This is a genomic window from Pseudoalteromonas sp. 2CM28B, assembly GCF_023161935.1.
Genome location: NZ_JALNTH010000005.1, coordinates 230,687 through 327,383 on the forward strand (window position 1 = coordinate 230,687; position 96,697 = coordinate 327,383).

At 42.2% G+C, this 96,697-nt stretch carries 86 protein-coding genes, 1 tRNA gene and 1 riboswitch (1 of these 88 only partly in view); of the genes, 36 read left to right on the forward strand and 51 right to left on the reverse strand.

What is annotated here, in order from left to right; genetic code table 11:
- From MTN96_RS09875 to MTN96_RS09890, 4 genes are all read right to left on the reverse strand, one after another.
- Positions 1–528, reverse strand: partial view of an HDOD domain-containing protein gene (locus MTN96_RS09875; RefSeq protein WP_138685754.1) — the 5' end (the start) only. It extends 633 nt beyond the left edge of the window; 528 of the gene's 1,161 nt are visible here — the first part of the coding sequence; the start codon lies at positions 526–528; its stop codon lies off the left edge, out of view.
- A 46-nt stretch (positions 529–574) separates the two neighbouring features.
- Positions 575–1,156: an aminodeoxychorismate/anthranilate synthase component II gene (locus MTN96_RS09880; RefSeq protein ID WP_004588186.1), complete on the reverse strand. Its 582-nt coding sequence runs from the start codon at positions 1,154–1,156 to the stop codon at positions 575–577.
- Between the two features lie 128 nt (positions 1,157–1,284).
- On the reverse strand, positions 1,285–3,558 hold the full coding sequence (locus MTN96_RS09885; protein WP_248531413.1) for a bifunctional diguanylate cyclase/phosphodiesterase: 2,274 nt from the start codon (positions 3,556–3,558) through the stop codon (positions 1,285–1,287).
- A 331-nt stretch (positions 3,559–3,889) separates the two neighbouring features.
- On the reverse strand, positions 3,890–4,879 hold the full coding sequence (locus MTN96_RS09890) for a zinc-dependent alcohol dehydrogenase family protein (RefSeq protein WP_055255182.1): 990 nt from the start codon (positions 4,877–4,879) through the stop codon (positions 3,890–3,892).
- 301 nt (positions 4,880–5,180) lie between these two features.
- Here MTN96_RS09890 and MTN96_RS09895 point away from each other — a divergent pair, with 301 nt between their 5' ends.
- Entirely contained in the window at positions 5,181–5,420 is a 240-nt protein-coding gene (locus MTN96_RS09895; RefSeq protein WP_004588182.1) for a YdcH family protein, read from the forward strand.
- A 124-nt stretch (positions 5,421–5,544) separates the two neighbouring features.
- Here the strand turns inward: MTN96_RS09895 and MTN96_RS09900 are convergent, their stop codons facing one another.
- Positions 5,545–6,372 (reverse strand): SDR family NAD(P)-dependent oxidoreductase, encoded by an 828-nt coding sequence (locus MTN96_RS09900; RefSeq protein ID WP_248531422.1) that lies wholly within the window; start codon positions 6,370–6,372, stop codon positions 5,545–5,547.
- A 306-nt stretch (positions 6,373–6,678) separates the two neighbouring features.
- Here MTN96_RS09900 and galE point away from each other — a divergent pair, with 306 nt between their 5' ends.
- The 7 genes from galE to glpD all read left to right on the forward strand — a co-directional run bounded on the left by galE (position 6,679) and on the right by glpD (position 15,692).
- Positions 6,679–7,692: a UDP-glucose 4-epimerase GalE gene (gene galE / locus MTN96_RS09905; RefSeq protein WP_054983392.1), complete on the forward strand. Its 1,014-nt coding sequence runs from the start codon at positions 6,679–6,681 to the stop codon at positions 7,690–7,692.
- Position 7,693: 1 nt separating this feature from the next.
- A complete protein-coding gene (locus MTN96_RS09910; protein ID WP_248531430.1) occupies positions 7,694–8,758 on the forward strand; it encodes a UDP-glucose--hexose-1-phosphate uridylyltransferase in 1,065 nt (354 codons plus the stop codon).
- Complete coding sequence (gene galK / locus MTN96_RS09915; protein WP_024032028.1) at positions 8,748–9,896, forward strand: galactokinase; 1,149 nt, start codon at positions 8,748–8,750, stop codon at positions 9,894–9,896. Before MTN96_RS09910 ends, galK begins: the two co-directional genes overlap by 11 nt.
- A 19-nt stretch (positions 9,897–9,915) precedes the next feature.
- Positions 9,916–10,917 (forward strand): Gfo/Idh/MocA family protein, encoded by a 1,002-nt coding sequence (locus tag MTN96_RS09920; protein WP_248531432.1) that lies wholly within the window; start codon positions 9,916–9,918, stop codon positions 10,915–10,917.
- Positions 10,918–10,948: 31 nt separating this feature from the next.
- Complete coding sequence (locus MTN96_RS09925) at positions 10,949–12,277, forward strand: dienelactone hydrolase family protein (protein ID WP_248531434.1); 1,329 nt, start codon at positions 10,949–10,951, stop codon at positions 12,275–12,277.
- 205 nt (positions 12,278–12,482) lie between these two features.
- Positions 12,483–13,985, forward strand: a complete 1,503-nt coding sequence (glpK, locus tag MTN96_RS09930; RefSeq protein WP_096041021.1) for a glycerol kinase GlpK — start codon at positions 12,483–12,485, stop codon at positions 13,983–13,985.
- 201 nt (positions 13,986–14,186) lie between these two features.
- Positions 14,187–15,692, forward strand: a complete 1,506-nt coding sequence (gene glpD / locus MTN96_RS09935; protein ID WP_096041020.1) for a glycerol-3-phosphate dehydrogenase — start codon at positions 14,187–14,189, stop codon at positions 15,690–15,692.
- A gap of 76 nt (positions 15,693–15,768) precedes the next feature.
- On the opposite strand, the gene MTN96_RS09940 is transcribed toward glpD, so the two are convergent.
- Together MTN96_RS09940 and MTN96_RS09945 are read right to left on the reverse strand one after the other, a co-directional pair.
- Positions 15,769–16,719, reverse strand: a complete 951-nt coding sequence (locus MTN96_RS09940) for a 2-dehydro-3-deoxygalactonokinase (protein WP_248531436.1) — start codon at positions 16,717–16,719, stop codon at positions 15,769–15,771.
- Between the two features lies 1 nt (position 16,720).
- Complete coding sequence (locus MTN96_RS09945; protein WP_024032022.1) at positions 16,721–17,479, reverse strand: SDR family NAD(P)-dependent oxidoreductase; 759 nt, start codon at positions 17,477–17,479, stop codon at positions 16,721–16,723.
- A gap of 178 nt (positions 17,480–17,657) precedes the next feature.
- Here MTN96_RS09945 and MTN96_RS09950 point away from each other — a divergent pair, with 178 nt between their 5' ends.
- The gene (locus tag MTN96_RS09950) at positions 17,658–18,359 is read left to right on the forward strand and encodes a FadR/GntR family transcriptional regulator (protein WP_004588172.1); all 702 of its coding nucleotides are present in this window, start codon (positions 17,658–17,660) and stop codon (positions 18,357–18,359) included.
- 63 nt (positions 18,360–18,422) lie between these two features.
- Here the strand turns inward: MTN96_RS09950 and MTN96_RS09955 are convergent, their stop codons facing one another.
- From MTN96_RS09955 to MTN96_RS09985, 7 genes are all read right to left on the reverse strand, one after another.
- Entirely contained in the window at positions 18,423–20,555 is a 2,133-nt protein-coding gene (locus MTN96_RS09955) for an alpha-galactosidase (protein ID WP_248531437.1), read from the reverse strand.
- Positions 20,556–20,999: 444 nt separating this feature from the next.
- Positions 21,000–22,478, reverse strand: coding sequence for an SLC5 family protein (locus tag MTN96_RS09960; protein ID WP_024032020.1), 1,479 nt, complete (start codon positions 22,476–22,478; stop codon positions 21,000–21,002).
- Between the two features lie 81 nt (positions 22,479–22,559).
- On the reverse strand, positions 22,560–23,321 hold the full coding sequence (locus tag MTN96_RS09965; RefSeq protein WP_248531439.1) for a SapC family protein: 762 nt from the start codon (positions 23,319–23,321) through the stop codon (positions 22,560–22,562).
- 12 nt (positions 23,322–23,333) lie between these two features.
- Entirely contained in the window at positions 23,334–24,860 is a 1,527-nt protein-coding gene (locus MTN96_RS09970) for a tryptophan halogenase family protein (RefSeq protein ID WP_248462961.1), read from the reverse strand.
- 173 nt (positions 24,861–25,033) lie between these two features.
- Positions 25,034–27,781: a TonB-dependent receptor gene (locus MTN96_RS09975; protein ID WP_248531441.1), complete on the reverse strand. Its 2,748-nt coding sequence runs from the start codon at positions 27,779–27,781 to the stop codon at positions 25,034–25,036.
- A 186-nt stretch (positions 27,782–27,967) separates the two neighbouring features.
- Complete coding sequence (locus MTN96_RS09980; protein ID WP_248531443.1) at positions 27,968–28,942, reverse strand: aldose epimerase family protein; 975 nt, start codon at positions 28,940–28,942, stop codon at positions 27,968–27,970.
- A 187-nt stretch (positions 28,943–29,129) separates the two neighbouring features.
- Positions 29,130–29,519 carry a thioesterase family protein gene (locus tag MTN96_RS09985; protein WP_054983381.1) on the reverse strand — a complete coding sequence of 130 codons (390 nt, stop codon included), beginning with the start codon at positions 29,517–29,519 and terminating at the stop codon, positions 29,130–29,132.
- 36 nt (positions 29,520–29,555) lie between these two features.
- Here MTN96_RS09985 and MTN96_RS09990 point away from each other — a divergent pair, with 36 nt between their 5' ends.
- Positions 29,556–30,260 carry a 2OG-Fe(II) oxygenase gene (locus tag MTN96_RS09990; RefSeq protein ID WP_004588165.1) on the forward strand — a complete coding sequence of 235 codons (705 nt, stop codon included), beginning with the start codon at positions 29,556–29,558 and terminating at the stop codon, positions 30,258–30,260.
- A gap of 143 nt (positions 30,261–30,403) precedes the next feature.
- On the opposite strand, the gene MTN96_RS09995 is transcribed toward MTN96_RS09990, so the two are convergent.
- The 6 genes from MTN96_RS09995 to MTN96_RS10020 all read right to left on the reverse strand — a co-directional run bounded on the left by MTN96_RS09995 (position 30,404) and on the right by MTN96_RS10020 (position 38,889).
- Entirely contained in the window at positions 30,404–31,636 is a 1,233-nt protein-coding gene (locus tag MTN96_RS09995) for a cysteine desulfurase-like protein (RefSeq protein ID WP_248531445.1), read from the reverse strand.
- 9 nt (positions 31,637–31,645) lie between these two features.
- Positions 31,646–32,278: a 2OG-Fe dioxygenase family protein gene (locus tag MTN96_RS10000; RefSeq protein WP_004588163.1), complete on the reverse strand. Its 633-nt coding sequence runs from the start codon at positions 32,276–32,278 to the stop codon at positions 31,646–31,648.
- Positions 32,279–32,476: 198 nt separating this feature from the next.
- Positions 32,477–35,074 carry a bifunctional aconitate hydratase 2/2-methylisocitrate dehydratase gene (acnB, locus tag MTN96_RS10005; RefSeq protein ID WP_064386559.1) on the reverse strand — a complete coding sequence of 866 codons (2,598 nt, stop codon included), beginning with the start codon at positions 35,072–35,074 and terminating at the stop codon, positions 32,477–32,479.
- A gap of 308 nt (positions 35,075–35,382) precedes the next feature.
- The gene (locus MTN96_RS10010) at positions 35,383–36,441 is read right to left on the reverse strand and encodes an OmpA family protein (protein WP_004588161.1); all 1,059 of its coding nucleotides are present in this window, start codon (positions 36,439–36,441) and stop codon (positions 35,383–35,385) included.
- Between the two features lie 334 nt (positions 36,442–36,775).
- Positions 36,776–38,182, reverse strand: a complete 1,407-nt coding sequence (locus MTN96_RS10015) for a YdiU family protein (RefSeq protein ID WP_248531446.1) — start codon at positions 38,180–38,182, stop codon at positions 36,776–36,778.
- A gap of 2 nt (positions 38,183–38,184) precedes the next feature.
- Positions 38,185–38,889, reverse strand: coding sequence for a DNA-3-methyladenine glycosylase I (locus MTN96_RS10020; RefSeq protein WP_024032011.1), 705 nt, complete (start codon positions 38,887–38,889; stop codon positions 38,185–38,187).
- A gap of 194 nt (positions 38,890–39,083) precedes the next feature.
- Positions 39,084–39,280: riboswitch (Lysine riboswitch) on the forward strand.
- A 128-nt stretch (positions 39,281–39,408) separates the two neighbouring features.
- Here MTN96_RS10020 and dapA point away from each other — a divergent pair.
- The 5 genes from dapA (at position 39,409) to MTN96_RS10045 (ending at position 44,625) form a co-directional block, all read left to right on the forward strand.
- Positions 39,409–40,293, forward strand: coding sequence for a 4-hydroxy-tetrahydrodipicolinate synthase (dapA, locus tag MTN96_RS10025; protein WP_029773500.1), 885 nt, complete (start codon positions 39,409–39,411; stop codon positions 40,291–40,293).
- A gap of 15 nt (positions 40,294–40,308) precedes the next feature.
- Positions 40,309–41,049 carry a 2,3,4,5-tetrahydropyridine-2,6-dicarboxylate N-succinyltransferase gene (locus tag MTN96_RS10030; protein WP_029773501.1) on the forward strand — a complete coding sequence of 247 codons (741 nt, stop codon included), beginning with the start codon at positions 40,309–40,311 and terminating at the stop codon, positions 41,047–41,049.
- On the forward strand, positions 41,049–42,254 hold the full coding sequence (locus MTN96_RS10035) for a PLP-dependent decarboxylase (RefSeq protein ID WP_248443298.1): 1,206 nt from the start codon (positions 41,049–41,051) through the stop codon (positions 42,252–42,254). Before MTN96_RS10030 ends, MTN96_RS10035 begins: the two co-directional genes overlap by 1 nt.
- A gap of 5 nt (positions 42,255–42,259) precedes the next feature.
- Positions 42,260–43,381 (forward strand): succinylglutamate desuccinylase/aspartoacylase family protein, encoded by a 1,122-nt coding sequence (locus MTN96_RS10040; protein ID WP_248462968.1) that lies wholly within the window; start codon positions 42,260–42,262, stop codon positions 43,379–43,381.
- Between the two features lie 209 nt (positions 43,382–43,590).
- Positions 43,591–44,625 (forward strand): phospholipase A, encoded by a 1,035-nt coding sequence (locus tag MTN96_RS10045; RefSeq protein ID WP_248531448.1) that lies wholly within the window; start codon positions 43,591–43,593, stop codon positions 44,623–44,625.
- 72 nt (positions 44,626–44,697) lie between these two features.
- Here the strand turns inward: MTN96_RS10045 and MTN96_RS10050 are convergent, their stop codons facing one another.
- Positions 44,698–45,591 (reverse strand): bifunctional GNAT family N-acetyltransferase/hotdog fold thioesterase, encoded by an 894-nt coding sequence (locus MTN96_RS10050; protein WP_024032005.1) that lies wholly within the window; start codon positions 45,589–45,591, stop codon positions 44,698–44,700.
- 432 nt (positions 45,592–46,023) lie between these two features.
- Between MTN96_RS10050 and MTN96_RS10055 the strand changes: the two genes are divergently transcribed.
- Positions 46,024–46,725: a spermidine synthase gene (locus MTN96_RS10055; RefSeq protein ID WP_248531450.1), complete on the forward strand. Its 702-nt coding sequence runs from the start codon at positions 46,024–46,026 to the stop codon at positions 46,723–46,725.
- Here the strand turns inward: MTN96_RS10055 and dtd are convergent.
- Together dtd and MTN96_RS10065 are read right to left on the reverse strand one after the other, a co-directional pair.
- A complete protein-coding gene (gene dtd, locus MTN96_RS10060; protein ID WP_096040994.1) occupies positions 46,722–47,159 on the reverse strand; it encodes a D-aminoacyl-tRNA deacylase in 438 nt (145 codons plus the stop codon). The two genes, MTN96_RS10055 and dtd, sit on opposite strands and share 4 nt — an antisense overlap.
- Entirely contained in the window at positions 47,160–48,062 is a 903-nt protein-coding gene (locus MTN96_RS10065) for a virulence factor BrkB family protein (RefSeq protein WP_029773504.1), read from the reverse strand.
- A gap of 85 nt (positions 48,063–48,147) precedes the next feature.
- On the opposite strand from MTN96_RS10065, the gene MTN96_RS10070 reads away from it, so the two are divergent.
- The 3 genes from MTN96_RS10070 (at position 48,148) to MTN96_RS10080 (ending at position 50,821) form a co-directional block, all read left to right on the forward strand.
- Entirely contained in the window at positions 48,148–48,804 is a 657-nt protein-coding gene (locus MTN96_RS10070; protein WP_004588426.1) for a DUF2959 domain-containing protein, read from the forward strand.
- A gap of 130 nt (positions 48,805–48,934) precedes the next feature.
- A complete protein-coding gene (locus MTN96_RS10075) occupies positions 48,935–50,026 on the forward strand; it encodes an MBL fold metallo-hydrolase (RefSeq protein ID WP_248443304.1) in 1,092 nt (363 codons plus the stop codon).
- 63 nt (positions 50,027–50,089) lie between these two features.
- Positions 50,090–50,821: a CBM9 family sugar-binding protein gene (locus MTN96_RS10080; protein WP_248451547.1), complete on the forward strand. Its 732-nt coding sequence runs from the start codon at positions 50,090–50,092 to the stop codon at positions 50,819–50,821.
- A gap of 260 nt (positions 50,822–51,081) precedes the next feature.
- Here MTN96_RS10080 and typA read toward each other — a convergent pair whose 3' ends face one another.
- Positions 51,082–52,905, reverse strand: coding sequence for a translational GTPase TypA (gene typA / locus MTN96_RS10085; RefSeq protein ID WP_004589455.1), 1,824 nt, complete (start codon positions 52,903–52,905; stop codon positions 51,082–51,084).
- Positions 52,906–53,412: 507 nt separating this feature from the next.
- Between typA and glnA the strand changes: the two genes are divergently transcribed.
- The 5 genes from glnA to MTN96_RS10110 all read left to right on the forward strand — a co-directional run bounded on the left by glnA (position 53,413) and on the right by MTN96_RS10110 (position 58,512).
- On the forward strand, positions 53,413–54,819 hold the full coding sequence (gene glnA / locus MTN96_RS10090; protein ID WP_024031998.1) for a glutamate--ammonia ligase: 1,407 nt from the start codon (positions 53,413–53,415) through the stop codon (positions 54,817–54,819).
- Between the two features lie 132 nt (positions 54,820–54,951).
- Positions 54,952–55,464 (forward strand): DUF4124 domain-containing protein, encoded by a 513-nt coding sequence (locus tag MTN96_RS10095; protein ID WP_024031997.1) that lies wholly within the window; start codon positions 54,952–54,954, stop codon positions 55,462–55,464.
- A gap of 89 nt (positions 55,465–55,553) precedes the next feature.
- Positions 55,554–56,624 carry a nitrogen regulation protein NR(II) gene (gene glnL, locus MTN96_RS10100; protein ID WP_054983367.1) on the forward strand — a complete coding sequence of 357 codons (1,071 nt, stop codon included), beginning with the start codon at positions 55,554–55,556 and terminating at the stop codon, positions 56,622–56,624.
- 15 nt (positions 56,625–56,639) lie between these two features.
- Positions 56,640–58,025 carry a nitrogen regulation protein NR(I) gene (gene glnG / locus MTN96_RS10105; RefSeq protein ID WP_004589451.1) on the forward strand — a complete coding sequence of 462 codons (1,386 nt, stop codon included), beginning with the start codon at positions 56,640–56,642 and terminating at the stop codon, positions 58,023–58,025.
- 28 nt (positions 58,026–58,053) lie between these two features.
- Positions 58,054–58,512, forward strand: a complete 459-nt coding sequence (locus MTN96_RS10110) for a Crp/Fnr family transcriptional regulator (protein WP_054983366.1) — start codon at positions 58,054–58,056, stop codon at positions 58,510–58,512.
- A gap of 9 nt (positions 58,513–58,521) precedes the next feature.
- Here MTN96_RS10110 and MTN96_RS10115 read toward each other — a convergent pair whose 3' ends face one another.
- Both MTN96_RS10115 and MTN96_RS10120 read right to left on the reverse strand, forming a co-directional pair.
- Complete coding sequence (locus MTN96_RS10115) at positions 58,522–59,187, reverse strand: hypothetical protein (RefSeq protein WP_054983365.1); 666 nt, start codon at positions 59,185–59,187, stop codon at positions 58,522–58,524.
- A gap of 82 nt (positions 59,188–59,269) precedes the next feature.
- Entirely contained in the window at positions 59,270–59,572 is a 303-nt protein-coding gene (locus MTN96_RS10120) for a hypothetical protein (RefSeq protein WP_004589447.1), read from the reverse strand.
- Between the two features lie 269 nt (positions 59,573–59,841).
- On the opposite strand from MTN96_RS10120, the gene MTN96_RS10125 reads away from it, so the two are divergent.
- The 3 genes from MTN96_RS10125 (at position 59,842) to acnA (ending at position 63,721) form a co-directional block, all read left to right on the forward strand.
- Complete coding sequence (locus MTN96_RS10125; RefSeq protein ID WP_054983404.1) at positions 59,842–60,225, forward strand: RNA-binding S4 domain-containing protein; 384 nt, start codon at positions 59,842–59,844, stop codon at positions 60,223–60,225.
- Between the two features lie 107 nt (positions 60,226–60,332).
- Positions 60,333–60,761 (forward strand): hypothetical protein, encoded by a 429-nt coding sequence (locus tag MTN96_RS10130; protein ID WP_054983364.1) that lies wholly within the window; start codon positions 60,333–60,335, stop codon positions 60,759–60,761.
- A gap of 218 nt (positions 60,762–60,979) precedes the next feature.
- Entirely contained in the window at positions 60,980–63,721 is a 2,742-nt protein-coding gene (gene acnA / locus MTN96_RS10135; protein ID WP_248531452.1) for an aconitate hydratase AcnA, read from the forward strand.
- Positions 63,722–63,930: 209 nt separating this feature from the next.
- Here acnA and MTN96_RS10140 read toward each other — a convergent pair whose 3' ends face one another.
- The 4 genes from MTN96_RS10140 to MTN96_RS10155 all read right to left on the reverse strand — a co-directional run bounded on the left by MTN96_RS10140 (position 63,931) and on the right by MTN96_RS10155 (position 68,953).
- Positions 63,931–64,473: a DUF4124 domain-containing protein gene (locus MTN96_RS10140; RefSeq protein ID WP_024031991.1), complete on the reverse strand. Its 543-nt coding sequence runs from the start codon at positions 64,471–64,473 to the stop codon at positions 63,931–63,933.
- A 127-nt stretch (positions 64,474–64,600) separates the two neighbouring features.
- Entirely contained in the window at positions 64,601–65,341 is a 741-nt protein-coding gene (locus MTN96_RS10145; RefSeq protein ID WP_004589442.1) for a phosphoadenylyl-sulfate reductase, read from the reverse strand.
- Between the two features lie 42 nt (positions 65,342–65,383).
- Positions 65,384–67,081 (reverse strand): assimilatory sulfite reductase (NADPH) hemoprotein subunit, encoded by a 1,698-nt coding sequence (cysI, locus tag MTN96_RS10150; protein WP_024031990.1) that lies wholly within the window; start codon positions 67,079–67,081, stop codon positions 65,384–65,386.
- 60 nt (positions 67,082–67,141) lie between these two features.
- On the reverse strand, positions 67,142–68,953 hold the full coding sequence (locus MTN96_RS10155; protein WP_054983363.1) for an assimilatory sulfite reductase (NADPH) flavoprotein subunit: 1,812 nt from the start codon (positions 68,951–68,953) through the stop codon (positions 67,142–67,144).
- A 306-nt stretch (positions 68,954–69,259) separates the two neighbouring features.
- On the opposite strand from MTN96_RS10155, the gene MTN96_RS10160 reads away from it, so the two are divergent.
- Entirely contained in the window at positions 69,260–70,891 is a 1,632-nt protein-coding gene (locus MTN96_RS10160; protein WP_248531459.1) for an endonuclease, read from the forward strand.
- A 30-nt stretch (positions 70,892–70,921) separates the two neighbouring features.
- On the opposite strand, the gene MTN96_RS10165 is transcribed toward MTN96_RS10160, so the two are convergent.
- Entirely contained in the window at positions 70,922–71,518 is a 597-nt protein-coding gene (locus MTN96_RS10165) for a hypothetical protein (protein WP_248531461.1), read from the reverse strand.
- Positions 71,519–71,631: 113 nt separating this feature from the next.
- Positions 71,632–72,105, reverse strand: a complete 474-nt coding sequence (locus tag MTN96_RS10170; RefSeq protein ID WP_004588695.1) for a hypothetical protein — start codon at positions 72,103–72,105, stop codon at positions 71,632–71,634.
- A gap of 181 nt (positions 72,106–72,286) precedes the next feature.
- On the opposite strand from MTN96_RS10170, the gene MTN96_RS10175 reads away from it, so the two are divergent.
- Positions 72,287–72,823, forward strand: coding sequence for a helix-turn-helix domain-containing protein (locus MTN96_RS10175; protein ID WP_248531463.1), 537 nt, complete (start codon positions 72,287–72,289; stop codon positions 72,821–72,823).
- Between the two features lie 325 nt (positions 72,824–73,148).
- On the opposite strand, the gene rpsQ is transcribed toward MTN96_RS10175, so the two are convergent.
- Genes rpsQ through rpsJ form a run of 11 tightly spaced genes read right to left on the reverse strand, consistent with a single transcriptional unit; the run spans position 73,149 to position 78,115 of the window.
- Positions 73,149–73,406, reverse strand: coding sequence for a 30S ribosomal protein S17 (gene rpsQ / locus MTN96_RS10180; RefSeq protein WP_004588693.1), 258 nt, complete (start codon positions 73,404–73,406; stop codon positions 73,149–73,151).
- The gene (gene rpmC / locus MTN96_RS10185; protein WP_004588692.1) at positions 73,406–73,597 is read right to left on the reverse strand and encodes a 50S ribosomal protein L29; all 192 of its coding nucleotides are present in this window, start codon (positions 73,595–73,597) and stop codon (positions 73,406–73,408) included. The genes rpsQ and rpmC overlap by 1 nt, the downstream gene beginning before the upstream one ends.
- Entirely contained in the window at positions 73,597–74,010 is a 414-nt protein-coding gene (rplP, locus tag MTN96_RS10190) for a 50S ribosomal protein L16 (protein WP_002957890.1), read from the reverse strand. Before rplP ends, rpmC begins: the two co-directional genes overlap by 1 nt.
- A gap of 12 nt (positions 74,011–74,022) precedes the next feature.
- A complete protein-coding gene (gene rpsC / locus MTN96_RS10195) occupies positions 74,023–74,724 on the reverse strand; it encodes a 30S ribosomal protein S3 (RefSeq protein WP_004588691.1) in 702 nt (233 codons plus the stop codon).
- A gap of 11 nt (positions 74,725–74,735) precedes the next feature.
- Entirely contained in the window at positions 74,736–75,068 is a 333-nt protein-coding gene (rplV, locus tag MTN96_RS10200) for a 50S ribosomal protein L22 (protein ID WP_004588690.1), read from the reverse strand.
- Between the two features lie 14 nt (positions 75,069–75,082).
- Positions 75,083–75,361, reverse strand: coding sequence for a 30S ribosomal protein S19 (gene rpsS / locus MTN96_RS10205; RefSeq protein WP_004588689.1), 279 nt, complete (start codon positions 75,359–75,361; stop codon positions 75,083–75,085).
- Positions 75,362–75,376: 15 nt separating this feature from the next.
- On the reverse strand, positions 75,377–76,201 hold the full coding sequence (gene rplB / locus MTN96_RS10210) for a 50S ribosomal protein L2 (protein WP_004588688.1): 825 nt from the start codon (positions 76,199–76,201) through the stop codon (positions 75,377–75,379).
- Between the two features lie 17 nt (positions 76,202–76,218).
- Positions 76,219–76,521: a 50S ribosomal protein L23 gene (gene rplW / locus MTN96_RS10215; protein ID WP_004588687.1), complete on the reverse strand. Its 303-nt coding sequence runs from the start codon at positions 76,519–76,521 to the stop codon at positions 76,219–76,221.
- A complete protein-coding gene (rplD, locus tag MTN96_RS10220; RefSeq protein WP_004588686.1) occupies positions 76,518–77,123 on the reverse strand; it encodes a 50S ribosomal protein L4 in 606 nt (201 codons plus the stop codon). Before rplD ends, rplW begins: the two co-directional genes overlap by 4 nt.
- A gap of 17 nt (positions 77,124–77,140) precedes the next feature.
- A complete protein-coding gene (rplC, locus tag MTN96_RS10225) occupies positions 77,141–77,776 on the reverse strand; it encodes a 50S ribosomal protein L3 (protein ID WP_004588685.1) in 636 nt (211 codons plus the stop codon).
- 27 nt (positions 77,777–77,803) lie between these two features.
- Positions 77,804–78,115 carry a 30S ribosomal protein S10 gene (gene rpsJ / locus MTN96_RS10230; protein ID WP_002957900.1) on the reverse strand — a complete coding sequence of 104 codons (312 nt, stop codon included), beginning with the start codon at positions 78,113–78,115 and terminating at the stop codon, positions 77,804–77,806.
- Positions 78,116–78,528: 413 nt separating this feature from the next.
- On the opposite strand from rpsJ, the gene plsB reads away from it, so the two are divergent.
- On the forward strand, positions 78,529–80,967 hold the full coding sequence (gene plsB, locus MTN96_RS10235) for a glycerol-3-phosphate 1-O-acyltransferase PlsB (RefSeq protein WP_248531465.1): 2,439 nt from the start codon (positions 78,529–78,531) through the stop codon (positions 80,965–80,967).
- Between the two features lie 195 nt (positions 80,968–81,162).
- Here plsB and tesB read toward each other — a convergent pair whose 3' ends face one another.
- A complete protein-coding gene (tesB, locus tag MTN96_RS10240) occupies positions 81,163–82,020 on the reverse strand; it encodes an acyl-CoA thioesterase II (RefSeq protein WP_004588683.1) in 858 nt (285 codons plus the stop codon).
- A 79-nt stretch (positions 82,021–82,099) separates the two neighbouring features.
- Here tesB and MTN96_RS10245 point away from each other — a divergent pair, with 79 nt between their 5' ends.
- Together MTN96_RS10245 and MTN96_RS10250 are read left to right on the forward strand one after the other, a co-directional pair.
- Entirely contained in the window at positions 82,100–82,558 is a 459-nt protein-coding gene (locus MTN96_RS10245; RefSeq protein WP_054983961.1) for an EVE domain-containing protein, read from the forward strand.
- 122 nt (positions 82,559–82,680) lie between these two features.
- Entirely contained in the window at positions 82,681–83,712 is a 1,032-nt protein-coding gene (locus tag MTN96_RS10250) for a cytosolic protein (RefSeq protein ID WP_248531473.1), read from the forward strand.
- A 2-nt stretch (positions 83,713–83,714) separates the two neighbouring features.
- Here the strand turns inward: MTN96_RS10250 and MTN96_RS10255 are convergent, their stop codons facing one another.
- Together MTN96_RS10255 and MTN96_RS10260 are read right to left on the reverse strand one after the other, a co-directional pair.
- Positions 83,715–83,921: a PLDc N-terminal domain-containing protein gene (locus MTN96_RS10255; protein WP_004588680.1), complete on the reverse strand. Its 207-nt coding sequence runs from the start codon at positions 83,919–83,921 to the stop codon at positions 83,715–83,717.
- Between the two features lie 19 nt (positions 83,922–83,940).
- Positions 83,941–85,008, reverse strand: a complete 1,068-nt coding sequence (locus tag MTN96_RS10260) for a potassium channel family protein (protein WP_138578077.1) — start codon at positions 85,006–85,008, stop codon at positions 83,941–83,943.
- Positions 85,009–85,233: 225 nt separating this feature from the next.
- Between MTN96_RS10260 and MTN96_RS10265 the strand changes: the two genes are divergently transcribed.
- Positions 85,234–86,544: a short-chain fatty acid transporter gene (locus tag MTN96_RS10265; protein WP_248531475.1), complete on the forward strand. Its 1,311-nt coding sequence runs from the start codon at positions 85,234–85,236 to the stop codon at positions 86,542–86,544.
- 44 nt (positions 86,545–86,588) lie between these two features.
- Here the strand turns inward: MTN96_RS10265 and MTN96_RS10270 are convergent, their stop codons facing one another.
- Positions 86,589–87,605 carry a metalloprotease gene (locus MTN96_RS10270; protein ID WP_248531477.1) on the reverse strand — a complete coding sequence of 339 codons (1,017 nt, stop codon included), beginning with the start codon at positions 87,603–87,605 and terminating at the stop codon, positions 86,589–86,591.
- A gap of 182 nt (positions 87,606–87,787) precedes the next feature.
- Between MTN96_RS10270 and MTN96_RS10275 the strand changes: the two genes are divergently transcribed.
- Entirely contained in the window at positions 87,788–89,005 is a 1,218-nt protein-coding gene (locus MTN96_RS10275; RefSeq protein WP_248531479.1) for an EAL domain-containing protein, read from the forward strand.
- A gap of 18 nt (positions 89,006–89,023) precedes the next feature.
- On the opposite strand, the gene MTN96_RS10280 is transcribed toward MTN96_RS10275, so the two are convergent.
- Positions 89,024–90,100 (reverse strand): CNNM domain-containing protein, encoded by a 1,077-nt coding sequence (locus MTN96_RS10280; protein ID WP_004588675.1) that lies wholly within the window; start codon positions 90,098–90,100, stop codon positions 89,024–89,026.
- An 84-nt stretch (positions 90,101–90,184) separates the two neighbouring features.
- Here MTN96_RS10280 and MTN96_RS10285 point away from each other — a divergent pair, with 84 nt between their 5' ends.
- Both MTN96_RS10285 and MTN96_RS10290 read left to right on the forward strand, forming a co-directional pair.
- Positions 90,185–92,680, forward strand: coding sequence for a S9 family peptidase (locus MTN96_RS10285; RefSeq protein WP_248531481.1), 2,496 nt, complete (start codon positions 90,185–90,187; stop codon positions 92,678–92,680).
- A 179-nt stretch (positions 92,681–92,859) separates the two neighbouring features.
- On the forward strand, positions 92,860–93,564 hold the full coding sequence (locus MTN96_RS10290; RefSeq protein WP_004588673.1) for a response regulator transcription factor: 705 nt from the start codon (positions 92,860–92,862) through the stop codon (positions 93,562–93,564).
- Between the two features lie 105 nt (positions 93,565–93,669).
- On the opposite strand, the gene MTN96_RS10295 is transcribed toward MTN96_RS10290, so the two are convergent.
- The 3 genes from MTN96_RS10295 to MTN96_RS10305 all read right to left on the reverse strand — a co-directional run bounded on the left by MTN96_RS10295 (position 93,670) and on the right by MTN96_RS10305 (position 96,697).
- Positions 93,670–95,178 (reverse strand): YifB family Mg chelatase-like AAA ATPase, encoded by a 1,509-nt coding sequence (locus tag MTN96_RS10295; RefSeq protein WP_004588672.1) that lies wholly within the window; start codon positions 95,176–95,178, stop codon positions 93,670–93,672.
- A gap of 33 nt (positions 95,179–95,211) precedes the next feature.
- Positions 95,212–95,826 (reverse strand): trimeric intracellular cation channel family protein, encoded by a 615-nt coding sequence (locus MTN96_RS10300; protein WP_055255143.1) that lies wholly within the window; start codon positions 95,824–95,826, stop codon positions 95,212–95,214.
- Positions 95,827–96,620: 794 nt separating this feature from the next.
- A tRNA-Met gene (locus tag MTN96_RS10305) sits at positions 96,621–96,697 on the reverse strand.

A 96,697-nucleotide genomic window follows, 5' to 3' on the forward strand; every position in this document is an offset into this window, starting at 1 on the left:
TAAGTTATCAAGGCCAATATAGCGCAGTGCAAGTGCGGGGCTGTCTACTTTAACTGAGGTACTTTTGCTGCGCTGCTTTCGGTAGTAAGGCAGGTTTACCAATGACACTAATTCGCGGCCAAGCCAACTAGAATCATTTACCAATGGCTCTAAACGCCCAACACTTGCCGACTTAACCGCCAGTATATCTAGCATGGTAGCAACGTTATCTTCTATGCCTATGGTGTTTTGAATAACAGCATCCATATCTTCTAATTGCTTAAATATGGCTGTTTCTATTACTTTATGAAGTTGTTTACTCGCTTGTGCTCGGTACTTATGATGCGCGGTGCTACTTTGCTGGCGTTTATGCTGTGCGGCAACTTCTACTTCTAATAAAGTGCGTTGCTTCATTGGTTCGCCATAATCAATTTCCAGCGTATGAATAAAGCCAATTTGTTGATGTGCAAAACTATGGCCAAGCAGCAAGTCGTGAGCACGCTGGTCAAGCATTGAGGCTATTCGCTTTTGCGACGCAAGTTCAGTCATAAAGTCCATTCAGTATAAGTATTACCATTCGGTGGTTACTGTAAGGTTAGAAGCGAGATAAAAAGTTAGCAAGCAATTCGAGCCCTTGAGTTGTTAAAATAGCCTCGGGATGAAATTGCACGCCTTCAAGAGCAAGCTCTGTGTGAAGTAGCCCCATAATTTCGTCAAACTCACCTTGCTCGGTTTGGCTCCATGCGGTAATGGCTAATTCACTCGGTAAACTATGTTTTTCTACCACCAGCGAGTGATAACGACACACAGTAAGCGGGTTTTCTAAACCGGTAAATACCCCCTTATTATTATGAACAATAGGTGAGGTTTTACCATGCATGACTTGCTTAGCACGTATAACCTTGCCCCCTAGCGCTTGCGCGATGGTTTGATGCCCTAAGCAAATACCCAAAATAGGGTAAATGCCTTTTAGCTGCTCAACGACATTGAGTGACACACCCGCTTCGTTTGGCGTACAAGGCCCCGGAGAAATAACAATATGCTTGGGGTTAAGTTGCTTAATTTGCGCAACAGATATTTCGTCATTACGCTTTACCAGCACCTCTTGGTTTAAGCGCTGAAAGTATTGTACTAGGTTATAAGTAAACGAATCGTAGTTGTCGATCATCAACAGCATTACACAACGACCTTATTTAATAATGTAGTGCTCTTTGCTCACATGTGTGGCTTGTAAAATGAGCGATAGAAGCTTTTATAGGGCCATTCTATCACTAATAATTACCCAACATACATTAGCAAAACGCCTTAAAAACTTACGCCTTTAGCTAAAAATGCTTCAAATTCGTTTGCTGGTATTGGCCGGCTTAACAAGTACCCTTGAATTAGGTCGCAGTTATACTCTTTTAGTTTTTCAAGTTGGGCATGCTCTTCTACACCTTCGGCGATAATATCAAGCCCTAAGTTTTTAGCTAATTGGCAAATACTCAGTACTAAAGCCTGATCGCGTGTGTCTGTGGCCATATTGCGCACAAACGACTGATCTATTTTTAATTTATTAACCGGAAAACGCTGTAAGTAACCCAGCGACGAATAGCCCGTACCAAAGTCATCAATTGATAAGCTAATACCCAGTGCACTCAGCGCCTGCAGTACTGAAATACCAAACTCTTCATCGTCCATAATGGCGGTTTCGGTAATTTCTAGCTCAATTAAATGCGCGGGCACGTTAAAGTGCGCCAACCGCTGTTTTATGCTTTGCACAAAGTCTTGTTGTGTAAATTGCCTTGCCGATATATTAATAGCCAAGCGGATATTTAAGTTTTGCTGATGCCATTTTTTAGCTTGGGCAAAGGCACTATCGAGTATCCATTCGCCTAATGGCAATATAAACCCGCTGTGCTCGGCAATAGGAATAAACTGTGCCGGAGAGACAAATTTCCCATCATCAAACCACCTAATTAAACATTCGCAGCTGTTTATGGTTTGCGATTTAAGGTGCATTTTAGGCTGAAAATAAAGCTCAAACTGCTGCTTTTCAATGGCGGTATCAAGGCGCCGAGCAATATGCAGCTGCTGGGCGTGCTTAACTCCGCTTTCGGTATCAAAATGAGCGTAGGGAATATTACGTTTAACTGCCTCTTCTAAGGCAATATTGGCGTGCAGTAGAAGCGTTTTATAGTCATTACTGGTTGGGTAGCGTGTTACACCGCAGTTAAAGCTCATGCGCATTTCACCGTACGGTGTGCTAATAGCTTGGCTTAAACGGCTTTGTACGCCTTTGAGTAAGTCATCTAGGGTTGTTGAGCAATCTTGCTCGGTATAAATAACCACAAAGTTTGCATCGGCAATGTGATAAAAGGTCAGTTTGTTTTTACTTTTTAGCTGCTGAGAAAATTTATTAGCGCTGCGCGATAAGTGCATCGCAAAGGCATTTATACACTCGTTAGCCCCCGATAAACCATATTGCTCAAGCAATAGCTTAAAGTGGCTTACATCAATCAGCATTAAACTAAAAGGCTGCTCAAGCGAAATTAGCTCATTGGTGTATGTTTCTAAACTGGCTTGGTTTGGCAACTTTGAATACGGGTGATGAAAGGCTAAATACTCTAATGAGCGCTCTGCCTCAAATTGCTCTGTTACATCGCGTATGTGTATATCAAAGGCATCTATTTCTTGCAGCCAATGTATTTGGTAAGTGAGGTAATGGTTATCTAGCTGTGTATAAAAACGCTCAACATGACTAGCCGACTGCTTAGTGTCTGTTAGTTGCTGCTTTATATTAGGGCTTAGTAATGCAATGGGCGTGCTATGTTTATCGCTTACATACGCTTTATGCATAGCAATAGCGGCAGGGTTACAGTAGTTAAGCTCAAGGTTGGCGCTTAAACTCACAATTGGGTTAGGGTTGCGCGTTGGAAATAGCGCTAAACGTTCGTTACGGGCACTAAGCTTTATAAATTTAGATGCGTAACGCCCTGTATAAATGCTTACCAACACTATGGCAAACGTAAACAAAAACACAATATTGACTGTGGTGTGCAGGTTGCTTTCGGTGTCTTTGTAGCCGCTATCAACCGCATTTGAAATAACCGTTTCTGCATTTGTTAAGTGCCCCATCACTTGGGCTTGCAGTTCGGTGAGTTGCTCTAGTTGCTCTCTGGCTAAATCCCAACTAGTGCGGCTGCTTGATAAGTTTTCGTGTAATTTAAGTGCTAAGTCTAAACCACTTTTAAACTCATCACTTAAGCTGCTTTCTAGCGCTAATGTGCTGTGGTTTTGATCTAGGTTTTTTATTAGCGCAAGTATACGTACATGGTTTTCTAAAAAGTCGATTAAATAAAGTTCACGCTTACTCGTTGCGTAATACTCATATAATAAGCGCTCTTGCTTTACTAGGTAGGTTTCGATTAATCGAATATCGCGTAGCGCCGGAATTTGTTGTTCCATTAAGGTCGATGAGGTGCGCTTAATGGTTTCTGCCTGATAATAAACCATCGCAGACAGTACACAGCCTACCAGCACAATACCGATATAAAACTGCTTAGCTTTACTGGCAAATTTATTAGTGAATATTTTCATATAACGCTTGATCTGACCCTAAAATATTAACAACTCATTTTAAAGCGTAATTATATACGATTAATAAAAGCACTATTGTTTATATTTGGTTATAAAAAAGGGTGCGCAAACGTTAATCAGGCGGGCATAAAAAAGAAAGAGGCCGGCGAGAATGCCGGCCTTAATGATACCAATCCGCAATAATACTTAATCATTTTCAGGGGCTAAACGTGTCGCTATCTACGTTAAAAAATTCTCATTTAGAGCAACTAAATAGCGAATTTTTTGCCTTGCTATCAACACGCTTTTCCATCCTCAAAATAGATCACTTCATTATGCGGATTGGTATAATTTATTGTACAGAAATAACAACTTTACCCATAGCTTGGCCACTTGCTAAGCGGTCATGCGCTTTAGCTGCTTCTTCTAAACTAAAGTCTTGCTCATCAAGTACTGGGCGCATACCGCCTGCTTCAACAATTTGTGCCAGTTTAGTAAGTTTGTCGCCGTGGTCTTGACGGTTAAAGTCGTGGATCATTGGAATAAGCATAAAGATTACGTTTAACGATAACCCTTTAAAGTGTACAGGGCTTAAATCTACTTCTAATAAAGAAAGCGTTGTAGATACCTGTGCATTTAGCTTTGCTGCAGCAAATGAGTTAGTCAGGTTACCACCACCTACGGTGTCAAATACCATGTCAAAACCAACGTTGCTTGTGTGTTTTTCAACGTACTGCTCTACGGTTTCGTCTTTAAAGTTTATGCCTGTAGCGCCAAAGCTTTCTATTAGTGCTAGTTGCTCTGCGTTACCGCCAGTTGAGTAAACATCAGCGCCAAAATGCTTGGCTAGTTGTACTGCTAAATGGCCTACACCACCTGCGCCGCCGTGTACTAATACTTTTTGGCCTGCACTTACACTTGCACGTGTTAAGCCTTCAAGTGCTGTAATACCTACAAGTGGAATAGCGGCTGCTTCTTTCATGCTTAGGTTTTTAGGTTTGTGAGCAATTAAGCGCTTATCAGCAAGAATAAACTCAGCAAGTGCACCTGGTAAATCGCCTAGTCCACCAGCACAACCGTAAATTTCGTCGCCTACTGCAAATTCTGTTACACCTTCGCCAACAGCTTCAACGGTGCCTGCAAAGTCCATCCCTAAAATGCCCGGTAGCTTTGGAGCAAAGGGTAAGTCAGCACCCATTTGACGAATCATCATATCAATTGTATTTACGCTTGTTGCGGCAATACGAACTAACACATTACCTGCTGTTACTTGTGGTTTTGCAACCTCAGCTGCTACAAACTCTTCAGTGCCACCAAAATTATTAATTGTCATTGCTTTCATGGGTATTGCCTCTGTTATCTGTTGATAAGTAATTGTGTAATGAAGCTTCATTGTAGACACACCCTTTACAAATGATAATAAGGCTAAACATACAATCAGTTTCAAAATAATATTTATAATAGAGTTTAAAAATCACTCTATCACTGTTTAAAAGTAGGCATTAAACAAAATGCTACCCAGTCGCTGCGCTATACCAATTTAAGCTAGCTATGGTTGATTTATTATTGTCTAAGCCCCAGAGTAATATATGAAAAGGTAGTAATTGACTTAAGTAACTCATTTATCCTACTAAGGAGCGAATATGTTAGGCGAAGACCACTCACTTACCAATGACTTTCCACAGTACCTAAATACCATTGCAGAGCTAAATAAAAGCGACACAGAATTTGCTAAAAAGGCAGATAAATACGACAAGCTAGATAAAGAGATTCGTGTTTTAGAGCTTAAAGATGCGCCCATTAGCGATGAGCAAATGAATCAACTAAAACATGAGCGTTCAGAATTAAAAGATTGGTTGTACGAGCGTTTACAACAAGAGTAATGTTGCACACAAAAAAAGAGTTCACCGTTAGGTGAACTCTTTGACGATCAACAAAGGGTAAAACATTTAAAGCACATATCGGCTTTATAAGGCATGTGTGAAATCTTTTCGCGTTAAATTGCTACTAGCTATCAGCATTTAGCTGAGCAAGCAGGCTATCTAACGTATCAACTAACTGCTGATTTTTAGCAGGGTTGAGCGCATCTGGATGTGGCGGTGCAAAGCGCTCTGCATCGTTATCGAAATAAAGGCCAGTGGCATCTTTAAATTCGTCACTTAATGCGGCGCGGCAAAAAATATCAGCGCCTAGTTTTAAGTCGCCACCAGCAAGCCCGTAAGCATCTTTTACCATTTTACTACCTAGTAACGACTTAGGGTTTACCGCAACAACTAACGGCCCGTTACCTTTAAGTGCTAAACCTAAATGACGCGACCACATAGTAATAGCCAATTTGCTTTGCGCGTAGGCTGCGCTATCTGATAGTGGCTTTTTGCCCACTAACGAGTCAAAGTTAACGCTGGTTTGTGCAGCCGATGACACGTTAACCACACGTGATTGCGTGTTCATTACAGGCAGTAACGCTTTAGTAAGTAAATAAGGCGCTAACGTATTAACTGCAAACCGTGCATCTAGCCCATCTACAGTAGTGATATTTGCCAATTTATAAACACCGGCGTTATTAATAACTACATCAAGTATTTTATTCGCGTTTTGCAAGTCGGCTAACACTGACTGAGCCAAGGTGTTTACTTGCGCCATATCGCTTAAATCGGCAATGTAGGTGGCTGTGCTTGCTTGCGGGTAATCAGCGTTTAAGCTTGCTTGTACAGTATTTAACTTGTCTTGGTTGCGGCCATGTAATAATACAGTATGCCCTTGCGCTAACAACATTTTAGCGGTCTCTAGGCCAATACCGTCGGTGGCACCGGTTAATAAAATTGTTTTTTTCATGTTGAACGTTCCTTTTTGTATTAAGACTTTGGCCATTGCATTAACGACAAATTACACACGCATTAGCTCACTGCTATTTATTAATAGTACCACCACTTTTAGCGACTAATAATTATTGGCTCAGTAGAATCAGTTTATAGAATTAATTGATAAACCTATGCGCCCTTATTAAGAGGGTATAGCCATTGTGCCTTTGCTTGGGTAAATTTTAAGCGTTTATTTGAAATAACGGACAATCATAACTATTGTTTTTAAATTACCTTAATAGTAGTATTTATCATATAAATACACTTTTCGAGAAAACACATGAAAGTTTTAGTTACAGGCGGTATGGGTTATATAGGTAGCCACACATGTATTGCCCTTCATGAGGCAGGCATTACCCCAGTTATTTACGACAACTTATCTAACGCAAGCCCCCGTGTGCTTGATCAACTCGAAAAAATTACCGGTACCCGTTTTGAGTTTATTTTAGGTGACATTCAAGACGAGCAGCAGTTTAAACTTGCCCTTAAACACAGCCAAGCTGAGGCTGTATTTCACTTTGCAGCACTTAAAGCGGTAGGTGAATCAACTGAGCAACCCCTACGTTATTACCAAAACAATGTGTCGGGCACATTAAGCATGCTACAAAACATGCAAGAGGTAGGCGTTAACCATATTATATTTAGCTCATCGGCCACTGTGTACGGCGAGCCAGACTACCTACCTATTGATGAAAAACACCCTATACGCGCTACTAACCCTTACGGTTGGAGCAAAGTTATGGTTGAACAAGCCATGCAAGACGTATGTAATGCCAACAGCCAATTTATGGGCATTGCTCTTCGCTACTTTAACCCTGTTGGTGCGCACCCAAGCGGCTTATTAGGCGAAAGCCCAAATGGTATCCCAAATAACTTAATGCCCTTTATTGCCCAAACTGCGGTAGGTAAACGCGAAGTAGTTAATATTTTTGGTGACGACTACGACACCAAAGATGGCACCGGCGTGCGCGATTATATTCACGTTTTAGATTTAGCTAAGGGCCATGTAGCGGCCTTTATGCAACATAAAACAGATACCGCCTTTCATGCATACAACCTAGGCACCGGCCAAGGTTATTCGGTGCTTGATATGATCAAAGCATTTAGCGCATCAGCCAATAAAGATATTCCGTATAAAAGTGCACCGCGCCGTGCAGGCGATATTGCCTGTAATTACGCCGATGCCACAAAAGCGCAAACCACCCTTAACTGGCACGCAGAACTAACACTAAGCGACATGACCAACGACACATGGCGCTGGCAAACTAATTACCCAAGTGGGTTGGAGAGTTAACATGGCTTTATTAGAAAGTACTCACAGACGTAAAAACCCGCTAACGGGGCGCTGGGTATTAGTATCACCGCATCGTAATAACCGCCCGTGGTTAGGTGCTACAGAAGCAGTAAACGAAAGCGTACTACCAAAACACGATGAAAGCTGCCCTCTTTGCCCAGGCAACACCCGTGCAAATGGCGACAGCAACCCAGATTACAAATACACCCATGTATTTAGAAATGACTTCGGCGCACTTACCCCTAATGAAAGCGAGCAATCGCAAAGCTTAGACTCAGACAGCGATTTATTTATTGCTGATGAAGCAAGCGGCGAATGCCGTGTGATTTGTTTTTCACCAGAGCATAACAAAACACTGCCAGAGCTTGAGCACGATGCCCTACACGAAGTAGTAAAAACCTGGAAAGACAACTACACAGAACTTGCACAACACTATGAATGTGTTCAGGTGTTTGAAAATAAAGGCGAGATCATGGGTTGCTCGCAACCTCATCCACACGGCCAAGTATGGGCACATGCGCATTTATCAACCGAAATAGAAGCCGAAGATACGCAGCAGCTTGCTTATTATAAAAAGCATGGCAGCGCGATGCTTGCCGATTACGTGCAAAAAGAGCAAGCAGATAAAACCCGCGTCGTATTTGAAAACGAGCACTGGCTTGTTGTAGTGCCTTTTTGGGCAGCGTGGCCGTTTGAAACACTGCTTGTAACTAAAGATAACATTCAAAACTTTAGCCAGCTAAACGATGCGCAAACAGACGCCTTAGCACACGCGCTTAAAGTATTAACCACTAAATACGACAACGTATTTAATTGTAGCTTCCCGTATTCTATGGGATGGCACAATGCACCGGCTAATCGTGGCTCAGATGAGCAACATTGGCGCTTACATGCCCATTTTTACCCGCCGCTACTTCGCTCTGCCACCGTTAAAAAACACATGGTTGGCTACGAAATGCTAGGCGAAAGCCAGCGCGATTTAAGCGCAGAAACAGCTGCCTCTATTTTACAAGCAGCCAGTACCACACACTACAAAAAAACAGCAGGACACACAGATGACGCTTAACGATTTTCAACAACAATTTTTATCACTGTACGGTGCGCCTGCTCAAGGTATTGCTGCAGCACCTGGGCGTGTAAACCTAATTGGCGAATTTACCGATTATAACGACGGCTTTGTATTTCCGTGCTCGTTAGAGTTTCGTACTCAAGTTATGTTTAAAGAGCGCGACGACAACATCATTACTGTGCATTCGTTAAATTACCCAGGCGAAAAAGACAGCTTTAGTGTTGATGAAGACATCAGCGAAGGGCAATCGCAATGGGGTAACTATATCCGTGCCGTGTCATTTGTACTAAAGCGCGCGGGCCATACTTTACGCGGCGCCGATTTACTTATTGACAGTAACTTACCGCAAGGCAGTGGCTTATCTTCATCGGCGGCATTAGAAGTGGCCATTGGTGGTATGTTTAACCATATTGCACAGCTTGGTTTAAGCGAAGAAAAAATTGCCTTACTAGGCCAAGAAGCCGAAAACGACTTTATGCATTGCCAATCGGGCATTATGGATCAGCTTATTTCGGCAAAAGGCGAAAACGGCCATGCGCTTTTAATTGACTGTGAAAACCTAGCAACTGAATCAGTAAAAGTACCCGATGATTTAAACATTGTTATTGTTAACTCTAACTACCCACGTAAATTGGTAGATAGCGAGTACAACCAACGTCGTGTTGACTGTGAGCAAGCAGCTGCAAAAATGAATGTAGCCACGCTTCGTAAAGCCACCATGGACACGCTTGAAGCAACTAAAGATGCACTAAGCGAAAACGAATACAAACGTGCACACCATGTAATTAGCGAAAACGAGCGTGTAATTGCAGCAACTAAAGCGCTGCAAAATAACGACATTGATACGCTGCGAGAGCTAATGGCGGCATCGCACCAATCGCTTAAGCATTACTTTGAAGTAACCGTACCAGCAACCGACGGCCTAGTAGAAATTTGTAAAGAAGCGATGGGCGAACGCGGTGCAGTACGTATGACCGGTGGCGGTTTTGGCGGTGCGATTGTGTGTTTATGCCGTGATGCAGAAGTACCACTTATCAAAGCAGCGGTTGAGCAGCACTACTTTGAACGTTTTAATTTAAATGCCGACATTTACGTATGTTCAGCAGGTTCAGGATTACAAATTACGTCTTTTTAAACATCATTAAGGAATAAGCATGGCAAAGGTTAATTGGGGTATTATTGGGTGTGGCAATATTGCTCACACCTTTGCTAAAAGCATTGCGCATTGCGCTAATGCACAGCTTATTGGCGCTGCATCGACCAGCGAGCAACGCGCAAAAGAATTTGCCACACACTATTCAGTTAAAGGCTATGAGAGCTACCAAGCCCTTATGCAATGCCCACACATTGACGCCATATATATTGCTAATACCCACGAGCAACACTTTAAAACTATTGCGCAATGCTTAGTGCACGATAAGCATGTACTCAGCGAAAAGCCCATTACTGTTAATGCACAGCAACTCATAACCCTTAGCCAGTTAGCCGAGCAACAAAACTGCTTTTTAATGGAAGGTGTATGGATGCGCTTTTTACCTGCCATAGTAAAACTGCAGCAGTTATTAAGCGAGGGCGTAATAGGTAAAGTACACAGTGTTAATGCCAACTTTAGCCTTGCGGGCAACTTTGCTGACTCACACCGTTTAATGAACCCTGCGACTGCAGGTGGTGCATTGCTTGATTTAGGTATTTACCCTATATCAATTGCCGATGTGGTATTTAATAAAGCCCCTGAACAAATTAAATCATTAGTACATAAAAGCACGACCGGCGTAGATGAGCGCAGTGTAACCCTTATAAATTACGGCCAAGGGCAATTTGCGCAGCTTAGTAGCGCGTTACAACAAAATGGCCCTACCGAAGCCTGTATTTTAGGGGAGCACGGGTATATTCGCATTGCTGAATTTGTTGGTGCACAGTCGCTAGAGCTTCATTTAAACGCCCAGCAAATGAAGCAGTTTGATTTTAGCTTTAATGACGATGAAAACTTTAAATTTGAAATTGCTCACGTTAGCGAATGTATTTTACAACAACAAACACAAAGCAATGTATTACCGCTCAGCACAAGCCTGCGGGTAATGCACATAATGGATACGCTTCGTGCGCAGTGGCAGCTTAAATACAGCGATAGCGTTGAAGCCCATGAGCTAGATTAATAATAAAAAATACACACAACAAGGATACACAATGACAACCACACACACGTTAAAGGCGCTTTCAAAAGCCTTGCTGCTAGCAACGGGCTGCTTAACAGCAAGTGCTGTTTTTGCAGATCAAAAAACGCCTGAGCAACTCTACCCACCTTTAACCAGCGATGTACTTCCTGAGCTTGCTGCTAAAGGTAGTTACAGCGTTGGCGTACAAACGCTTGATTTAATAAATCCCGCGCAGTTTGACCCTGCAACCCAAGGGGAAAAAGATCGCCCTTTAAAAGTAGAAGTGTGGTACCCAGCAGCAAACAGTGCAAACGCACCCTTAACCAGCTACAGCGACATAACCCGTACAGGTAAAGCGTTTACCTTACAAGCCGATGCCATGCGCGATGTAGCCATTAATAACAAAGAGCACTACCCTGTTATTGTGCTCTCACACGGTTATACCGGCTATCGTACAATTATGTATTACTTAGGCGAACATTTAGCATCGCATGGGTACATTGTGGCAGCCATAGATCATACCGACTCAACCAATGCAGATGTTGATTTTAAAAATGCGCCGTTTTCGGGCTTTTTTAGTACCCTTATAAACCGCTCACGCGATCAACAATTTGTACTTAACTACTTTAACGAACAAAACAACTTTGCCAGCAAGCAAGTAGATAACAAAAAAGCAGGCGTAATTGGTTACTCTATGGGTGGTTTTGGCGCGGTTAATACAATTGGTGGCTGTTATGACTTTAACGAGCAAACCACTGCAATGTTTACCGGTATGAAAGACCCTGCACAAATTAAACAAGTTCAGCAATTACTCAATAGCTGTGCAGGTGGGCAATATAAAAACCCACAAGTAGATACACGCATAAAAGCTATGGTGGCCTTTGCGCCTTGGGGCGGGCAACATAACTTATTTAATGCCAGTGCTATGCAAAACATTAAAGTGCCTTCGCTTTATATCGCGGGTAGCTTAGATGATATATCCGGTTATGAAGGCATTAAAAACCTATATAACCAAACGGGCAGCACCGACAAGTACCTGCTTACTTACAAAAATGCGCGCCATAATATTGCGCCGCACCCTGCTCCTGCTATTGCCAAACGTAGCAGCGAATTAGATATAGGCCATTACTACGAGCCATCGTGGTCAATGCGCACCCTAAACGAGACCAACAAACACTTTGTACTTGCTATGATGGACTGCCACGTAAAAGGCATTACCAGCCAATGTGAATACCTAGACTTACCACAAAATGGCGACCAAGCTGTGGTTAATGGTAAGCCACTGCCAGCATGGCATGGGTTTGATAATCGTTTTTCTACTGGTATGGATTGGCAACAAGCTAAACCGCGCACCAAGTAACACAAACTTTGGCGGCTATTTTTATATTTAGCCGCATACGCACTTAAAATAATGCTGCTATAAAACACCTGTTATTTAAAAGAGTTAGCAAATAAAAACAGCGTGCTTATTTTTTAAACGGCTATTTTAAGAAAAAATCATTGCCATTAATGTAAGTTAAAGGCAATCTAGTCATATATAAGATAAGATAAATAACACAAATATCATGTCAAAATACATACTCTCAATTGATCAAGGAACCACAAGCTCTCGGGCCATCTTGTTTACAAAAGATGCAGACGTTTTTGGCTCAGCACAACAAGAATTTTCGCAGCATTTTCCGCAAAATGGTTGGGTAGAACACGACCCTAACGATATTTGGCAAACCGTGCTAAGTACCAGCCGCGAAGTATTAGCAGATAAAAACGTTAAGCCTGAAGAAATTATTGCCATTGGTATCACCAACCAACGTGAAACCACTTTAGTGTGGAACAAAAAAACCGGCAAACCTATTTATAACGCCATTGTGTGGCAAGACCGCCGCACCAGCGATTACTGCGAAAGCCTAAGCACTGACGAGCTTTGCCAAACCATAAGCGATAAAACCGGCTTACTGCTAGACCCGTATTTTTCGGCCACTAAAGTACGCTGGATTTTAGACAACGTTGAAGGCGCACGCGAACAAGCCCTTGCAGGTGAACTGGCGTTTGGTACCGTTGATACCTACTTACTATGGCAGTTAACCGGTGGTAAAGAGCACCGCACCGACGCCACCAATGCATCACGCACTATGTTATTTAATATTCATACTCAGCAATGGGATCAAGAACTACTCGATTTATTCGAAATTCCTGAATCTATGCTGCCCCAAGTGATGGACTCAGCCGACGAGTTTGGCTCAACCAGCGATGAGATTTTTGGCGCACCAATACGCGTATGTGGTATTGCCGGCGATCAGCAAGCAGCCCTTGTTGGCCACGCATGTTTTGAGCAAGGTATGGCAAAAAGTACTTACGGTACGGGCTGTTTTTTAATGCTGAATACCGGCGAAAAAGCACTTACCTCTGAAAACCGCTTACTAACCACGGTGGCTTACAGGCTAAATGGCAAACCAACATATGCCATTGAAGGCAGCATTTTTATGGCAGGCGCCACGATGCAGTGGATTGTTGAAGGCTTAAAACTATTAAGCCATGCCGGAGAGAGCGAATCGTTAGTAAAAGATGTACCGCTTGATCATGGGGTATTTTTAGTGCCTTCGTTTACAGGTTTAGGCGCGCCCTACTGGGACCCAAATGCACGGGGCGCTATTTTAGGTTTAACCCGCGACTCGGGCATTAGCACCATTGTTGCTGCTGCGCTGCAATCGGTTGGGTATCAAACCAAAGACTTACAAAAAGCAATGGAGCGTGATGGCTTACGCCCAAGCGTGTTACGGGTAGATGGCGGTATGGTTAAAAATAACTGGGTACTGACCTTTTTATCAAACATTTTAGGCGCAACGGTAGAGCGCCCAACAGTGACCGAAACCACCTCTTTAGGCGTAGCATACTTAGCAGGCTTACAAACCGGTGTGTATGAGTCAACTGAGCAATTAGCAAAAATGTGGACCTGCGACCGACGTTTTGAGCCAACAATGAGCGCTGACGAACGTAACGATTTATACGCAAAGTGGCAGCACTGTGTAGCGCAAGTTTGTCTCTCTAGTGACGATAGCAAACAAGCGTAAAACGCCCAGCCGCTAATTAAAATTAGCGGCTTACAAAACACCGGCAACAGCGCTTAAATGGCGCGTTGTACGCTGTATGTTTTAAAAAGATCAGGATTAAAAATTAACAAGCAAAAAGCGTGGTTATCTATTGTCAAATAAGAGCCACAGCTTTATGATGCTATATGTCTTATTTATATTACAAATAAAAAGGTTAGCTCGGTGGAATTAGCAGATAACGAATACGACTTACTCGTCGTCGGTGGCGGTGTAAACGGCACTGGAATAGCAGCTGATGCAGCAGGCAGAGGATTAAAAGTTCTATTGTGTGAACAATCAGACCTTGCCAGTGCAACGTCTTCAAATAGTTCTAAGCTGATCCACGGCGGTTTACGCTACCTTGAACATTACGAATTTAGATTAGTAAAAGAAGCCTTGGCTGAGCGCGAAGTGCTGCTTAAAAATGCCCCGCATATTATGTGGCCGCTTACCTTTAGGCTACCGCACCAATCGCACCTACGCCCAGCATGGATGATCCGCATTGGCTTATTTATGTACGACAACCTAGCTAAGCGCGAAACACTTGCTGGCTCGCGTGGCATTAAATTTGGTGAAAACAGCGTATTAGAACCTTCAATTACAAAAGGGTTTGAATACTCAGATGGCTGGGTTGATGATTCACGTTTGGTAATTTTAAACGCCTTAGCTGCCCAAAACAAAGGCGCGACCATTGCTACGCAAACCAAGTGCGTAAGTGCAAAACGCATCGATAACCAATGGCAGGTAACGCTTGAGCAACAACAAACTAAGGCGCAACAAACTATTAAAGCCAAAGGTATTGTTAATGCAGCGGGCCCGTGGGTAGCAAAATTATTTGACGAAGCACTGATAGAAAAATCGCCACAAAATATTCGCCTTGTTAAAGGCAGCCATATTGTGGTGCCGCGTATTCACGATGAAAAACAAGCCTACATTTTACAAAATAAAGATCAGCGCATTGTGTTTGTTATACCGTTTGAAGATGACTACTCGCTAGTAGGCACCACCGATGTTGAACACAAAGGCGCAGCGCAAGATGTAAAAATTAGTGATGAAGAAATCGATTACTTAATCGATATTACTAACAGCTACTTTAAAAACCACATTAAACGCGAAGACATAGTACATACCTTTTCGGGTGTGCGCCCACTGCTTGATGACGAATCAGTGAATGCACAAAAAGTAACGCGTGATTACAAGTTAGAGCTTTCAAGTGAAGGCAAACACACACCACTGTTAAGTGTGTTTGGTGGCAAAATTACCACCTACCGTAAACTTGCCGAAGCTGCAGTGAATAAGCTTGAAGAATTTTACCCACAAATGAGTGAAGCGTGGACCAAACACAGCGCCTTACCCGGTGGCGATTTTAGCTCGGTAGAAGCGCTGACCAATGAGCTTAAAGCGGCTTATAGTTGGTTACCAGAAATCACTCTTAAACGCTTTGTACGTACCTACGGGACTCGTGCAAAACTAATTTTAGGCAGTGCAACCCAGCTCAGTGATTTAGGCCAAGACTTTGGTCATGGCTTATTTGCAGCAGAAGTCGATTACTTACTAAATGAAGAATGGGCGGGTAACGCTTACAATATTTTATGGCGCAGAAGTAAACTAGGACTGCGCTTTAATGAAGCACAAGTCGCAACGCTTAATCATTATATTACGCAAAGCCAAGCGGCTAAAACAGCTTAACAGCCGCTTTAACCCTTACTTAATTTAAGAACTAGCCCCCAATGATTGCACAAGCAATATTGGGGGCTTTTTTATATTACTTGGTTTTATTACTATTAAATAAGTAGTTAAAACCACTTAACGTAGCCTCTTTTACGTCAAACTCTAAACATTGCACACCAATGCAATTTAACGCATGGGTAAAGCAGGTATTTAGTTGCTCTGTGCCAATAACCACTACTTTAGAATTATTCACCAATTGCCATTCACTGGCATGGCGTGCAGCGCGTACATCGCTACCAATAAGCACGCCCGACAAGTATGCCTTGGCTTGCACTGGTGTTAACTCTTTTGAAAGCTGGCGCGTACGGACACTAAAAATACCGTGCGCCAAATTACCGCTGTCACTGCCTAACGTGAGTTCACAGCCTTGCTCAAATGCATGCCAATCAAACTCCCCCGCTTCACAGTCGTTAGGAATAAGTACACTTTGATGACATAGCAAGTCGTATAATTCGCCGGTCATTGCGGTTTTAAAACAGATAATTTGACCATCTTTTAACAGCACCCATTTAGTATGGGTACCGGGTAAACAAATGAGTACGTTGCCTTGCTGATAGGCCGGGTTTTGTTTTAAAAAACCTAAAATTTGCAGCTCTTCGCCGCGCATTACATCAAATAAATTGTTTTGTAATGTGCATTTTGTACCAGGCAAAGCACTGACTTTGTTACCTGCACAATCAAAATTAATTGCGCCACTAAGCAGGCTTTCGGGGTTTATGGGGCACGCTAAATAAGGGGTTTCTTTCCAGCCAATACTTGAGGTGATTTGCCCTGCCATATAAATAGGTAAAACGCCGTATTCGCTGGTCCATGGTGCAACGACACCAATTAAAGTATGTTCAAAGTTTTGTTTATCTCTAATCACACCTGGGCCGTCGCGCTGAGCAATTAAAGTTAACTGCCCTGTGGTATTTACGCCGCATAAATAGGCGCGTAAATGACTCGTGCCCCAATCTACGGCTATAAAAAGGTTTAAGTGCTGCAACTTAGAGCCTCCCACCGTCAATTTTAATACCTTGACCGGTGATCATACTGCTTTCGTCGGCAGCTAAAAAAAGTGCCAAATTAGCTACATCTTCAGGGGTTACTAACTTTTTAAGTGCCATGGCTTCCATCCACTTCACTTGCTCTTGCTCAGTAAACCAACTGGCTAATTGGCGGTCGGTGGCAACCCAACCCGGCAAAATAGCATTCACCCGAATACCAAATTCACCATAATCGCGCGCCAGTGCTTTAGTCATGCCGATTAAACCGGCCTTTGCCGTTACGTAACCCGCCATTTGTGGCTGCCCCATGATGGCATTGATAGAGCTAAAATTAATAATACTCCCCGCGCCTTCGCTTTTCATAAAAGACATAGCGACTTGCGAGGCAAAAAACGCCGGATTTAAATTAATTTGTAGGCATTGATCCCAATCTTGTACTGTAACGTCTTCACTGGCTTGACGGCGGTCGTTGGCTACATTGTTTACCAGTACATTTATAGCGCCTAGTTCAGCACATGCATCTACCAAAGATTGCTGTAAAGCATTTGAGTCGGTTACATCAACCTGTCTAAACCACAATTTGGCGTTAGGCAGTGAGGCTATAAGAGATTGGGCAGCCTCGTTATTAATATCTATAAAGGCAATTTTGGCAGCTTGAGCGGCGAACGCCTTTACCATTGCACGGCCAATGCCTGAAGCGCCCCCGGTAATAAAAACAACTTTGCCAGAAATACTGGGGTAGTGAGCGTGATTATTCAAATGCGTTTCTCCATAATACAGACTGCCCCTCTCAATATTTATAATTATTTGCTAAAGAGGATTACTGTTACAGCTGTGTTAAAATACTTGCCTTTAACAAAGTTTATAACATATCCTTTCGTACATTAATATGATATATGATATATAATAAAGCAATAACTCATTCGGATAACGCTCAATGAAAAGCCAACCTCGTCAAAATTTAACACAACAATTAACCCATGATTTAGGCTTTGCAATTGTGCGTGGCGTTTACCCAGTTAACGAAGGCCTGCCCTCAGAAGCTGACCTATGCGTAAAATACGATGTGAGCCGCAGTGCAACACGCGAAGCAGTTAAAATGCTCTCTGCTAAGGGCTTAATATCTTCTCGCCCTAAGCAAGGGATCCGCGTACTGCCAGAAAGCAGCTGGAATATGTTTGACACAGATGTACTGCGCTGGATTTTAAGCAGTAAACCGTCGCTTTCTTTATTAAAAGAGTTTACACAAGTACGTGTCGCACTTGAGCCACAAGCCGCTGCCCTAGCAGCTGAAAATGCCAGCGCCGAACAACTTGCTGAAATAGACAACGCACTTGCCCGCATGGCCGATGCAGACCAAGGCTTAGACGATCCGCTTGAAGCCGATATTGCCTTTCATACCAGTATTTTAGTAGCCAGTAATAACCGCTTTTTTGTACAGCTCACTGAATTTATTAGCACCGCGCTGCGCGTAAGTATTCGTTACACCAACCACATTAAAGGTGTGCCAGGGGCCGACGTTGCAAAGCATGCTGATATTTTAGATACGATTAAATCGCGCAATCCAGAGCGCGCTAAAAAAGCAGTAGAAACTATTTTAGAAGAAGCGCTTGAGCTGATTGAGTCTAAACTCGACTAATGGCCTAAAAAACATTATTAAAAAAGGGAGCTAATTAGCTCCCTTTTTACTGCTTGCTATATTTTAAGCTTTGTTAAGCTCAAAAATAAGCGATGTTTGCGGGAATGAAATTGGCATTTGTAGGCCAAATTCCATCAACGCTTCACCCGTAAAAGTTTGCCCGTTAACAGCGGCGATAGACGAAGGTCGGTATTCTTCAAATTTAACAGGCCACACCAAATTAAGTGTGTACTGCGTATCTGCATCTAAACCAACAAAACGAAGCTTATTAGGCGCAGTGCGCGGTGTTTCGCGTACACTGTTATACGCAAATAACGCTTTTGATTTTTGCTCGTCGATTAAACCAAAGTTAATTGATAAATCGTCGCTATCGAGGCGGTACAAATCGGCAGCATGAATAAATTCACGGTGCTCTTTGTGCAGCGAAATAGCCGCTTTAAGCGCATTGTATTCGTGATCGGTCAGCTCACGTGGGTCCATTTCTATACCCATATGGCCAAACATAGATACCGCAGCACGCATTTCAATACTGACATTACGACCTGTGATATGACAATCACGAGGGCCTACGTGTGCACCCATAACCGACGATGGGAAGAAGAACGAACAGCCGCGTTGAATTTCAAGACGGTCAAGTGCATCGTTAGAATCTGACGTCCATACACGGTCTGTGTGTGCAAGCACACCATAATCTACACGGGCACCACCTGAAGAACAGCTTTCTATTTCAAGGCCAGGGTGCGCCGCTTTAATACGGTCGATTAAGCGATACAGTGCCAGTGTTTGCTGATGCACCGCAGGCTTGCCTGAGAAGTTACCCGCGTGGTTTATATCGCGGTTCATATCCCATTTAATGTACTTAATTGTTGGGTATTCAACTAAAATGTCATCAATCGCTTTGTATAGGTATTCAACAACCTCAGTCCGCGTTAAATCAAGCACTAGCTGGTTTCTAAAGCTAAGTTGCTCGTTATTTTCTGAGCCTAATACCCAATCAGGATGGGCGCGGTATAAGTCACTATCTGGGTTTACCATTTCAGGTTCAAACCAAATACCAAACTCCATGCCTAAGCTGTTTACATGGTCAATCACTGGCGATAGGCCGTCTGGGTAAATTTCGTAATCTACGGTCCAATCACCTAGGCCAGCATAATCACCACGGCGACCTTTAAACCAACCGTCGTCCAGTACAAAACGCTCAATACCTAATGGCGCTACTTTATCGGCTAGCTGCTTTAGCGTGTCTACATCGTGATCGAAGTAAATACCTTCCCACGTGTTGTAATGCACTGGGCGTGTTTTTTCGCGCTGCGCCTGGCTAAGTAAGTTAGCTTTAACAAAACGATGAAAATTACGCGACAGTGCACTAAAGCCATCGCTCGAAAACGAGCCATAAATACTTGGGCTTTGATACGTTTGGCCTTTAGCAAGGGTTAGCTCGCCCGGTAATAATAACTCACCCATTTGCACATAACGGCGCCCTTCTGGTAATAGCTCAGCGCGTAGCTTGTTGTTACCGCTCCAACCTAAATGAAAGCCATAACACTCGCCTTGTTGCTCGCCTGCGCCTTCGCTATGAACTAATAAGCCAGGGAATACGTCGTGCGATGTTTTACCTTTGCGGTTTTCGCGTACAAAGCTGCCTAATACTAAATCAACCGATTGGCGTTGAAATTCGTTAGACCAACGTCCTTCAAAGCTCACTAGTTTGTTCATGCTATCGGGTAGTTGGAACGTAGGTGCGGCGCAAAAATTAACGCTTAGCGGTGCATCACTTAAATTAGTTAATACGGTATGCGCACTTAGCACATCGGTGTTGCTATCAAGTGTGATGCTGTGCACTACTTCAATACCACGCAGCTCATCAACACTTACAAACTCTAAACTAGAAGGGGTTGGCTGACGAACATCTTGAAGAGCAGGGCCAACTGACCAAGCTATGGTGTCGTTTGACAGCTCTAGCCCTGGCGCGCCTGTAAAGCCTTCACCTAATAGCGGAGAAAGAGAAATAGGTGCTTCTTCAACCACGGCACATTTTACTTCCTGACGAGTCGCAAGCTGAGTTAGCATTGTTTCAGTTGTTTGCTCAGATAGGCGCTTACCAAAATAAAGTAACGCTGGTGTTTTGCTCTGGCAGTCGAAAATAACGGTGCTGTTTGCGCTGTCTAATCGAAAGAATGGTTTAATATCAGCCATGATTCTCCTGTCCTCTTTAATGAAGATGAGTTTAATACGCGAGTACATTATATGTGTGCTTACTCGCCGCTTACTGCATCAAATTGCAGTCAGTGATTTTAAAATAATAGTATATATCATACAAATTACTTTTAGATAGTGTTTACGGTGTAATTTAGCCAATATTATTACTGGCTATACCAGTAATTAACTTAAACAGCGGTTAAAAATTTAATACCACCTTGAGCAATATTATATTTAGTGGGCTTTTAGCCTGAGGTAGCCATTAAAGCCCCAGCAGGTAGTCACACGTTTAGCCACGCAAAATGATTAAGTATTATTGCGCATGGGTGTTATCTACAGTGTCGATTAATTGAATAAATAAAAATCGGCCTAAGTTACCTTAGGCCGATTTAGTAATGTGTTAACTAGCTAATAAAAAGTGACGTAACTTTTTACTGCTGGTTATTTTGGTGCGTGCACTGGTGGCGTATCTTCAATAGCAGGTGTTTTACCTGCCCACTGTGCATTTAAACCAAACACTACTTTATTAACGATTAACGCAAAGGCTACACATACAATAAGTGTAATTGGCATTAAGTGAATATAGTGTAGTTCAGTATGTAGCGGCGAATTTTCAAACGTCAGCATGCCATACATAACCACGCCTAGAATTACCGCGGCTATACCTGCACGCGCATCTACATTTTTAAACAATAAGCCCACTACAAAAATTGAGAATATAGGCATACTTAATAAGCCGTTTAACTGTTGTAGTAAGTTAATAATGCTGTCGGCTTGCTGATAAATTGGCACAAGCACAAGCGTTAAGCTAGTAAGTAACAACGTAACGTAGCCGCTTAGCTTTACTACACTTGGCTCTTTATTAAAGTAAGCTTCGTGAATATCACACACGTAAAGTGCCGTAGCCGAGTTTAATAAGCTGTTATAAGTAGAAAGCACTGCCGCCGCCATTGCTGCGGCAAACACGCCCGTTAACCATGCAGGCATTACATCACCTACAATTCGGCCATAAGCTGCATCGCCAATGTCGCCATACAATTTGTACGAAATAATACCCGGTAGTACCACAATCGCCGGTACAATTAAAAAGCGAATACCCGCTGCTGCAAATATCCCTTTTTGCGCTTCTTTAACGTTTGGCGCAGCCATTGCACGCTGGGTAATGGTTTGGTTAGTACCCCAGTAATACATTTGAATAAAGATCATACCGGTTAAAAGCGTAGGCCAAGGGATTGGCGAGTCAGCATCACCAATTAATGTTAAGCGCTCTTGTGGAATACCGCTAAAGTCGTAATCAATCGCGTTAAGCGCTAAAAATACGACCAGTATTGCCATACCTAACACTAATAAACCATTGTAGGTATCGGATACGGCAACCGCACGTAAGCCACCAAAAAATGCATAAATAGCCCCTACTAAAGCGAATGCGGTCGCTATGTACATTAGCGGAATATCAACCTTAAACATGGTTTGCATAAATAGCGCACCAGAATAAATAACCGCAGGCATGTAAATTAGCGCGTTACCTAAAAAGAATAAGCCACCAATAACAGCGCGAATGTGCTTGTTGTTGTAGCGTTTTTCTAACAGCTCCGTGGTGGTTGTACAGTTGTACTTGTAATAAACAGGAATAAATACTTTGGCTAAAATAATAAGCCCTAAAATAGCCGCCAATTCCCACCACACGAGCAAGGCCATTTGATTGCCATTCATACCCACCAGCTGGTCGGTACTTAAATTTGTGAGCGTAATTGAGCCTGCTACAAACATCCAAGTAAGGCCACCGCCCGCTAAAAAATACTCTTTTGTTTGATTATCACCACTATTACGGTTTTGGCCTCGGCACTTCCAATATGTAAGTCCACCAATTAAAGCGGTTACAAAGAAAAAAACCACCAACTGCAAAATGTTGTCTGACATGTGTGTGTCTCCAGCGCGTTAAACGCAATGTCTGTCTATGTGAACGTATTAACCTATGAAGGCTAATTAATAAATTGCACCTTACAGTGCGTGTGCATCTCGACTTAGTTCTAACTTAATTTGCTTTAATGGCATAAGTTCAGGATGCTGGTTGTGACGCTTTACTAACGCATTTAACTGAAACAACGAAATAAGCATGCTGTTAAGTACGCTCAGGTAACCTTGTTTGTGTAAATTGGCAATGGTATCGCTGTCTAAAGTTTGCAGTTTATCTTCATCAACAGTGCTCAAACCTTGAATAGTTTGCGCCTCGCCTTGTTCAAACTGCAAAACAATATCTATGTTTTTAATAAGCCCTAAACGGGCAATTTCTTGGGTAAATTGATACGTTTGGTAATCATTTTTTAAATCGCTTTCTAGTAGCTTTTGCTGCGCACTTAAATACAGGCTTGGGTTGCCTTTGGCATCAAATAGCGGCTCGCCTTGCTGGGTATTAACGGCTGAGCTTTGCTCATCAATAGCAATAAAGTAATCACTGCTATTTGCCTCACGAGTGAGTAAATAAAGCGGCTGGGTTTGCATGCACACAGGCGTGTAAAGCGCTTGCCATTGATTGTTACTCACAAATAAACTTTGCTGAGCACTAAAGCTGGTTAAGCCCGAAATAGTGTAGCTGCCGTTGTGTGCGTTACGCGCTAAAAAAATAGGTAAATCGCAGGCCGTTTTTGCTACTTCGTTTGCACGCAGATTAACTAAGTGCTGTGTTTTTGCGTATTCAACACCCGCATTAGGGTTAATTTTTATTGCTTGGTGCTGAGTATTTGATAGTTCACTAATTGCCATAGTTACACATCCTTAAACTGGGTTAGCCGCAAGCCACTGCTCAATATAAGCACGGTGAGGCGGCAACGTTTGCAACATCTGCTGTGTAAGCTGGCTGTTACGTTCAATTATTTGATTTGCTTGCGCATCGTTTGAGTACAAATACGCTTGCTTAGTAAAGTCGGGCTTAAAGCCCATACCGTATAAAACATACTGGTAACTGGCGGCAGGAAATAGCTCTAATGCGCCATGAAAATCTTGAATAAGTGGGCCACGCGTCCCCCAAAGCAGTAAGTCTTCTTGTAAACTTTGCGGAATGCTTTGTGGTTGTACGTGCGCTTGCCAATAAGGCTCTGGGCGCTTAGTTAACATGTAATGTAGTTTTAAAAAGTCGATAATACGCTGCCAGCGATAATCCATTTGCTCATTAAAGCGCTTTGCAACAATGGGCATTACTTGGGTATCGGCTGGCATATGCTCTGCAACAAAGCGAGACGAAATTTCAACCAACATAATGGCGGTTGCTTCAAGGGGCTCTACAAAACCTGCCGACATTCCCACTGCAACACAGTTTTTATGCCAAAATTTTTCGCGATAGCCTGACTCAAAACTTATTTTTCGGGCAGTTAAGCCTTTAGCGGCATCACCTAAATAGTTACGTAAGTTTTGCTCGGCTTCTTCATCTGATAAAAACTTGCTTGAATATACATGCCCTACACCACGGCGATGCGTTAGGCCTATATCCCAAATCCACCCAGCATTTTGTGCGGTGGCAATGGTATGACTGGCCAGTGACTCATCACCTTCGTCGTAGGGGACTTGCATAGCTAGGGCGCTATCGTTAAATAATACGTGATCCATTTTTTTAAATGGCACGTTAAGGGCTTGGCCTAGTAACAGCGATGAAAAACCCGTGCAGTCTATGTATAAATCAGCGTTTATGGTGCGGGTTTGATCGGTTAAGGTAAGGGTGTCTATAGCCCCGCTTTCATCAAGCTTTACCTGATCAACGGTGCCAATAATGTGCTCAATGCCGAGTTTGCTCTTACAATGTTGCTTTAATAGCTCAGCAAAGGCACCGGCATCTAAATGGTATGCGTAATTACAATTTGCTTGATACTCGCCTTGCGCAATGCCTCTCGGGGCTAGGTTTGCTTCGCAAATATCGTGCTGAAAATTAGTTTGCTGAGCAAAGCTTTCAACATTATCTAAATAGGGGGCTAAATCTATACGGCCGTAGCCTAGCGGTACCGTAAAGGGATGGTAGTAAAAATCGTTGTTGCCATGCGTCCAGTTTACAAATTTACCGCCTTGTTTAAAGGTGGCATTACAGGCTTTAAATACATCCACTTCCCGCAAACCAATTTGCTGAAGCGTGTTTTTCATAGTGGGCCAGGTACCTTCACCTACACCAATTGTTGGAATATCAGATGATTCTACCAACATCACTTTTAAGCCATCACCCTTATTACCTTGGTGATACGAAGCGATAATTGCAGCGCTCAGCCATCCTGCTGTGCCGCCACCAATTACGGCGATTGTTTTTATTGCTTTATTCATAACGGACTACTCTTTGAGTACTTTATTGATAACCGGTTAGACAACAAATGCCCTTTCGGGCATTTGTTTAAATTAGTCTCATTTTGTGCAAATTAGCTACTAACTTTATTAGTAACAGTACTTATAATGCACTGCAATGAAAACTAAGAGGCAATCGCTGCCTCTGCTATCAATTAAAACGTACCGCGAATACCAAACGCGTAACGTGAGCCATTATCTTCTACAGAGTAGATTTGATTAGCAAAACGGCCCGTTTGCACTAGCTCTTCTTCAGTAATGTTGATGCCTTCGGCAAAAATAGTGAAGTTTTCGTTGATATCGTAGCTTGCACTAATATCCCATTGACCGTACGTTTCTACGTTCACTGGTTCGCCGTTAAAGCCGTTATCAACTAAGCGTAAAAAGCCCTCACGGTTGTTAAATGCAACACGTGCCTGCCAGTTATCTTGCTCGTAAAACAGCACTAAGTTTTGTGAATCACCTAACCCTTCAAGCGCAAATGTTTGGCTTGTATCGCCATCAACACTAATATCGCTATCTACTACCGTGGCATTAGCAATAAAACCAAAGCCGTTTTCAAACATATGAGTTACACCGATTTCGTAACCCGTTACCGTTGCAGACTCGCCATTTTGCGGGCGACTTACAGTGTAAACTTCTGAGCTACCGTTAAGTTCGGCATCGGTTTGGTCAGTACAGGTTGTACACGCAAAATCAGGGCCTGTACGGTCAATCATGTCGTATGTTTCATCGCCGGTTAGGGTAACAATAAAGTCATCCACTTCTTTACTAAATACGGCAAAGCTAAATAAGTTAGCGTCGTTGTAGTACCACTCGTAAGAGATATCCCAGTTTTCAGATTGGAATGGCTTAAGTGCAGGGTTACCACCACTTGCTGTTAAGTTTTGACGACGAGGCTCGTTAAACGTGGTCGCAGGTGATAACTGTGACATAGTAGGACGAGTAATACTGTCGTACGCTGCAAAGCGTAAAATCATGTTGTCTTGCAGTTCAAGCTTAACGTTAAAAGAAGGAAGTAAGTTTGAGTAACTCGTCCCTTCTTGAATGTCTGTTGCCGGGCCAAATACGTTTTGGAATAAAGTGGCATCAGAGGTAGGAATAACATCGCTGATAAAGCTTTGTACAGCCGCTACTTCAATATCAGTTTCTGAGTAACGTGCACCCATGTTAACCGTAACTGGCATATCAGCTAGGTCGAAACCAATGGTAAAGTCCATGTAAAGGCTAGTGATATCTTCGTTAATTGTGTAACGGTTATTTTGTAGTGTTGGCTCTACAGGGAAACCTTGGTCAGCAAGGTAATCAAGCATTTTGTCGCCGTCGTAGCTATAAAATGTATCGATTAAACCTGGGAAGTAGTTACTTGCTGAGTAAGCTTCAAAATCAATTTCATCAAGTGGTGCTTCAGTGCCGTAACCACAAAATTGACATTGGCTACCAAAAATTTGGAAGCTTGATTTTTCACGTTCTTGACGATAAGCACCAAAGTTAATGCGATCAACTGGGCCTTTATCTGGTACGTATTCAAAATCGGCTTTGATTTCGGTAATTTCATCTTCATCTGTAAACTGGTTACCAATTTCGTTGTAGTGAAGACGCGCAAGGCTTGCATCTGGCAGCGAGCCATTTTCAAAACCATCATGCTGTACGGTAGGAACGCTACCGGTGCCATCAAAGCTGTAGCTGTTAATAATACCCACTACGTTAAAGCGGTCATTACCAGCACGGTCGTTTTCAGCTGTTGAGCGAGATACGTCAAATTTTGCTTTTAATGACTCGTTTACTTGCCAGTCAACGTTAATACCAAATGCTTTGTTAGTTACATCACGCGAGTTACGTGTGTGTGATACAAAGTCGGTTGCAGGATTGCCACTGGCGTTACCTAAACCTACTTCTTGCGTAAAGGTAAGCAAGGTACCCGTTTCTGGATCGATTGTTGCGCTACCTACGCGGTCTGGTTCAAACCAAGAAGCTAAATCGCGTACTGATGAGTCCACTTCAAATTTTGAAATTAAACCATCTACAGTAATAGTAATATCGTCAGACGGTGCATATTGTAATACTAAACTTGCATTAGTACGTTCACGGTCTTGCTCATCTACAACTTGGTCCCAGTTACGTGGGATGTATGCATTGTCGTACAATACGCCATCTTGTGGATTTGAAATAGTTTGTCCACCGCGCCAACCAGCCGTTAAAATTTGGTTGTTTTGCAGCTTACGTTGTTGGTTAGTGATGGCAAAAAGCACACCGAGCTTGTCGTCGTTAAACGTATTACTTACTAAAAATGAAGCCGATGGCGATACTTCTTCAGAAAGGCTTTCGTACATGCCTTTTACTGAACCAATCACATGTAAGCCACCAAAATCGAATGGACGAGCTGTGGTTACGTTAACCGTACCACCAATGCCGCCTTCTTGAAGCGTTGCACTGTTACTTTTATAAATATCAGCACCGGTGATTTGGTCTGCCGCTAATACATCAAAATTAAATTCACGCCCTGCACTGTCAGTCGCAATTTGACGACCATTTACAAGTACCGTGTTAAATTGTGGACCAAAACCACGAATTGTTACTGCTTGCCCTTCACCGCCACTACGGTCAATGGCTACACCTGTAATACGTTGCAGAGACTCTGCTACGTTTAAATCAGGAAATTTACCAAGATCTTCTGCTTTAATCCCATCGGTTACAACATTAGATGCTTTTTTATCTAACATTGATGAACGTAAGCTGCTGCGAATACCCGTTACTGCGATAACCTCAACATCTTTATCTACTACTGTCGGTGTGTCGCCTTCAGCGCCTTGAGCTGCAACGTGGCCGCTTGCCAATATGCCTGTAATAGCAATACTGAGTGCGGTTTTCTTGTTGAACGATAACTTATTGTTAATTATCATTTTTTAAAAACTCCTGATTGTGTGTAGTCATTTTGTCGTTGTGTGGTGTGTATAGCTTCAAATACTATTTATAATATAAATACTTTAAATTGAGCAAAAGTGCAACCTTTTCCTTAATTATGGCTATCTTTTTGTTACGTGTATTTTTCTTTTTGTTTTCTTTAATTTAACAGTGGAATTAGTACGTTATTGCGTAAACGCAAAAATTATTTGCTGATTATATTCTTCATTTGGCAATAAATTAGCTTTTGGATAATCGCTTCTATTTGCTGCATTGGGCCAGTTTTGAGCTTCTAAACACACTGCTTGGCGTGCTTTAAAAGGAGAACCTACAAAATTTGCCGTATAAAGCTGCATACCAGGTTGGGTACTTTTAAGGGTTAAATTAACGCCCGTGTGTGGCGAGGTTAATGTAGCCATTGTTTTTAAACAATTGTCATCACTAAAAATATAGCAATGATCAAAGCCACTACCGGCATCAAGTTGCGCATGCTGTGCGCACAGTGCATCGCCAATGGGCTTAGGGTGAGTAAAATCAAAGCAGCTGCCCGAGCCATCTTCATGATGGGCAAGCGGTATACTGTTACTATCGATAGGTAAATACGTTGCGGTATTTATTTGCAGCAGGTGATTATTAATGCTCTCACTGCCTTCAAGATTAAAATAGCAGTGGTTGGTAAAGTTAACGAGGGTTTCTTTATCGGTAATGGCTTTGTAACTGAGGGTTAGCTCGCCATTGCGTGCAGTAATTGTTTGCCAAACTTGTAATTGGCCAGGAAAGCCTTCTTCTCCATCTGCCGAGCAGTAATAGAGCTCCACTTCATTATTGCTTTGCTTAGTGACTTGCCACAGTACTTTATTAAAACCTTTTTCGCCGCCGTGTAGGCTATTTGGGCCATTATTTGCTTTAAGTTGGTACTCTGTGCCTGATAATACAAAACGTCCGTTTTCAATACGATTTGCGTAGCGCCCAACTGTTGCCCCTAAATAAAATGGGTTTTCTAAATAATAAGCAGGTTCGTTAACGCACAGTGTCATCTCTTGGTTATTAAACTTTATGCTTTTGATAATAGCGCCAAATGGCAATATTTCTGCAGTTAAGCTTTTACCATCGCTAAGCGTTATTACCTCTAACGGTTTATTGCCAGTTGTAGATGTCACATTCATTCTCCATAAACTACCAGCTCAACAGTACCTGTCATAGCGGTGCAACAATATATAATATAAATAGTATATAAGTGAGAAGCGTAACTCAATCAAAATGCGTTAAAATAACGCTATAAAAATTCACAGCTGTCGCTTGTGGTTTACATCACCGCTCCTCGTTGCGTGGAGTAAATGCACCTTTTTAAACTAGGTGATCGCTGAGTGCTGCGACTTCTGCTTCGCTTAAATTTTGTTTAGTTTTGTTTTTAAAGTTATAACGCACTAATACAGTTTTACCCACAACACAGCATTGACCTTGCTGCCACGCCTCTTGCTTAATGGTAAAAGAGCTATTTCCTACATGCTCAACGGCTGTTTTAATCGTCACTTCGTGAGCATAAAATAATTCCCCTACAAACGATGCTTCTATTTTAGCGATGATCAGTTTCCAGTCGTGTGGGTTTAGATCGGGGGTAAAAAATTTAAAAATAGGGACGCGTGCGGCTTCAAACCACACAGGTAGTACGGTATTGTTGATGTGTCCGAGTGCATCTGTTTCGCTAAAGCGCGGCATCACTTTTTCAATAAACATAAAAATCCAAATAATAACTAAATAAAAAGGTAAATCATGACGGACTTTATCCACGTTATTGATAACGCGTTAAGCGATGATTTTTGCGATAACTTTATTACCACATTCTCTAACAGCCCGCATGTAAAACAAGGTGTAACCTCTGGTGGTGTGGACTTAAAAAAGAAAGACAGCCACGACCTGCAATTAAACAGTTACCCAGAATACGCCCAACAATTAAAGCATATTCAGCAAACCACTGCACAGCATGTTTTTAACTATGTAGAAGCACACTTTTTTATGCTAATTGGCGCATTTGGCTTAAAAGTGTATCACCCAAAAACGGGGGATGTGGTGGATTTAACACAGGATAACTTTGACGAAGTGGGCAAACCACAGCTCTCTGTGCTGGTGCAGCAAATATTTAGACTTGGGAACATTCAGGCGCAAAAGTACGAGGTAAATAAAGGCGGCTACCCTTACTGGCATAGTGAAGTGTATCCACAGCTACAACACAATGAAGCACTGCACCGTGTATTATTATTTATGTTTTATTTAAACGATGTAGAGGAAGGTGGCGAAACAGAGTTTTATTATCAAAAACGTAAAATTGCGCCTAAAAAAGGCACTATGGTCATTGCCCCTGGCTACTTTACGCATACCCATCGAGGTAATAAGCCGGTATCGAACGATAAATATATATTAACTTCATGGGTGCTATTTAATCGCGCAGAGCACATATACGGCACACCTAAAAGCTAAAACAGTCAGCGGTCAAAAACTAACTAACCGCTGACTACTTTAATGCATTTGAGCTTTAATAAGAGTTATTCAAAAGCGCAGATTTGTATTCATACCAATCCGCGATAATACTTAATTATGCGGATTGGTATGAACTGTCAGTTTCAAAGAAGTTGATCAAACAAATCAAATAACTTATCTAGCTCTTCGGTGGTGTTGTAATGCATACAACCAATGCGCACAACACCGCCTTTATCAAGTACGCCTAACTGCTCACATAAGCCTTGTGCATAAAAATTACCATCCCATACACAAATATGCTGTTTGCCTAAAAACTCAGACACCTCACGCGGCTCTAAACCTTCAAACGTTAAAGCAAAAGTAGGTGTGCGCTCGTTTAAGCGATCAAAATCATCAATACCAAACAATTTAATACGCGGGTAATTAACCAAACGTGTTAAAAAGTGCTCACTAAGCGCCATTTCATGCTGCTTTGTTTTAGCAAAAGCCACGCTTAACTTTTCACGGCGCGTGTGGCCTTCATCAAGCCCGCTAATTGCAGAAATGTAATCAACAGCGGCAATAAAACCCGCTAAGGCTTCGAAGCTTTGCGTGCCTGTTTCCCATCGGCCTGGTGCTACATCTTTAGCTGGTTCTACTTTGTAAGGCGTAAAACCTTCAAGATGCTGTGTTTTACCGTACACCATGCCTAAGTGAGGACCAAAAAACTTATATGCAGAACAGGCCAAAAAGTCGCAATCAAGGGCTTGAACATCAACAAGCTCGTGCGGTGCATAATGCACAGCATCAACGTACACTAATGCGCCTACAGCATGGGCAAGCTCTATAATACGTTTTATATCGTTAATAGAACCCGTAGTATTTGAAGCGTAAGTTACCGCAATCAGTTTAGTATTGCTGTTTAATAAGCTTTCAAACTGCGCCATATCTAAGCTGCAATCAGCCTCGTTAATTAAAGCGGTTTGAACTTTAACGCCTTTATCTTGCGCTGCTTGCTGCCATGACGATACATTTGAGAAGTGATCAGCGTTAGTCACAATAATCTCATCACCGGCTTGCCAATCGCGTGAAATAGCACGGCTAAAGCTAAAGGTAAGGCTGGTCATGTTAGGGCCAAACACTATATTTTGTGCACTTGGCGCATTAAGTAAATCGGCCGCTGCTTGGCGCGCATTTGCCATTAGCTCAACGGTTCTATCACTTGAAAAAAACGCACCGCCTAAGTTTGAGTTGTAGTGCCCTAAATAAGCAGTCATTGCATTTAGTACAGACTGCGGCACTTGAGAGCCACCTGGGCCATCTAAAAATATTGGAGATTTACCATCAACGGTTTGTATTAATGCAGGAAACTGCTCACGTAGTTGCGCTATGTTCATGAGCATTCCTTAAGAGGTAAGTACAAAACAATCCAGGTAACCTGGCTTGTTTGTATCTACTTTGTTCATTGGCGTTGCATTGTGCCAAACTTGACGGTCGTTTATTAGTGCAAACATTCCGTCTTTAATTTCCATTTTAAAACACGGTTCTGCTTGCTTGTTTTCGTATACAAGCAGCTCGCCGCCTTCTAAGTTTTCGTGAGAAACACCACATACACAAACATGGTCAAACCCATCTTGATGCACACCTTCAGGTGCTGCCGGCGTATCGCTATCAATGGCAAGCATTCTAAATTGGTGAATTTCAATATCACGGCCTTCATCAATGCCGGTAAGCTCACAAAACTCACTTACAATGCTTTTCATACCTTCTGACTCAAGTAAGCTTTGCTCTAAGTTTTCATAAGTACGCTCAACATTACCCTGAAAGGTATTAATAGAATCGTCTTGAACAAACGCTTTGGCAGCTTGTAGTTTTAGCTCACCATTTTGAAATTTAATTACCGAGTAACGACGCTTACGAAATTCACCATCTGCATACGGATTAGCAGGTAGGTTATCAAAAGAAGGCTTAACCAAATCAATATTTGCTTGGTTAATAAAACGAAGTTGCAGTAAATTCTGGTTGTTTAATGCAGTCATAAAATCTCGCTTAAAATAATGAGAATATTGAAAGAGATTTTAATGCATGTAGAAAGGAATATTTGCTTTATTATTTATATAAAAAGCGGGTAATGGTTATATTTAATTCATTTAAAACTTATTACAGCATGAAATATTCAATTTTATTTTAGCCAATAAAAAACCCGCCTAAGCGGGTTTTTTTTAAACAGCTTTAAATTATACAGCTTGCTGAATAATTACGTTGTCTGCTTTTTTAGTGTACTGAGGCATACGGTGGAAGTTCAAGTAACGGTATGTATCTGCAGCCGTTGCATTGATTTTCTCTGCGTATTCTTGGTACTCAGCTGGTGTAGGTAATTTACCTAAAATTGCCGCTACTGCAGCAAGCTCAGCTGATGCTAAGAATACATTTGCGCCTGTACCTAAACGGTTAGGGAAGTTACGAGTTGAGGTAGAAACAACCGTTGCTTTATCAGCAACACGTGCTTGGTTACCCATACACAGTGAACACCCTGGCGTTTCGATACGTGCACCAACACGACCAAAGATACCGTAGTAACCTTCGTCAGTTAGTTGGTCTTTATCCATCTTCGTTGGTGGAGCTACCCAAAGTTGAGTTGGGATACGACCAGTAAAGCCATCTAGTAATTTACCCGCAGCACGGAAGTGACCAATGTTAGTCATACAAGAACCGATGAATACTTCGTCGATTTTCTCGCCAGTAACATCAGAAAGTAAACGCGCATCATCTGGGTCATTTGGAGCACAAAGGATTGGCTCTTTAATTTCTGCTAGGTCGATTTCTACAATGTGCTTGTACTCTGCATCAGCATCAGCTTCCATAAGTTCTGGGTTAGCTAACCATTCTTGCATTGCATTAATACGACGTTCGATTGTACGTACATCGCCGTAACCTTCAGAGATCATCCACTTAAGCATAACAATGTTAGACTCAAGGTATTCGCTGATAGACTCTTTAGAAAGCTTAACAGTACAACCTGCTGCTGAACGCTCTGCTGATGCATCTGATAATTCAAACGCTTGTTCAACAGTTAAGTGCTCAACACCTTCAATTTCTAGTACGCGACCAGAAAATTCGTTGATTTTACCTTTTTTCTCTACTGTTAATAAGCCTTGCTTAATACCGTAGTAAGGGATTGCGTGTACTAGGTCACGTAAAGTGATACCTGGTTGCATTTCACCTTTAAAGCGAACCAAAATAGACTCAGGCATATCAAGTGGCATAACACCTGTTGCTGCTGCGAACGCTACTGCACCTGAACCCGCAGGGAACGAAATACCTAATGGGAAACGTGTATGTGAATCACCACCAGTACCTACAGTATCTGGTAATAACATACGGTTTAACCAAGAGTGAATTACACCATCACCAGGGCGAAGTGAAACACCGCCACGGTTCATGATGAAATCAGGAAGCGTATGGTGAGTGTTTACGTCAATTGGTTTAGGGTAAGCAGAGGTATGACAGAATGACTGCATTGTTAAATCTGCAGAGAAACCTAAACATGCTAAGTCTTTAAGCTCATCACGTGTCATAGGACCTGTAGTATCTTGCGAACCTACAGTGGTCATTTTAGGTTCACAGTATTGGCCTGGGCGAATACCTGCTACGTTACATGCTTTACCAACCATTTTTTGCGCTAGTGTAAAGCCTTTATCAGACACTTCTGTTACTGCTGGTACTTTAAATACGTCAGTAGCACCTAAACCTAAAGAGGTACGTGCTTTGTCTGTTAAACCACGACCAATGATTAGAGGAATACGGCCGCCGGCACGTACTTCATCTAAAATTACGTCTGATTTAAGTTCAAAAGTAGAGATAACGTCATCAGTACCGTGGCGCTTAACTACACCTTCGTATGGGTAAATATCGATTTGATCACCCATGTTGAACTCATCAACATTTAACTCGATTGGTAACGCACCTGAATCTTCCATTGTGTTGAAGAAGATAGGCGCAATTTTGTTACCTAAACATACACCACCAACGCGCTTATTAGGTACGTATGGGATATCATCACCCATAAACCAAAGCACAGAGTTAGTTGCAGATTTACGAGAAGAACCAGTACCTACAACGTCACCTACGTATGCAAGCGGTAAACCTTGAGTTTTTAATTCTTCAAGTTTAGTGATTGGACCTACTTCACCCGCTTTGTCAGGAGTGATACCGTCGCGCTCATTTTTTAGCATTGCTAAAGCATGAAGTGGGATATCTGGACGTGACCATGCATCTGGTGCTGGTGATAAATCATCAGTGTTTGTCTCGCCGGTTACTTTAAATACAGTAACAGAGATTTTTTCAGCAACAGCTGGCTTGTTAGTAAACCATTCAGCGTCTGCCCAAGATTGAATAATCTTTTTAGCGTGCTCGTTGCCTGCTTTTGCTTTTTCTTCTACGTCGTAAAATGCGTCAAACATTAATAATGTGTTTGATAGGCCTTTTACAGCGATAGGCGCAAGTGTTTCGTCATCAAGTAGCTCAATCATTGGGGCGATGTTGTAACCACCTAACATTGTACCTAATAATTCTGCTGCTTTTTCTTTAGATACTAATGGAGATTGTGCTTCGCCTTTAGCAACTGCCGCTAAAAAGCCTGCTTTGATGTATGCTGCATCATCAACGCCTGGTGGTACGCGGTTGATTAGTAAATCTAAGATGAACTCTTCTTCACCCGCTGGTGGGTTTTTAATTAGTTCAATAAGATCAGCCGTTTGCTGAGCATCTAATGGCGCTGGTACGATACCTAACGCGGCACGTTCTTCTACGTGTTTACGATATTCTTGTAGCACAATATTGCCCTCTTGGTGACGTGAAAGTATTCGGTAGCGCCTCATGCGCAAAAAAAGTAACCCAATACTTATAGTATTCTAACGCGGGATTATAAAGCTTTTATGTATAGATGAAAATCCATCCAGCTAAGCAACTGATTATACCGACTATAAATATTATGAATAGTGGTAAGCATAAATTCTATTTTCGTGAATGTTTGTTAAGTAATAATCATTCTTGTTTAATCAGGCTAATACTGCATATGCTGTTTTAATGGCATAAAAAAACCCAGCACTAAGCTGGGTTTTTAAAATAAAGTAAGTAACTATTAACGCTTAACTTTTACACGTTCAATAGATTTTACATGTGCTTCTACACGACGGTTTTCAGCGTGAGCTTCTTTCGTGTTAGCTGTGTTTTTAAGACGTTCTTCGCCTAGGCCAACAGTTGTAATGCGATCTTCAGCAATGCCATCTTTAATTAGCTCTTGTGCTACATCATCAGCACGCTTTTTAGAAAGCATCTTGTTGTAGTTTGCGTTACCTACCGCTGACGCGTGGCCTTCAAGTAGTACAGTTGTATCTTCGTGCTCTTTTAAGAACTCAGATACTGATGCAATGTCGTCAAAGTAACGTTGACCAACTTGTGCAGAATCATGTGGGAAAGTAACTAATAAGCTTGTTGTTACTTCACGGTCTTCGTATAAAGTACAGCCATCGCCATCAACAGCGTCTGTCATTGGCGTGTTAGGACATTTATCATCTTTATCTAGGATGTTGTCGTTGTCGCTGTCTTTAGGTTCTACAGGTACTTCTACTACTGCTGTAGGTGCTGGCTCTACAGGCTGTGCAGGCATAGAGTTTTGGCCAAATAAGTAGTTAATACCAATTTTAGCACCTACATCTGTGTAACCTTTATCAAGACCTTGGTATACCGCAGTTTCAGCGTTTACGAAAAAGCCATCAGTAATAAAGTGTTGGTAACCAACACCTGCGTTTAAGAATGTGTTGTCATCTACTACGTCCATTTCTTTAATACCGAATAGACCGTAGAAAGGACCGCCGTCAAGGTGGTAAAGCGCATCAATACCGTAACGCTCGCCGTCGATATTATTACGATTGCCCGCAGCTTTATCGAACGCGTTAAAGTCCATATCTGCATACTCAAGGCGTGCGCTCCAGTAATCGCTGAAACGGTAACCTGCTTCTACACCCCAACCAGTTGACTCGTTTACGTCAAGGCCAGCTTGAGCGCGCATGTTTTCCCATGACGCATCATAGTAGTCACCAAATGCACCAATGTAGAAACCTTCTTCTTTATCGGCAGCGAATGTAGACGCGCTAGTTGCAGCTAACGCAATTGCAATTGTAAGTGATTTTAATTTCATTGTTTTCTTCCCATTTTAACAACTTAGAAAATTGTAGCTAATCAATACTAGCTCAACCAGTTTTGTACACACTACCCGAGCTTTTGTTAATCGATACTTAACGAAAAATAAAGTTTATAAATTTTTTCAACGATCTACAGGCATTCCAACCACCAATTGTAGGTTAAGTAAAAATTTTTACCTAATCTGCAATTAATAAATTATGGTAATTTATAAATAGTTACTTTTTATGAATGCGCACAATACCACCGAGTGTGTAACTGCTCAATCATTGTACACTGCATTATTTAAAAATGACTATTTATAATCAAAAACTTACAATTAATTACAATACTTAAGTACCGCAAAAAGTTTGATAGCCCTTGTCATCTTTACCTGTCTCTTGAAAGCGGGCTAAGTTAGCTGTTTTATCATATGGGTTACTCATCACCGCTAAAAAGTCGCTTAGCAGCTCGCTCTCGCCGTATTGATTATATTGCGCAAGGATTTCTTCGACGATGTGATTACGCGGTATAACCCTTGGATTAGCCGCTCTCATTAGGTTATAGCTGTTTTCATCACATCTTTTTTGCCACAACTGGGCCCATTGCGTTAATTCATCTGGCACTTTGCCACCCTTTAGTGACTCGGTTAGGGCATCAAAGGTATTGGTGTAATCGAGCTTATGCTCTTGAAATAACAATAATAACTTACTTACAAGCTCTACATCGTCTTCGTTATAACCTGCTAAGCCTAATTTTTGTGCCCACATTTGGTTATATTGCGCGTTAAATAACGAAGAAAACTGATTAATTAGCGGCGTCATTAAACTTACAGCTTGTTCGTCATCTTCATCTATTAGCGGGATTAGGCTCTCAGCTAAACGCGCGCAGTTCCAACTTACAATATTTGGCTGATTACCATAGGCATAGCGACCTTGCTTATCAATTGAGCTAAACACGGTATCAAAATCAAAGGTATTCATCATTGCACACGGGCCGTAGTCGATAGTTTCGCCGCTTATCAAGGTATTATCAGTATTCATAACGCCATGAATAAAGCCTACTCGCATCCAGCTAATAACCAGCGCTAGCTGACTATTTATAACGGCTTCTAAAAAGTCTAAATAGCGCTGAGCCCCTGTTGATTGAATACTTGGGTAATGGCGTTCAATGGCTACATCAGCTAATTTTTTTAATCCCTCTACATCACCTTGAGTTGCTAAATACTGAAACGAGCCAACGCGAATATGGCTACTTGCTAAGCGGGTAACAATTGCGCCTGGTTGCGGCGGATTACGATAAACAGCTTCACCTGTGCCAACCACAGCCAAACACCGCGTGGTTTTAATCCCTAAGCCGTGCATAGCCTCGCTCATAATATACTCGCGAATAGCGGGGCCTAGTGCACATCGCCCATCGCCTCCTCTTGAAAAAGGCGTGGCGCCTGAGCCTTTTAACTGAATATCCCACAGCTGATTTTTATCATCGCTGATAGCACCCAGCAAGTGCGCTCGCCCATCACCCAAGCGCGGCGAAAAGTGCCCAAACTGATGCCCAGAATAGCCAAGCGCTACAGCATTTACCGGTTGCGGCTCGTTACCAGCAAAAGTACTGGCCCGCAGCGCAGGCTCAACATCAATATTAAACTGCTGTGCTAACGCTTCGTTCCACAGCAGCAATTGCGGGGCAGCAACGCTTGAAGGTTGATCCTCTATTGCAAAGTTATCTGCTATGTCTGTGTATCTTGGCACTAGTTTCATGGTTAATCCTCTGTTTGTTGGCTTATGCCTACGCGATTGTCGCCCACGCTGTAAGCCACAATTAAGCTAAGTTCTTGCAGGCTCAAACCACTTTGCTTTTGCATTTCGTTAAAAAACGCCTGTGCGGCAGTGAGCGATTTTTTAGTTTGCAGGCCGCCATCTATAATTTTGTGCGCTCTTAGGTAACTTTCTACATCTCGCGAAAGTAAAAAAGTATCTTTACCAAGCGCTCTTAAGGCATACGGGCCTGTATTGCCGCCCAAACGGGCGCCGTGTTTTTTTAAATGCGCCCATAAACCAATAATGTCATCGCCTGGCCAGTTAGCTACAAACTTGCTAAAACTGCCATGTTGCTGAGCTATTTCGTGGATCATGTAGGCATTTTCAGGAATTGTTTTTACTTTTTTATAATTACGAATAATGCGCTCATCAGTTGCTTTTTGCTCGAGCATATCGGGCGGCATCATAAGTAATTTATCAACACTAAATTGCCAAAAAACCTCTCTAAAACCTGGCCATTTACTGTTTATTACCGACCAGTAAAACCCGCTTTGAAATACTTTTCGGGTAAACTCTTCAAGCCAATCGTCGTCACTTAATGCGCTTAATGCTTTTTTAGATAAGGGTTTTGCGAGTAATAACTTAAGCATTTTTTCAGAACCTTTTCGCTCTACTGCTCGCTTATAAATATCGCTAAATTTTTCCATACTTATTAAATACCTCATCACTGCTCATAGGGTTAGTTTACGAGAAAAGCAGCCAATACGTAACCACCCACATTTTCGATGAACTAATCTGTATCCTGCAACTTGACACCTAGACGGCTAAAATGTTTTAATCGCCGCAATTACCCTATTTAAATTGTATTTTGTTAAACCTTTTGCGGTTAAACAAAATACAAAGGGCTAGAAGAGGTGCGTTATTCAGGTAGCGTATGTTAGGAGCGCAAACTCCAGTGAGCATATGTGAGGGGAATACCGCCGAGAGGTAAACGCTTTTGCGAAGCAATTACTTCGGGCGACTAGGTTGAATCCTAGCGACTGTCACCAATAGCTGTTTTAGAGCAGCTTATTAGTTTGGTGGAGAGCTTCTGGTCTTAAATAATAAGGCCGTGCGCCCTATTATTTTAAGCCCATTCGCTCTTCGAATACTGTTCGAATGACGTTAATGCGGCTCACATCATACAGCCTCCTTAATATCTCGAACACCTTATAGGTTCGTAAGAGATGATTCACAACTTCAATTTAGACGACTACGCACTGTGGACAGCGCTTGTTACGCCGTTTGATCAACAAGGTAATGTTGACTACGACACGCTCACAACACTTGTTAGCGAACAAGAAGCGGCACACAACGGTATTTTACTGCTCGGTAGCACAGGTGAAGGCTTAGCCCTTACACTTAAAGAGCAGCAAGGCATTGTTGAGCACGTGTGCCAATTAAAACCCAGTGTACCGCTTATGGTTGCTGTTGGTGGTAGTAACTTGGCCCAACAAAAAGAATGGGTTAGCTACTGTAACCAATTACCTATTCACAGCTACTTATTAGGCTCGCCTCTTTATGCAAAACCAGGGGCTGTAGGTCAAACACATTGGTACGAAAGCTTATTAAACGAAAGCGCGCATCCGTGTATGTTGTACAACGTACCTGGGCGCAGCGGTGTAAGCATTCCTATCGAAACCATTGAAAACTTAAAAGCGCACCCAAAACTGTGGGCTTTAAAAGAAGCCAGTGGCAACATCACCCAATTTGAAGCATACCGACAAGCCGCGCCTAATTTAGCGCTATACAGTGGCGACGATGCACTTATGCCCTACTTTGCCCAAGCAGGTGCAAAAGGCTTAGTTTCGGTTGCGGCCAATGCATGGCCTTTGCAAACACACGAATTTGTAAAGCGCAGCCTAAGCGGTCAACACCCCAATTTATTTGCTCAGTGGACTCGCGCTATCAATAGCCTATTTGCTGTAGCAAACCCTATTCCCGTTAAAGTGCTAATGCACCAGCAAGGGCGTTTAAATAGCCCACTGTTGCGCCCACCTTTAACGCATCTTGAGTTAACGCAAACCGATTGCATTACCACTGCAAACGACACCATTTTATCTTGGCATTAAACACAGGTTTTTATAATGAGCTGGTTAGAACTACTAAATAATTTAGAATCGGGCGCAGTACGCGCAGCATCACAAAACGAAAGCGGCCAATGGGAAGCTAACGTAGAAGTAAAACAAGGCATTTTAGAAGCCTTTAAAAATGGCACTAACACAGAGTTTGCAGGCGGGTTTGTTGATAAGCACAACCTTGCACCGCAAGAATTTAGCACTGACGATGGCGTGCGTATGGTACCAGGTGGCACCAGTGTTCGCCGCGGTGCCTACGTAGCTAAAGGCACTATTATTATGCCACCAGCGTACGTAAATATTGGCGCATACATCGACGAAGGTACTATGGTTGATAGCCACGCATTAGTGGGTTCATGTGCACAAGTTGGTAAAAATGTACATTTAAGCGCAGCTGTTCAACTTGGTGGTGTACTTGAGCCAATTGGGGCAAGCCCAGTCGTGGTTGAAGACGATGCGTTTATTGGCGCAGGTTGTGTCATTGTTGAAGGCGTAGTGGTTAAAAAAGGCGCGGTACTTGCCCCAGGTGTGCGTTTATCTGCCACTATTCCGGTTTACGACTGTGTTAACGAGCGCCAGCTAGATAAAGGCGAGCCAATTCCAGAGTACGCTATTGTAATACCAGGCTCTCGCCCTGCGTCTAACGAATGGGCTCGTGAGCAAGGCTTAAGCATGTCGTGTGCACTCATTGTTAAATACCGCGACGAGCAAAGCGATGCATCGTTATTGCTAGAAGAGGTTTTACGATAATGAGCTTTTTGAGCACGCCTATCAAGGCCGCCGTAAATACACTTACTCAGCAACTTGATACACCTTTTTTTGTTTACGACTTAGACAAACTAAACGCACACCTTACCCGTTTAGTTGCGCAAACCGATGTAAAGCTTTGGTATGCGGTAAAAGCCAATCCGCTTTCTAAGGTTATTCAATGCCTAGACAGCGCCGGATTTAACTTTGACGTAGCAAGTAAAGGTGAGCTTGAACAAGTCCTTGCACAAGGTATTAGTTCACAGCGCGTGCTCAATACAGGGCCTGCAAAGAGCCCTAAACAAATTAAACACTTTATTGAGCGCGGCGTGCGTATTTTTGTTGCCGAAAGCCTCAATCAAGTACGTTGGTTAAACCAGCAAGCGCAGCTGCAAAATACGCAGCTGCAAGTATTACTGCGTGTGCAATTACGCTGGCCAGAAGGTGAAAAAAACCCATTAGGGGGTGACAGCCTTACACCGTTTGGGCTTGGTTGCGATGAATGGCAAGCGCTCAATACTGGCGATTACCCAGCACTTAATTTTGATGGCCTACATATTTTTCAGTGGGGCAACATGCTTAGCACGCAAAAGCTAAGCGAGCTGTGGTCGCAAATGATTGCACCGCTTACCACCTTGGCTAATAACTTAAATATAAACCTGAAAATTTTAGACTTAGGCGGCGGTTTAGGTATTCCTTACACACCAAATGATGCAACACTTGAGTGGGATGGATTAATCACCGCGCTGGCAAAAATTAAAAAAGATGCGGGTGTAGACGAGCTTTGGATGGAGCTTGGCCGTTACGCTGTAGGCGAATGCGGTCATTACGCTAACCCCGTCGTTGAGTGCAAACAAAACTACGGGCAACAACAAGTTATTTTAACCGGTGGTATTAACCACTTATTGCGCCCTGCTGTTACAAGCCAAGATTTTCCTGCGGCATTACTGCGCGAGTCAACAGCGCCAGAACAATCAATGAGCTTATATGGCCCATTATGTACTGCCCTTGATTGCTTAGGCGAGCATACCCTACCAAGCGATTTAAACGAGCAAGACTGGCTGGTGTTTAGCCAATGTGGTGCCTATGGTTTTACCGAAAGCATGCCCTATTTTTTATGCCATGAACTAGCTGCAGAATACGTGTTACAAAAGGGCGAGCTCACGTGTGTGCGCCAAGCAGAAGATGCCAGTCACTACTTAAGGTAATAAACATGAGCATAACAACACCCATTAGCCAAGAAAACATTGTAGTAGGGGAAGTAGCAAACGGCTTGCCTCTAACTATTCCGGTGTATCGCTTAAAAGGCGATGGCAGCGGGCCAAGCGTGTATATTCAAGCCAATATGCATGGCGCCGAGGTACAAGGTAACGCGGTTATTTTTCAGCTGCTAGAGCAGTTAAAACAGCTTAATTTAAAAGGCGACATTACCTTAGTACCTTATGCTAACCCTATAGGTTGTAATCAAAAATCAGGGGAATTTACCCTTGGCCGATTCGACCCTATTACTGGCACTAACTGGAACCGTATGTATCACTACAATAGTGATTTAGTCACCCAGTTTGCACACGAGCATAGCCAGTACGACGATGCAGCTTTAAAAAGTAATTTTAAAAAAGCCCTGCTTGATGAAATAGATGCCAAACTTAACGGCCCAGCTTACTTGCTCAATACCGGTAAACGCATTGCGCTTAACCTGCAAAAGCTTGCGCATCAAGCCGATATCGTGCTCGACTTACATACGGGGCCTATTTCAAGTAAGCATCTGTACTGTCCAACGTATGCCAGCGACAGCGCACGTTATTTTAATATTGAACACGTACTGCTTATTCCAAGCGACTTTGATGGCGCAATGGATGAAGCTAGCTTTTGCCCATGGTGGCATCTAAGTGATGCACTTAGTGCGCAAGGCAGGGACTTCAATGTACAGGTTGAGGCCTTTACAGTAGAGCTAGGCAGCCAAGAAAAAATAGATTTAGCAGCCGCCTTTGACGATGCAAACAGCATTTTAAGCTATTTGAACCATAAAAATGTATTGGTAGATGCAGCGCATCAACCTAAGCAGATGACCCGTTATGCGTGCCATTTAGATGACTACTTTGCTTATTATGCGCCGATTGGCGGCATGGTTGAGTATGTTGCCCCATTAGGCGCACACATAAAGGCAGGTGAGCCAATAGCCCATATATTGCGCATGGAGCGCTATTTAACTGAGCAACCCCTACAAACATTAAGCCTTGATTGCGATGCAATTGCTATTTTGCATTTTGCCTCAGCAAGCGTAAACCAAGGCACTGAACTTTATAAGTTTTTTACTAACGTATTTGAGTTATAACGCACCGCGCTATAACTCCCCCTTCTCATTGCGTGAGAGTAAGTTAACTAACTTACAATATAAGCGGCTATATGCCGCTTTTTTTGATCTGTGATAACGGTGTAAACGTAGGGTAATCAAATAAGTGTAAATTCAGTGAAAGTTCACCGTTACAAATGTAAAAACACGTTATAATTTATAAATCTACCTTACTCTCAAAGGAATAAACAATGAGCTGGCGTTATTGGATTGCAGTTACGGCTTTACTAAGCACCCCCTCTTTTGCCCAACAAGAGGTTAAAAAAAATGAACAAGACAACGACATAGAGCTAGTTAAGCAATGTATTTTAAATGAAGTAATTGGTGGCGATGGTAAGCAAACCTTAGACGAGCTGCGTACAAAATGCTCCGCCCTTGAAGAAAACAAACAACTTACCGCACTTGATAAACGCAAGGCTCGCGAAGAGGTAAGCAAAAAAAATCGTAACGTAATTACGCCGCATAAACGTAACTACATTTTACCTTTATCGTATGTCTCGCACCCTAACGATCGCCCGTTTGATGGCTTTGACGAGCTAACAGATGAAGAAAATGGCGAACCCCTTGATAACCTAGAGGCTAAATACCAGCTTTCTATTAAAGTGCCACTGTACGATGATTTTGCAGATGAAGACCAGGCCATATTTTTTGGCTTTACTTTGCAGTCGTATTGGCAAATTTATAACTCAGAGATTTCTTCTCCATTTCGTGAAACCAACTACGAACCAGAAATATTTTGGGTAAACTACCTAGACCAAGAAAACGTACTTTGGGGCGACGAAATGGCCATAGCGCTGGGTATTTCGCACCAATCTAATGGCCGCAGCCAGCCAAACTCTCGTTCATGGAACCGAATTTACGCCGATTTTATATGGGAAAAGAGCGGTTTTGTATTTAGCTTTAAACCTTGGTATCGCATTGCCGAGGATGAAAAAGACAATATATTAGAAGCCGATGGCGACGACAATCCAGATATTTACAAATACATGGGTTACTTTGAATTTGGCGGGGCGTATCGTTATCAGGATCATGAGTTTAGCTTTATGACGCGTAATAATTTAAATTCAGATAACCGTGGTGCACTTCAACTAGATTGGTCATTTCCGCTTTGGGGTCGTTTGCGTGGCTACGCACAATATTTTAACGGTTACGGTGAAAGCCTAATTGATTATAACGCTGATGTAGAGCGTATTGGTGTAGGTATATTACTTACCGATTTACTATAATTTATTAATACGCCATAAAAAAAGCCAAGCCCTTTTATAAAGTGCTTGGCTTTTTTATTAAAGCGTTACTCGTTATTTTTTAACCGCAAACACCCCTTCAAACTCTGCAACAACATCGCTGCCATCAAATATAGTAACAGGTACTACGTAACTTGCTTTGCCTGTTGTTTCTAGCTCACTGAGTTTACCTTTACAGGTTTGCACATCAACACAACCGCGTGGGTCGGTATTAAGTGGTTTTAAGTATTTTATAGTGGCATCGGCTAATACAATATTGCCCTCAAGCCCTGCCTCTTTAAGCGCTAAGTACGTTGCGCCCCAACCTGTTAAGGTTGCTAAGCTGTATATAGAGCCTGCAAACATGGTGTTGTGTAGGTTTAAGTTAGCGTCTAAATCAGCACGCGTTGTAAACTGCCAGTCTGTGTAGCTTTCTACTTTTATACCCATTGCATCACTAATTGGGATTGATTCACGCCAAATATTTTGCAGTACTTGCGTCCAATCTGGGTGGCGAAACCAACCCGGCTCACTAGGCTTTTGCTTAATCATTTTGAAATGTTGTACATCGCCATACGCTAAGTGGGCTTTTTCTTTTAGCTCGTAGCCGTGGCGCTTATAAAACTCAAGCGCACGCTCGCGAGCAAATAACACTAATTCGCCTGCATTTTGCGTCCATGCTATTTTTTCAAGCTCGTGTAATAAACGGCTACCAATATGCTGGTTACGGTTGCCTTCGGCTACGGCCATGTAACGTACTTGCGCTTGTTCATGGTTGTTAAAGTGTAAACGGGCCACACCAAGCACATCACCGTTGTTATTTTTAATAAAGCGATGCTCTGAGTCTTGTTCCATATCATCTTGTTCAGAGCCACGAGGCTCATTCCAAGGCGCACGTAGTACTTCCCAACGTAATTGATAGTACGCTTGCCAGTCTTCGCTGCTCTGCGGTGTAGTTACTTGAAACATATATACTCCTGTTGTTTTGCCGTAAATAAAAAATAAAGGCTACGGCATGTAATCCAACTGAATAACTCTTTAACCTGCACATTGGTTTTTACATTAGAAAATTAAAGATTAAGTTGGTTGGAATTATTATGGCAAATACCATACTCCATCTTTTAAACACTGCCAATACGACTTTGGTAAGCAAGCGAAAAAATAACTGTTTTACCCATAGCATCAGCTAGTTTATGCTGGGCCTTTAGAGATTGAACATGCACTGAGCGAAGGGTTCTGCCTAGGGGAAATTTACTCTTTGTTGCCTACATGGGTGTAAGCCAGTAGAGTAACGCAGGAGCAGTTACCTAGCCCACCAGGTTACAAATCTCGCGCCGCGATTAAATCGCCCCCTAGATTGAACAAACTTTAATCCTGAAAGGTCAACAGGCCCTTAATGTTATGAGCGATTTTATAAACCCTTTAACGGGTGTAGTGAGTAGCCACTTTATTAGTCACAGCCAAGATATTGGGCAACTAGTTTACTGGCATAAATATGCAGGCGATCACATACAGGTTCGCCAATCCGGTCAGCTCCGCTGGCTGCTGATTAACGATACGTTGCAATCGGTGGTAGAGCTTAACAATCCACAGCGCTTACTATTTCCACATTTAACCTATTTAGCTAAACAGTGGCAAACCTTAGCACCGCCAAATCACGTGTTAGAACTTGGCCTTGGCGGTGGCGCTATACGTAATTACTTACAATACACTTACCCGCAGGCACACGTAACATCAGTTGAAAAAAATGCAGATATAATTGCCTGCTATACAGATTTTTTCGCTCTTAAAAACCAAAGTGACGTGCAGTGTGATGACGCGCAAAATGTACTTAGCAAGGCACATAACCATGACTGGATTATTCTTGATTTATTTAGCCAAATAGATGCACCACGATTTTTGTTTGAACGCGCTTTTTATCAAAAAATATACGATGCGCTAAACGCAGGTGGCACGTTATTTATTAACTTTTTATCGCAACATGAGTCGCAGTTAATTCAGTTACAGCAATTACTATTTAATGTGTTTGGCGTAAAAGTAAGCCCGCATAAAATTGCGGGCTTTGTGAATCATATTATTATTGTTACTAAAGCTGGTAATTAAACCGATAAGTTAAACGTAACAGGTCCATCGTTACACAAGCTCACTTGCATATCGGCGCCAAACTCTCCCGTGGCAACACTAATACCCTGCGCTTTAGCTTGAGTTACAAAGTACTCGTAAAGCGCGTTAGCTTGGCTAGGTGTGGCTGCCGATGAAAAGCTTGGCCGCATGCCTTTTTTAGTATCAGCCGCTAATGTAAATTGCGACACCACGAGTAACTCACCGCCTATATCTTTTAGACTTAAGTTCATTTTGTCGTTTTCATCGGTAAATATTCGGTAATTACTTACCTTATGCAATAGTTTGTCGGCGGTTTGCTCATCATCTGGTTTTTCAACACCGAGTAACAATAATATACCTTGGCCAATTTCACCTATAACTTGGTTATCAACTTCTACTTTGGCACTTTTTACACGTTGTATTAAACCTTGCATTTAACTGCGTTCCTCTGTTTTTAGTTCTTCATCAATGTCTATTTCTGGTGTTTGTGGTACATGATTAGGGCTTATACAGGCGGTAAATTCGGCCCCTAATAGCACTACCACCCACGACAAATACACCCACACAAATAAAATAGGAATGGTCGCAACAGCGCCATAAATTACTTCGTACGAAGGAAAATGGCTAATATAAAGCGCAAAGCCTTTTTTAGTCAGCTCAAATAATACTGCCGCAAAAAGAGCCCCAGGTAGCGCAGCCCGAATAGATACAGGCGTGTTAGGTACTAAAGTGTATAACATTAAAAAGCCAATCATCGAAAAGCCATAAGGCACCAGCTTTAACAAAAAGCCACTAAACCCAGGAATTCCCTGATCGGCAAACGACACTAACGAAACAATATACGATGTAACACCAATACTTGCGCCCAGTAGTACGGGGCCTAAGCTCAATACCATCCAATAAACCGCAAAAGAGATCATCATGGGGCGTTTTTTCTTAATACGCCAAATGCGATTAAGCGTGGCATCAACATTACGTATAAGCAGCAATGCAATCGCCGCTAAAAAGCCAATACCCACCGCGGTCATTTGGTTCGCATTGCCAGCAAAGGAGCTTATATGCTCTTTAATCACATCAGATGAGGTAGGTACAAAGTTAGTAAACAAAAAGCTTTCTATGGCTATGCGGGTCGACTCAAACCCCGGGAAGGCCGAAAATATTGCCACGCCTACCGCTATCAAAGGCACTAAAGAAAGCAAAGTAACATAGGCAAGGTAGCCTGCATTCACTGTAATTTGATCGTCTATACAGCGGTTAACGTACTGCATCCACCAGCTTGGCTGTTGCCTTAAAAAGGAGATAGCTTGCTGTTTATAAAGGGAGAGCTTATCATTCATACAATTGACTTGTGCTAATCGAATTTTGATTATGATAGCAATCAGCACCATAATTTACAGCACTTACTGGTAAATAGGGATCCAAATGAAAAAACAAACATTACTTAGCGCCTCGGTACTGGCCATTACGCTTACTTTATCGGGCTGTCAGTCGGCTTATTATTCTGCAATGGAAAAAGTAGGTGTACATAAGCGCGACATTCTTATTGACCGCGTAGAAGAAACCAAAGATTCACAAGAAGAGTCGCAAGAAGAATTTCAATCAGCACTTGAGCGCCTAACAACCTTAATTAATTTTGATGGCGGCGAGTTACAAGATGCCTACAATCAACTTAATGACGATTATGAGTCTAGCTTAGCAGCCGCTAATGAAGTGTCGAGCAATATTAATAAAGTTGAAGATGTAGCAGAAGCTTTATTTGATGAATGGAGCGATGAGCTTGAGCAATACAAAAGCGCGTCGCTTAAACGCGAAAGCAGTAAAAAACTAGCGGCTACACAACGCCAATTTAGCCAGTTACTTCGCTCTATGCGCAGTGCAGAAAGCAAAATGGAACCAGTGCTATCGTCTTTACAAGATAACGTACTGTACCTAAAGCATAACTTAAACGCACAAGCGGTTGCCGCTATTAAAGGCGAATTCACTAATTTAAAGCGTGATATTCAAGTACTGATGAACGACATGAATAAATCAATTGCCGATTCAAACAAGTTTATAGAGCAAATGAATAGCGCTGGCTAATCAATTAAAATCTGCCTAACAAAGCCTGCATATTGCAGGCTTTTTTGTTGTTACGTTTTGTTACCTTTGAACTATTTGTTAATCTTTTGATGTTGTTATACTTTTATAAAAATAATAATAGATAGCAACAATGAAACTAAAAACCACCAGCCTTGTATTTATTTGTGGATTGCTTAGCGCTTGCGAAACCGCTAATCGCATTGAGGTGATTGCAGGGGAAAGCACGCTTACCCCGCAACATCAAACAGGCGAGCGAAAAGGACGCTTTTATAACCTCTACCCTGGCAAAAAAACCTACCCCACCACCTGCGAAACCGGCTGCTACCCGCCAAGCCCTAAATTACAATGCAAACAAGACGCTGAAGATTGCCAATTTATTGCTGAGCAAAAGCCAATTAATTTAAATACGGGCTTTACCGTGCGCTGGTTAGGGCACGCTGGGTTTATGATCCGCACACCTAGCGGACAACACGTGCTATTTGACCCTGTAAAAGAGCAGTTCGACTCACCTGTTGATTTAGCCTTTAGGTTAGCATCAGGGTTTTACAGGCAACCCGGCGATTGGCTTACACAAAACGAGCTTAAAAACTTAAGTGCAGTGATGTACTCGCATATTCATTACGATCACTTTAATAAAGCCGATATAGGGGAGCTTGGTAATCAACCTCGCTACTTAACGCCATTAGGTATGGCCGACAACTTCCCTACTGGTGGCTATAACATTAGCGAAATGGCCTGGTATGCAAAAACACAGCTTGATGATTTAACGATTCATGCCCTACCAGCGCACCACTTTAGTAGCCGTGTATTGGTGCCCTTTATTTACGAAGATAACGATAAAGACCTATGGAATGGCTGGTTGCTTGAGCAAAACGGCAGTACCGTGTTTTTTGCAGGCGATACCGGCTACTCAAAACACTTTAAAGACATTCAGCAAAAGTATGGCGATATAGACATATGCCTACTGCCTATAGCCTCGTATTACAGTGAAGACAGCCCTACTTGGTATCGTTATGTACACACCACACCAGAGGATGCTGTAAATGCAGCTAGTGACCTTAACTGTAAAGTAATGATACCGTGGGGCTATGGTAACTCAAGCTGGAAAATGGGCGACCGGACAAGTCATTCAGCACTGCTAAGGTTACTACATATGCACAATAAAATGGCTTCAACCACACCTTTATATATTTTAAACGAAGGCGAAAGTATTTCACTGTAACTCATTGCTGAACTGTTTTAGGATGATTGTAATATCTAAATACATATTAACATTGAGAAATTAATGAAAAAACACGCATTAGCTTTAAGCTGTTTATTAAGCGCCCCAGTAATGGCCATTGATGTAGCGCACACATCGACCCCTATTACTATTGATGGCGTATCTGAAAGCGCATGGGATAAAGCAACGTGGCATGATATGCCGCATTTAATGGATGGCACCTTGCCCTCATCAGATGCCGACTTTAAAGGCCGCTACCGCCTGCTGTGGGATAAAAACTACCTGTATTTACAAGCTGATATAACTGACGATGTACTTATTGATACGCACCCAGACCCGACCGTAAAATATTGGGATGACGATGCGCTGGAAATTTTTATCGATAGCGACGCGTCAGGTGGTATTCACCAGTTTAACCATACCGCGTTGGCATATCATATTGGCCTTGATAACCAAGCCGCCGATTACGGCCCCGATAAAAAAGCCCATTTATACACCGACCACTTAACAAGTAACTGGAAGCGTAATACCCAAGCCCCTTATAACATCACCTGGGAAGTTGCTATAAAGCTCTACCCTAACGATTACCAAGAAGGCGCTGTAAACACGCCCATTACGCTTAATGAAAAACAAGTCATTGGCTTTATGCTAGCGTATTGCGATAACGATGGCAGCAAAGTACGCGAGCACTTTATGGGCTCTCACGAAGTACAGCCAGTCAATGGCGACAGAAACCGCGGTTTTATAGACGCAGATGTCTTTGGCAAAATTACCCTGCTACCAAAAAGTAAGTAACTACCAATAAAATAATTGAAAACGTTGGGTTGAGCGTAGCGAAACCCAACGAAAAAGCACCCTACCAATACGCACTACCACTATGTATTGTTGCAGATTTATATAGCCTACTGACTTTCAGCTTAAACCAGCCTATTTAGCTGCGCCGTTATAAACTGACCGCTGATAACTTATAGCTGACAACTCTTGTTTTAACCCACAAAAAAGCCGCTGTATTGCAAAATACAGCGGCTTTTAAACCATTACTCTAAATTAATAGATTATGATTTTGGAGCACGACCCGCACGCTTACGCTCACTTTCAGTTAAGTGACGCTTACGAATACGAATGTTCTCAGGTGTTACTTCTACTAACTCGTCATCATCGATAAACTCAAGCGCTTGCTCAAGTGTGTAGTTCAATGGTGGCGTCAATGTTTGTGCTTCATCTGTACCAGATGCACGAACGTTAGTAAGTTGCTTACCTTTAAGTGCGTTAACTGTAAGGTCGTTATCACGGCTATGAATACCGATAACCATACCTTCGTAAACTTCAACACCGTGACCGATGAATAATTTACCACGCTCTTGTAAGTTGAATAATGCGTTAGTAAGTGCTTTACCTGTAGCATTTGCAATCATTACACCGTTCTTACGAACACCTAGCTCGCCACCTTTGTGTGGACCGTAGTGATCGAATGTATGGTAAAGTAAACCAGAACCTGAAGTTAACGTCATGAACTCAGTTTGGAAACCGATTAAGCCACGGCTTGGGATCATAAAGTCTAAACGCATACGGCCCTTACCATCTGGTGCCATATCAGTAAGTTCACCTTTACGAAGACCAATTTGCTCCATGATAGAACCTTGATGCTCTTCTTCACAGTCAATTGTTAGTGTTTCGTACGGTTCTTCTAATACGCCATCAACAGTGCGTAAGATTACTTCTGGACGAGATACAGCTAGCTCGTAACCTTCACGACGCATGTTTTCGATTAAGATACCAAGGTGTAATTCACCACGGCCCGATACGCGGAAGCTATCTGGGTTGTCAGTATCAGCAACACGAAGTGCAACGTTATGTACTAATTCTTTGTCTAAACGCTCACGAATATTACGTGATGTTACAAACTTACCTTCTTTACCACAGAAAGGAGAGTTATTTACAGAGAACGTCATTGTTACTGTTGGCTCATCAACACTTAGTGGTGGTAATGCTTCAACGTTGTTAGGACAACAAACAGTGTCTGAAATCTTAAGCTCGCCAAGACCTGTTACCGTTACAATGTTACCAGCGTAAGCTTTATCTGTTTCGATACGCTCAAGACCTAGGTAGCTTTGTACTGAACCAATTTTGCCGTTACGCGTAGAGCCATCAGCACTAACAATCGTTACTTGCTGGTTAGGCACAACAGAACCACGTTTGATACGGCCGATACCGATTACACCTTTATAAGAGTTGTAATCAAGCTGAGAAATCTGCATTTGGAAGTCACCTTCAGGATCTGCATCCGGTGGTGATACTTCGTCAACGATCATTTGGAACATAGGTTCCATGTTGTCAGACGGCTCATCTAAATCTAGTGTAGCCCAACCGTTGATTGCTGAAGCGTAGATTACTTTAAAGTCTAGCTGTTCGTCAGTTGCACCAAGGTTGTCGAATAAATCAAAGATTTGATCCATAACCCAATCAGGACGTGCACCTGGCTTGTCGATTTTGTTGATAACAACAATTGGTTTTAAGCCTTGCGCGAATGCTTTTTGCGTTACGAAACGCGTTTGCGGCATTGGACCTTCTTGAGCATCAACAAGTAATAATACTGAGTCAGCCATCGAAAGTACGCGTTCAACTTCACCACCAAAATCGGCGTGTCCCGGGGTATCTACGATATTGATATGGTAGTCTTTCCAAGAAATGGCTGTGTTTTTAGCCAAAATGGTAATACCACGTTCTTTCTCAATGTCGTTTGAGTCCATCACACGCTCTTCGTTACCGCCGCGTGTTTCTAATGTACCTGATTGCTCAAGTAGTTTGTCAACCAATGTCGTTTTACCGTGGTCAACGTGCGCGATAATCGCTATATTTCTTAACTGTTCGATGCTCATATTTTTACTCAGAGAAGTTTATTCTCATTGATCCTGCAAGATCTACGCACTCATCTGCGTTTTCACCAGATGTCCCAGCATAGGATTTAAAAGGGCGCATATTATCCCTCATTAATGACATGGATGAAAGTTTATCCAATACAATTTTAAAAACTTTCTTAATACTTTTACTAAGTATCTGTTTTTTATATGACAATTATATGAAATAAATTTCGACAAATTACATAAATTGTCGTTTTTTAGCTAATTTGTTGATTGCTTTGGCACTATTTACTATTTAAGTTAAGCTGATTTAGGTGATTAAAATACGTGCAGAATCGAGCGTGAAATTTTTGCACCAATGTGGATATTTTACGCACCATAAAAGTGCAAAGCCCGTGACCACTTTTGTGCAACCATAATTTTTAACTTAATAAACAGCAAGTTAAAATAATGGCATAAAATCGGCTTACTAAAAAGCCAAAGCATTTAATGCAGCAATAATAAAACCCAACAGTTGGAGGACACATGTCACAATCGGTTTTAGATTTTATTAAAGAAAATGACGTTAAGTTCATTGATTTACGCTTTACTGATACTAGAGGTAAAGAACAACATGTTTCTATTCCTCATCACCAAGTAGATGAAGATTTTTTTGAAGACGGCAAAATGTTCGACGGCTCTTCAATTGCAGGTTGGAAAGGCATTAACGAATCAGACATGGTACTTATGCCAGTAGCTGATTCAGTAAAATTAGACCCATTCACAGAAGAAGCTACGCTAATCGTACGTTGTGATGTTGTAGAGCCATCTACACTACAAGGCTACGAGCGTGACCCTCGTTCAGTTGCTAAACGCGCTGAAGAGTACATGAAATCTACCGGTATCGCAGATACAGTTTTATTTGGCCCTGAGCCAGAATTCTTCCTATTTGATGATGTTAAATACAAGTCAGATATGTCAGGTTCTATGTACAAAATTGATGCTGTTGAAGCAGCATGGAACTCTGATAAAGACTACGAAGGTGGTAACACAGGTCATCGCCCAGGTGTTAAAGGTGGTTACTTCCCATGTTCACCAGTTGACTCTTCACAAGATTGGCGTTCAGCTACTTGTTTAGTACTTGAAGAACTAGGCCAAGTAGTAGAAGCACATCACCACGAAGTTGCAACAGCGGGTCAAAACGAAATCGCAACTCGCTTTAATACAATGGTATTAAAAGCGGATGAAATCCAAGAGATGAAATATGTTATTCATAACATGGCTCACCTTTACGGAAAAACGGCCACATTTATGCCTAAGCCTGTTGTAGGCGATAACGGCTCTGGTATGCACTGTCACCAATCTTTAGCAAAAGACGGTGTTAACCTTTTTGCTGGTGATAAGTACGGTGGTCTTTCTGAAGATGCACTTTACTACATTGGCGGTATTATTAAGCACGCTAAAGCAATCAATGCGTTTGCAAATGCCTCAACTAACTCGTACAAACGTTTAGTACCAGGTTTTGAAGCACCGGTAATGCTTGCATACTCTGCACGTAACCGTTCTGCATCAATCCGTATTCCAGTTGTACCATCTGAAAAAGGTCGTCGTATTGAAGTACGCTTCCCAGATCCAACTGCTAACCCATACCTTGCTTTCTCTGCAATGCTTATGGCTGGCCTTGACGGTATCAAAAACAAGATCCACCCTGGCGATGCTATGGACAAGGATTTATACGACCTACCAGCAGAAGAAGCAGCAGAAATTCCACAAGTTGCATCTTCACTAGATGAAGCGCTAGAAGCACTTAGTGCTGACCGTGAATTCTTAACGCAAGGTGGCGTATTCACTGATGATTTAATCGATGCTTACATTGCTCTTAAATCTCAAGAAGTTGAAAAACTTAACATGACAACTCACCCAGTTGAGTTTGAAATGTACTACAGCGTTTAATACGCCGTAGACAAAATTATCGATAAGATAATAAATGTGTGTTCTCAAGCCCGCTTAGCGGGCTTTTTTTTATGGTAAATTAGGGTTATCTCCACTAAAGTTATGTAATTACAAAATATGCAGGGTAGCAATGTGAATTACAGGATATTATTACTATTTTTTGCTTTAGGATTAAGCATTTATAGTTATGCAGGCAATAAGAAAATTTATGCTTGGAAAGATAAAAATGGTGTTTTAGTGTTCTCAGATACACCACGTAGTGGCGCGCACGAAATAAAACTAAGCAGCCAAGATCTTACCCTGTCTGAAACCGATAAACACACCCCTGGTTCACCACAACCAACGCACCCTAACCGTTTTCAAATTATGATATCGTCGCCTACACATAACCAAACCGTACGCGAAAACACCGGCTCGGTGTACGTAACAAGCCGCATAACACCCCGTTTTGAAGCTGGCTTTACCATACAGCTATTTTTAAACGGTAACGCTTATGGGCCCGCAAGCGATTTATCAACGTTTGCCATTCGGGATGTAGAAAACGGAGCTCATACTTTGTATCTCAAACTTTATAATAAACAAAATCAAGCCATTGCTATCAGTCAGCCCAGTACCTTTGTGATGCAAAGAAAGGCTGTAAATTAAGTACAATGTCTCATGAAGCAAAATTAGCGCAGCAGTATTTACTGATTAAAACTTGCTTGCAAATATTAACGCACTAAAGTGGTGCAAAGATGTCAAACGAACAAAATTTTAGCCCTGAACTTCTCAATGCCATTTGGCAAAATCAAACTACATCGGTCATGTTACTTGATAAAAGTTTTACCCTTGTTTATGCCAACACCAGCACCAGCGAACTACTCGGCTTGGGTAAAAAGCGCATTATTGGGCAAACCTTTAACAGCTTATTTAATTACCATTCTGTGGATTTAGAGCGCATAGCCCAGTACTCACTTATTGATGGTGTAGATTGCAGCCAGCACAGAGCTGACGTGGTCTTTATAGATTCTCGCCATGCAAAAATAGCTATTACATCGCGCCAAGTTAAGTTTAAAAACGAACGCTATATTTTACTTGAGTGTCGTAAAACCGATGAAGAAATAAAACACGACAAAGCCTCTAACCAAATGCATCAATATCAAGCTGCACGAAATTTAATTAGAGGGCTTGCTCACGAAATTAAAAATCCTTTAGGGGGAATACGCGGAGCGGCGCAGTTATTGCAGTATGAGGTAGATCAACAAGAAAGGGACGAATGCGCTGAGCTTATAATTGAGCAAGCCGACCGATTACGCGAATTAGTTGATAGGCTACTTGGGCCAAATCAGCTTCCGCAAAAGTCGTATGGCAATATTCACCAAACACTTGAGTCGGTTGTTAAATTAAGCACATTAGATAATTGTAAAAATATTAGTCTAGTTAAAGATTACGACCCAAGTATCCCTGATGTGTTTATTGACCAAGGCAAGGTTCAGCAAGTTGTACTTAATATTGTACGCAATGCTCAACAGGCGTTAGTTGATGGCGGTGAAATAAAAATAAAAACCCGCATTAATCATCAGTATCGCCGCCCCGGAAAAGCCCCTAAAAAAGCCTTGTTGATCCAGGTTTCTGATAATGGACCAGGCATAGACCCAAGCGTTCGCGAAACATTGTTTTACCCGATGATCACCAACAAAGAAGGTGGCTCAGGGCTAGGGCTTTCAATCGCACAAACGCTCATAGATCAGCACGACGGTTATATAGACTGCGATAGCTGGCCTGGCCATACTGAATTTAATATCTATCTGCCTTTTGCAGATTAATGTTTTGGAGTTGGCATGAAAACAGTTTGGCTTGTAGATGATGACGCATCAATTCGCTTTGTATTAGAAAAAGCGCTGACACGCGCAGGGTTTGAAGCAGAAAGCTTTGCAAATGCGCAAGACGTGTTAAGCGCGCTAAAATTTAGCCAGCCAACCGTGTTGGTATCTGACGTACGGATGCCAGGCATGGACGGCATGGCATTGCTTGAACTCATAGCAGAGCAAAACCCAGGGCTGCCGGTTATTATAATGACCGCCCACTCAGATTTAGACTCAGCGGTTAACGCATTTCAAAAAGGCGCGTTTGAGTACTTAGCCAAGCCATTTGATTTAAACGAAGCCGTGGCATTAATCGAAAGTGCCTGTAGAGCAAATTCAACTAAAAAAACTAAGCGTAAACAAGTTCCACCTAAAAGCGCGCACATTATTGGCGAAGCCCCTGCGATGCAGGAAGTGTTTAGAGCGATAGGTAAACTGTCGGCTTCAAGTATGAGCGTACTAATTAATGGTGAGTCTGGCACAGGTAAAGAGCTTGTTGCCAGCGCTTTGCATAACCACAGCCCACGTAAAGAAAACCAGTTTATTGCATTAAACATGGCCGCTATTCCAAAAGAGCTTGTGGAGTCTGAGCTATTTGGCCACGAAAAAGGCGCATTTACTGGTGCCGATAGCGTTCGTAAAGGCCGCTTTGAACAAGCCAATGGCGGCACACTGTTTTTAGATGAAATTGGCGATATGCCACTGGATGTGCAAACACGTTTATTACGTGTACTCGCCGATGGTGAATTTTACCGTGTGGGCGGGCACCAAAGTATTAAAGTTGATGTACGCATTATTGCTGCAACGCATCAAAATTTAGAAGATTTAGTAAAACAGGGTAAATTTAGGGACGATTTATTTCATCGTTTAAACGTTGTGCGCCTTCGTTTACCGGCTCTTAGAGAAAGAACTGAAGACATTGAGCGCCTAGCGCAGCACTTTTTACACAAAAGCGCAAAAGACCTACAAGTAGAAAGTAAAGTGCTAAGCCCAAAAGCCACAGAGCAGCTTAGGCTATTTAGCTGGCCTGGTAATGTGCGCCAACTTGAAAATACCTGTCGCTGGTTAACCGTTATGGCCCCTGGTGAATTAGTAAGTGAGCAAGACCTACCACCAGAGATCATTGATGCAGCGCCTGTTCAACAAGAAGGTGATTGGCTTGATGCGTTTCAGCAATGGCTCAACCAAGAGCTTAAGCAAGGTAAAGAAAACATTTGGCCTGATATTCAAGCTCAGCTTGAAACTCGCCTTATAAAAACAGCACTGGCTAATTGCTCTGGCCATAAACAAGATGCAGCCATAAAAATTGGCTGGGGGCGCAACACGTTGACCCGCAAATTAAAAGAGCGCAATATTAGCTAGTTTCTAACTGTTACTCGTTGGCCCTAGGATGAAATTAATAGAACACATTCCATTGTTTAAACAAATGGAAATAGTGAATAGATTGCACTTTTTTAAAGACTTCAGCCTTGCTGAACGCCAAGTGCTACTAGAGTCGTTTGGGTTATTGTATTTAGTTAACCAGCATCAGTTTTTATTTAAACAATACGATAACGACAAACGCTTATACATTGTATTAAGTGGTGCGTTACTTGTTTTTAAACATAACCACTTGCTGGAGCTTGGCACTATAGAGCCCGGTGAGTTTATCGGTGAAGGCGCATTTATTAATAACCGCGAGCGCAGTACGAGCGCTCGCGCTAAAACCGACACCATAGTACTTGCCATTACCCCAGAGGCACTTACTCGCTTGCCTAATGTAATACGCGAAAAAATTAAAGATAGAATCATAGAAGGTATGAGTCTGCGCATTGCAAAGCTGAGTGAGCACATAGAAACCCACGGTTAACTCTATCCCTCAGTCCATATAAACAATTTGTAGTGAGCAATCAAGCCAGCTGGGGTGATTAACATGCGCCGTAAATGTATACGTATCGGATGGCTTAGCGCCAAAGGGCGTCGCTACAAGCGGCTGTGAGTGGCTATATGTTTGCGAGTAGGTTTTATAATAAATAACAACATAACCATATAAAAACTCCCAACCTAACCTTACAACAGCGCCACTGGGTAAGGTAAAGTCAGCATATTTATCTGTAAATGTGACGAGTAAATCATTGTACTTGTCTTCGCTGCAATGAGTTGTTCTTAGCCGAGACGGCATAGTAAAAGCGTCTTCTCCATCAGTGCTCTTTAAATAAAAGCCTATATTGCCATCACCATAAAAATGATTTGAACGCGTTGTATAGTTAACTTGTGGCTCGTAACCTAGCCCCTGCATAATAGTAGCTAACTGCTCAGTTTCTTTTGGGTAAATTTTATCGCTTGATAAGAGTAATGTAGCCTCACCAAAGGTAGATGGGATTTCTAGCGCTACGTATTCATAAGGAAGATTTTGTGCTTTTAGCGCAGCATCGAGCTGCTTGCGCTGCTCATCTTGCAAGTTTTCGCTAAAAACATAAACGGTAGGTTGTTGGCACGCAGTTAATAATAGCGCCCACATACAGATTAAAATGCCATTTTTCATAGTGACCCTCCAATGATTACAATTGTAGTCTATTGGAGGAAACTATCTATAGCAACTTAATACTCATGTGCTTAATTAAGTATTATTGTACGTTGGTATAATTTGTTTGGCTGTCTAACCAGGCATCTACACTTTGGCGCGTATATAAAACTTCGTTAAATAAGCGATGACGTTCAAATTCCAGTTTTGATTTTTTAAGTGGATCACCACTAATTAGCCGACTGTGCGTATCGTTAAACTTAGAAATAACCGAAAAGCCGCGTTCATCTTGCTCTTTTTGTGTTTTTACCGAGTTAGCTAAGTGAGCTCTTACATCATCTGCTGTCAGCATATCTGAATTATCTAAGCCCATTAGCTCTTTTTTCATTGCTAATCTTATGCCCATTTACTGCTCCAATTATATGCAGACCTAAACAATTAAAACGGTGAGATAATTACCATGTTTTAGGTACGATTTTTTATTTGCCAAAGCAATAGCAAATAGCACACCAAATTTTTGCTAGAGCATACGCATCAAATGCTGCAGTTTTTTTAAAGTTGAAAAAAGTTTTATATTTATCACTCTTTTTTATCCCACTCGGGCGAGCTTGCTAGGTGCAAAAAACAGTGCAAGCCTTTATACTTGCTGCTTATGCGCCACCAACAGAGATAACCATGTCAGAAGAATACATTGAAATTGAACTTGAAGAAGAACCTATAGAGCTTTGTAAATTACTAAAAGTACTCGATTTAGTAGAAGGTGGCGGCCAAGCTAAAAACCTAATAGCGCAAGGCTATGTTGGGGTTAACCATGAAATATGTACAATAAAACGGAAAAAATTATACAGTGGCGATGTACTTGAATTTGATGGCGATCTTTTTCAACTCACTTTAAGTGAAGATGCGACTCCTGTAGAGCGCCCAGTCGCAACAACCCAGCCGCAGCCAGAAAAAACACCTAATGAAACAGCTCAAAAGCCGGCAAAAAATAAAAGAAAGCGCACTAAAAAGCCAAAGGTTGATGAAAATACAGGGCGCCGCCCTATCTCATTTGGCTAGCCCTTAGCGCTTTGTGCCGTTTTTATTATATGTATAGGCTAGCTTGAACAGTTAGCCTTTTTGCTCTTTAATTACCTCGTAAAATACAATAAAAACAAGGTAATAATATGACAACCTCAGCCACACCCAATTGGTTTAAACCCGCCCTGTGGGCAGCACTTATCTGGAATTTATTAGGTGTGTTTGCATTTATAATGCACCTTATGATGACCCCCGAGATGATAAGTAAACTTCCGCTAGATCAACAAGCTGCATATTCAAACGTGCCTTTATGGTCTACCATTGCGTTTGCTGTAGCGGTATTTGGTGGCACCCTTGGCTGCATACTACTATTGGCCAAAAATGCATTTGCAACGCCTACCTTTGCGCTATCGTTGGTAGCGATATTTATTCAGCAATTTTATAATTTCATTGTGATAAATAGCATTAAAATGCTGGGGGTAAGCGCGGTGTTTATGCCTATTTTAGTGATTGTTATTGCGTTTTTGCTTTTATATTTAAGTATAAAAAGAAAACAACAAGGTTGGTTGAACTAACTTCCCCCCCTTTTGTAAACTCATTATTTTGCTACTTGAAAAAACAATTTTAGGTAGCACTTCTATACTTAGTACTGTCTAAAAAACATGCATTGCGCTACCTGCTTTTTAGCCTGATTTGTCATATTTATTATCTCTGGTATGCACTTTGCAAACTATTGGCAAATAAACACGTTATTTTATCAAGGACATAATCCTAACTATCAAAGGGGCAAAAAATGAATAGTTTCGACACCCAACAACAATTAACGATTAATGGCGAGCAATACCATATTCACTCACTTAAAGGATTAGGCGACAAAGCAAAGCGATTGCCCTTTTCTCTCAAAGTATTACTAGAAAACCTATTACGCAATGAAGATGGCGTAAATATAAAAGAACAAGACATTCAAGCCCTTCTTGACTGGGACCCTAAAGCAAAGCCCTCAGCTGAGGTGGCCTTTACGCCGGCACGTGTGGTAATGCAAGACTTTACAGGTGTTCCCGCCATTGTTGATTTAGCTGCCATGCGTGATGCAATGGAAAAGCTAGGTGGCGATCCTGCAAAAATAAACCCGCTTTCTCCTGCTGAACTTGTAATTGACCACTCAGTACAAGTAGATGGCTATGGTGACGACGGTGCGTTTGATTTAAATGCCAAGCTAGAATACGAACGAAATAAAGAGCGCTACGAATTTTTACGCTGGGGGCAAACTGCTTTTGATAATTTAAAAGTAGTGCCACCAGCTACAGGTATTGTGCACCAAGTAAACTTAGAGTTTTTAGCGCGTGTTGTTTTTAACGACAGTGAAAACGGAAAATCAATAGCCTACCCAGACACCCTTGTAGGGACTGATTCGCACACCACCATGATTAATGGTTTAGGTGTGCTAGGCTGGGGCGTAGGTGGTATTGAAGCCGAAGCAGCCATGCTTGGGCAACCAATTAGCTTGCTTATTCCTCAGGTAGTGGGCTTTAAATTAAATGGCCGCTTACCCGAGGGCACCACAGCTACCGATTTAGTGCTCACCGTTACCGAAATGCTACGTAACCACGGCGTAGTGGGTAAATTTGTTGAGTTTTATGGTGACGGCCTAGCTGATTTACCGCTCGCCGATAGAGCGACCATTGCCAACATGGCGCCAGAGTACGGTGCAACATGTGGTATTTTCCCCATTGATGATGAAACAATTAACTACCTGCGTTTAACGAACCGCGATGAAGATCATCTCAAACTGATTGAAGACTACGCTAAACACCAAGGCTTATGGCGCCATGAAGGCGACGAAGCGCATTACACAGACAACCTTGAGCTTAAATTAGACGACGTAGTACCTAGCCTTGCAGGCCCTAAACGCCCACAAGACAGAATTACACTTGATAAAGCCGGTGATGTGATAGGCCAGCACCTAAAAGGCTTCCAAGATGAGCGTATGGCTCGTCGTAATAAAAGCGATATTGAAGAAGCGCGCATTGAAAGTGAAGGCCCAACAACCAACCCTGATGAACCGGTAGACGAAGCGCAGTTTATGGGTGCAGCCAAAGTGAAGTTTAAAGGCCAAGAATTTGAACTAAACGATGGCGCCTGTGTTATTGCCGCTATTACAAGCTGTACAAATACCTCTAACCCCAGTGTTATTTTAGCCGCAGGCTTAGTGGCTCAAAAAGCTAAACAGCTGGGTATTAATGTAAAACCGTGGGTTAAAACATCGCTTGCACCCGGTTCGCAAGTGGTAACCGACTACCTTGAAAAAGCAGGCCTAATGGATGACCTAGAAAGCTTAGGCTTTAACTTGGTCGGTTATGGTTGTACCACGTGTATAGGTAACTCAGGCCCGCTAGCAGATGAAATTAGCGAAGCTATTCAAAAGCATAAGCTAGTTGTAAGCTCTATTTTATCGGGTAACCGTAATTTTGAAGGGCGTATACACCAAGACGTTAAAATGAACTTTTTAGCCTCGCCTCCACTTGTGGTAGCGTATGCCATTGCAGGGCGTACAGACATAGATGTATACAACGAACCTTTAGCGCAAGATGAAAACGGTAACGATATTTACCTAAAAAATATTTGGCCAAGCGTGAGCGAAGTCAGCGAACTAGTACAAAAAACGGTAACCAGAGAAATGTTCGAAAAAAGCTATGCCAACGTATACGAAGGCGACAGCCGTTGGCAAAAAATTCAAATTCCTGATGGTAAGCTCTATGATTGGGATGATGGGTCAACTTACATTAAAAAAGCACCATTCTTTGAGGGCATGAGCGTTGAACCACCAGGCGTGCCAACAATTGAAGGGGCGCGTTGTTTAGCTAAACTTGGCGACTCAGTAACCACTGACCATATTTCTCCTGCGGGGGCCATTAAAGCTGAAGCGCCAGCCGGTATTTACTTACAGGAAAAAGGCGTAGAAAAAGCGCAGTTTAACTCGTACGGTTCACGCCGTGGTAACCACGAAGTGATGATGCGAGGCACATTTGCTAACGTTAGGCTTAAAAACTTACTCGCACCAGGTACAGAAGGTGGCGTTACTCGCACCCAACCTGATGACAAGCTTGCCAGCATTTACGATGCCGCAATGGAATATGAAAAGAGTAACACACCATTAATTGTGTTAGCTGGTAAAGAGTACGGTACCGGTTCATCACGCGACTGGGCAGCAAAAGGCTCGCTTTTATTAGGTGTAAAAGCGGTGGTTGCACAAAGTTATGAGCGTATTCATCGCTCTAACCTCATTGGTATGGGTGTACTGCCTTTACAGTTTAAAGAGGGTGAGAGCCACGAATCATTAAATTTAACTGGCCAAGAGCAGTTTGATATTGAAGGTTTGTACGACAAAACGAATGAAGTGAGCATTATTGCCACTAATGCTGAGGGCAAAAAAGTCAGCTTTAGCGCCGATGTACGTATAGATACCCCTAAAGAGTGGGATTACTACAAGCACGGCGGTATACTACAATACGTTTTACGTAACATGCTTGACTAATCATATACTTAAAACTAAAAAGCCTAGCAGTCGCTAGGCTTTTTTATGCGCTAAATAATTAACGAGTATTGCAACTTGGTATTGCTTTTAACTGGCTGTGAGCCCTTAGCGTAACGAAGGCGCTGTAACTCAGCTCACAAATTACAAACCCCGCACGATTAAACCCCCCTCATAATGAGTAAGCTTTAATGTTAAGCGCACAATAAAATTTAGTACCCACCTATACTTTGCATCTCTTTACTACGCTGCTCTAATTTTTGCTTTGCCTTTTCGGCATCTTCAAACAGTTTTTGAATAGATTCAGCGTTGTAAACGGTAGGTGTAGGTGGTTGAATACTCTTTTTTGAGGTGCTTGCACTGCTACTCAAAATTGAGGTGTCTTCTGCGGCTACAACAGTGACATCACGGGCATCAAGTTTTACCTCAATACTTTTGCCATCTGCATTAGGCGTATCTGAAAAATGCCATTGGCCGTTTTTATCTTGCCACTTATAAATTTTGCTACCGGGTTTAATTGTCGCCGCATCATTGTTTACACTCTGCGCAATTTTATCGCCTGCTTGCTTTGCGCCTTGCACTGCCTGATTAAGCGTATTGCTAGATAACGCGACCATTTTTTCTTTAATTTTGTGAGATTCAGCACTAATAGATGAACTAGAAAGCCATGTTTGGCCATCTGGCTTTTTTAGGTAAAACAAAGAGATAACAGCAATGATCATGACTGATATTGCCAAGTAGGTGAAGTATTTCATAGCGTTCCTGCTTAAAAATGAATCCTTGAAAGGCAAGTCTAATAAAAAATACTTAATCAGGCAATTTTTTTGCAATAAAAAACGCAACCTAAGTTGCGTTTAAATAGTTGTTTAGCATTCGCTTTTTTTAAATACCATCGCCGTCAATATGCAGCCCGCACTCGCGGTTTAAACCAAAAAAGCGCGTTTCTTCTTCGCTCATACCTGGCTCAAGTTTACGCGTAGTATGCACATCACCCATCGACACATAACCTTGCTCCCATAATGGGTGGTAAGGTAAATCATGCTTGGTAAGGTATTGATATACATCGCGGTTTGACCATTCAATAATCGGGTACACTTTTACCGTACCTCGGCTTATCTCAACAAACTGTTTATCTGCACGGGTCGACGATTGGTCACGGCGCAAGCCACTAAACCAAGTACCGGCACCAATTTCTTTTAATGCGCGGGTCATGGGCTCTACTTTATTAAGCTGATTATATTGCTTAATACCGTCCTCGCCTTGTTCCCATAATTTACCGTATTTAGCTTCTTGCCATGCAGGGCTTAGCTCAGCTTTATACACCTGTAAATTAAGTGATAGGCGCGCTGTCATTTGCTCAATAAACTGATACGTTTCTGGAAATAAATAACCCGTATCGGTTAATACCACAGGAATATCAGGACGCTGAGATGTTACTAAATGCAGCATGACCGCCGCTTGAATACCAAAGCTTGATGATAAAAAAGCTGTATCGGGTAAGTTCTCTAGTGCCCATGCAACACGCTGCTCCGCACTCATTGGTGCAAGTATGCCGTTTGCATCTGCAAGCAATGCCGCTTGGCTTTGCTTATCAAGCTGTAATATGTTTTTAAATTCACTCATGGTCAATTTTAAACCTCACCCACGCTCCGCGTGGGTATTTAATTAAGCGTGAAAATCGGTTACTGATACTTTTACTTCAGCAACAATGCCTTTGCGAATTACAAAGTCACCAAAACATTCACCGTCGTTTCGCTCACTTGCCCACTGGCCAATTAGCTTATCAAACGCGTCTAGGTAAACATCTTCACCTACGTTTTCTAGGTACAGTTTAGGAATGCGTGTACCTTCTAAATTACCACCTAGGTAAACGTTGTATTTACCAGGGCCTTTACCTACTAAACCAGCTTCTGCAAGCATTGCGCGGCCACAACCGTTAGGACAACCTACAACACGCATAATAATGCTGTCATCAGGTATGCCATGCTTAGCAAGTAGTGCTTCGGTTTTTTCAATTAAGCTTGGTAAGTAACGCTCAGCTTCGGCCATAGCAAGCGGACACGTTGGCAATGCTACACACGCCATTGAGTTTTTACGTTGCTCAGTGTCTTTGTCATCAATTAGGCCGTGGTTACGGGCAATTTCTTCAATAACTGCTTTTTGATCGGCAGGCACACCGGCAATAATTAAGTTTTGGTTAGCCGTCATGCGCATATCGCCTTGGTGCACTTCTGCAATTTTACGACAACCTGTTTTTAATGGCTTACCTGGGTAGTCTAAAATACGGCCGCTTTGTATAAATAGCGTAAGGTGGTGCTTGCCATCAATGCCTTCTACCCAACCGATACGATCGCCACGGTGAGTAAACTCATAAGGGCGGCTTGGTGCAAAGCTTACACCGGCACGTTTTTCTACTTCCGCTTTAAATACGTCAGACCCAACACGGTCTAGTGTGTATTTAGTTTTTGCATTTTTACGGTTAGAACGGTTACCCCAATCGCGCTGTACTGATACAACGTGCTCAGCAATTTTTAAAGTGTCTTCTAGGGCAATAAAACCAAAGTCGTCAGCTTTGCGCGGATACGTAGCCGTATCACCGTGGGTCATAGCTAGGCCACCACCTACAAGTACGTTAAAGCCAACAAGCTTGCCATCTTCAGCAATAGCAACAAAGTTTAAGTCATTCGCATGCACATCAACTTCGTTGTTAGGCGGAATAGTAACCGTGGTTTTAAACTTACGCGGTAGGTAGTTAGAACCTAAAATTGGCTCTTCTGTAGTTTCTGCTTTTTCGCCATTTAACCAAATTTCAGCGTATGCTTTCGTTTTTGGAAGTAAATGCTCAGAAATTTTTGCAGCCCACTCATACGCTTCTTGATGTAACTCTGACTCAACAGGGTTAGTCGTACATAGTACGTTACGGTTTACATCGCCTGCGGTGGCAATAGAGTCAATACCAACGCTATTAAGCATTTGGTGCATGCCTTTAATATTTGGCTTTAATACACCATGAAATTGAAACGTTTGACGTGTTGTTAAACGAATACTGCCGTAGCTTGTTTTTTCATCGGCAAATTTATCAATTGCTAGCCATTGCTCAGGCTTGATAATACCGCCAGGCATACGTGCACGTAGCATTACATTGTGCAGCGGCTCTAGCTTTTGCTTTGCGCGCTCAGGGCGTATATCGCGGTCATCTTGCTGGTACATACCGTGAAAACGTATAAGTTGGAAGTTATCGGCTGTAAAACCACCGGTAATTTCATCTTTTAAATCTTGCTCTATGGTGCCACGTAAAAAGTTACTTTCTCTTTTCAAACGTTCGTTATCAGAAAGTTTTACGTTTTTATCTTGTTCGCTCATTTTAAATCCTAAATTTGTTACAGTGACGGCTGCTAGCTGTTAATAAAATAAGAAACGTGATTAATACACGTCTTTCTGATAGCGGTTAGCGCTACGTAAGTCTTTTAAATATTGCTCTGCGTCTTCGTAGCTTTTACCGGTGTTTTCGCTGATGATATCAACTAAGGCGTTGTGTACATCTTTTGCCATGCGGTTTGCATCACCACACACATAAAAATGCGCTCCTGCTTCTAGCCACTCAAAAATTTCTTTTGAGTTTTTGCGTAGTTTGTCTTGTACGTATACTTTTTCGGCTTGGTCACGGCTAAATGCAACGTCAACTTTGCTTAATAGGCCTGATTTTAAATAACCCTGAATTTCTACTTGATACAAGAAGTCTTGTGTAAAATGTGGGTTACCGAAAAACAGCCAATTTTTGCCTTGTGCTTCTCGCGAGTCACGCTCTTGTAAAAATGCACGGAATGGCGCAATACCGGTACCTGGGCCAACCATAATAATGGGGGTATTATCATCGCTAGGTAAACGGAAGTTGTCGTTGTGCTCACTAAATACTTTAACTTTACACCCTTCTTCAGCACGGCGTGCTAAATAACCAGAGCAGCCACCTAAATGTTCGCTGCCAAAGGCGTCAAACTCAACTAAACCTACCGTTAAGTGCACTTCCTCTTCAACCTCGCTTTGGCTTGAAGCGATTGAGTATAAGCGCGCTTGTAGTTTACGTAGGCAATCAACTAAGGTTTGTGCGTCTATTTTTGCAGGATTTTGTGCCACTACATCAAAAATTTGACGAGGCTCAATGTACTCACGCATCGCGGCTTTATCTTCTACAAGCTTTAGTAGCTCTGGCGTGCCCGTTGCAACTGCGTATTTTTCTACAAAGCCTGGGTATGACTGAGTAAGCTCTAACTTTTCGATTAATGCATCGCGAATAGGCAGTGACTCTTCGCCCACTTTTACAAGTGTGCCTGAATCGATTTGCGTGTGTGTTAGTAGCTCATCTACGCGGGCTTCATCATTTAAAAAGTACACGCCTAATGAATCACCAGGTAAGTAGGTGATGTCTGAGCCTTCAAGCGAAATCTCAACATGGCGTACATCTTTAGTAGAATCGCGCCCTGTAATTTTTTGTACGGTAACAAGCTCTGCCGCAAATGGGTTTTGCTTAGTGTATTGGCTTGCTGCCGCTGTTGGCGCGCCAAATGGCATTGATACAACTTGGCCGCCAGCAGCATCTTGCTGCGCTTTTAAATCAGGTTCGAATGCATCAAGTGCACCGGTGATCCAAGTGGCTGCTTCATCATCGTAATCAACATCTAGGTCGGCACGTTGGAAAATAGTTTCTGCGCCAAGTTTGTTTAAACGCTCTTCAAAGTCTTTTGCTGTTTGGCAGAAAAATTCATAGCTAGAGTCGCCTAAACCCAGTACGGCTACTTTAACGCCATCTAACTTAGGTGCTTTTTTGGTAGTTAAAAATTCATACAGTGTTTCAGCATCTTCAGGTGGCTCACCTTCACCGTAGGTAGATACAACAACGGTTAAAAACTTTTCTTTTTTCAGGGCTGTAGGTTTGTAGTCAGACATGCTCACAAGTTTTACAGCTAAACCGCGCGACTCTGCTTGCTCTTTAAGCTTAGTCGCCACACCTTTTGCATTACCTGTTTGCGAACCATACAAAATAGTAAGTGGCGCAGCATCGCTTGCAGCCGCAGTAGGCGCTTGCCCACCAAGAGCCGCAGAATTAGCATTTGCAGCTAAGTAACCACTTACCCACGCTTGCTGAATCGGATTAAGTTCTGCTACTAAGCCTTGCAGCTTTTGTACTTGCTCTTGCGATAGCGGGCTTGCCGCTGCGTTAAGTTGACCTAACAACATGAATTTGTTCCCCATAACCCTGAAAATTACATACAGCCCACATAATGCGCTGTTCAAAATGAGTTTTACCTCACCCAGAGTAACTCTGCTGAGGTTTTATTAGTGTGCAGGATAGCGGGCTATGCGGTGAGAAAAAAAGAATAGAATCTGCTTTGTTATTCCATTTAGTTATTAATTTATATAAAGACCTTCAAAAACAGCTTAAAGGCTGATTATTGCTATTTTATTAATTTTGTATTTAACAAATTTGTAACCTTGCACAGATAGTGTATGTTATTTACTCAACTATAAAAAATAGGAACAATCATGTCACACGGGACATACAAAAATAAGTTACTTAGCACGGCATTACTAATTGCCGCCACCCCAGCAATGGCCAATGTCGCAAATGGCGGCTTTGAGCAGTGGACAGGCTATACGCCTGACGCGTGGACCACAATTGATAGCGGTATTAATGTATCGCGCTCAACCAGTATCGTAAATAACGCAAACAGCGCGGCGGCTATTAATGTGACCACCGGCTCGCAAAGCAATACCGATTTATTACAACAAGTTAGTGTGGAGGCTGGCAAAACATATGATTTCTCAGTGGATGTATATCACACTGAAGGAAGCATAAGAGCCCGCCTGTATGTAGATGGCTACCAAGGGTACTCTAACCAAGCGCAAACTAACCAGTGGCAAACAATTAGCCACAGTTATACGCCTAGCAGTAATAAAACCATTAATGTTGGTTTACGTTTTTACGATATGAGCGGCTTTGATGGCAATGAAACCGTTTATGTAGATAATTTTTTGCCTAATACAGACGGCGGCGCTTCAGGCAGCTGTAACGACCATAGCCTTACTTTAACACTTAATACCGATAACTACGGCAGCGAAACCAGCTGGGTGGTTAACAACAGCCAAGGTAGCAGCGTAGCCAGTGGTAGTGGTTATGCCTCTAACACACAATATAATGAGCAACTATGTTTAACTGATGGCGCATACACCCTAGTTATAAGTGACAGCTATGGCGACGGTATGTGCTGTAACGTAGGTAATGGTAATTACGCGCTCACTCAGGGCAGCACCACACTTGCCAGTGGCGCAAGTTTTAATAACACAGATAGTACAACTTTTGAATTAGGCGATAGCTCTGGCGGTGATACTGGCGGTGGCACTAACCCAACACCAACAGGTTATTACGTAACAACTCAGGGTTTATCTGGTTATGCATTAAAAACTGAACTTTATAACATTATCAAAAACCACAGCTCGCAAGGTTACTCGGCTATTTGGAACTTTTACGATTCTTCAGCACGCGATAAATACTTTGAAAACGATAACAGTATTTTAGATATGTATAGTGAAAAGCCAAATGGTAGCGACAGCTATACTTACACCGCGGTGAGCGATCAGTGTGGTACTTATAACAGTGAAGCAGATTGCTATAACCGTGAGCATTCGTTCCCTAAAAGCTGGTTTGGCGGCACAAATGAGCCAATGAATTCAGACGTGCACCACATTTATGCAACCGACGGTTATGTAAACTCAAAACGTAGTAACTACCCTTTTGGTGAAGTGGCTAGTGCATCATTTACATCAACAAACGGTAGTAAAGTCGGTTCAGCAGCAAGCTCTATTAATTACTCAGGTACGGTGTTTGAGCCAATTGATGAGTTTAAAGGTGACTTTGCCCGCGCTTATTTTTACATGGCAACCCGCTACGAGAATGTAATAGGCTCGTGGCAAAATAACACAACTGCCAGTAATGCAGTCCTTAATGGCACAAGCAATCAAGTATTCGAAAACTGGGTGGTAGCTATGCTACTTAACTGGCATAACGCCGACCCTGTTAGCCAAATGGAGCTTGACCGTAACCAAGCAGCTTATGAGTTTCAAGGTAATCGTAACCCGTATATCGATCACCCTGAATTTGTTGAGATGATTTGGTAATAGCCTGCTTATAACTTTTTAGCCCCAGCCTTAACTGGGGCTTTTTAATAACTGTACTTTTTGTTTGGCAATAAGTGACGCTACATACTGCTTTTCTAAATCCCACGGATGACGCTTCCAGCCCTTAAAACCAAAACCGATAATATGCACCTGAGCTTGCTGCTTTAAAAAGTGCTCAATGGCTAACATTCCCGAACTGGGTGTTTTAGCTTTAAAAGCAGGTTTGCCAAACGTATATAAGTGTTTTAATAATGCTGTTTTATCGTGCTGGGCGATTCGACTCACGTTTGCACGCGGGCTATATTTGCGTATTATTTCATCGCCATGGTCAATACAGCCCCTGCGGTTAATTAGCTTATAAAAAGGTTGAGTAAATAAGTTAGGTTTTGGATCAGTGATCATGACATTTTTCAGCTGCGTTATATCTATATCTGGAAACGCTGTACAAAGCATTGCGCCTTGCTTACCTCTTCCTACTAGCCATAAATCAGTACATTTACGGCCTAAGTATGCAGGCATGTTTGCACACATATTAAAGCGCACCACTCTATCAAAGCTATTTAGAGCTTTACTTACATCCTTTTCGACGGGGCCATTACCTATAATTAACACTGTTTGCTTAGCCATACTACGCTCCTTGTACCTTTATTAGCGCATACTAACGTGCCCGCCACACTTTACCAGCAAACTTATATTAAACTTTTTTTGCAGCCACACACTGTACGGTAAATTAACAGGCGTTACTTTTGATTTAAGGCCTGCTCTGCACGCTCTATTGATTCGTAGCGTTTACCTGTAATTTTTATCAGCCATACTTTATCTGTAAAGGTGCGGCTTAAATACACTGTTTGCCCATTTGGGATTTGCGGCATAAAGGAAGAAATAGATTCCCACTTGCCATCAACCTGCTCTTTTAGCTTCAAACTAGCGTTAAAGTGCGACCCCTCTGCGTTAGGCTTTACTTCAAGCGCCGTCATTTGCGTATCATCACCAATTTCTATCATTGCACTTTTATTTAATAGCGTGAGTAGCTGAGGTTGATGCGTAGGGCTTAGATTTTTTAAAGCCTGCTCTATTTTACTATCTACGGTAATCTCATTCTGTAATTTATAAATACTGGCCTTAATTGCAAAAACAGGCTCTGCGTAACTGGGGTTTATAAAAAACAGTGAACTGATAAGCACTAAAATAGCGCTAGTAAATTTATTCGGCATATTATATCTCCTTATTAAAATCGAATTGAGCATACCTTATATTTTGTTAAATTGAATATAAGCTATTAATATTCATAATATTCTTTATATTAATAAGCATGAATATACGCTTTTAGACTATTTATAAATACTAATTTTAGCGATAATAAAACGCTTAACTAATCAAATAAGAGCAGAGGGTATGCAAGCGTTAGGAATGGAGTTAAAACGCCTTAGAGCAAATAAAAAGTGGACTCAGGCTTATGCAGCGCGTGAAATTGGAATTCAACAGTCGTACCTTTCAAAGCTTGAAAATGGACAGTTTATCCCCTCAACTGAGGTAATTGAAAAGCTTAAACTTTGCTATGGCGAAGGCTGTATTGATAAATGCCTACCTATAAGCTCAGCGATACATAAGCCCTCAAACATCACTTTAATTATGAGCTTGGCTTTATTTATGTGTGGGCTGATAGCCTGGTTGTGTGCAACATATGAAATTTTTTATCCACAAACCTACTTTACCTATCAAGCAAAGCTAGGTGACTTTTTAGCCTTTAACGTCACTCAGCAATACCAAGGCGAACGCTTTATTGAGGGGGATGTGACCTATCAAATTGTAGGAGAAAGGCAAGTCAGTCGAATCGAGAACCGCTTCTTAGTGGTAGGCTCTGCCGTGTGCATATTAATATCTATTGTTGCAGCTTTACTCTCGCAAAGGCATAGGTTTGGTAAATTATAGAGCTGTTATTTAGTTGTTCTTGGCAATTACTCCAGTATTACTCTACCTCAAACATCTATACAGTCGTGTATCGAAATTTTTATCTGTCGCTATAAATGCCTAATAAATTAACACGATTGGTATTATTTTCGATTGGTATTAGGACTATTACGTATTCGTGGCGTGCTTTTTTCTCAAGTGTTCTAGTCTCAACCCAAGCTACGGCGCTTCACTCCACTGCGAGCAGCTAACGACTGAAAGCTTCAAACTTACAGCTTTTTTAAACGCAAACAAAAAGCCCCAGCTAATGCCAGGGCTTTTTTACAAAACTTACTTAATTTAAAAATTAAGCTTGTTTTGGACTAGAAACAACGTCTACTAAAGTCCAAGATTTATTCTTAGAAATTGGTGCGCATTCACGGATAGTAACTACGTCACCCGCTTTTGCTGTGTTGTTTTCGTCATGTACGTGTAGCTTAGTAGTACGTTTGATGAATTTCCCATAGATTGGGTGCTTCACGTAACGTGCGATAGCAACAGTGAAAGATTTTTCCATCTTGTCGCTTACTACACGGCCTTGAAGAGTACGAATTTTATCGCTCATTATTGACCTGCCTTCTGGTTAATAATTGTTTTTACACGCGCGATATCGCGACGTACTGTTCTTAGCGTGTGTGTCTGAGCTAACTGACCAGTGCTTGCTTGCATGCGCAGGTTAAACTGCTCACGAAGAAGTCCTAGAAGTTCAGCATTTAGCTCTTCTACGCTTTTGTCTTTTAGTTCGCTTGCTTTCATCACATTACCGTCCGAGTTACGAAAGTTGTTTTGAATGGCAGTTTACGAGCTGCAAGGTCAAACGCTTCACGAGCAAGCTCTTCAGAAACACCTTCCATTTCGTAAAGTACTTTACCAGGCTGAATTTCAGCAACCCAATATTCAACAGAACCTTTACCTTTACCCATACGAACTTCAAGAGGCTTTTCTGTGATCGGCTTGTCAGGGAAGACACGGATCCAGATTTTACCTTGACGTTTCACGTGACGCGTCATAGCACGACGAGCTGCTTCGATTTGACGAGCAGTCATGCGGCCACGACCAGTAGCTTTCAAACCGAAAGTACCGAAGCTTACTTTGTTACCGTTTTGCGCTAAACCGCGGTTGCGGCCTTTGTGCATTTTACGGAATTTTGTACGTTTTGGCTGTAACATTACTCGCTACCTCTACTTAGCACTTTTCTTGGCTTTCTTTGGTGCGCGTTTAGCTGGCTTCTCTTGCTCTTGTACTAGTGGTAAACCACCAATAACTTCGCCTTTGAAGATCCAAACTTTAACACCAATGATACCATAAGTGGTTAAGGCTTCAGAAGTTGCGTAGTCGATATCAGCACGAAGAGTATGTAGAGGTACACGACCTTCACGATACCATTCTGAACGTGCGATTTCTGCGCCGCCAAGACGACCGCTAACTTCAACTTTGATCCCTTTAGAACCGATGCGCATTGCATTTTGTACCGAACGCTTCATAGCGCGACGGAACATAACACGACGCTCTAGCTGAGAGGCAATGCCGTCTGCTACTAGTTGTGCATCTAACTCTGGTTTACGTACTTCAGAAATATTAATCTGAGCAGGTACACCTGCGATCTTAGTTACCGCTTGACGTAGCTTTTCAACGTCTTCGCCTTTTTTACCGATAACAACACCCGGACGAGCCGTGTGAATTGTTACGCGGATCGATTTTGCTGGACGCTCAATAACGATTTTAGACACAGAAGCCGCTTTTAATTCCTTTGTAAGGAAAGTACGTACTTTGTGATCGCCAAAAAGCTGATCAGAGAAATCTTTAGAACTCGCGTACCAGGTAGAAACCCAAGGTTTAGATATACCTAGGCGAATACCAGTAGGATGAACTTTTTGTCCCATTACTTATACTCCTAGCTATCTGAAACCACAACAGTGATGTGGCTTGTACGCTTAAGGATGCGGTCTGCGCGTCCTTTAGCACGTGGCATAATACGTTTCATTGTAGGACCATCGTCCACAAAAATCGTAGTTACACGAAGCTCATCAATGTCAGCACCTTCGTTATGCTCTGCGTTAGCAATAGCAGACTCAAGTACTTTTTTAACTAATACAGCCGCTTTTTTCGGGCTGTACGCCAGGATTTCTAGAGCGCGATCGACAGGTAGTCCGCGGATCTGATCTGCAACTAGACGAGCTTTTTGCGCCGAACCAGAGGCGAATTTATGTTTAGCTAATGCTTGCATTTATCATTCCCCTCTTAGCGTTTCTTCGCTTTCTTATCCGCAGCATGGCCACGGTAAGTGCGAGTTGGTGCAAATTCACCTAGTTTGTGACCGATCATTTCGTCAGAAACGAAAACTGGTACATGCTGGCGACCATTATGGACAGCAATGGTCAATCCGATCATGTTAGGTATGATCATTGAACGACGGCTCCAAGTTTTAATTGGCTTCTTTTCACCGCTTTCCAAAGCTTTCTCTACCTTCTTCAGCAAGTGTAGGTCTATAAAAGGACCCTTCTTGAGAGAGCGTGGCATGGCTATTCCTCAATATTACTTAGTACGACGACGTACTATAAATTTATCCGTACGCTTGTTCTTACGCGTCTTAGCACCTTTAGTAGGCTTACCCCATGGAGACACAGGATGACGACCACCAGATGTACGACCTTCACCACCACCGTGTGGGTGATCAACCGGGTTCATGGCAACACCACGAACTGTCGGACGAATACCACGCCAGCGATTTGCACCTGCTTTACCAAGTGAACGAAGCATATGCTCAGCATTGCCTACTTCACCTAGCGTTGCACGACAATCAGATTGTACTTTACGTACTTCGCCAGAACGAAGACGTAATGTTACGTATTGACCATCACGCGCAAGGATTTGAACGTATGCACCAGCAGAACGTGCGATTTGAGCACCTTTACCTGGTTTTAATTCTACGTTGTGAACAGTCGAACCTACAGGCATGTTACGCATAGGTAATGCATTACCAGGCTTGATTGGTGCATCAACACCAGACTGGATTGCATCGCCAGCTTTTAAGCCTTTAGGTGCGATAATGTAACGACGCTCACCGTCTGCATATAATACAAGAGCGATGTTTGCGCTACGGTTTGGATCATATTCCAAACGCTCAACAGTGGCTGGAATGCCATCTTTAGTACGTTTAAAATCGATTAAACGGTAATGATGCTTATGACCACCACCGATATGACGAACCGTAATACGACCATTGTTATTACGACCACCTGATTTAGAGTTTTTCTCTAATAGTGGTGCGTAAGGTTTACCCTTATGTAAATCTGGGTTAACCACTTTAACTAGGTGACGACGACCCGCAGAAGTTGGTTTACACTTTTGAAGTGCCATAATTCTAACTCCCCTTATTACTCGGCGCCGCCGACAAAGTCTAGCTCGCTACCTTCTTTAAGAGTAACGTAAGCTTTCTTCCAGTCGCTACGACGACCGAAACGCATGCCAGTACGTTTTGTTTTACCCTTAACGTTAAGTGTGCGAACACCCGTTACTTCTACTTCAAAAAGCTTCTCAACTGCTGCTTTAATTTCAGCTTTAGTTGCGTCATTTGTTACTTTAAAAACAATAGTATTGTTTTCTTCAGCAGCAATTGTGCTTTTTTCAGAGATATGTGGAGCAAGGATCACTTTTAAAAGACGTTCTTCACGGATCATGCTAGCGCCTCCTCAAGTTGCTTAACAGCAGCAGCTGTAATAAGTACCTTGTCGAAAGCAATTAAGCTTACAGGATCGATACCAGCTACATCACGCGTGTCAACCTTGTACAGGTTACGTGCCGATAAGAAAAGATTTTCATCTACTTCTTCAGTCACGATAAGAACATCTTTAAGCTCAAGTTCTTTAAGCTTAGAAACTAGTTCTTTAGTCTTTGGTGCTTCAAGACCAAAGCTTTCAACAACGATTAAACGCTCTTGACGAACTAATTCAGATAAGATGCTTTTGATCGCACCGCGGTACATTTTACGGTTTACTTTTTGGCTGTGGTCTTGTGGTTTAGCTGCGAAGCTAACGCCACCTGAACGCCAAATTGGACTACGGATTGTACCAGCACGTGCACGGCCAGTACCTTTTTGAGCCCATGGTTTTTTACCACCACCGCTTACTTCAGAACGTGTCTTCTGAGCACGAGTACCTTGACGAGCACCTGCTGCGTATGCAACAACTACTTGGTGTACTAATGCTTCGTTAAACTCACGTCCAAAAGTAGCTTCAGAAACTTCAAGAGCGCCAGAAGCGTCTTTAATTGCTAATTCCATCACTAAATCTCCAGGACTTATGCTTTAACAGCTGGTTTAACGATAACGTCACCGCCGATAGCGCCAGGTACTGCACCTTTAACTAAAAGCAAGTTACGCTCAGCGTCAACGCGAACTAGTTCTAAGTTTTGAGTCGTTACACGCTCAGCACCCATATGACCGGCCATTTTCTTACCTTTAAACACCTTACCAGGTGATTGGTTTTGACCGATTGAACCAGGAGCACGGTGAGATAGAGAGTTACCGTGAGTAGCGTCTTGCATGCTGAAATTCCAGCGCTTAACACCACCTTGGAAACCTTTACCTTTAGAAGTACCGGTTACGTCAACTTTGTTGATTTCGTTGAATAATTCAACAGTAAGCTCAGCGCCTACTTCAAAATCGCCTTCACCACCATTTAGGCGGAATTCCCACAGACCGCGACCCGCTTCAACACCAGCTTTAGCGAAATGACCCGCTGCTGCTTTGTTTACACGGCTTGCTTTTTTAGTGCCTGCGGTTACTTGAAGCGCGTTATAACCGTCTGTTGCGTCAGATTTGATCTGAGCAATGCGGTTAGGAGTCGCTTCGATAACTGTCACAGGGATAGATACACCATCTTCAGTGAAGATACGTGTCATACCCACTTTACGACCGACTAGACCTAATGCCATTTTCCTATAACCTCTCTAATCTTTCGATTAACCCAGGCTGATTTGAACATCAACACCAGCAGCAAGATCTAAACGCATTAATGCGTCAACAGTCTTGTCAGTTGGTTCTACGATGTCGATCAGACGTTTATGGGTGCGGATCTCGTACTGATCACGCGCATCTTTGTTTACGTGCGGTGAAGTTAGTACAGTAAAACGTTCAAAGCGTGTAGGTAGTGGGATTGGACCACGTACTTGTGCGCCTGTGCGTTTCGCAGTTTCCACGATTTCCGCCGTTGATTGGTCAATCAAACGGTGGTCAAAAGCTTTTAGGCGAATACGAATGCGTTGATTTGACATTCTTAAACCTCAATATAAAGAGCATTTAAAGAGCATAAAAAAACGACCGAAACAATCTTAATAATTAAGATGCCGGTTGTTGATTTATATCTACGATGAGTTCCAAATCGGAACTCCTGTTTATTAGCTTGAAATCCAAGCTTAATTTATCCCTTCAAGTTCCAGAGGAATCTTGAAAGCCTGCGTATTATAGTGATATTGGTGATAAATGCAACAACTAATTGCAAATTAATTACGGGTGTAAGGCTGCCCAAATAACCGCCACTGGTTATTTATAGCTATAATTGAACTGCTCAGCGCCAAATTAGTCTTATGTTTATAATTTAACCGATTACGCAAATTACAGGATTTTATAGATATTATGGTATCCTATGCGCTAATTTTGCTTTTAATACTCTCAATATGGTGAGTCGATGCGTTTATTAAATTATTGTTTGAATTTTCTTACTAGCTGCGTAAGCCGTGTTTTGGTAAAAAGTAAGGTCCTTCCCCAAAGCCCAATAGAACAATATGACCTTAATCCTGAACACCCTACTTTTTATATAGTACGTTTAAATTCGCGTTTCGATTTAGCTGCGCTTACTAATGTATGTAAAAAGCATGGTTTGCCTAACCCATGCGAATATCAAACGTTAGGAAACCAAGAGCTGGCACGCTTTATTGGTATTAAAAATCCGCCACCTTTATTTGGCGATACCGCTAAACCGACCGCCGCTTTATCACAGGGTAAGCAAATAGTTGAGCATTTATTAAATAGCGGGCAAAAGAATGTACAAGTGGTGCCGGTAACTATTTTATGGGGGCGCGACCCAGGTAAAGAAAAGCCAGGTATTCGTACCTTAATTACCCACTCTCTTACGCCTAGTTGGTTTAGAAAATTTTTCGTTGTGCTTTTTTCTGGGCGCGATAACTTTATTCGCTTTAGCCAGCCACTCGATTTATCACTTATCGTGAACGAAAAAGCCGACGTAAATGAGCTACCACAAAAACTATTACGAGTTGCTCGGGTGCACTTTAAACGCCAAAAACTGGCCGCTACGGGCCCTAAAATGCCCTCGCGCGAGCAATTATTTAACTCACTTTTGGCTTCGCCGACAATAAAAAAAGCAATTCAAGATGAAGCAAAGTCAAAAGGAATAAGCCAAACAGAAGCCCGCCAAAACGCGTTAAAACTACTAGATGAAATTGCCGCTAATTACTCTGAGGCAATGATACGTGTAGGCGACAGAATTTTAACCTGGCTGTGGACTAAGCTTTATAACGGTATAGATATAAAATACACCGAGCAGATTCATGAGCTAACAAATAAAGGCCACGAGATAATCTATATGCCGTGTCATCGCAGCCACATGGATTACTTGTTACTTACCTATGCTATATACCATCAAGGTTTGGTGCCGCCGCATATTGCCGCGGGCATTAATCTTAACTTTTTCCCTGCCGGTGGTATTTTTCGCCGCTCAGGGGCGTTTTTTATCCGCCGCTCGTTTGCCGGTAATAAACTTTACTCAGCCGTATTTAAAGAGTATTTAAGCCAGCTATTTATTAAAGGTTACTCAGTTAAGTTTTACACTGAAGGCGGGCGCAGCCGTACAGGCCGATTACTACCGCCAAAAACCGGTATGCTCGCCATGACATTGCAAGCAATGCTACGCGGCATAGACCGCCCGGTTTCTATTGTGCCGGTATACATTGGCTATGAACATGTAATGGAAATCAATACCTACTTAAAAGAGCTTGCCGGTAAAGATAAAAAAGGCGAGTCCATTTTTGGTATTTTTAAAGCCATTAAAAACCTTAAAAATTACGGCCGTGGTTACTTAAATTTTGGCGACCCTATTTCTATAAACCAATACTTAAACGACAACCAACCTGATTGGCGCGATGCAATACACCCTACCGATGTGCAAAAGCCGCAATGGCTAGGCCCTCAAGTAGCCGCATTGGCCGACCAAGTAATGGTAAAAATTAATAATGCCGCAGCACTTAACGCTGTGAATTTACTGGCTATGATTTTGCTAGTTAACGACAAGCACGCGTTAAGTAAGCCTAAGCTATTAGCGCAACTAGATTTTTACTTACGCCTACAACGCGATGCAAGCTATAGCGATAAAGTCACGGCCCCCGATGAAACACCAGAGCAACTATTAACACACGCCATTAAGCTTAATAAGTTTGATGTTATTAGCGATGAATTTGGCGAAATTATTGCAATTAACGATAAAGAAAGAACCCTGTTTAACTATTATCGTAATAATATTTTGCACTTATTTGCTGTGCCAAGCCTTATTGCTTTGCACTTATTTAAGCAACACAGTAGTACAGTTGAGCAATGCCAAAAGCTTGTTTCGGCTTTTTACCCTCTGTTTGCAAAAGAATGGTATTTACAGCCGCTAGATGAAAACTACATAAGCCGTATTTTGGCTAACTTTAGCGATCAAAACTTAATTGAGCTTGATGGCGATACCATTCATGTTACTAACACGAATGATTCGTTAGCCAAGCTTGAAATGCTAGGAAGGTCGCTTAGCTTTACGTTACAACGTTATGCTATTGTTGTGGGCTTTATTCAAACCAGTAACGGAATTGAAAAAGCCGAACTAGAGCGTGAAAGCCAAGTACTGGCAAACCGTTTAGGCACCTTACATGGCATTAAAACCCCAGAGTTTTTTGATAAAAAAGTACTGGTAAGCTTTATTGATAATTTACGCGGTGAGCTGCTAATTACTGAAGGTGAAAATGGTATTCACGGTAGTACACAACTGTGTGAAATATACATGTACTTAAAAACCTTATTACCTGCGCGTATATGGCAATCGGTTAGCGACATAGTGCAAGATCAATGTAATTAGCGAGTTGCTGTAATTTAAGCTCTAATTAAACACCATTAAAAAAGCCCCAACATTTAACATGTTGAGGCTTTTTTGTACGTTTAGTTATTAAACAGCGACGCTACATAGAGGCGCTTATCTCTTGGCAAAACCTTTAGCGAAAGCACTGCTAATTTGCGCTTAACAGCCAGTCTATTGCTAGTAAACCTAATCAAATTAACGCTGGCGCATCACCCCTTCTTGAATCGTTGATGCGACTAAATTACCTTGGCGGTCAAAAAACTGGCCTCTTACCAAGCCTCGCCCAGAACTAGCACTTGGGCTGTCTATGGTATATAAAATCCAATCGTCCATTCTAAATGGGCGGTGGAACCACATAGCATGGTCAATCGTTGCCACTTGCATATTTGGCTGCATAAACGATACGCCATGAGGCTGTAATGCCGTAGGTAAAAACTCAAAGTCAGAGGCATACGCTAATAAGTAATTATGAATGCGTTGATCGTCGGGCATATCGCCATTGGCTTTAATCCAAATGTGCTTTACGGGCTCAATAACCTCTGGCTTAAATGGGTTATGAAAAGTAACCGGACGCATTTCAATGGGCATTTCGCGTATAAACTTATTACGGATCACCTCGGGTATGTGGTGGGCGTTTTCTTGATAAAACTCAAGCGACGAGCGAAGCTCCTCTGGTGGCGGTACATTAGGCATGGTTGCTTGATGCGATAAGCCTTCTTCTTCACCCTGAAACGACGCAGTCATATAAAAAATAGGTTTACCGTATTGAATAGCGCTTACTCGGCGGGTGCTAAAGCTTTTACCATCGCGGATGGTTTCTACGTCGTAAACAATCGGTTTTGCGGCGTCGCCGGGGCGTAAAAAGTAAGAGTGTAATGAATGAACAACACGTCCTTTTGGTAGCGTTTCTTTTGCAGCAGACAACGCCTGCCCCATTACTTGACCACCAAATACCGCTCTAAACCCTAGATCTTGGCTTTGCCCACGATATAAACCTTGTTCAATTTCTTCAAGTGACAATAACGATAATAAATCATCTAATACTTGGCTCATTTGCTGTTCTCTCAATCCCCAGATAAGCTAATGATACTATACAATGCAGCTATGTAAATCTAACTAAATGAGTAACGCTATGAATTATTGGCTATTTAAAACTGAGCCCGATGCTTTTTCGATTGATGATTTAAAAACAGCGCCGCAACAAACCACCCTATGGGAAGGCGTGCGTAATTATCAGGCACGTAACTTTATGCGTGACGATATAAAATTAGGTGACTTAGTATTTATTTACCACTCGAGCTGCAAACAAGTGGGCGTTGTGGGTATAGCCACTGTCACTAAAGAAGCCTACCCCGACCCAACCCAGTTTGATTTAAATAGTGACTATTACGATGCGAAAGCCACTAGTGATAAACCGCGCTGGTTTGTAGTTGAAGTAACCTATAAAAGCCATTTAAACAAACGCGTAAGCTTAAAAGACATTAAAGCAAACGAGGCTATTACCGAATTAGCCCTTAAAAAAGCAGGCCGCCTTTCGGTAATGCCAGTCACTCAAAACGACTGGGAGCAAATAATAGCCATGAGCAATTAAGCTCAGTAAGTAAATATCAAGCTGTATTAGTAGCTAACCATTAACGGGCTAAAGCTTGGCTATGTTTGACCTCATTTGGCCGTGTTTGATACGATCCCCCGCGAGTTATAATTGGGGGATTAATGAAACTACTGTATTGGTTAGATGAATGGTTAACGCTTTGCCGTGATGAACAACAAACTAAGCTGCCTATGTGTGGCGGCGACCTACTCGGCGATGTGTATGTAAAATACGAATTTGTTGATTTAAATAAGCCCCTGCTTTTTACTTTTTCCCCCGCGGGCACAAACGTCCAAGAACACGACCTAACCGATGACTTTGCCCCTTGGGGCTATCACTTAGCGCAAAAACAAAATGTTAATGTTATTTCGTTCCAACATTTAAGCAAAAGCAATTGGTTTAGAAGCCGTAATTTAATCTTCTTTTTGGAGCAGCTATCAAGCTTACTTACACCGTTTAAGTGCCGCTTAGGCTATGGCCTTAGTCGCGGTGGTTTTGCTGTTGGCGCGTTTGCAAAATTACTTAAATTAGATCAGGTTTTATTTTTTCATCCTGTTAGCACCAAAAACACCGAATCAGTTCCGTGGGATACCCGCTCCAGCACAGAGCTTGCGCAGCAATTTGATTGGCAAAGTGAGTATAACGACCTCGATTTAGGCCATGCTAAGGGGTATATAATTTATGACCCCACCAATAAAATAGACCGCCTACATGCTAAGCGGTACCCACAACTGACTCATTTAAGAGTGTTTGGCATGGGCCACGGTACCCACGCAAGCTACCTCACTAAGTTTGGCTTTTACAAACAGGTGGCTGTTGACTTTATACGCCACCAGCAGATTGATATAGCGCAGTTTCGTTTGCAAACCAAAACTTTGCGCTTAAAAGAAGAGTATTATCAAAGCCTAAATAAGGCAAATGCGAGTTCGCCTCACCGCTTGGCATTGTTAAGTACAGCACATCAAATTTTAGCAGATGAAAAAGAAGTGCATGTGCAAGAACATCAGGCCAAAATAGATATTCAGCCGTTAATAGATGTCGCACTTAAACATCAAGATGAACACCCAAATGATGCTATTCAGTTATTAGAAGTTGCCCAACAAATAGTGCCAGATGATCCGCTGGTTGAGCACAAGCTCAAGCAGCTAGAATAGACCTATGACGGTTTATTCTTCTTTCTTTTTTTGTGACCATGCTTGGGCACAATCGTAAAATACATAAAAAGCCCCAACCACGAAAAAATAATTACGCCTAATAACCAGCCGTTTTTTTCGTGGCCTTGGGTGCGCTTACTATTAACCACTATCACCACGGGTAATATATAAGCGCTTAAAATAATTATTAAAAATACTACTTCATTCATTATTTAACCTAAGCCTTGGTTATTTGGCCAAGCTTTGCCAATCTACTTCATTTGTTAGCACACGCTCAAGGGCAATGTAGTGCAGGATATCGCCCGCATTTACCTTGTAATCAAGTGGCGGATTTAAATCCATATTTTGTGCACTTAAGTTATGCGCCACCCCTAACAAAATAGCATTATAGTCATGCTTAAAATGATGAAATAAAGTGCCAAACTCCATCTCTTCGCATTCACTTGGAATAGCTAGGCTAAACTGCGTGTCGCCGTGCAATGTAGATAATAGCTCTTCTTGTACTCGACTCGAGCCTGGGTCTTGCATTGAGCGTACTAAAATCTCAGCCGACTTAGCGCTACTACACTCCACATTCTGGCAATGCTCAAGCAACATATCGACCTTGGTTTCATCTAAAAAGTGCGCACTAATATGGCACTCATCTTTAACTAAACGGCTAATACGCAGTGCAGTTGTAAATGTTTGGTCATCATCTTGCCCATCAATAATAACTTTGTCGGCACGGTTAATAGCTACGCGCTCAAGCTCTTCTAAATCGGTAAAACTTGTTAGGCGGGCAAAGTCGACATTTTCGTTAGTTAAAAATGGGTGATCCATTTGCTCAGTCACCGCCAACAAAATACGGCGGTCGGTACGTTTGGTATCGGCCAGGATATAATCAATCATTTTTTTTGTTCGGGTATCGTGCCAACCAAAAATAATAATGTGGTTGTTACTGTGAGCAAAGTTTTTATCACCAGTCATAGCGCGCCTAATTAAGTAAGTCACTGTTTGCCCTGTTTTTCCTAACAGAACGCCAAATAAAGCTAATCCAAACGGAATTTGTATTAAAGCCACAACCCAACGCCCCAGCTCGCTGGTTGGGCTAAAATCGCCGTAACCCACTGTTGAGGTAGTTACTGTGTAGTAGTAAAAAAAGGTCGTAAACGAGGTAAGCGCTTGCTCATTTGCAACAAACAGCAGCCCCCAAGTCACTAACATATGAGCAAGTATTGCAAGCACCACGGCTTGCCAGCTCAGCTGATCGATATGAGCACGAACAAGTAGCGCTAGCCTCTTAAATATTACCGGCATGATACAAAATCTTTGTTAGTAAATTATCTATAAACAGTACGTTACTGTAAGCCATGCTTTTAAGCAACGTTTAAGCCTTTAAGTAAGGCCAGTTACCCTTTTAGGATTAAATTTTGTTCAACCTATAAGATACTCAGGCCCTAAAATATAAGACTAAATGCGGGTTTGCTAATGTGCTAAGAGCATGATTAATTATAATAAGACTAAAAAACACACAGACACATTATGCTTAATAAAATTGCCACACCGTTTACCAAATTAGTAGAGCGCTACTTACCCGACCCTTTTATATTTGTCATATTGCTGAGCTTAATTACTTTACTCTCTGCCAGTATTTTTACCCCCGCAACACATATTGAAGTTATTAACGCATGGGGGAGTGGTTTTTGGAACCTGCTTAGCTTTGCCATGCAAATGCTGTTGGTGCTGATTACAGGTTACATGCTAGCAAGCACGCCCATTATCAATTCGTTATTAAACAAACTGGCGGCGCTTGCTAATTCAGCGCCAAAAGCGATTATTTTAGTCACGCTTATTTCGCTATTAGCCAGCTGGCTTAATTGGGGGTTTGGCTTAGTTATTGGGGCTTTATTTGCCAAAGCAATTGCAAGGCAAACACAGGTCGATTACCGCCTATTAGTTGCCAGTGCTTATTCTGGCTTTGTGGTGTGGCATGGCGGCTTAGCAGGCTCAATTCCGCTTACGATTGCTACCGAAGGGCACTTTTCACAAAATAGCATTGGCATAATTAGTACCGAGCAAACCCTGTTTGCTGGTTTTAACATAGCAATATTAATTGGCTTATTTATTATTATGCCGTTGGTTAACCGCTACATGCTACCCAGTGATAAAAACAGCGTGTATGTAGACCCAGCACTTATTAAAGAGCCCCCGCCCGTACATGAAAAAATTACTCGCCCAGCTCAGCATTTAGAACACACAAAGCTGCTTGGCATTTCGATTGGTTTACTTGGCCTTTGCTATTTGGCGTATTACTTTATAGTTGCAGGCGGTAGCCTAAACCTAAACAGTATTATTGCTGTGTTTTTGTTTTTAGCCATTACCTTGCACCAAACACCGCATAACTTGCTTAATAGCTTGCAACAAGCAATTCCCAGCGGAGCGGGTATTGTCATTCAATTTCCGTTTTACGCAGGTATTATGGCTGTGATGGTCGACAGCGGTTTAGCGCAGCAAATATCGCGTGGTTTTATAGCTGTTGCTGATGCCGATAGCCTGCCATTTTTTAGCTTTATAAGTGCAGGGCTTGTTAATATGTTTGTACCTTCTGGTGGCGGGCAATGGGCAGTACAAGCACCTATTGTTATACCCGCAGCGCAAGAGCTGGGCGCCGATATATCACGTGTTGCTATGGCGGTTGCCTGGGGTGATGCGTGGACCAATTTAATTCAACCCTTTTGGGCTTTACCGGTATTAGCCATTGCAGGGTTAAAAGCAAAAGACATTATGGGGTTTTGTGTTGTGCAGTTATTTGTAACGGGGGTATTTATATCGCTAGTGCTTAGCTTTTACTAACCCTTAATAACGCGCAGTATTTAGGTATACTGCGCGTATAGCGATTAGCTTGATAAAATCGTCATCGGCAGGCTCAATATTGGGTTTTCTGAATCTGCAAAGTGCATCATTACTGCCACATGGCCTGCAACTACAATGGCGTACATAGCGGCTGAAAAACCTTGGCCGTATTTATCAAGCGGCAATAAATGCGAGTAATGTCGGCCGCGCCATTCAAATACGATTTCCAGTGCGCCAACAAACAAAAAGAACACCAGCAACATTAAGCCAAATGTGTAGCTCAGCCATAAGCCAAATAACACACCGAGTAAGCACACACTTAAACCGACCCAAGAGCGCATTGAAAAGCTGATACTTTTTAAAACATGCCCACCATCAAGCGGTAAAATGGGTAGTAGATTAAATAAGTTAAGTAGTGCGCTTAATACTGCAACACCGGCAAATATGTCCATTTCGGTGGCGTAATAAAGCACCACACCTAGCACTGAGGTAAACAAACCAAACGCTGGCCCCATGAGGGATATAACTACATCTTGCCAACGTGTTGTTATTTTATCGTCACTAACAGCCAATCCGCCTACAAAGGGAATAAGGTAAATACCCTTGGTTTTTATGCCAAAGTATTTCATGGCTCTAACGTGTCCGTATTCATGTACCACTAAACAGGCAATTAGCATTAGTGCAAATTCAATACTAAATAACCATGCATAGCCGGCAACCGATGCACTCGCTAAAGCCACCTTAATTACTTTTGCACTTTTAAATAATTTAAAGCCCAATGCCGCTAGCCCTAAAAAGCCTTTTTTGGGCTGGCTATTTACTGGCGCAGGTAAAGCTAGTTCAGTAGCAAACACACCATCAACAAATAACGATAAAGACTGCTCATGAACATGTGAGCTATCAATCCCTATTTGCTTATTATCTAAAGTAAATTCGGCGTAATGCTCTTTGGGTATTGCAAAGCTTATGGCCTGTTGATTGTGAAATATTTGTACTATTTTATGCCCAGATACCATTAGCGTTAATGGTTGCTCTGCAAGCATGAGATCGATTTTTATCATGACTAAAACCAGTTAAAACAATGGCGCTAGTATACCGATGAATTTAAAAAACACGAATTGCCTTAAACCATAAGCGCAAAAGCACTTAGAAGATAAAAAATAATATAAAACTAAGCTGACAAAAGGCTGATCAGGCGCTATTTTTACAGTACTAATATATTAAGCAGTTACAAGGATAGAGCATGTCGATTTCGGTACCCAATATTTTAGTTGTGGATGACTCAAAGGCGATTTTAATTGTTATGGAGGCCATTTTAAATGAGCTAGGAGTCTCGAATAAAGTTACAAAATGCCTGAGTGCTCAGCAAGCGCTAACTCACGTAACCAACGATATAAACTTTTACGATATTGTATTTACAGACTTAAACATGCCTGAAATGGATGGTATGGAGTTTATAAGAAAACTAGGCGAGCTTAATTTTACAGGCGCAGTAGTTATAATTTCGGAAATGGATCATAAGGTTATTAACCTAGCTGCCAATTTAGCGCGTCATAGCAATATTCATTTAGTCGCAAATTTAGCTAAACCCGTGCAACTTAGCCAAGTAAAAACCGTTTTACAAAAAGCAAAGCACTTAGCAGTACATAACGACCTTTCTCATGCCTCTATTTCAGAAAAAGCATTGCATGAGGCAATCAATTTAAACGAGATAATCCCTTACTATCAGCCAAAAATAAATTCTCAAACCAGTGAAATAGAAAGTATTGAGGTGCTAGCGCGCATCGTTAAAACGCACACTGGCGAAATTATCTCGCCCAATCGGTTTATTTCGTTATCGGAGCAATCGGGGTTAATTAATCAAATTACCTTTAGCTTATTTGAGCAAGCCACCAGCGACTTAAAAGCTATACGTACAAACATTGCTGCGCATCTAAAACTGGCTTTTAACCTATCTCCCACGCAACTAGATGATTTAAGCTGCCCCAACAAGCTGATGCTTATACTGCAGCTCAATGAGCTATCACCTAGTGATATAATTTTAGAGATTACCGAGCAACATGCGCTGTCTAGCCTTTCTCAGCTAGAAACCTTAAACAGATTAAGAATGCATGGCTTTGGCATATCATTGGATGACTTTGGGGTTGGCTTTACCAACATGAACCAGATTAAGCGCCTGCCTTTTACTGAAATAAAAATTGACCGTACACTTATTAGTAATATTGAAACAGATCAGTTTTCGCAAGTGGTGGTCAGCTCACTGGTTGATATTGCCAGCCAAGAGCAATTAGCCCTTGTGGCCGAAGGCGTAGAGCGCGCCGAAGAATCACTCTACTTAAAAAACTACCGCACTAATTTAGCCATGCAAGGATTTTTGTTTACCTGCCCTAAAGCCAAAGACGATTTTATAGAGTGGGCACTAAACTGGGTAAATACAACGGGGGGCACAATTAAACGCTAACCTTCAACCCCGTCGTAATTATTTATTATCTCGGGGCGTGTCGTCATCTTCACTAACTATGTGCTCGCTGCTTGCTAAACGCTGGCGCCAGCGCTGCTTGGCGACCATGCGCATATTGGTCGATTGGTCGCGCTCATCAACAATTTCAAGCCCCATAAGGGCTTCTATCATATCCTCTAGGGTTACAATGCCTTGAACATCACCGTATTCATCAACAATTAAACATATGTGAGTACGCTGTTTAAGTAAGGTTTGTAGTAGCGAGGACACATTATGCCCTTCGGGTACCGTATGAATAGGCTTAACTAATTTGCTAATTTTATAATCGGTACCTAAGCGGTGATAAGCCAACATAATGTCGTTTTTATGCACAAAGCCAATTATGTCATCGGCGTCTTTATCAAACACTAACACGCGCGAAAATGATGACGAGCCATGCTCGCTCATGTACTGATCGACCGTTAACCCTTTATGCACTTTATACAGCACAGTACGTGGCGTCATTAAGTCGGTTAATTTCGCATGCCTAAAATGTAAAAGGTTGCGGATTATTTCTGACTCATCGGCATGGATTGCCCCTGTTTCGGTGCCTATATCTGCCATGGCTTCTATTTCTTGGCGAATATAAAAAGCCTCATCGTGCTTGGCCCCCATTAAATTAGTAAGCTTTTGAGCAAGCCACACAAATGGTTTTAGCGATATCACTAAAAAGCGTAAAGAATAGGTCACGCTAGGGGTTAAGGCACGCCAATAATTGGCCCCTAAGGTTTTTGGAATAATCTCTGAAAGTACCAATACTAAGAGTGTCATTATGGCAGAGGCAATTCCTACTGCCGCATCTGAAAAAACCACAGCGGCTTGTGCACCCACACCTGCAGCGCCAGCGGTATGGGCCACTGTGTTAAGCGTTAGTATTGCAGCAAGCGGTTGATCTACATTATTTTTTAGTTTTTCGAGCTGCTTTGCAAGTTCAGGCTGTTTTTTGCGTAATAGCGCCACATAGCTGGGCGAAATACTTAACAGTACAGCTTCCATTACAGAGCATAAAAAAGAAATAACGATGGCAGCAACCATGTACACAATCAGTAAAGTCACTTTTTCTCCGATGAGTTGAACATATGGGCATGGTAACAATACATGCTATATTTGGCCAAATAACTATCAATAATAGGCACAAATATGAGAATTAGCTCACCTTGGACCACAAAAAATAAATTACTAAAACAAGCAGCTACCTTTTTTGCTCTTGGCAGCTTGAGTTTGACAGCAATAGCAGCCCCGCTTGATAAATCAAATATCGAGTTTATTGGCCCTTTAGGCGAAAACATGCAAGTTAAGCCATTTCAAACACCACACGGCCAAGCCATTATTAATAACTTATTAGAGCAGTTGCAACGTAATACGCAAAGTGTGTCTGTATTTGGTAAAAAGCATAGCTGGCAGCCGTTTAATAAAGTAAACGCACTTACTTTAGGTGGCATACAAGCGCTTAAGTTCAATATTGAAACAACCCGCTATAGCCAAGGCACATTAACTATAAAAGGGATAGAGAACGCTCAGTTGTTTATTGATGCCAAACTTCAAAAAGGCGATAACCACACATACTCTTTATCGTTAACTAATGGCTCTCATAGTGTGATTGTAGTGGCGCAACAAGTGGCTAACTGGAACAACGTTTCTCTCGATTTTGAACCCAAAGCCGACACTGACAACATTACAATTAACACCTCTACAACTAAGCGACTTTCAGCCGAGCAACTTTTTGATGCACCCACCATTAGTGGACTTTCTTTAGCGCCCGATGCTAAGCAATACGTTACCAGCACACGCAGCTATTCAAATAAAACAGCTAACCAAGCAAACGTGGTAACTGAGCTTAAAAATAGCCAAAATCAAACCTTGTATCGCTTTGAAGGCCAGCAACCAAGCAATATGGTATGGAGCCCCAATAATCAATTTTTAGTTTATATGCTAGGGAGTGAACTAAAACAGCTAAACCGCAAAAACCTCAGCATTAAAACATTGGCCAGAGAGCTTGAAGGCGCGAGTAACTTTAACTTTTATGATAACAACAGCCTTATTTTTAGCTGGTCTAAAACCCCCGAAGACAACAACAGCTTAACTAAGCACTACAAAGGCCTTCAAGATAGATGGTCATACGCACGCAATGTAAGTCAGCTCTATATGTTAGACACCAACAGCGGTTTAACCAAAGCGCTTAGCCAAGGCCCTATTTCGCATAGCTTAGAAGATGCAAACACTAATCGTGGCAAAGTATTAATGAGCCGCCAAGTTATGGTTATGCAAGCCACCACCCACCCAGAAACTGAACTGGTGGAACTTGACTTACAATCGAATAAAATAACGTCTTTTGGTAAATTTAAAACCTTTAACCATGCAAAGTACGCCAACAAAGATGTGTACGTTGTTGCTGGCCCAGATTTTAAAAATGGCGCAGGCCGTGCCCTTCCAAAAGGGATGTTAGCTAATAATTACGATGGCCAATTGTACTTACTTAGCGATAACGGTAAAAACGTAAAAGCGCTTAGTAAGCAGTTTGACCCCGCTATAGGTGAATTACATGTGCTTGATAATGGCGATGCGCTTATAAAAGTAACCGAGCAAGATACCCAACCTTTGTATTTATATGACTTAAGCAAACAGCGCTTTAAAAAACTTAATACGGGTTTAGATATCGTTGAGCAATTTAGCTACTCGCACGAGAGAAACCCGCAAGTGCTACTAAGCGGTACCACAGCATCCACCCCTCAGCAGCTTAAACGCTTAAATATAAGTAAAAATAAAACAGACCTAATCTGGGACTCTAAGCCGCTTGCCTACGCTAATACACAAATACCGACTTTGGAAGAGTTTAACTTTACAAATAAAGACGGCGTAGAAATTACAGGGCGTGTGTACTTACCTACTAACCTAGATAAAACTAAAAAACACCCTGCACTTGTCTATTACTACGGTGGCACCTCACCGGTTACCCGTGGTTTTACAGGGCGCTACCCATTTAACTTATGGGCAGCAAATGGCTATGTTGTTTATGTATTACAGCCAACAGGGGCAACTGGTTTTGGGCAAACATTTTCTGCTCAGCACGTTAACGCCTGGGGCGATTATACCGCTAGCGATATAATGCAAGGTACGCAGGCCTTTTTAAAAAAATACGATTTTGTTGATAGCAAAAAAGTGGGTAATTTAGGCGCCTCATACGGAGGCTTCATGACCATGCTACTTGCCACCAAAACAGACATGTTTAGTGCATCTATTGCGCATGCGGGTATATCAAACTTAACCTCGTATTGGGGCGAAGGTTGGTGGGGGTATTTATACTCAGGCGAAGCATCAAAAAATAGCTTTCCGTGGAATAACGCTTCACTTTATAGCGATCACAGCCCTGTATTTCATGCCGATAAAGTAACGACCCCTTTACTACTGTTACACGGCGATAGCGATACCAATGTACCTGTTGGCGAAAGCTTAACCATGTATACCGCCTTAAAGCTTTTAAATAAAGACGTAGAGCTTATTGAATATAAAGGCGCCGACCATCAAATTTTTGCTCGTGATAAACGCTTTGATTGGTGGAACACCATGCTTGCTTATTTTGATAAACAACTAAAAGGCGAACCACAGTGGTGGGACGCAATGTATTCAGATAAGTAACACAGCGCTCAGCACATTTTTAGCTAAATGTGCTGAGCTTACTCACATAAACAGTAACCTTAGGTAAGCCGCCTTTTATATCTGAAACATAAAGTTACCGAAAAGTTACACCGCCCCCTTCTCAGCATTTAACGATTGGTGCTACCATACAGAGCTATAAATATACAAAAATAAGTCCTATGGCAATTAACGTTTTATTGGTTGAAGACGACGAGCTACTCGTTAAGCGCATCCAAAATCACTTTACAGACACCGAATTTTCGATAGAAATAGACCCCACAGGTGCCGATGCCCTAAACATAGTTAGGCAACGCGTAAACCTGCGCAGTGCTATTTCTCTTGCCATTATTGATATTGTATTACCCAAGCGAGATGGGTTGCAGCTAGCCAAAGAGCTCAACACTTTGACCGATATTGGCGTGATTGTTTTATCTAGCCGCGACTCTCAAGCCGATCGTATTGCAGGGCTTGCACAAGGTGCTGATGACTATATTTGTAAGCCTGTTGATTTATTAGAACTTGAGCTGCGCATGCGCGCACTTTATAAACGTATTGCAATTAATCAAGACGATGATGAAAGCGAAGAGTTTATAGAATACGCCGACTTTAAGCTCCACCCCGATAACCGCACATTAATTACCTCATCAGGTATTGAATCGCGCTTAACCGAAGCCGAGCACAAAGTGCTAATTTGTTTAATTAGCAACGCAGGCAAAGCAACCTCGCGAGAAAAAATATCAGAAGAAATAGGCCAACCAGATTGGAGCCCAAATGACCGTACTGTGGATGTTTTAATTGGCCGTTTGCGTAAAAAACTATACGATGAAAAAGACCAAAAACGCATTGTAACCGTGCGCGGCAAAGGTTACATGCTCTCAATTTAGCGCATTAAAATTTTAAACGTAAAAAAACGCAGCAAGCACCGAGCTTAGCACCTTAAAATAATTAAACATTATTGCGGTTCGGTATTATTTCCAGCAGCGTTTAGTTTATTTAGTTAACTGCGCTAGTAACCGCTCAAAAGCGCGATAGTTTAGCGCCTCTTTTAGCTCTTCTAAACTAATATGCTCTGCACCTTTTAAATCACTAATAGTACGCGCCACTTTAATAACCCTATGGTAAGAGCGCGGCGATAACGACAGCTTTTCGCTAGCGCGCGCTAAAAACTGCAACTCAGCCGGGGCTAAAGTGCAATGTATATTCATTTCTTTATTATTTAATCGTGCATTAACCTTACCTTGGCGCTTTAGCTGTGCACTGTAGGCCGCCTCTACTCGGGCTCTTACTTGGGCGCTGGTTTCTTCAGGCTCGGTACTTTGTAGCTCAACACTGGTTAGTCGCGGCAGCTCTATTTGTAAATCGATACGGTCGATAAACGGGCCTGATACGCGCGATAAATAGCGCATCACTTGGTCAGGTGTTGCTCGCTTATCATTATGACACCCGGTAGGGCTTGGGTTTAGTGCGGCTATAAGCTGAAACTGCGCCGGAAACTCCATTTGCCTTGCTGCCCGCGAAATAACCACCGAGCCGGTTTCCATGGGTTCACGCAGCGAATCAAGTACCTTACGTTCAAATTCCGGAAGCTCGTCCAAAAATAACACCCCGTTATGCGCAAGTGAAATTTCCCCCGGTTTAGGGTTTGAAGAGCCACCAACTAAAGCTACTGCCGAGCAAGTGTGGTGTGGGTTTCGAAAAGGCCGTTGGCGCCAATTATTTAAATCAATTGATTGGCCAATAATAGAATACAGTGCAGCCGTTGATATTGCCTCATCGTCTGACATGGTTGGCATTATCGTCGCCATACGCTGCGCTAGCATAGATTTACCCGTACCAGGCGGACCTAAAAAAAGTAGGTTATGGCCTCCAGCGGCGGCTATTTCTAGCACTCGCTTAGCACCGGGTTGGCCTTTAACATCACTTAAATCAAGTAAAAAGTCGGGAGACTGGGCGCAATCTGGGTATTCAATATTTAAAGGTAGCGGCTGCTGATTTAATAAATCCCCCCATACTTCTTGTAATGAGTTAACCGCTTTACGCTTAACGCCGTTCACCAAACTTGCGAGGCTATCGTTGGTAAAAGGTAAAAAGCAGCAACGATTTTGCTCTTTAGCAGCAAGTACAGAGGGCAAAATGGCATTAACTCCCCGCACTTCACCATTAAGGGCAAGCTCACCGTAAAATTCATATTTATGTATATCTGGACACACTACCTGCCCCGAGGCCACTAAAATACCTACGGCAATGGCTAAGTCGAAGCGCCCGCCATCTTTAGGTAAATCGGCAGGAGCTAAATTTACGGTAATACGTTGATCAGGAAAACCAAATTGAGAGTTTTCTAGGGCGCTACGCACCCTGTCTTTTGATTCTTTAACTGAGGCTTCTGGCAGCCCAACAATATTAAATGCCGGTAAACCATTACCTAGGTGTACTTCTACAATAACCTCGGGGGCGTTTATACCCACTTGGGCACGAGAATAGATTCGAGCTAGCGACATTCCTTATCCTAATTAATGGTTTAATTAATTAGTTTAGTCAGAATATTTAAAAACGTGTACTGTGATTTGCCATTTAATAGCCGCAATACGAAGCAATAAGGTGGTTAGCATTGCCATTACCATGGCAAGTTCGGTCGCGAACGCAAAGTGAATTCCCAGCGTATAAACTACACCGCCAGCTATACAGGTAATAGCGTATAACTCGCCTTTTAGCAGCATAGGAATTTCGCGAGCAAGCACATCACGGAGCATGCCCCCAAAGCAACCAGTAATTACACCCATAATAATCGCGGTCATATTTGGCATGCCGGCTAGTAAGGCTTTTTGAGTGCCCATTACCGCAAAAAATGCTAAACCAAATGCATCGGCAATTTGTAATGTGTAGTGCGGAATCGACTTTTGCTTGTTAATAAGCCGCGTGGTAATAAATACCGCGGCTAAAATAGCATAAAAAAAACTTTGATCGTGTAACCAAAATACCGGAACATCTAATATAAGATCGCGAACCGTACCGCCCCCAATCGCTGTTACCGCTGCTAATACTACAACCCCAAAACCATCCATTTTCTTTTCGTGTGCGACCAAAGTACCTGTAACAGCAAACACAGCAATGCCGATTAAATCAAACCAGTGATAAAGTTCAGTCATGAGGAACAACCCAAAATTATTTGTGCCGTTTTAACACAAACTATACAAAGTTTTAAGTAATAACGTATTTTTAGAGAAGTTTATAATATTTATAGTTATTACTTGGGGTATAAATCTAAGAGTGCTTTATAGGGAAAGAAATATAAATTTTAGGCATAAAAAAACACGCCTTAAGCGTGTTGTTTCATTTTATGTATTTCAGTGGTTGCGGGGGCCAGAGCTTATGAAAGGTGAACCGATGACCTTTGCTGGCTAATGGAGAGCTGATACCGACGAGCTATTCATTTCGCTGAATTTCAGGCATAAAAAAACACGCTTTAAGCGTGTCGTTTCATTTTATGTATTTCAGTGGTTGCGGGAGCCAGAGCTTATGAAAGGTGAACCAAAGACCTTTGCTGGCTTATAGAGAGCTGAAACCTACGAGCTATTCATTTCACTGAATTTCAGGCATAAAAAAACACGCTTTAAGCGTGTCGTTTCATTTTATGTATTTCAGTGGTTGCGGGAGCCAGAGCTTATGAAAGGTGAACCAAAGACCTTTGCTGGCTAATGGAGAGCTGAAACCTACGAGCTATCCATTTCACTGAATTTTAGGCATAAAAAAACACGCTTTAAGCGTGTCGATTTAATATAACTTATTATTTCAGTGGTTGCGGGAGCCAGAGCTTATGAAAGGTGAACCGACGACCTTTGCTGGCTTATAGAGAGCTGAAACCGACGAGCTATTCATTTCACTGAATTTTAGGCATAAAAAAACACGCTTTAAGCGTGTCGTTTCATTTTATGTATTTCAGTGGTTGCGGGAGCCGGATTTGAACCGACGACCTTCGGGTTATGAGCCCGACGAGCTACCAGGCTGCTCCATCCCGCG

Excerpts from the sequence above, each read along its gene's own strand:
- MTN96_RS09880 (WP_004588186.1), bottom strand. The coding sequence starts at position 1,156 with ATGCTGTTGATGATCGACAACTACGATTCGTTTACTTATAACCTAGTA.
- MTN96_RS09885 (WP_248531413.1), bottom strand. The coding sequence starts at position 3,558 with ATGAAAATATTCACTAATAAATTTGCCAGTAAAGCTAAGCAGTTTTAT.
- MTN96_RS09890 (WP_055255182.1), bottom strand. The coding sequence starts at position 4,879 with ATGAAAGCAATGACAATTAATAATTTTGGTGGCACTGAAGAGTTTGTA.
- MTN96_RS09895 (WP_004588182.1), top strand. The coding sequence starts at position 5,181 with ATGTTAGGCGAAGACCACTCACTTACCAATGACTTTCCACAGTACCTA.
- MTN96_RS09900 (WP_248531422.1), bottom strand. The coding sequence starts at position 6,372 with ATGAAAAAAACAATTTTATTAACCGGTGCCACCGACGGTATTGGCCTA.
- galE (WP_054983392.1), top strand. The coding sequence starts at position 6,679 with ATGAAAGTTTTAGTTACAGGCGGTATGGGTTATATAGGTAGCCACACA.
- MTN96_RS09910 (WP_248531430.1), top strand. The coding sequence starts at position 7,694 with ATGGCTTTATTAGAAAGTACTCACAGACGTAAAAACCCGCTAACGGGG.
- galK (WP_024032028.1), top strand. The coding sequence starts at position 8,748 with ATGACGCTTAACGATTTTCAACAACAATTTTTATCACTGTACGGTGCG.
- MTN96_RS09920 (WP_248531432.1), top strand. The coding sequence starts at position 9,916 with ATGGCAAAGGTTAATTGGGGTATTATTGGGTGTGGCAATATTGCTCAC.
- MTN96_RS09925 (WP_248531434.1), top strand. The coding sequence starts at position 10,949 with ATGACAACCACACACACGTTAAAGGCGCTTTCAAAAGCCTTGCTGCTA.
- glpK (WP_096041021.1), top strand. The coding sequence starts at position 12,483 with ATGTCAAAATACATACTCTCAATTGATCAAGGAACCACAAGCTCTCGG.
- MTN96_RS09950 (WP_004588172.1), top strand. The coding sequence starts at position 17,658 with ATGAAAAGCCAACCTCGTCAAAATTTAACACAACAATTAACCCATGAT.
- MTN96_RS09955 (WP_248531437.1), bottom strand. The coding sequence starts at position 20,555 with ATGGCTGATATTAAACCATTCTTTCGATTAGACAGCGCAAACAGCACC.
- MTN96_RS09960 (WP_024032020.1), bottom strand. The coding sequence starts at position 22,478 with ATGTCAGACAACATTTTGCAGTTGGTGGTTTTTTTCTTTGTAACCGCT.
- MTN96_RS09965 (WP_248531439.1), bottom strand. The coding sequence starts at position 23,321 with ATGGCAATTAGTGAACTATCAAATACTCAGCACCAAGCAATAAAAATT.
- MTN96_RS09970 (WP_248462961.1), bottom strand. The coding sequence starts at position 24,860 with ATGAATAAAGCAATAAAAACAATCGCCGTAATTGGTGGCGGCACAGCA.
- MTN96_RS09975 (WP_248531441.1), bottom strand. The coding sequence starts at position 27,781 with ATGATAATTAACAATAAGTTATCGTTCAACAAGAAAACCGCACTCAGT.
- MTN96_RS09985 (WP_054983381.1), bottom strand. The coding sequence starts at position 29,519 with ATGTTTATTGAAAAAGTGATGCCGCGCTTTAGCGAAACAGATGCACTC.
- MTN96_RS09990 (WP_004588165.1), top strand. The coding sequence starts at position 29,556 with ATGACGGACTTTATCCACGTTATTGATAACGCGTTAAGCGATGATTTT.
- MTN96_RS09995 (WP_248531445.1), bottom strand. The coding sequence starts at position 31,636 with ATGAACATAGCGCAACTACGTGAGCAGTTTCCTGCATTAATACAAACC.
- MTN96_RS10000 (WP_004588163.1), bottom strand. The coding sequence starts at position 32,278 with ATGACTGCATTAAACAACCAGAATTTACTGCAACTTCGTTTTATTAAC.
- MTN96_RS10010 (WP_004588161.1), bottom strand. The coding sequence starts at position 36,441 with ATGAAATTAAAATCACTTACAATTGCAATTGCGTTAGCTGCAACTAGC.
- MTN96_RS10015 (WP_248531446.1), bottom strand. The coding sequence starts at position 38,182 with ATGAAACTAGTGCCAAGATACACAGACATAGCAGATAACTTTGCAATA.
- MTN96_RS10020 (WP_024032011.1), bottom strand. The coding sequence starts at position 38,889 with ATGGAAAAATTTAGCGATATTTATAAGCGAGCAGTAGAGCGAAAAGGT.
- dapA (WP_029773500.1), top strand. The coding sequence starts at position 39,409 with ATGATTCACAACTTCAATTTAGACGACTACGCACTGTGGACAGCGCTT.
- MTN96_RS10030 (WP_029773501.1), top strand. The coding sequence starts at position 40,309 with ATGAGCTGGTTAGAACTACTAAATAATTTAGAATCGGGCGCAGTACGC.
- MTN96_RS10035 (WP_248443298.1), top strand. The coding sequence starts at position 41,049 with ATGAGCTTTTTGAGCACGCCTATCAAGGCCGCCGTAAATACACTTACT.
- MTN96_RS10040 (WP_248462968.1), top strand. The coding sequence starts at position 42,260 with ATGAGCATAACAACACCCATTAGCCAAGAAAACATTGTAGTAGGGGAA.
- MTN96_RS10045 (WP_248531448.1), top strand. The coding sequence starts at position 43,591 with ATGAGCTGGCGTTATTGGATTGCAGTTACGGCTTTACTAAGCACCCCC.
- MTN96_RS10050 (WP_024032005.1), bottom strand. The coding sequence starts at position 45,591 with ATGTTTCAAGTAACTACACCGCAGAGCAGCGAAGACTGGCAAGCGTAC.
- MTN96_RS10055 (WP_248531450.1), top strand. The coding sequence starts at position 46,024 with ATGAGCGATTTTATAAACCCTTTAACGGGTGTAGTGAGTAGCCACTTT.
- dtd (WP_096040994.1), bottom strand. The coding sequence starts at position 47,159 with ATGCAAGGTTTAATACAACGTGTAAAAAGTGCCAAAGTAGAAGTTGAT.
- MTN96_RS10065 (WP_029773504.1), bottom strand. The coding sequence starts at position 48,062 with ATGAATGATAAGCTCTCCCTTTATAAACAGCAAGCTATCTCCTTTTTA.
- MTN96_RS10070 (WP_004588426.1), top strand. The coding sequence starts at position 48,148 with ATGAAAAAACAAACATTACTTAGCGCCTCGGTACTGGCCATTACGCTT.
- MTN96_RS10075 (WP_248443304.1), top strand. The coding sequence starts at position 48,935 with ATGAAACTAAAAACCACCAGCCTTGTATTTATTTGTGGATTGCTTAGC.
- MTN96_RS10080 (WP_248451547.1), top strand. The coding sequence starts at position 50,090 with ATGAAAAAACACGCATTAGCTTTAAGCTGTTTATTAAGCGCCCCAGTA.
- typA (WP_004589455.1), bottom strand. The coding sequence starts at position 52,905 with ATGAGCATCGAACAGTTAAGAAATATAGCGATTATCGCGCACGTTGAC.
- glnA (WP_024031998.1), top strand. The coding sequence starts at position 53,413 with ATGTCACAATCGGTTTTAGATTTTATTAAAGAAAATGACGTTAAGTTC.
- glnL (WP_054983367.1), top strand. The coding sequence starts at position 55,554 with ATGTCAAACGAACAAAATTTTAGCCCTGAACTTCTCAATGCCATTTGG.
- glnG (WP_004589451.1), top strand. The coding sequence starts at position 56,640 with ATGAAAACAGTTTGGCTTGTAGATGATGACGCATCAATTCGCTTTGTA.
- MTN96_RS10110 (WP_054983366.1), top strand. The coding sequence starts at position 58,054 with ATGAAATTAATAGAACACATTCCATTGTTTAAACAAATGGAAATAGTG.
- MTN96_RS10115 (WP_054983365.1), bottom strand. The coding sequence starts at position 59,187 with ATGAAAAATGGCATTTTAATCTGTATGTGGGCGCTATTATTAACTGCG.
- MTN96_RS10120 (WP_004589447.1), bottom strand. The coding sequence starts at position 59,572 with ATGGGCATAAGATTAGCAATGAAAAAAGAGCTAATGGGCTTAGATAAT.
- MTN96_RS10125 (WP_054983404.1), top strand. The coding sequence starts at position 59,842 with ATGTCAGAAGAATACATTGAAATTGAACTTGAAGAAGAACCTATAGAG.
- MTN96_RS10130 (WP_054983364.1), top strand. The coding sequence starts at position 60,333 with ATGACAACCTCAGCCACACCCAATTGGTTTAAACCCGCCCTGTGGGCA.
- acnA (WP_248531452.1), top strand. The coding sequence starts at position 60,980 with ATGAATAGTTTCGACACCCAACAACAATTAACGATTAATGGCGAGCAA.
- MTN96_RS10140 (WP_024031991.1), bottom strand. The coding sequence starts at position 64,473 with ATGAAATACTTCACCTACTTGGCAATATCAGTCATGATCATTGCTGTT.
- MTN96_RS10145 (WP_004589442.1), bottom strand. The coding sequence starts at position 65,341 with ATGAGTGAATTTAAAAACATATTACAGCTTGATAAGCAAAGCCAAGCG.
- cysI (WP_024031990.1), bottom strand. The coding sequence starts at position 67,081 with ATGAGCGAACAAGATAAAAACGTAAAACTTTCTGATAACGAACGTTTG.
- MTN96_RS10155 (WP_054983363.1), bottom strand. The coding sequence starts at position 68,953 with ATGTTGTTAGGTCAACTTAACGCAGCGGCAAGCCCGCTATCGCAAGAG.
- MTN96_RS10160 (WP_248531459.1), top strand. The coding sequence starts at position 69,260 with ATGTCACACGGGACATACAAAAATAAGTTACTTAGCACGGCATTACTA.
- MTN96_RS10165 (WP_248531461.1), bottom strand. The coding sequence starts at position 71,518 with ATGGCTAAGCAAACAGTGTTAATTATAGGTAATGGCCCCGTCGAAAAG.
- MTN96_RS10170 (WP_004588695.1), bottom strand. The coding sequence starts at position 72,105 with ATGCCGAATAAATTTACTAGCGCTATTTTAGTGCTTATCAGTTCACTG.
- MTN96_RS10175 (WP_248531463.1), top strand. The coding sequence starts at position 72,287 with ATGCAAGCGTTAGGAATGGAGTTAAAACGCCTTAGAGCAAATAAAAAG.
- rpsQ (WP_004588693.1), bottom strand. The coding sequence starts at position 73,406 with ATGAGCGATAAAATTCGTACTCTTCAAGGCCGTGTAGTAAGCGACAAG.
- rpmC (WP_004588692.1), bottom strand. The coding sequence starts at position 73,597 with ATGAAAGCAAGCGAACTAAAAGACAAAAGCGTAGAAGAGCTAAATGCT.
- rplP (WP_002957890.1), bottom strand. The coding sequence starts at position 74,010 with ATGTTACAGCCAAAACGTACAAAATTCCGTAAAATGCACAAAGGCCGC.
- rpsC (WP_004588691.1), bottom strand. The coding sequence starts at position 74,724 with ATGGGACAAAAAGTTCATCCTACTGGTATTCGCCTAGGTATATCTAAA.
- rplV (WP_004588690.1), bottom strand. The coding sequence starts at position 75,068 with ATGCAAGCATTAGCTAAACATAAATTCGCCTCTGGTTCGGCGCAAAAA.
- rpsS (WP_004588689.1), bottom strand. The coding sequence starts at position 75,361 with ATGCCACGCTCTCTCAAGAAGGGTCCTTTTATAGACCTACACTTGCTG.
- rplB (WP_004588688.1), bottom strand. The coding sequence starts at position 76,201 with ATGGCACTTCAAAAGTGTAAACCAACTTCTGCGGGTCGTCGTCACCTA.
- rplW (WP_004588687.1), bottom strand. The coding sequence starts at position 76,521 with ATGATCCGTGAAGAACGTCTTTTAAAAGTGATCCTTGCTCCACATATC.
- rplD (WP_004588686.1), bottom strand. The coding sequence starts at position 77,123 with ATGGAATTAGCAATTAAAGACGCTTCTGGCGCTCTTGAAGTTTCTGAA.
- rplC (WP_004588685.1), bottom strand. The coding sequence starts at position 77,776 with ATGGCATTAGGTCTAGTCGGTCGTAAAGTGGGTATGACACGTATCTTC.
- rpsJ (WP_002957900.1), bottom strand. The coding sequence starts at position 78,115 with ATGTCAAATCAACGCATTCGTATTCGCCTAAAAGCTTTTGACCACCGT.
- plsB (WP_248531465.1), top strand. The coding sequence starts at position 78,529 with ATGCGTTTATTAAATTATTGTTTGAATTTTCTTACTAGCTGCGTAAGC.
- tesB (WP_004588683.1), bottom strand. The coding sequence starts at position 82,020 with ATGAGCCAAGTATTAGATGATTTATTATCGTTATTGTCACTTGAAGAA.
- MTN96_RS10245 (WP_054983961.1), top strand. The coding sequence starts at position 82,100 with ATGAATTATTGGCTATTTAAAACTGAGCCCGATGCTTTTTCGATTGAT.
- MTN96_RS10250 (WP_248531473.1), top strand. The coding sequence starts at position 82,681 with ATGAAACTACTGTATTGGTTAGATGAATGGTTAACGCTTTGCCGTGAT.
- MTN96_RS10255 (WP_004588680.1), bottom strand. The coding sequence starts at position 83,921 with ATGAATGAAGTAGTATTTTTAATAATTATTTTAAGCGCTTATATATTA.
- MTN96_RS10260 (WP_138578077.1), bottom strand. The coding sequence starts at position 85,008 with ATGCCGGTAATATTTAAGAGGCTAGCGCTACTTGTTCGTGCTCATATC.
- MTN96_RS10265 (WP_248531475.1), top strand. The coding sequence starts at position 85,234 with ATGCTTAATAAAATTGCCACACCGTTTACCAAATTAGTAGAGCGCTAC.
- MTN96_RS10270 (WP_248531477.1), bottom strand. The coding sequence starts at position 87,605 with ATGATAAAAATCGATCTCATGCTTGCAGAGCAACCATTAACGCTAATG.
- MTN96_RS10275 (WP_248531479.1), top strand. The coding sequence starts at position 87,788 with ATGTCGATTTCGGTACCCAATATTTTAGTTGTGGATGACTCAAAGGCG.
- MTN96_RS10285 (WP_248531481.1), top strand. The coding sequence starts at position 90,185 with ATGAGAATTAGCTCACCTTGGACCACAAAAAATAAATTACTAAAACAA.
- MTN96_RS10290 (WP_004588673.1), top strand. The coding sequence starts at position 92,860 with ATGGCAATTAACGTTTTATTGGTTGAAGACGACGAGCTACTCGTTAAG.
- MTN96_RS10295 (WP_004588672.1), bottom strand. The coding sequence starts at position 95,178 with ATGTCGCTAGCTCGAATCTATTCTCGTGCCCAAGTGGGTATAAACGCC.
- MTN96_RS10300 (WP_055255143.1), bottom strand. The coding sequence starts at position 95,826 with ATGACTGAACTTTATCACTGGTTTGATTTAATCGGCATTGCTGTGTTT.